Here is a 100402-nt window from a genome sequence, read left to right as displayed (position 1 = left end):
TCGGGGTTCCCAGGATGCCTTTCTTTTTCTTTTTTTTTTCTCCCGCCGGACGAGGGGGGGGGGGGGGGGGGCGCCCCCCCCCCCCCACCCCTTCTCTTCACGCCTTAGGGAGGCACGAGTGCTGGAGACCGGTGTCCGGCAGGTCCGGGTGGCGATGGCCATGGTGTTCGGCCGGAAGCTGAACGTACGGGCCGTGGAGCGGCTGGTCGCCGACGCCCTCGCCACGCTCGAGGAGTTCGGTTCGCTCGGCGACGACGTCGACGAACTGGCCGACGGACCGTTCGCCGACCCGGACGAGCGGCGCGACCTGCAGAACCGCGCCCTCCAGCGGACCGTGCGCAGACTCGCCAAGCGCTCGCCCTTCTACCGGGAGCGGCTCGCCGGCACCGACCTCGACGGACTGACCACCGAGACACTCACCCGGATCCCGGTGACCCGCAAGGCCGACCTGATCGCGCGCCCCGCCGACTTCCTGTGCAGCACCCCCTACCTCGCGACCCAGACGACCGGCACCACCGGCCGACCCGTCCAGATGTGGCTCTCCCGCTACGAGATGGAGCTCTGGCCCGCGCTGATCGCCCTCTCCGTGGTGCTGCGCGGCGACATCCGCCCCGGCGACCGGATGCAGATCAACCTCAGCTCCCGGGCCACGGCCGCCGTACAGGAGGACGTCGAGGTCTGCCGGCTCGTCAATGCCTCCTGCCACGTGGTCGGCCAGGTCCCGCCCGAGGAGTCCGTCGAGCACCTGCTCGGCCGCAACGGCACCCGCCCCACCCTGCTCACCGGGAACCCCAGCTACCTGGCCCGGATGCTCACCGCGGCCCGCCGGCGCGGATACGGGCCGGACGACTTCGGCCTCCGGTCGATCTACGCGGGTGGCGAGATCGTGTCGCCGGCCCTCGTCCTGGCCCTGCGCGAGACCTTCGGCGCCGAGACCATCGGCGACAACTTCGGCATGACCGAACTGCTCCCGGTGGGCGGCCGCACCTGCAGCCGCCGCCACCTCCACATCGACCCCAACATGGGGTACACCGAGGTGCTCGACCTGGACACGGGCGAACCCGTCGCCCCCGGACAGCTCGGCGAACTGACCGTCACGCCGTACTACCCCTACCGGGAGTGCATGCCGGTGCTGCGGTACAACACCGGCGACGTGGTGCGCACTCTGGAGGGCGAACCGGACTGCGAACTGGCCGCCGTACCCGCCGTCTCGCAGATCCTCGGCAAGGCGGGCACCCTCCTGCGCACCGCCGGTTCGGTCGTCACGCCGCGCGACGTCGTGGAGGCCCTGGACGGCACCCCGGGCATGCCGTGGCCGCTGCGCCACCGGGCCGGGACCGGACCCGACGGCCGCCTCCACGTGGAGGTCGCCTCGCGGACCGCGACCACGGCCGAGGTGACCGAGCGGCTGCTGGCACGCGGCATCGAGGCCCGTGTCACCGTCCTGCCGCTGGACGACGAGGCGGCCGCACGCCGCTTCCCCCTCCGCTGCGACCTGTTGGAGCACACCTTCACCCGGAGCCACGCATGACGGTCTTCTTCCAGCTCGCGGTCACCGCGGCCCTCGCGCTCGCGGTCGTCTTCGCCACCATCGTGTACTTCCGCGCCGTCCGCACCGCGAGGCCGCCCGTCGGCGTCTTCAACGGCCGCGACATCTTCATGATGATGGGCTTCGTCCTCGCCCTGCCGTACGTCTACCTCGCGCTGCCCGGCGTCGTCCTCCCATGCGTGCTCGCCCTGGTCTTCGCCGGCGGACTGTCCGTCGGCTACCAGCCGCTCATCGGCAACGGCCGGTTGCGCTGGTCGCTGATCACCGCACTGATCGCGAGTGTGCTCGTCACGCACCTGGCCTTCGGCGAGACCGCGCCGCCGTACTGGGTGGCGAACAGCTGCGTCGTCGGCCTGGTCGTCGTCTCCGCCACTAACCTCAACGTCCAGGGCGGCATGCGGCTGAAGAACGTGGCGTGGTTCCTGCTCGCCCTCGCCGCCTACGACGCCTTCTTCGCCTGGGTCGTCCCGTTGACCCAGGAGCTCGCCGACGCCGTCCAGGGCTATCCGTACGCACCGGCCGCGGGCCTGCGCATCGGCGAGGACCTCGGCGCGGTCGTCGGCATGGGCGACCTGCTGGCCTACGCCCTGTTCACCACCACCGCCTACAAGGCGTACGGGAGGCCGGGGCTGCGGACCGGGATCGCCCTGGTGGTGCTCTTCGGGGCCGTGGCGCCCGTGGCCGCCCTGCACCTGATCTCGGCGGCCACCGGCGACGCCCCCGGCATCATCCCCGCCCAGGTGTTCTTCGGCCCGGCGGCCTTCGTCGCCTACCAGGTCCTGCGCCGCCGGGGGCCGGAGCGCCGGATGGCCGACATCGTCTTCCGCCGCGACCGCGCGGACGCTCCGCGGCAGGCCCCGGTACGCGCCGAGGCCCGGCCGGTGGCCTGAGCGGGCGCCCCGGGGCTACCCGCGCCAGATCTTCTCGTACGCCTGCTGGTAACCCCGCGGTTCCCAGGACGTGGCCCCGCCGCTGTTGTCGGCCGTGACGACGTGGACGGGGGCGACGTAGCCGCTGGCGGGCCGCCCGGCGAAGGCGCGGTTGAACTCGTCGGCGATCTGCCAGCCCTGCTGCGAGAGCGGTTCCGGAACGGTGGCGGCCTGGTACTGCCTGCTGTTGATGCGCTGGAAGGCGGACGGATCGCCGTCACCGGCACCGATGTTGGAGGGCGGTCCGCCGCCGGGCTTTCCGGCGGCCCGCAGGGCCGGGGCGGCATCGGCGAAGTAGAGGTCGTTGACGGCGACCGAGTGGGTCCACTCGTTCCCGAAGCGGGACAGGAGGGAGGAGACCTGCTGCGGGGTGCGCCGGCTCGCGTCCGGGATCGGGATGTTCTCGTACGCCAGGAGTTCCACGCCGGGGCAGTCGGCGAGCCGCGCCTTGATCAGGTCTGCCTTCGTCCGGGCGAAGGGGATCGAGTCGTCGGTGAAGAGGACGACACCGGCTCCGCCCCCGGACCCGGCGATGACCCAGTCCGCACTGATCCTCGCCACGTCCTGCACCTTCGTGGTGATGTTCGTGAAGAGCGGCGGGGTCCTGCTCGGGCCGGGTGAGTCGACCGCGTGCCAGCCGATGAGCGGGATGCCCGCCGCGTCGGCGCGTGCCACCTGCCGTGAGGTCAGGCGGGGGTCGAACCCGCCGATGACGATGCCCGACGGCTTGAGGGTGACGGCCTGGCTCAGCGCCGCCTGGATCCCGGCCGGGCTGCCCTCACCGTCGATCACCCGGACCCGCCAGCCGATGGCCCTGGCGGCCTGCTGGAGTCCCTGCGCGACTCCCGCGACACCCGGGTTGGTCATGGTCTGCGCGACGTAGACGATGCTCTTGCCGGGGGCCGCCGCGGGCCCGGTCGTGGGGCCGGTCCACGCGCTGTCGGTGCTCTCGGCCTTCCGTACGTCGGCCCGGGCCTGTTCGAGAACGGCCGGGCAGCCGGCCGCCGACGGCCCGGTGGTGCCCGCCGGGCCGCCGCCGCATCCGGCGACGGCCGCCGTGAGGAGGGCTGCGGCCGCGAGGAGGATCATGCGGTTGGGGTACACGGTGCTCCTGACGCTGTGTGCGCTGCGAGGTGGTCTCAGGGGGCGTCCTGCCGACCGTGCCGGGCCCGCGTGGCCCCACCGGTCGCGGCGGCGCTGGCGCGCAGCCGGCGGCGGGCGGAATAGCCGGCCAGGCCGACCGCGATGAGCAGGGTGGCGCCGTTGAACAGCGGCGTCGCCCAGAACTGCGCGCCGAGCTGGCCGATCCCGGCGAGGCCCACGGCCAGGACGGTGACGGCGACGAGGGTGCCCAGGGCGTTGGCTCGGCCCGGTTTGATCGCGGTGGAACCGAGGAGGGCGCCGACGAACGCGGGCAGCAGGTATTCCAGGCCGACGCTCGGATTGCCGATCTGCTGCTGGGCCGCGAGGAGGACCCCGGCGAAACCGACGATCAGGCCCGATGTGGCGAAGGCGACGACGGAACAGAGGTGGGTGGGGATGCCGAGGATCGCGGCGGCCCGGGGGTTGGAGCCGATGACGTACAGGTACCGGCCGAGCGGCAGCCGTTCCAGCAGCACCCAGAGGGCGGCGACGAGGACGAGCACGTAGAAGGCGGGCAGCGGAAGTCCGAGGAACGTGGCGTCGTACAGGCCGGTGAAGGCGGCCGGGAGGCCTTCGGGGCCCGGGACGATGCGGCTGCCGTCGGTGATCCAGCCGGTCGCCGCGTACATGATGCTCCCGGTTCCGAGCGTCGCGATGAGCGAGTCGATGCGCGCGAACTCGACGATGATCCCGTTCACGACGCCGGCCAGTGCCCCGCCGGCGACGACCGTGAGGCAGGCGAGCTGCCACGGCCAGCGTTCGTCGACGATCAGGTGCATCACCATGACGTGCGCCAGTCCCAGGCCGTAGCCGATGGACAGGTCGAACCGGCCGGCCGCGACGGGGACCGTCACGCCGAGCGCGAGGATGGCGGGGATCGACTGGTTGGACAGGATCGAGGAGACGTTGTCCATCGTCGGGAAGGTGTCCGGCAGGACGAGGGAGAAGACCAGGAAGAGCAGGACCGTGAGGGTCAGCAGGCCGTAGGTGCCGATGAAGTGGGCGCGCCGGCGGCTCACCGGCCCGGACCGCTTCCGGTGATCGCGGGCAGGGCCGAGGCGGTGCGCGTCAGCTCGGTGACGTTCAGGGTCCCGCCCGCCAGCTCGGCCGTCACCGTCCCGCGGCCGAAGACCAGCGCACGGTGGCAGAGGTCGGCGACCTCCTCGAAATCGGTGGAGACGAGGAGGACGGCGAGGCCGGCCCCGACCGCTTCGTCGAGGATCCGGTGGATCGCCGCCTTGGCTCCGACGTCCACGCTGGCGGTCGGCTCCTCCAGGACCAGCAGGCGCAGGTTCCCCCGCAGCCACCGGCCGACGACCACCTTCTGCTGGTTGCCGCCGGACAGGGCGGCGATGGGCACCTCGCTGTCGCGGGGGTGCACCGAAAACCGCTCGATCAGGGCGCGGGCCTCGGCCCGTTCGCGCCGCGGTCCGGTCCAGCGCCATGCCGGCACACCGGCGGCCCGCGGGTTGGCCAGGAAGTTCTCCCGGACGGTCAGATCGGCGGCGCAGCCCTCCTCCTGACGGTTGCCGGCCACGAAGCCGACGCCGCAGCGGAGGGCCGCGGCCACCGTGCGCGGCCGGTACGGGCGGCCGTCCAGCAGCGCCCGGCCGCCGAGCAGCGGCAGCGCGCCGGCGAGGGTGCGGCCCAGGTGCATGTGGCCGGCGCCGGTCAGGCCCACCATGCCGAGGACCTCCCCCTCGCGCAGGACCAGGGTGACGGGACCGGTGCGGGCCGTCGACACGCCGTCGAGGCTCAGGACGGCCGGGCGGCGGTCCGCGGAAGACCTCGCGGACGCAGGCGCGGTGGGGGCCGCGGGGGTGGCGACGTACGCCGTCACGGGCCTGCGGCGGGCCGGTTCGTGCCCGACGATGTCGCGCACCAGGCGGTCGGGGGAGTAGGGGGCGAGGGGGCCGTGGCTGACGAGGCGGCCGTCGCGCAGGACGGCGAAGCTGTCGGCGACCTCGTACACCTCGTCGAGCCGGTGGCTGACGTAGAGGACGCCGTGTCCGCGGGCGCGCAGGGCGTGCAGGACGCCGAAGAGCCGGGCGCAGTCGGCGGCCGGGAGGGTGGCGGTCGGCTCGTCGAGGACGAACAGCCGGGCCCGTCCCGCCAGCGCGCGGGCGATGGCCACGAGGGACCGCTCGGCGGGGGCGAGGTCGGCGATCCGGGCGTCGGCGTCCAGGTGCCCGGCGACGATCCGCAGGGCCTCGTCGCAGCGCTCCCGGGTCCTCCGCCACGAGATCAGGCCTCGGCGCAGGGGATAGCCGGTGCCCAGGGCGATGTTCTCGGCGACCGTCATCCACTCGACGAGGCCGAGGTCCTGGTGGATGAAGGACATGTGGCGCAGGGCTGCCTCGGAGGGAAGCGGATGTCCGGCCACCGTCACCTCGCCCGCGTCGGCGTGGTAAACCCCGGCAAGCACCTTGATGAGGGTGGACTTGCCTGCCCCGTTGGGCCCGAGGAGGGCGAGGACGCTGCCGCCGCGGATGTCGAGGCCGACCGAGTCCAGGGCGAGGGTGCCGCCGAACCGCTTGCTGAGACCGCGTATCCGGACGAGGGGTTCTCCGTCGGGGCGCGGGGGCGGGCTCGAGGTGACGGGGGTGTCATGCACGGACTTCTCCGGGGCCGCCGGGGGAGGTCTTGCTGTGATGCGGAACAGTCAGGATGCTACTTGGCGCTATCGCGACATGTCCGACATTGCCGGTCATGCCGCGTCGAGGGCGCATTCCGCCCAGATGACCTTGCCGCGGGCGGTGTACCGGGCACCCCAGGCCTGGGAGAGCTGCGCGACGAGGAACAGGCCGCGTCCGCCCTCGTCCGTGGTGGCGGCACGCCGCAGGTGCGGGGCGGTGTTGCTGCCGTCGGAGACCTCGCAGATCAGGGAACGGTCGTGGATCAGCCGTACCTGGATGGGCTCGCTGCCGTACCGGACCGCATTCGTGACCAGCTCGCTGAGCATCAGCTCGGCGGCGAAGGCGAGTTCGTCCAACCCCCATGCGGCGAGCTGCCGGGTGGCGGCGCCCCGGATGTCGGAGACGAGGGACGGGTCCGGGGGCAGGTCCCACGCGGCGATCCGGTCGGCGGGCACCGTACGGGTACGGGCGACGAGCAGCGCGATGTCGTCGTCGGGGTGTTCGGGCGCCACTGCCTCGATGACGGCCCGGCAGGTGTCCTGCGGCTTCCGGTCCCGGTGGGCGAGCGCGGCGCGCAACTGCTCGAGTGAGACGTCGACGTCGCGGTGGCGGCCCGCGACGAGGCCGTCGGTGTACAGGACCAGGGTGCTGTGCTCGGGCAGCCGGACCTCGGCTGTCTCGAAGGGCAGGCCGCCCAGGCCCAGGGGCGGTCCGGCGGGCAGGTCGGGGAAGGTCACGCCGCCGTCGGGGTGGACCAGTGCGGGCGGGGGGTGGCCGGCGCGGGCCATCGTGCACACCTGCGACGTGGGGTCGTAGACGGCGTACAGGCAGGTGGCGCCGACGATGCCGTTGCTGCCGGTGGCGTTCGCGTCCTCCTCCTCCCGGTCCAGGCGCACCAGGAGGTTGTCCAGGTGGGTGAGCAGCTCGTCCGGGGCCAGTTCCAGCTCGGCGAAGTTGCGGGCGGCGATGCGCAGCCGGCCCATCGTGGCGGCGGCGTGCAGCCCGTGCCCGACGACGTCACCCACCAGCAGGGCGACGCGGGTGCCGGAGAGGGGGATGACGTCGAACCAGTCGCCGCCGACCCCGGACTCGGCCGGCTGGTAGTGGTGGGCGACCTCCACGGCCCCCTGCTCGGGGAGGCCTCGCGGGAGCAGGCTGCGCTGCAGGGCCAGGGCCAGGGTGTGCTCCCGGGTGTAGCGGCGGGCGTTGTCGATGCACAGGGCGGCGCGGGCCGCGAGTTCCTGGGCCAGCCGGCTGTCGTCCTCCCCGAAGGGGGCGGGGTCCTGCGAGCGGTAGAACGTGGCGATGCCGAGCAGTACGCCACGGGCGAGCAGGGGGACGCAGATCATGGAGTGCACGTGGTGGGCCAGGATTCCCCGGGCGTGTTCGAGGCCTGGGATCATCCATGCCGGAGTGGTGGTCTGGAGGTCGGTTTCCAGCACGGCGGGCTCGCCCTGGAGGCAGCGCATGTGGGGGGTCCCGGGGTCCAGCCGCACCTGGTGGCCGACCGGATAGAACGGGCAGTCGTCGCGGATGCCGTGTACCACCGTGCGGTGCAGGTCGTCCTGCGGGACGGCGGACTCCTCGCCGCGCAGCACGGCCCCGGGCAGGTCGACCGTGACGTAGTCGGCCAGGCGCGGCACGGCCGTCTCGGCGAGCTCCCAGGCGGTGCGGCGCACGTCCAGAGTGGTGCCGATCCGGGTGCTGGCCTCGGCCAGCAGCTCCAGGCGGCGGCGTGCGGCCACCGCGTACTTGCCCACCTCGGGCTCGCCCACCAGAACGAGGCCCCGGACCGCGCCGGGGGCGGCGGCCGGGACACCGCGCGGGGAGTCGGCGCCCGGCCCGGGCGCTTCGGCCGGGCCGCCGGTCGTGCGGCGCGCGGCGGAGGCGTCGGTGATGTGCCAGGGCAGTGATTCCGCGCGCTCCGTCGCGGCGAGGGCCAGGGCGCCGAGGGCGGAGGCGGTGGGCTTCGAGGCGGCGAGGTGGTGCGCCGGCGGGGAGTCGCCGGTGAGCACGGCCTCGACGACGACGCCCTCCACACCCGAGAGGCTCGTGACCGGGCTGCTCAGGAGGGTGACCTCCCGCCCGTGGGAGAGCGGCACCTCGACCGCGGCACGCTGCGGGTTGGAGATGAGCTCGGTGGCCCTCGCCTTGAGGACCATCTGGTCCTGCGGGTCGAGGCCGCCGTCGGTGAGATCGTCCAGTGGGATCAGCCGGCCGTCGTCGTCGGCCTCCCCGGCGCCGGCGCGGAGCCGGGCGCCGATATAGGTCCGCAGCAGGGCGCGCTCGCGGGCCGAACTCTGCTCCATGAGCCGCCGCTCGATGGACTCCGCCGCCCGGCAGACCAGGACGGGCAGGGCCGGGTCCTCGTAGCTGCGCGGATAGCCGAAGCAGAGGACGCCGATGACGTGGCCGCTGAACCGGTCGCGGATCGGGGTGGCGGAGCAGGCGTTCGACTGGGACCGCTCGGCGAAGTGCTCGGCGCCGTAGACCTGGCACAACCGCCTCTCGGCGAGCGCGAGCCCGATGCCGTTGGTGCCCGCGTAGCGCTCGGCGAAGACGAATCCGGGGACGCTCTGGATGGGCGCCAGCCGGCCGGCCAGGGCGGGCTCCCCGAACCGGCGCTGCAGCACCGTGCCGTTCCCGTCCGCGAGGGAGATGTTCATCTGGCTGCCCGAGAACCTGCTCTGGAGCTCGTCGAGGACCGGGACCGCGGCCCGGACGAGCCGGCTGTCGGGATCGAAGTCGTCCGTGAAGGGCAGGTCCGTCTGCTCCGGTGCGATACCCAGCATCCGGCTGCGCATCCACGAGTTCAGGATGGGGGCGCGCACGCTGCCCTCGACCGACTCGCCCAGCAGGAACCGCTCACGGGAGCGTACGGGGCTGATCTGGCCTCCCGTGACCCCCATCTGCACCACTTCCCCTTGCCGAGCCACCTGCCGCACCGGGATGTCCGCACCGCGCGAGTGCCTTCCGAGTATATTCCTCCGCTTTTAAAGCAATATGCCCGGATAGGTGCGTTCTTGTAGTGCTGGCCCTCCCTCATGGGGCCGCTACCTCACAGGACGGCGACCGGATTGACCGGCGAGCCCGTCCCGCCCGGCACCCTCAGGGGCGATACGACGATCATGAACTCGTGCCGCTGCGCCTCGGCGCAGGCGCCGGCGAGGGCCTCCAGGTCCAGGTTGTCCAGCAGCGGCACACCCATGGCGGCGACGGCCAGCGCGTGGACGGGGGAGTGCACGCCCTCGACGGGCGAGGGGCGCACGTCGCTGTCCCCGTCACCGCCGAGCAGGGCGATCGCCCGCTCGGCCAGCAGCGGCACGGCGTCCACGTGGAAGCCCGCGCACGCCGCGTCGGCGTCCCAGGGGCCCAGCTTGCGGCGCCTGCGGAAGCGGCCGGTGCGGAGCAGCACCGCGCAGCCCTCGTCGATCGTCACCCCGAGCGCCCGCTCCGCGGCGGCGACGTCCCGCGCGCGGACCGCACGGCCGGGCTCCAGCCAGTCCGTCCCGAGGACGGCCGGCAGGTCGAGGAGCACGCCCTTGGTGACGAGGGGGCCGAGGGCCTCCACCGAGCCGAAGCGGGCGCCTCCGGCGTCGACGGACTCCCGTGCCGGGCGGCCGTCGTAGAGCCGGCCCCGGTAGGCGACGTGGGAGAGCGCGTCCAGGTGGCTCACGGCCTTGCCGTGGTAGTCGGCGGCGATGAAGTCCTTGTGGGTGGCGGGCTCCGGGGCCTCCACGTCGCCGAGGTCGGACATGTAGTGCAGGGCCGGCCTGCTGTTGTCCGGTCCGCCACGCGTGTTCCACGGCAGGCCCAGCTGCACCGTCGTGCCGGACCGGACCAGGGCGGCCGCCCGACGCACGTGGTCCGCGGTGACCCGGTTCCAGGCACCGCGGTCGGCCGGGGACCACCGGCCCCAGGTGCCGACCGAGGCGAAGAGGGCGTCGAACTCCGCGCGCGACACCCTCGGCCCGCCGCCGGCCGTGTCCGGCCGGGGGGCGGGGTCGTCGTCCACCGGGCTGCTGCTCACCTGCCGCTCCTCGAGTGCTCGTGTTCCCTGCTCCCGCTGCGCGTGCGCACGCAAGCACATGCCCGCCGGACCGCCGGGCCACGCCGGGACGGCGGCGAGGTCGGCCGTACGGAGGCGGGACCGGGGGCGAGTGGCGGTTGCCGGCGGTGGGCGCCGACGGGTGGCTGTGTGCGTCGGCGGGTGGCGGCGAGTGGCGACGACGAGCACCGGCGGCGCAGGCTGTAAGCATGCGGCTGCCCATCCGCCCTTCTCCCGGCCCGGGAGGCGGCGGCCACCAGGTCCTTTTCGTCCTCGCGAAATGTGTGCCCTTCGCGATCGCGCTCCTGGTGCTGGCCATCGAGTTCACGCCCGCACACGTCCTGTACACGGGTCCCCTCCTGGTGGCCACGCCGGCGCTGGCCGCGGTGACGATGGGCCCGAGCGGAACCCTCGCCGCGGCGGGCCTCGCCGTGGCCGTGAGCGTGACCACGGCCACGTACAACCAGGCGTGGGGCAGCCAGCAGGTCTACAGCAACTTCCTCGCCCTCTTCCTGGTGTCGCTGGCCGGCGTGACGACCAGCCGCATGGCCCGCGCACGCAGCGCCAGGGAGCTGAGCCAGATCCGCCGGATCGCCTCGGCGGCGCAGAAGGTCCTGCTGCGGCCCGTGCCCGAGCGGCTGGGCCCGCTCCGCGCCGCCAGCCTGTACGTGGCGGCCGAGAAGGGCGCGCAGATCGGCGGGGACCTGTACGAGGCCATGGAGACCCGGTACGGGATCCGGATGATCGTGGGCGACGTACGCGGCAAGGGCCTGCCCGCCGTACGCACGGCCGCGGCCGTGCTGGGCGCCTTCCGGGAGGCCGTGTACTACGAGGACGACCTGGTGGACGTCGTCAGGCACTGCGAGGCGGCCATGCGCCGGGACGCGGCCGTGCCGGGCGCGGTCGACGAGGAGGCGCTCGTGGAGGGCTTCGTCACGGCGGTGGTGGCCCAGGTGCCCGACGGGCACGTGGTCGAGGTCGTCAACCGCGGCCATCCGCCGCCGCTGCTGCTGCACGACGGCAAGGTCCGGGCACTCGTGCCCGGCACCCCGCTGCCACCGCTGGGCCTCGGCGAGTTCATCGAGGGCCCGCCCGGAACCACGGACACCTACTCCTTCCTGCCGGGCGACCGGCTGCTGCTGCACACCGACGGCGTCAACGAGGCCCGTGACCGCGGCAACACCTTCTTCGCCCTGCCGGAGGCCATGGAGGCGATGCCCGACCGAGGGCCCCTGGAGTTCCTGGACCGGCTGTGCCAGGCACTGGTCCGGCACACCGAGGACCGGCTGGCGGACGACGTGGCGATGATCCTCGTCGAGCGGCTCGACGAGGCGGGAGGGACGGTCCGATGACCCGCGTGCAGTGGCTCCTGGTCCGTGGCGAACGCGGCAACCCCGCGACGCGCCTGGACGACCGGCGGCCGGACGGCGCGGCCTGGTCCTGGGGCAACGAGGCACGGCCGCTGGTCCACGGCGCCTCGTACTTCGCCGAGCTCCTGGCGGGCGTCGACGCCATGCGCGCCGGCGACCTGCTGCTGTTCACCGACTGGCGTGGAGACCCCGACGAGCGGCTCGACGGGCCGGGCACGGAGATCGGCACGGTCCTGTGCCGGGCGGCCGAGCGCGGCGTCATGGTCAAGGGCCTGCTGTGGCGCTCCCACCTGGACAGCCTCCACTTCAGCCAGACGGAGAACCTCCATCTCGGCGAGGAGCTCGCCCGGGCCGGCGGCGAGTGCCTGCTCGACATGCGGGTGCGGCCCGGCGGCTCCCACCACCAGAAGCTGGTGGTGCTGCGCCACCCGGGCCGCCCCGAGGGGGACGTCGCGTACGTCGGCGGCATCGACCTCTGCCACAACCGCAACGACGACGCCCGGCACCACGGGGACCGCCAGTCTCTGCCCCTGGCCGCCGCCTACGGGCCGCACCCGCCGTGGCACGACGTCCAGCTCGCCCTGCGCGGACCGGTCGTCGGCGACGTCGAGGCCGCCTTCCGCGAACGCTGGGACGATCCGGCGCCGCTCAGCCGCAGCCCCCTCACCCGCCTGCGCGAGCGCAAGCACCGCGAGGACGTCAGCGCGGACCGGCTGCCGCCGCAGGCACCCGATCCGGAGCCGTGCGGCACCCACACCGTCCAGCTGCTGCGGACCTACCCGAACCGGCTGCTGCTCGGCTACCCCTTCGCCCCCGACGGCGAGCGCAGCATCGCCCGCGGCTACCTCAAGGCGCTGCGGCGTGCCCGTGCGCTGATCTACCTCGAGGACCAGTACCTGTGGTCGCCCCGCGTGGTGGCCGGCTTCGCCGAGGCGCTGCGCCGACAGCAGGGGCTGCGGATGATCGGCGTCGTCCCCACCTTCCCGGACGAGGACGGACGGCTCACCCTGCCGATGAACCTGATCGGGCGGATCAGCGCGCTGGCCGAGCTGCGCAGGGCCGGCGGCGACAGGGTCGCGGTGTACGGCCTGGAGAACCATGCCGGAACCCCCGTCTACGTCCACGCCAAGGTGTGCGTGATCGACGACGTGTGGGCGTCCGTCGGGTCCGACAACATCAACCTCCGCTCGTGGACCCACGACTCCGAACTCGGCTGCGCCGTCCACGACGAGAGCCGGGACCCGCGCCGTCCGCGCGACCCGGGAGGGCTCGGGGACGGCGCCCGCGTCTTCGCCCGGGAGCTGCGCCTGCAGCTCATGCGCGAGCACCTGGACCTCGCGGACCCGGACCTCGCCGACCCGGACCTCGCGGACCCGGACGGTGCGGACGCGGACCTCGCGGACCCGGACGGTGCGCCCGCGCGATCGGTGCAGGAGGTGCTCTGCGACCCCGTGGAGGCCTTCGAGGCCTTCCGGGCGGCCGCCGCGGCGCTCGACGCCTGGTACGAGGGCGGCTGCCGGGGCACGCGCCCGCCCGGCCGGCTGCGCCGCTACGACCCTCCCGACCTGCCCGTCCCCCAGCGGCTGCCGGCCCGGTTGCTGCACCGGGCCCTCGTCGACCCCGACGGCCGCCCGATGAGGCTGAGGATGCGCAGGAGGTTCTGAGCCGGGCCGCGTTCCGGGGTGAACCGGATCGAACCGGGACACCGGCCCTTCGGGCGGGTACCCCTTAAGCGGCCAATGAGTAGTGGGGTTAGCATATGAGCGCCGCCTAGCTCGAAAGATAAAAGCCTGTGACTGTCAACGAGGACTCGTTCACCAACTGGAACCACCGCGAGGAGATCGCGGAGGCGATGATCCCGATCATCGGGAAGCTGCACCGGGAGCGGGACGTCAACATCCTGCTCCACAGCCGCTCCCTGGTGAACAAATCGGTGGTCAGCATCCTCAAGACCCACCGCTTCGCCCGGCAGATCGACGGCGAGGAGCTGTCGGTCACCGAGACCATGCCGTTCCTGCAGGCGCTCACCGCGCTCGACCTCGGCCCCTCCCAGATCGACCTCGGCATGCTCGCCGCCACCTACAAGGCCGACGACCAGGGCCTTTCGGTCGAGGAGTTCACCGCCCAGGCCGTCGCCGGCGCCACGGGTGAGAACAAGCTGGAGCGCAGCGGGGGCCGCGACGTCGTCCTGTACGGCTTCGGCCGCATCGGCCGCCTGGTCGCCCGCCTGCTCATCGAGAAGGCCGGCTCCGGCAAGGGCCTGCGCCTGCGGGCCATCGTCGTCCGCGGCGGCGGCGACCAGGACCTGGTCAAGCGCGCGTCGCTGCTGCGCCGCGACTCGATCCACGGCCAGTTCCAGGGCACGATCACCGTGGACGAGGCCAACAGCACCATCGTCGCCAACGGCAACGCGATCAAGGTGATCTACGCCAACGACCCCTCCGAGGTCGACTACACGGCGTACGGCATCAAGGACGCCATCCTCATCGACAACACGGGCAAGTGGCGCGACCGCGAGGGCCTGTCCAAGCACCTGCGCCCGGGCATCGACAAGGTCGTCCTGACCGCCCCGGGCAAGGGCGACGTCCCGAACATCGTGCACGGCGTCAACCACGACACCGTCAAGCCGGACGAGCGGATCCTGTCCTGCGCGTCCTGCACCACCAACGCGATCGTTCCGCCGCTGAAGGCCATGGACGACGAGTACGGCGTCCTGCGCGGCCACGTCGAGACCGTCCACTCGTTCACGAACGACCAGAACCTGCTGGACAACTACCACAAGGCCGACCGCCGCGGCCGCAGCGCGCCGCTGAACATGGTCATCACCGAGACCGGCGCCGCCTCCGCCGTCGCGAAGGCGCTGCCCGACCTCAAGGCGCCCATCACCGGCAGCTCGATCCGCGTTCCCGTCCCGGACGTCTCGATCGCCATCCTCAGCCTGCGCCTGGGCCGTGAGACCACCCGTGAGGAAGTCCTCGACCACCTGCGCGACGTCTCGCTGAACTCGCCGCTGAAGCGCCAGATCGACTTCACCACGGCCCCCGACGCCGTCTCCATGGACTTCGTCGGCTCGCGCCACGCGTCCATCGTCGACGCCGGCGCTACCAAGGTCGACGGCGACAACGCGATCCTCTACCTCTGGTACGACAACGAGTTCGGCTACTCGTGCCAGGTCATCCGCGTGGTCCAGCACGTCTCCGGGGTGGAGTACCCCACCTACCCGGTCCCGGCGGTCTGATCCCGCCGACTGCGTGTTCGACGTCGCCGCCCCGCCGCTCCGCGCCGCGGGGCGGCGGTGTTCGCGGCCCCGCACCCCGCACGACCGGCACCACACGTGCCCGCGCTCACGCGTTCGCGGGCACCGGCCGCCGCAGCAGGTAGACGGCCGCGGCCGAGACCAGGGCGGCCATGCACGCGATGAACACCAGCCCGGCGCCCTCCAGGCCGATCGGTCCCACGAGGAGTCCGACGCCGATCACCGGTACGGAGATGCCCGCGTAGGCCACGACGAACAGCGTGGAGACCACCGCCGCGCGCCGGTCCGGCGGCGAGGCGCCCGCCACCGCCGACAGTGCCCCGCGGAACGCCAGCCCCTGCCCGACCCCGCCGACCAGCGCACTCGCCACCACCAGCGCCAGCAGGTCCCACACCAGGGCGCCCGCGAGCAGCGCCAGCCCGGCCAGCAGGCCCGCGCAGCCCAGCGGCAGGGACCGCCCCACCCCGACCCGGCCGACCGCAAGCTGCCCGGCGGTCGAGGCGAAGAAGGCGAGCGCGACGACCAGCCCGCTCACGGCCCGGTTGTGCACGTCGAGGGACTGCGCGAGGAAGGCCGGGCTGACCGAGGTGAACACCCCGAAGAGCGCGAAGCCCACGAAGGCGGCGATCGCCGCGGGCCCGAACACCGACCGCACCTGCGGGGGCACGCCGGGCCGCTGCGGCCGCACGGTGCTCAGCGGCCGCCGGTCCCGCACCGTCTCGTCCAGCCCCAGCAGGACGGCGGCCGACACGGCCACCAGGAACAGGTGAACGGCGAACGGCAGGTGCAGCGGCCAGGGGGCGTACTGCGCGAGGACACCGGCGAGCAGGGGACCGCAGCCGAGCCCGCCCATGTTGGCGGCCGTCGCCACGAACGTGGCCCGGGAGGCCCCGCCGGGCGGCGCCAGTTCCATCACGTACACGGTCGCGGCTCCGGTGAACAGCCCGGCGGACAGTCCCGACAGCAGCCGCCCCGCGTACAGCCAGCCCATCGCGGTGGCGCACAGGAAGCAGAGGGCGCTTGCCGCGGAGAAGCCCAGGCCGGCCAGCAGTACCGGCCGCCGGCCGACGGCGTCCGAGGCGTTGCCCGCCAGCAGCAGCACGCCGATGACCCCGAAGGCGTACACGGCGTACACGACGGTCACCACCAGCTCGGAGAACCCGAACTCCTCCTGGTACAGGCCGTAGAGCGGGGTCGGCAGCGTGGTGCCGGCCATGCACACGGCGAACACCGCCCCGCTGAGCAAGCACTGGCGCCACCCTCGGCGATCACCGTCCATGCCGCCGACGGTAACCCGGGCTCCGCGGCCCCGCAGGGCGGGTCAGAGGCGGCCGGCGTGGAGCTCCAGCGGGCCGGCGCCGCTGGCCCGGGCTTCGAGGCAGGCGGTGATCTGGCGCCGCAGGGCGCCCTTGACCAGGGCGGGGAGTTCCTCGGATGCGACGGTGCGCCATTGGAGGAGCTCGTTGTCGTCCAGCCGGATCCGGGCCAGCGCCGACGCGTCGAGGACGCCGCCGTCGTACAGGAATCGGATGCGGGCCGGACGGCCGGGCTTGTGCGACCAGTTCACCGCGAGCAGGCGGCCCGGGGCCAGGTCGAGGCCGAGCTCCTCGCGGACCTCCCGCCGGGCGGCGGCCCGCGGGACCTCGCCGAGGTCGCTGTCGACGCCGCCGCCCGGCAGGTGCCAGCGGTCGGTGCGGCCGTACGCGGGCTGCACCAGCAGGATCCGGCCGTCGGCGGAGGTGAACAGCACGCTCGCCGCGGTCAGCGCCTTCGGCCGGCTGGCCCGGTGACTGGCCGCGTCGAGGACGCCCGCGTGCTCCAAGGCCGCGCGCCGGGCCGGGTCCAGGCCGGCGGGCGATCCGGGCTGGGGGACGCCCTCGACCAGATGGGCGAACGAGCCGGTGTGCAGGGCGGCCAGTCCGGCCCGCAGCCGGGGCGCGACACGGGCGGGCAGCACCGTGCAGGCCTCTTCCGGCCGCAGCCAGCGCGCCGCTGTGATCTCCCCGTCGGGGAAGGAGATCGCCGCGGCCTCCTTCGGCGAGAGCGGTCCGACGAGGTGGACGTGGACGATCAGGGAACGGCCGAGGGAGCCGGGCGGCCGCGAGTCCACCGCCAGCAGCCGGCCGACCGGCACACCGAGGTCCAGTTCCTCCCGCAGCTCGCGGGCCAGCCCCTGCTCCGGCGTCTCGGTGTCCTCGACCGTGCCGCCCGGCAGCTCCTGATCGGTCTTGTACGAGGGGGTCAGTACGAGGACCCGCCCGCGGGCGTCCAGGACGATCCCGGTGGCGGCCACGAGCGGCGCCGGCTGCGCGGCGTAGTAGGCGCGCACCGCGTCGGGGGAGGGGCGGTCGGGCACGGCGGGCTCCTGGGGCTCGGGTCGTCGGCAGGAGCACTATGCCGGGCCCGCGCCCGGCGGCCACCGCCGACATGCGGACGCCCGCGGGGGCGGCCGGATCGGCCCCCCGGCCGCGCCTGCGGTCCCCGCGGCCTGCAGGTCCCGGCCTGCGGTCCCGGCCGGGCCCGGTTCCGGCCGGGCCTCGGGCCCCCGCTGGGCCCCGGTCCCGGCTGGGCCCCGGTCCCCGCTGGGCCGGCGGCCTGCGGTCCCGGCTGGGTCCCCGGTCCCGGCTCGGTCTGCGGTTTCGGCTGGGCCCCGGTCCCGGCTCGGTCTGCGGTTTCGGCTGGATCCCCGGTCGCGGCTGGGCCTGCGGTTTCGGCTGGGCCCCGGTCTCGGCTGGGCCGCCGGCCCCGCTGCGCCCGCGGCATGCGGCCCCGGTCCCGGCAGGGTCTGCGGGTCCCGGCTGGGCGTGCGGCCTGTGGTGCCCCGGTCCCGGCTGGGCCTGGGGCCTGCGGCCCGCGCCTTCGGGGGCGTGGTGAGGGGCACGCTCGTCCCGTCTGCTGCCCCCGGCGGGGCTACGCGCGGGCCAGGAGCAGGCCGCCCATGGTGACCATCGTCGCCGCGACGAGGCCGTCCATGACCCGCCAGGCCGAGGGGCGGGCGAGCAGGCCGCTCAGCAGCCGGGCGCCGTAGCCCAGGCTGGTGAACCAGGTCAGGCTGGCCAGTCCGGCGCCGATGCCGAAGGCCCAACGCAGGTCGCCGCGGTCCGCGGCCAGTGAGCCGACCAGCAGCACGGTGTCCAGGTAGACGTGCGGGTTGAGCCAGGTCATGGCCAGGCAGGTCAGTACGGCCCGGCGGGCGGATCCGGAAGCGGCTCCCTCCGCGGTGAGGGCCGCGCCGGGGACGGGCCGCAGCACCCGGCGCGCGGCGAGCACCCCGTAGCAGACGAGGAAGGCGCCCCCGGCCAGCCCCACGACCGTCAGGGCGGCGGGCCACGCGGTGACGAAGGCCCCGACGCCGGCGACGCCGAGGGCGATGAGGAGCGCGTCCGAGAGGGCGCAGATGGCGACCACGGCCAGGACCGCGTGGCGGCGCACGCCCTGACGGAGGACGAAGGCGTTCTGCGCGCCGATGGCGACGATGAGGGAGAGCCCGGTGCCGAAGCCGGCCAGGGCCGCGGTGATGGTGCCGTGTGTCATGGCTCCGACCGTAGGCAGCAGACACCTTTCAGTACAGCTAAAGATTTTTACGTACCATTAGCGCTCGTGATGGAAGAGCTTCCCCTGGACCAGGTGCGCACCCTCCTCGCCGTGGTCGACGAGGGCACCTTCGACGCGGCGGCGGCCGCCCTGCACGTGACGCCCTCGGCGGTGAGCCAGCGGGTCAAGGCCCTCGAACAGCGCACCGGCCGCGTTCTGCTGATGCGGACCAGGCCGGTACGGGCCACGGAATCCGGGGAGGTGGTGGTCCGCTTCGCCCGGCAGCTGGCCCGGCTGGAGCGGGACGCGCGCGCCGAGCTGGGTATGGCCGACGAGCGGGGCCCGGTGCGGCTGCCGATCGCGGTGAACGCCGACTCCCTCGCGACGTGGTTCCTGCCGGCGCTGACGAGGGTCCCGCAGGATCCGCCGGTCTGCATCGAGCTGCACCGCGAGGACGAGTCGCACACGACCACGCTGCTGCGCGAGGGGCAGGTCATGGCCGCGGTGACCTCCTCCCCGGACCCCGTGGCCGGGTGCAGCGTGCGGATGCTGGGGCTGGCCCGGTACCTGCCGACGGCCAGCGCCGCCTTCGCCGCCCGGTACCTGACGGGCGTGCCGGAGCGTGACCTGCGGGAGGCGCCGACGATCGTCTTCGACCGCAAGGACGACCTCCAGGACGCCTTCGTACGCTCGCTGACCGGGGACGGGGCGGCCGGGGCGGGGCCGGTGCGGCACCACGTGCCCACGTCCGAGGGCTTCCGCGACGCGGTCGTGGCCGGGCTGGGGTGGGGGCTGGTGCCCGAGCAGCAGGCGGGTCCGCTGATCCGCGCGGGAGAGCTGGTGCTGTTGGTGCCCCGGCGACCGCTGGACGTACCGCTCTACTGGCAGCAGTGGAAGCTGGACTCTCCGGCCCTGTCGCTGGTGGCGGACACCGTCGCGCAGGCGGCGGCGGAGGCGCTGCGCAACCCTTCGGCATGATCGCCCGGACCGGCGCATACGCTTGCCGACCATGGAGTCCTACACGATCGGCCAGGCCGCCCGGCTGCTCGGCGTCAGCATCGACACCGCCCGGCGCTGGGCGGACGCCGAACGTTTCCCCACGCGCCGCGAGGGCACCCGCAGGATGGTGGACGGGCCGGACCTGGCCGCGTTCTGCGTCGAGGCCGCCCAGGAGGGTGCCGAGGGCGAGGGGGCCGCGCACACCTCGGCGCGCAACTCCTTCCCGGGCATCGTCACCGGGGTGAAGCTCGGTACGGTCGACGCGCAGGTGGAGATCCAGGCCGGCCCGCACCGCATCGTGTCGCTGCTGACGAGGGAAGCGGTCGAGGAGCTCGGCCTGGAGGTGGGCGCACGGGCCACGGCCCGCGTGAAGTCGACCAGCGTGTTCATCGACCGGGTCTGAAGCGCCGCCCGAGGCGGCGGGCGCCGGCCGGGGGTTGAGCGCGGGGGGTTGAGCCCGGGGGGTGAGCCCGGGCGGGGGCCGCGCGGCGACGATGGCAGACTGGCCGCTGATCCGCCGAAGGGGAGTTACGCCGTTGTCCATGTTCAGCAACCTGCGCCGGGCCGTGCGCCGCGGCTACCGGCGGGCCGTCGACCTCAGCCACCCCGCCCGCTCCCCGCTCGGCAGCTCCGTGGTCAACTGCCTGGTCTACCGCGACGGCGTACGGCAGGAGGACTGCGCGGAAGTCGAGGAGGCGCTGCGCCGGGTCCGCAAGACGGGCGGCGGCTTCGTCTGGATCGGCCTGCACGAGCCGGCGCAGGCGGAGCTCGCCGGCCTCGCGGAGCTGTTCGGCCTGCACCCGCTCGCGGTCGAGGACGCTGTGAACGCGCACCAGCGGCCCAAGGTGGAGCGCTACGGCGACACGCTGTTCTCCGTCTTCAAGACCGTGCGCTACGTGGAGCACGAGGAGCTCACCGCGACCAGCGAGGTGGTGGAGACCGGCGAGCTGATGGCCTTCACCGGCCAGGACTTCGTCATCACCATCCGGCACGGCGGCCGCGGCACCCTCGGGCCGGTGCGCGAGGAGCTGGAAGCCGCTCCCGACCAGCTGCTGCGGGGGCCCGCGGCGGTCCTGCACGCGATGGCCGACCACGTGGTCGACGACTACGTGGCCGTCACGGACGCCGTGCAGAACGACATCGACGCCGTGGAGACCGCGGTGTTCAGCGAGAACGGCGGCCGCGGTGACGCGGGTCGGATCTACCAGCTCAAGCGCGAACTGCTGGAACTGCGGCGAGCGGTGGCCCCGCTCGGCCGCCCCCTCCAGCAGCTGGCCACGCAGCCGATACCGGTCATCCCGCCGGAGATCCGGGCGTACTTCCGGGACGTGGCCGACCACGTCACCCGGGCCACGGAGCAGATCGGCGCCTACGACAACCTCCTGGACTCCATCCTCCAGGCGCACCTCGCGCAGGTGACGGTCGCCCAGAACGAGGACATGCGCAAGATCACGGCGTGGGCGGCGATCGTGGCCGTCCCCACGATGGTCTGCGGCGTCTACGGCATGAACTTCGACCACATGCCGGAGCTCCACTGGACCTACGGCTACCCCCTCGTCCTCGGCGTCATGGCGCTCGCCTGCTTCGTCATCCACCGCGGCTTCCGCCGCAACGGCTGGCTCTGACGTGCCCCGAGGCTTACGCCGCGCGGCGGTCGTGGCCGTCGTCGTCGCCCTGTCGCTCGCGGGATGCGGGAGCGGCGGGGCCGCCCCGGACGGGGAAGGAGCCGCCGGCGGCGCCCGCTTCACACCGCTGAACCGGCTGCCGGCGGTCCGGACGGACGGCGGCCTCCCGGCCGACGTCGCCGGTCCCGCCACGATCCTGTCCGAGGTCCGGTACGGGCCCGGCCGCCTGATCGCCTACGTGACCGGCGACTCGTGCGGAATCCTCGCCACGCCCGGATCGGACCCGCAGGCGGGCCCGATCCGGCTGGTGTCGAAGTGGCCCGGGGCGGGCGAGGGGAGCAGCCGCGGTCCGGCGGGCCCCTACAGCAGCGCCTCCGTCGCAGCGGGTCCGCACGGCTGGGTCTCCCTCCTGTGCGGTCGGACCGCCATGGTGATCGAGTACGACCCGGGTCGGGGCGGCGGCGTCCCGGGCCGGGTACGGGGCGCGGCCGACGTCACGGCCGGCGACCTCCCCGGCACCTCGCGGATCATCGTCGGGGACGCCGAGGCGCGCAGGCGGATCGAGGAGGGCATGGTGCCCGGACCGTGACAGGTGATCAGAAGACACCGCGACGGCGCGGCCATGGCTTCCGGGCCGGCGCGGCGGGCCGAGCCCTTCGGCGGTCACGGCCTACGGCATCCCGCCCCCCAACGGGTGCCCTCGAAGCCGCACCTGACGGTCCGTACCACGGTCCATATCACTGCCCCGGCCGTCCGGTGCGCAGGAATTGCCTTTCGACACAGGGGTCTTGAGGCTCCCTCAGATCTGGCAGTAAAGTTTCCTAACGAAGCCGGGACGCCTCAACTCCCCCCATGGAGGGCTTGTGTTCACCCCCCATCGCAAGATGCTGGCGGCTGGAGCGCTGCTCGGCAGCGCGCTCCTCGCCGCACCCGCCGCCGCCCACGCGACCGCTGCCCCCGACCCCGCGGCGCAGCCCGCGGCGACGGTGGCGGCCACGGCCGCCGCGGGACTCGACGATCCGGCGAAGAAGGAGATCGCCATGAAGATCGTCTCCAGTGCGGAGAACTCCTCCCTGGACTGGAAGGCGCAGTACAAGTACATAGAGGACATAGGCGATGGCCGCGGCTACACCGCCGGTATCATCGGCTTCTGCTCCGGCACCGGGGACATGCTCGACCTCGTCGAGTACTACACGCAGGTCAAGCCGGGCAACGTCCTCGCCAAGTACCTGCCTGCCCTGCGCGAGGTCGACGGCAGCGATTCGCACGCCGGCCTCGACCCGAACTTCACCCGGGACTGGGTCAAGGCGGCCCAGGATGCCGAGTTCCGCAAGGCCCAGGACCGCGAGCGCGACCGGGTCTACTTCAATCCGTCCGTCAAGCAGGGCAAGTCCGACGGGGTCGGCGTACTCGGCCAGTTCATCTACTACGACGCCATCGTCATGCACGGCGACGGCACCGACTCCACCAGCTTCCGCAGCATCCGGGGGCGTGCCCTGTCGAAGGCCAAGCCCCCGTCCCGGGGCGGCGACGAGACCACCTGGCTGAACGCCTTCCTCGACGCCCGGGTCTGGGCCATGAAGCAGGAGGAGGCCCACAGCGACACCAGCCGGGTCGACACCGCGCAGCGGGTCTTCCTCCGGAAGGGCAACCTGAACCTCGACCCGCCGCTGGACTGGAAGGTCTACGGCGACTCCTTCCACATCGGCTGACGGCCGCCGCGGCCCGGGGCGCGGAACCTCCTCCCGGCGCCCCGTGCCGCGGTGTCGCAGTGCGGTAACGATGTAGGTAACGATCGAGGTGAGTGGCGGGGTGTCAAGTAGGCCTGCGAGTGGGATGTTTCGGACTTCCCCGGACACGACGCCACTCCTGTGCCCCCCAGTCTCATCTTCGGTGCCGGAAATCCTGCGGTCCGGCCGATTTGGCGTCACGACAACTGGCTTGACCGCGACGTAAGGGGGGCATAAGTTCTGCCCCGGCTTGCTCCAGCAGGACGGGCCCGAACGACTGTCCTCTGGGGGGACCCTCATGAACCACTACACCGACGTCCTGAAGAAGTACGCCGTCTTCTCCGGCCGCGCCCGCCGCCAGGAGTACTGGATGTTCACCCTCTTCCACGTGGCCGTCGCGGTCGTCCTGATGATCCTCGACGGCGTGCTGGGCACCTACCCGCTGCTCGTCGGCCTGTACATCCTCGGCACCTTCGTGCCGTCCCTGGCGGTCACCGTCCGTCGTCTGCACGACCTCGGCAAGTCCGGCGCCTGGTACTTCATCGCCTTCGTCCCGTTCATCGGTGGTATCTGGCTGCTCGTCCTGACCGCCACCGCCGGTCAGCCGCAGCCGAACCAGTACGGCCCGGACCCGAAGGTCCTCGCCGCCTGATCAGGCGTGCAGGCCTGATCAAGGCCTGATGGCCCGAGCGCCGCACCGGCTGGAACAGCCGCGGGCGGCGCTCTCGGCTTTTCCTGGGCCATCGGCGGCGGCGTGACGTGCGTCTCGCGGACTGGCGGCCGGGGGCTGTGCTGACCGGCCCGATCACGAGATATCTTGATGTCGAGCAATGTTGCAGACGAGAGACGCAGACTGTGGAGCGGAGCATCCGGTGACTGACTCGACCATCATCTACACGCACACTGACGAGGCCCCGGCCCTCGCGACGTATTCCTTCCTGCCTGTGATCCAGGCGTACGCGTCGACGGCCGGTGTGAATGTCGAGACCCGTGACATCTCCCTGGCCGGTCGGATCATCGCCCTGTTCCCCGAGTACCTCGAGGAGAGCCAGCGGATCGCCGACGCCCTCGCCGAGCTCGGCGAGCTGGCGAAGACCCCGGAAGCCAACATCATCAAGCTTCCGAACATCTCGGCTTCGATCCCGCAGCTGAAGGCCGCGATCGCCGAGCTCCAGGGCCAGGGCTACGCCCTCCCGGACTACCCGGACGACCCGAAGACCGACGAGGAGCGCGACGTCCGCGCCCGCTACGACAAGGTCAAGGGCAGCGCCGTCAACCCGGTCCTGCGCGAGGGCAACTCCGACCGCCGCGCCCCCGGCTCGGTCAAGAACTACGCCAAGACGCACCCGCACCGCATGGGCGCCTGGGTCCCCGAGTCGAAGACGAACGTCGCCACCATGGGCGAGAACGACTTCCGCTCCACCGAGAAGTCCGCCGTCATGGCCGAGGCCGGCATCCTGCGCATCGAGCACGTCGCCGCCGACGGCGCCGTCACCGTGCTGCGCGAGTCCGTACCGGTCCTCGCCGGCGAGGTCGTCGACGCGTCCGTCATGCACGTCGACGCGCTGCGCACCTTCCTCAACGACCAGATCCAGCGTGCCAAGGCCGAGGGCGTCCTGTTCTCCGTGCACCTCAAGGCCACGATGATGAAGGTCTCCGACCCGATCATCTTCGGCCACGTGGTCCGCGCCTTCCTGCCGAAGACCTTCGCCCGCTACGGCGAGACCCTCGCCGCCGCCGGCCTGTCGCCCAACGACGGCCTCGGCGCCATCCTGAACGGCCTGGGCGCCCTGCCCGACGGCGACGCGATCAAGGCCTCCATCGACGCCGAGATCGCCGAGGGCCCGGCCCTCGCCATGGTCGACTCCGACAAGGGCATCACCAACCTGCACGTGCCGTCCGACGTCATCGTCGACGCCTCCATGCCGGCCATGATCCGCACCTCGGGCCACATGTGGGGCCCGGACGGCAACGAGGCCGACACCCTCGCCGTCCTCCCGGACAGCAGCTACGCCGGCGTCTACCAGGTCGTCGTCGACGACTGCCGCGCCCACGGTGCCTTCGACCCCGCCACCATGGGCTCGGTGCCGAACGTCGGCCTCATGGCGCAGAAGGCCGAGGAGTACGGCAGCCACGACAAGACCTTCGAGATCGCCGCCGCGGGCACCGTCCGCGTCGTCGACGCCGCGGGCAACGCGGTCATCGAGCAGGAGGTCGCCGCCGGCGACATCTTCCGTGCCTGCCAGACCAAGGACCTGCCGATCCAGGACTGGGTCAAGCTCGCCGTCACCCGCGCCCGCGCCACCGGCGCCCCGGCCGTGTTCTGGCTCGACGAGACCCGCGCCCACGACGCGCAGCTGATCGCCAAGGTCAAGACGTACCTCGCGGACCACGACACCGAGGGCCTGACCATCGAGATCCTCTCCCCGGTCGAGGCCACGAAGTACTCCCTGGAACGCATCCGCCGCGGCGAGGACACCATCTCGGTGACCGGCAACGTGCTGCGCGACTACCTGACCGACCTCTTCCCGATCCTGGAGCTGGGCACCAGCGCCAAGATGCTGTCGGTCGTGCCGCTCATGAACGGCGGCGGCCTCTTCGAGACGGGCGCCGGCGGCTCCGCCCCGAAGCACGTCCAGCAGCTGGTCAAGGAGAACTACCTGCGCTGGGACAGCCTGGGCGAGTTCTTCGCGCTGGCGGCCAGCTTCGAGCACCTCGCCACCACCACCGGCAACGCCCGCGCCCAGGTGCTGGCCGACACGCTGGACCGCGCGACCGGCACCTTCCTCAACGAGGACAAGTCGCCGAGCCGCAAGCTGGGCGGCATCGACAACCGCGGCAGCCACTTCTACCTCGCCCTGTACTGGGCGCAGGAGCTGTCCCGCCAGATCGACGACCCGAAGCTGGCCGCGGCGTTCGAGCCGCTCGCCAAGACCCTCGCCGAGCGCGAGGAGGCCATCGTCGGCGAGCTCATCGCGGTGCAGGGCTCCCCGGTCGAGATCGGCGGGTACTACCAGCCCGACGCCGCCAAGGCCGCGGCGGTCATGCGCCCGTCCGCGACCTTCAACGAGGCGCTCGGCCTCCTCGGCTGACACCCGCTGACGCGCTCCGCCCCGGCCGGCCCCGTGCCCGGCCGGGGCGGACCCGTTTCCGGAACCCGTCCGCGCCCCCCGGGGCCCGTACAGGACGAGCCGAACCCGATGGCGGTGAACGCCGGCAGCGGTGCGGAGAAGCGTGCGCCGTCCGGCCCGGGGTGTACGGCCGGTCCGAGGAGGAGGTGGTCCCGGGGCTGCTCGCCGACGGGCGGGCCGACGCCCCCTGACGGCATGGGGGGCAGCCCTCGGCGCCGGTCAGAGGCGGTGGATGCGCTCCTGGTCGAACGCCAGCGGGGACCGTCCGGCGGCCAGGATCCGCAGCCCCGGCGCCACGGCCAGCAGCTTGCGCAGCCAGGCCACGGCGTCCTGGCCGAGCTGCTCGGTGCCGTCCAGGACCAACAGCATGTCCCGCTCGGCCAGCCAGGACGCGGCGTACGTTGTCGTCCCGCAGGGCGGTGCGGGAACGCCGGGCACGGAGCCCAGTTCGGCCGTGAGTTCGCGGACACCGTAGCCGCCCTCGAGCGGGCCGAGTTCGACGACCGCCACGCCGTCGTAGAAGTTGGAAGCCAGCCGCCGCGCGATCTCCCGCACCAGCAGGCTCCGCGGCTCCCGGAACCCGCCCGCCACCGTCAGTACCCGCCCCCGCCGGACGGCGGTGAGCAGCCCGGACATCTCGGCGGACGTCGCCGGGAGCCTTCCGGTCGACCCTGATTCCCTCATCGGCACGATGCCCCCCATCGCATGCGTGACCAAGCGCGGCCGTGCCCACAGGGATCTTTCGGCCGTATGACGTCGATTATGCGCCACTTGCGCCGTATCGCTAGGGGAATGTCGCATTCCGATCTGTGGGTCCGCTGCCGCCCAGGTCAGACCCACCCCGCCCCGCGGCCCGGCGGGTCGTCCCGGATGGCTGGGGTCCGACCGGCCGCAGAGGGGGAGCCGTGGGGACTGCCGGCAGACCGTGGTGGACCTGGAGGCCCACGGAAGAGGAGCGGCCGCACCGGGCGAGGCGCGTCCGCAGCCGGCACGCCACGCTCGCCGCCGGCCCCTACTGCCCGACCTGTGCCCGCCGTTCACCGCTCCCCGTAGCGGGACGGGACCGGCGACAGCCTCGCCTTCGCCCGCCCCGCCTTCGCCCGCGGCTTCGAGTTCGACGACCGGCCGCCCCGCCGTCGGAGGGCGCGGCCGCAGATCCGACCGGCAACCGGGCCACCGGATCCGGCTGTTCGAGCACAGGATCGGACGGTGGAGGAGTCGCAGACGCCCGTACGGCGGCCGCACCGTCGAGCGCCCGGAGGATGCCGGCATCATCGCACCCGCTCCGACCGGGCCTTCGCTCTGCGTAGTTCCCGTCGCCCGTGTGACGTACGTGCCCGGCCCGCGGCGCGGGGAACGGTTGTCCGGGAGCCGGTAATGGGCTCTACTGCTGTCCAGCCCCCACCGGGGTGTATTCGTGGAGGGAGCACGATGACAGCGGACCGGCGCACGGACCGGCGAGCACGACGAAGAACGCGCGGCGCGGACCGGACGGCACGACCGGTGTCGCACCGGCGGCGGCCGGCCGTTCGGGGTGGCAGGCCGCTCCTGGCCCTGCTGCTCTCCGGCTTCCTCCTCGTCGGCGTCTGCGCCGCCACCGGCATCGCCTGGGACCCGCTCAGCGGGACGCCCCCGCAGAACGCCACGGCCCGGGCCTCCGCCGCGCAGCCCCCCGCGCCCGGCTCCGCACCCGGCGCCGGCGACCCGGCCGCCCCGCAGCCGGAGCAGAGCCAGGCGCCCACCAAGGGTGCGGCGGCCAAGGGCAATCCCGAGGGAGCGCTGGACTCCGGGGCCGGACGCCCCGCGGGAGCCCTGCCCTTCGACATGCCCCAGCCGGCCGCCCTGCGCTCCGGGGAAGCGGGCAGGAAGCTGGTGTTCGCGCATTACTTCACCCCGTACCCGCTCTCGCTCGACAACGCGGACGCGGACCGCGACTACTACACCCGCAACTACCTGAACCCCGACGGGGAGAGCGGCAAACACGGCCGGTACGGCGGCCTGCTCCGCGACCGCCCGCTGCCCGTCGCACCCAAGGGCGGCGACTGGGAGTACGCCAACCTCCAGCAGGAGGTGCGCACGGCCCGGGCCGCCGGTATCGACGGATTCACCCTCGACCTGCTCTCCCTCTCCGGCAAGAACTGGGACCGCTCCAACCTGCTGATGGCGGCGGCCCGTTCGGTGGACCCCGCCTTCAAGATCATGCTGATGCCGGACATGACCTCCCTGAAGACCGACGACCCTCGCGTGCTCGCCGAGGCGCTCGCCACGCTCGCCGACGCCTCCGCCGCGCACCGGCTCCCCGACGGCCGGCTCGTCGTCTCCCCCTTCAAGGCGGAGGCGAAGAACGCGGCCTGGTGGACGGAGGTCATCCGGATCCTCGGGGCCGACCACGGCATCCGCACCGCCTTCGTCCCGCTCTTCCTCGACTTCGGCGCCCACAGCGGCGAGTTCGCCCCGATCAGCCACGGCTTCTCCGAGTGGGGCAGCCGCAGCTACGTCGGCCAGGAGAGCTCCAGCCGCGACGTCCGGCGGGCCCACGGCATGGGCAAGATCTGGATGCAGCCCGTGTCGGTCCAGGACGCCCGCCCCAACCAGGGCATCTACGACGAGGCGGGCAACACGGCGACCCTGCGCGCGACATGGACCCGTGCCATCGAGGACGGCGCCGACTGGGTCCAGCTCACCACCTGGAACGACTACTCCGAGGGCAGCCAGTTCGCGCCGTCCCTCCACAACGGCCATGCCTACCTCGACCTGACCTCGTACTACCTGACCCGGTTCAAGACGGGCGGCTGGCCGAAGATCGTCCGGGACACCCTGTACCTCACCGCGCGCACGCAGTTCGCGGACGCCGATCCGACCGGCGACCAGTCGGTGGTGATGTCGCTGCGCAGGGGGAGCGCCCCGGCCCGCGACACGGTGGAGGTGCTCAGCTTCCTCACCTCACCCGCGGTCGTGCGCACGACCGTCGGCACGGCCCGGGGCAGCCACGACGCCCCCGCCGGGATCCACTCCGAGCTGCTGCCGCTGAAGACGGGCACCAGCGGGGCCCACGTCGTCCGGGACGGGAAGACGACGGCCGAGGTCGACCTGCCGTACCGCGTGGACCACAAGGTGGACGTGCAGGACCTCCAGTACTACGCGGCGACCAGCGGGCGCGAACCGTAGCCCCGGCCGGGCCCGGCGGAGCACGCCGGCGCCCCCGGGTCCGGCCGTGCCTGGGCCGCCGGACGGCACGGCCGCTCACCCAGAGGACGCCACCCGGGCGGGCGCGAGCCGCGCGAGCCCCAGCCCCGCCCGGCCCGCCCCCCCGGGCGGGCACGAGCCACAGGCCCGCCCGGCCCCGCACGCGACGAGGCCGGCGGCCCCGGCCGCCCCGCAACCACGCCGGTCGCGCGGGGCCGCCCGGTTCCGGCCTGCCGGACGGCTGGGGCCTTCCGGCCCGCACCGGCGGCGGGAGATGATCCGGGCGACAGCCGCGCCGCACCCCGGAGGTCCCGTGACCGAGACGACACGCCCCGACAACCGCCACGCCGAGCCGCCCGCCGGGCGCCCGCAGCCGGGCGAGTTCCCCGGCGGGCCCGCCCTCTTCCGCCTCGACCCGCGCGTCGCCCACCTCAACCACGGCTCCTTCGGCGCGGTCCCCGTGCCCGTCCAGGAGGCCCAGGCCGCGCTCCGCGCCGAGGTCCACGCCGATCCCGACGCCTTCTTCACCACCCTGCCGGACCGCCTCGAACAGGCCCGCACCCGGATCGCCGCGCACCTGGCCGCCGACCCCGACGGCCTCGCCTTCATCGCCAACGCCACCGAAGGCGCCAACCTCGCGCTCGACGCCGTCCCGCTCGCCGACGGCGACGAGATCCTGGTGACCGACCACGGCTACGGCACCGTCACCGCCGCCGCCGCCCGCCGCGCCCCCGTCACCACCGTCGCCCTGGACCCCGCCCTGCCCGACGAGGACGCCGTCCGGGAGACCGTGCTGGCCGCGCTGACGCCCCGTACCCGGGTCGCCGTACTCGACCACGTCAGCTCGCCCACCGCCCGGATCATCGCCTCGCGCCGGCTGATCGCCGAGCTGCGCGAGCGCGGCGTCACCACCGTCGTCGACGGCGCCCACGCACCGGGCATGCTCGCGGACCCCCTGGCCACAGGCGCCGACTTCTGGTTCGGCAACCTCCACAAATGGGGCTACGCCCCGTCCGGCACCGCGCTGCTCGCCGTCGCCCCGCAGCACCGCCACCGGATCCGGGCGCTCGTGCCCTCCTGGGAGGACGGGCACGGCTTCCCGCGCTCCGTCGAGAACCGCGCCACCGCGGATTACACCGGCTGGCTCGCCGCCCCCGAGGGACTCGACCTCATCGAGGCCCTCGACGCGGCCAAGGTGCGGGCCCACAACAGCACCCTCGCCGCCCACGGCGCCGCGCTGCTCGCCGAGATCCCCGGGCTCACACCGCTCCCGCACACCGAGGGCCTCGCCATGCGCACCCTGCGCCTGCCGTCCGGCATCGCGCAGACCCCGGACAGCGCCCGCGCACTGCGCGAGGAGATCGCGGCGCGGCTGCGCATCCGAGTGCTGATCTGGCCCTGGCCGGGCGGCGGCGGCATCCGGATCTGCGGACAGATCTACAACCGGCCCGAGGAGTACGCACGCCTCGCCGCCGCCCTGCCCGACCAGCTGCTCAGGAACGCCTGAGCAGGTACGTGTCCATGATCCAGCCCTTGCGCGCGCGGGCCTCGGTCCGCAGATCCTCGATCCGCCCCGCGACCTCCGCCAGCTTGCCCTGCACCAGGATCTCGTCCGGGGTGCCCACGTAGGCCCCCCAGTAGATGTACAGGTCCTGGTCCAGGTGGGCGGTGAAGGCGTGCCGCGCGTCCAGCATCACCACCACGTCGTCCACGTCGGCCGGCCAGCCCTCCGCCAGCCGCCGCCCGGTGGTGATCTGGACCGGCCGGCCGACCCGGTTCAGATTGGTCCGATGCCGCGCCAGCAGCGCGGAGATGCTGCTGATGCCGGGCACGACCTCGTGCTCGAAGGCCACCCGGCCGCGCTCCAGCACCTCTTCGAGGATCGCGAGCGTGGAATCGTAGAGCGACGGGTCGCCCCACACCAGGAACGCACCGGTCTCCCCGTCCGCCAGGTCCTGCGCGATGAACCGCTCGAAGAGCTCGGCCCGCGCGCTGCGCCAGCCGTCCACCGTCGGGGCGTAGTCGGCGGGCGCCCGGTCCCGGTCCGGGTCGCGGCCCTCCACCAGCCGGTGGCCGGGGCGGGCGTGCGCGTCGAGCATCGCGCGCCGCAGCCCGGTCAGATCCGCCTTCTCCTCGCCCTTCTCCAGGATGAGGAATGCGTCCGCCGCGCCGATCGCCCTGACCGCCTGGAGGGTCAGATGGTCCGGGTCGCCCGCGCCTATGCCGATCACTGAGAACTTCTTCACCCGGCTATTGTGCCCACCATGCGTGCCGCCCTGTTCGTCACCTGCGTCAACGACGCGCTGTACCCGCAGACCGGCATCGCCGTCGTCCGCCTCCTGGAGCGGCTCGGCGTCGCCGTGGACTTCCCCGCCGGCCAGAGCTGCTGCGGGCAGCCGCTGTACAACACGGGCTACCGGCACGAGACCGAACCGCTGGTGCGGCGCACCGCGGCGGCCTTCGCCGGCCACGAGTACGTGGTCACCCCCTCCGGTTCCTGCGCCGCGATGATCCGCGAGCACTACCCGCGGATCGGACGTAAGGCCGAGCGGGAGGGACGCGGCACGGAGCCCGCGGACGCGGCCCGGTCACTCGCGCCGCGCGTGTACGAGCTCACCGAGTTCCTGGTCGACGTGCTCGGGGTGACCGACGTCGGCGCGTACTTCCCGCACACCGTCACCTACCACCCCTCCTGCCACGGCCTGCGCGGCCTGGGGCTCGGGGACCGGCCCCGGCGGCTGCTCGCCGCGGTGAAGGGCCTGGACCTGGTCGAGCTGCCGGGCGCACAGGAGTGCTGCGGGTTCGGGGGCACCTTCGCAGTGAAGAACCCCGACGTCTCCGCCGCCATGGGGACCGACAAGATCACCTCCGCTGCCGGCACCGGAGCCGGGGTGCTGTGCGGCGCCGACAACTCCTGCCTCGCCCACCTGGACGGACTCCTGCGCCGCGCGGACAGCCCGATGCGGACCCTGCACCTCGCCGAGATCCTGGCCTCGACCGAGGAGGAACCGCTGACATGACCCGCACGGACCTCGGCATGCCCGCCTTCCCCGAAGCGGCCCGCGCAGCCGTACGGGACGACGTGCTGCGCGCCAACCTCCGGCACGCCACGCACACCATCCGCGACAAGCGGGCACGGGCCGTCGCCGAGCTGGCGGACTGGGACCGGCTGCGCGCCGCCGGCAAGGCCGTCAAGGACCACACCCTGCGCCATCTCGACCGCTACCTGCTCCAGTTGGAGGCGGCGGTGGCCGCCGCCGGAGGCACCGTCCACTGGGCCGTCGACGCGGACGAGGCCAACCGGATCGTCACGGAACTCGTCCGCGCCACCGGCGAGCGCGAGGTCGTCAAGGTCAAGTCGATGGCAACCCAGGAAATCGGTCTCAACGAGGCCCTGGAAGCCGCCGGGATCACCGCCTACGAGACCGACCTCGCCGAACTCATCGTGCAGCTCGGCCGGGACCGCCCCTCCCACATCCTGGTGCCCGCCATCCACCGCAACCGGGCCGAGATCCGCGACATCTTCCGCGCCGAGATGGGCCGCTGGGGCCGCCCGGCGCCCGACCCGCTCGGCGACGACCCGAGGGAACTCGCCGAGGCGGCGCGCCTGCACCTGCGCGAGAAGTTCCTGCGCGCCAAGGTCGCCGTCTCCGGCGCCAACTTCATGGTCGCCGAGACGGGCACCATGGTCGTCTTCGAGTCCGAGGGCAACGGCCGGATGTGCCTGACCCTCCCCGAGACGCTGATCTCGGTCGTGGGCATCGAGAAGGTCGTCCCCACCTTCCGAGACCTGGAGATCTTCCTCCAGACCCTGCCGCGCTCCTCGACGGCCGAGCGGATGAACCCGTACACCACCATGTGGACCGGTCTGGGCCCCTCGAGAGGCGCGGACGGCGACGGGCCCTCCGCCTTCCACCTCGTCCTCCTCGACAACGGCCGCACCGACACCCTCGCCGACGAGACCGGCCGCCAGGCACTGCGCTGCATCCGGTGCTCCGCATGCCTCAACGTCTGCCCCGTCTACGAGCGGGCCGGCGGCCACGCCTACGGATCGGTCTACCCCGGCCCCATCGGCGCCGTCCTCAGCCCCCAACTGCGCGGAACCGGCAGCGAGATCGACGCCTCACTGCCTTACGCCTCCACCCTGTGCGGGGCCTGCTACGACGTCTGCCCGGTCGCCATCGACATCCCCGAGATCCTCATCCACCTGCGCGAACGAGTGGCCCAGGGCGGTCCGGTGACCCGGCACGGCATCCGCGTACGGATCCGTCCCGCGCACGGGCACACCGCCGAACGCGCCGCAGCGCGCGCCGCCCGACTGCTCCTGGACCGCCCCAGGGCCCTGCGCGCGGGGGAGCGCCTGCTGGCCCGCGCCCGCAGGCTGGCGCCGCGCCGGCTGCCCGGCCCCGGCCGGGCCTGGACCGACACCCGCGAGCTGCCCTCCGTACCCGCCGAGTCGTTCCGCGACTGGTGGGCCCGAGAACGGGGAACCCCGCAGTGACCAGCAAGGACCGCATCCTGGCCCGCATCCGCCGGGCCGTGCCGCAGACGGCCCCGTCGGCGGGCCCCGGCCCGGATGCCGACATCCCGCGGGACTACCTGCGCGTACACGGCACGCGCACCCCGCAGGAGCGCGTGGACCTGCTCGCGGCGAACCTCGCCGAATACCGTGCGCGGGTCCACCGCACCGACGAGGACGGCCTGCGCGACCTGCTGGGCCGGCTGCTCGCGGACGCCGCGACGGTGCAGCTCCCGCCGGACCTCGGCTTCGGTCTGCCGTCCGACCCGTCCCTGACCTTCGTGACCGACCGCGCGGCGCAGACGCCCCGGGAGCTGGACCGGGTCGACGCCGTCGTGACCGGCTGCGCCCTCGCGATCGCCGAGACCGGCACCATCGTCCTCGACGGCGGCCCGGACCAGGGCCGCCGCCGCATCACCCTCGTCCCCGACCACCACGTCTGCCTCGTACGCGTTCCCGGGCAGGTCGTGGACTCCGTCCCCGAGGCACTGCCGCTCCTGGACCCGGGCCGCCCGCTGACCTGGATCTCCGGCCCCTCGGCGACCAGCGACATCGAACTGGACCGGGTGGAGGGCGTCCACGGCCCCCGCACACTGGACGTGGTCCTCGTGGGAAGCCCGGACCCGGGGCCTCGGCCCTGGGAACCGGGGCCACAATAGGCCCATGTCATCCCGCATCGCCCTGACCGCCCTCGTGGTCCACGACTACGACGAGGCCATCGACTTCTACACGCGTGCCCTCGGCTTCGACCTGGTCGAGGACACGGCCCGACCGGACGGCTCCCGCTGGGTCGTCGTCCGACCGCCCGGCGCCACCGAGTCCGCCCTGCTGCTGGCCCGCGCCAAGGACGACGCGCAGCGCTCCCGAGTGGGCGACCAGACCGGCGGCCGTGTCGGCTTCTTCCTCCACACGGACGACTTCGCCCGCGACCACGCCCGGATGACCGCCGAGGGCGTCCGCTTCCTGGAGGCACCGCGGCACGAGCCGTACGGCTCCGTCGCCGTCTTCGAAGACCTGTACGGCAACCGCTGGGACCTTCTCCAGCCCGCCCTCTAGGGACGGCCGCCGTCGCTGCCGCCGCTGCTGCCGCCGCTGTTGCTGCCGCCGCCGCTGCTGTCGCCGACGCCCAGGCGCGGAGCCTCCCGCGCGGCGTCGACGGCCCGGCCGGCCCCCTCCACCCGGCCCGCCAGTTCCCGGGCCCACCGGACCAGGCCCGGTACGTCGATCCCGTACGACTCCGCGCGCAGCCCCTCGATCCCCTCGATCCCGTCGGCCCCGCGCCGCAGCAGCCGCGCCCCGCCCACCGCGTTGCCGCGGGCGGCGTGCGTCAGCCCGACCGCGAGCTGCGCCAGCCCCCGCCACAGCGGGGCCGAGGCCTCCGGCCCGGACTTCCAGGCGTCCTCGAAGACCTCGTGCGCGTGGAAGGGCATCCCCGCGTCCAGCAGCCGCTGCGCCTCTCGCACGGTCTGCGCGGGCGAGCGCACGACCCCCTCGGGCTGCCGCTCCGTCCCGGCCGCCCCGTAGGGCAGCGGCCGCCCCAGCCCATCCCTCGGACGGGCGTTCCTCGCCCGCCCCTCCGCGTCCCTGTCCCGTGCGTCCACGACCCCATCCTCTCCCTTGCCGATTACCCGTGCATGCACACCCCTCGGCGTGGGGTAATGTTCTGCATGTGCCGCCGAGCACGGGGAAACCCGCAGGTCGAAGGTACATCGGGACGTGGCGCAGCTTGGTAGCGCACTTGACTGGGGGTCAAGGGGTCGCAGGTTCAAATCCTGTCGTCCCGACTTTGCTTCATGCAGGTCGGAGGCCGTTCTCTCACTTATGGGAGGGCGGCCTTTCGTGTGTTCTGGGCCATGGTGGTCGCAATGTGGTCGCACGTCAGCCCGCGGCCGGGACGCCGCAGCGCTGAAGGCCCACGGTGCCGGAGCGGAGCCGCCGGACGACCTCTCACCGAGCCGGCGGATGTGGTCGCGTGGTGGTCGCAGCCGCGAGGTGGACCAGGAGACCGGGCCCGACCAGGCCGCCGACCGTTAGGGAGCCCGGCCGACGGCGCGGCGACAACGCCTCCGTCAGCCGGTGCGCCGACACCCGCCACCATGGGGCCTACGCAGCACTGCGCACGGACGACTGGCCCCGCGGGCTGCGGGGGCCGACTGCGCGGTCCGGGAGCGTGCTGCCCTGGCGAAGGGCACACTCGCGCCGGGCCGCGCAGTCGGCTGAGGCTATCCCCGCCCGAAGGAACGGGCAGACCTCGGCGGACGCCCCGCCGGGTCGCAGGGGCGGTCGCGCGGACGGTGACGCCGCAACCGCGCAGGCGGAGCCGTTCCGGCACGGTTGTGCCTGCGGCCCTGCCCGGGCGGCGGGGTCAGGACGGGTCGCCGTACTGGAGGCCGCGTCCGTTCGTGCCGACGTACACGCGGCCGAAGGCGTCGGGGTCGCCGGTGATGACGCCGGTGCCGCCGATGCTGCCCCACTGGTGGGCGTCGTCGTTGACGCGGAGCCAGGTGGCGCCCTTGTCGGTGGAGCGGAAGACGCCGGTGACGTCCTTGACGGTGCCGATCAGGTACAGGGCCTAGTAGGAGGCGCCCGGTGCGGCCTTGCCGAAGCCGAGGGCGGAGGCGGCCTGCACCGGGGCGAGCCTGGTGAAGGTGCGGCCACCGTCGGTGGAGTGCAGGAGCCCCTGGCCGCCGCCGGCGATCCACAGGTGCCCCGCGACTCCGGGGACGGCCTTGAGCCGGCCGTCGGCGGGCAGGTCGGCGGCCCGGGCGCTGAAGGTCGCCCCGCCGTCGGTGCTGGCGTAGAGCGTGCCGCCGGCCAGTGAGTAGAACGTCCCGGCCGAGGAGCGGTCGGCGACGACGACGGCACCGGTGCCCAGGCCGCCGACCCTCGACCAGCTCGCGCCCTTGTCGGTCGAGCGGTACGGGGCCTGGCCGGCCTGCGTCCAGACGATGGCCGAGCCGTCGGCGGAGAGCGCCACCCGGCCGCTGTCGGCGCCGGCCACCGGTTCGGACGCGAAGCCGTTCCAGCTGTGGCCGCCGTCGGTGGAGTAGGCGCCGTCCTGCGCGCCGCCACGGCCCACGCGGACCATCATCGAGGGGTTGGACTGTGCGAAGTCCATGGAGGTGCTGTTGGTCATCATCGGGTTCTTCAGCCGCCCGGGGGGCACCTCGGTCAGGGAGTCGTGGCGGAATCCGCCCAGGTCGCCCATGGCCGTGATGACGTGGGCGCCACCGGGCGGGGCGATCGCGTCGAGCAGCGCGGTCTCCTCCAGCCCGCGGGCCCCCACGCTCCAGTGGCTGACGCCGCCGCTGTCGGAGGCGTTGGCGTCCTTGCTGCGCAGTACGCCGCTGCCGGTGCCGTACAGCACGTGCCCGGAGTCGAAGGGATCGACGGCCAGGGCGGTCATCCAGTGCCCGGTGCCGGTGCCCACGTACGGGGCGGCGGAGGCGTCCCGTACCGACTTGCCGGCCAGTGCCTTCCATGTCGTGCCGCCGTCGGTGGTCCGGTAGATCTCGTCCTCCGGCCACCAGCGGCCGAGGGTGGTGACCATCACCGTGGCGGGCTTGCGCGGGTCGACGGCCAGACCGGAGAACCCGTAGTTGCCCTGGGAGGGGGAGATGTTCCTCCACGTGCCCCCGGCCGGCGTGTGCTTCCACACGGAGCCGCCCGTCACGCCGTTGGGGCCGAGGGCGTCGGTGTACGTGAGGTACAGCGAGCCGTCGCCGGAGAGCACGCCGTGCTGCGGCAGCTGGCCGGTGGGCTGCCCGGGGACGGCCTGCCAGGTGCTGCCGCCGTCGGTGGAGCGGTAGAGGGAGGTGGACCGGTCGGCGACGCCGACGTAGACCGTCCTGCTGCCGGCCGGGCCGTACGTCACGAAGGAGATGCCCGCGCCGCTGCCGGCCCCGTCCTTGACGGGGAACGAGGGGACCTGGTTCCAGGTGGCGCCGTGGTCGGTGCTGCGCCACAGGCCGTTCTTGCGGGTGCCCAGCAGCAGGGTGCCGTTGTCCGCGGGGTCGACCGCCAGCCGTTCGCCCGCCCCGCGGCCGTCCTCGTTGCCGCCCAGCTTGAAGGGCAGGTCGGTGCGCTGGAAGGTGCGGCCGCGGTCCTTGGAGCGCAGGACCGCTCCGTTGCCCGCCCAGTTGTTGGTGTAGGTGCCGGTGGCGAGGTAAAGCCGGGCGGGGTCGACGGGATCGGTGGCCAGCGCGTCGACGCCCAGCAGGTTCCAGTCCTTCTCGCCGATCCAGTCGGTCAGCGGGATCCACTGCTCGGCCCCGGTGTCCCAGCGGTAGGCGCCGCCCATGTCGGTCCGCGCGTACAGCAGGCCCTTCTCCCGCGGGTTGAACACCAGGCCGGTGACGTAGCCGCCGCCCACCACCTGGGCGTTTCGCCACGTGTACGGTCCGGATCCGGGCGCATTGGTCACGGCCGTCTTCACCAGCCTCCACTGCTGGTTGGTGCCGCCGTGGCCGCGGTACTGGATGACGGCCGCGCCGTCGGCCGTGGAGCCGCCGGCGACGTCCAGGACCTGGCCGCTCCTGCGGGAGGTGAGGACGACGGCGTCGGAACCGCTCACCTCGTCGATCCGCCATTCCTGGGAGGTGGAGGAGCCGTCGCTCTGCTGCTCGACGGCGGCCGCCTGAGCGGTCGAATCGCCGGCTACGCCCAGCACCTTGCCGCTGTTGCGGTTCACCAGCTCGTAGTGGCCGTCCCCGGTGGGGCGCAGCTGCCACTGCTGGTTGGCGGTGTTCTGGTCCTTCCACTGCTGGATGCGGGTGCCGTCGGCGGTGGAGAAGGCGTCGACGTCCAGCGCCTTGCCGCTGCGTACGGAGACCAGCCGGTAGTAGGCATTGCCGTCGACCGTCGCGGCCTGCGAGTCGTCCTGCACGTACAGGAGGTACGGCACGAGGACGGCGGGCACACCGAGCAGCAGGCCGGTCCCGGTCCAGCGACGGCGGTGACGTCCGCGGCGCCCGCCGTTCGTGGGGTTCTTCATGGGGAGTTGTTCTCCTTGCGTATCACGGTGGATCGGGGCAGGTCAGCGCTGCAGGGTGAGGAGGCCCGGCCGGTAGGAGAGTCGGTCGTAGGGGCCGCCTGCTGTGGGCGCCTTGCCCTGGTAGAGGAACCGCAGGTTGCAGGGGTCGATGGTCATGGTCTGGTCGGGGTTGTCGCGGACCAGGTCGCCGTGGCTGATGTCGTCGGTCCAGGTGGCGCCGCTGTTCGCCTTGCCCGCGAAGGGGTTGCTCTCGCTGCCGGCCTGCGGCGTCCACGAGCCGCTCAGGCTGGAGGCCGTGAAGGAGCGGAAGTAGCGGGCCTGGTTCGCGCCCCTCGCCTCGACGATCATGAGGTACTGGTTCTGGCCCTGGACCTTGTAGACCTGCGGCGCCTCGAACAGGTTGTCGGCCGTGTCGCTCATGACGGTCGTGTACGAGGAGCCGAAGTTGCCGGGGAAGTTCCCGATCGGCATGCTCGCCCGGTAGATCCTGCCGTTGTCACCGGCGAAGAACAGGTACATGTTCCGGTCGTCGGCGATCAGGGTCTGGTCGATCGGGCCGGTGGGGGATTCGCTGCGGGGGATGCTGCCGGTGAACAGCGGCTGCGGCGCGGACCAGCCGTCGGGGTTGGCCGGGTCGCTGGACGTACGGTAGATGAAGGGCCACGGGCCCCACTGGTACGCCAGCACCCAGATCTTCTTGGGAGCGAAGTAGAACAGGGTGGGGGCCACCGCGGCCTGGCTCATGCCGGTCTGGCGGGCCGAGGCCATGTCCGACCAGTTCGTGAACGGCCCGGACATCATGGAGCCGTACGCGGATCCCGAGAAGTTCGACCCGTAGACCAGGTGCTTGCCGTTGTGCGTCACGTGGGTGAAGTCCTTCAGCGAGGCCCACCCGTTCGCCGGCTGCGCCAGCGCGCCCGTCGACGTCCACCGGTACCGCGACGGGAGGGCACAGGTGCCCGTCGGGGCGGGCATTGCCGTGGCCGGCTTCCCGGACGGGCCGGCCCACTTCTGGTTGCCGCCGGACCAGCAGGAGTGCAGCTGGATCCCGGTGCGGTTGGCGGTGGCCGCGCCGATGGCGTCGAGGCACAGCCCGGAGTGGACCCCGGAGATCGTGCCGTCGGCGTTGACGTTCCACTGCTGGCCGGCGCTGCCGTTGCAGTCCTCGATGACCACCGCGGTGCCGTTGGCCGTGCCGTTGCCCCTGGCGGCCAGGCACTTGTCGCCGTAGACGGTCAGCTGCTTGCCGGAGGTGTGGGTCCAGCGCTGGTTGGGCCGTCCGTGGCAGTCCCACAGCTGCGCTTGCGTTCCGTTGGCCCTGGTGGAGCCCTTGATGTCGATGCAGCGGCCGGAGGCGACGCCCTTGATCGTGCCGGTGCCGGGGGTGGTGCCGGTGGCCGCCTTGAAGGCGTTCACGACGGCGGTGTAGGCGGCCTTGGGGTTGCCGTTTGCGTCGAACAGCAGGGCGTTCTCGCCCTTGCGCCAGGAGTCGCTGTCGCGGATGCCCCAGACGGTGATGCCGGTGCACCGGGCGACGGACAGGCATGCCTTCACCGTGTCGGCGTAGTGGGTCGGCGACGCCTGGGCGATGTCCAGCTCGGTGATCTGGACGTCGACGCCCAGGGCGGCGAAGTTGGCCAGGGTGGTCCGGAAGCTCGCCGGGGGGCCGCCGGCGCCGAAGTGGCTCTGGAACCCGACGCAGTCGATCGGCACGCCACGGGACGTGAAGTCCTTGACCATGTTGTAGACGCCCTGGGTCTTGGCGTCCGACCAGTTCTCGATGTTGTAGTCGTTGTAGCAGAGCTTGGCGGAGGGGTCGGCCGCCCGGGCGGTGCGGAACGCCTCCTCGATGAAGCCGTTGCCCAGCACGTTCTGGAAGACCGAGCTGCGGTGCTGGGTGGAGCCGTCGGCGAACGCCTCGTTGACCACGTCCCAGGAGTGGATCTTGCCCTTGTAGCGGGTCATCAAGGTGGTGATGTGGTCGTTCATCACGCCGCGCAGTGTTTTCGCGTCGCCGATGGAGCCCACCCAGGACGGGAGCTGCGAGTGCCAGACCGCGGTGTGGCCGCGCAGGCGCTGGCCGTGTGCCGAGGCATGGTTGACGATCTGATCGGCCGGGCCGAAGGCGAACTTGCCGCGGGACGGTTCGATGGCGTCCCACTTCATCTCGTTCTCCGGGGTGATCATGTTGAATTCCCGGTCCAGGATGGCGGCGTACCTCGCATCGCCGAGCCGGCCGGCGGCCACCGCGGTGCCGAAGTACCTGCCCGAGGGCGCCGCGTGCGTGCCCAGGGGTGTTGCGGCTCCGGCAGAGCTGGGGAGGAGCGTCATGACCCCCGCCACCAGCGCGGCGGCCGACAGTCCGATCGTCAGGGTCCGGCGGTGCCGACCGCGCCGGTGCAGGCCCTTCATGCTGCTCCTCGGTGGTCTCGGGTCGCCTCGGGGTGCGTGATCGCGGGTGTGTCGGCCGGGACGGCCTGATCCGCCGCGGGGCGGGTGCGGTGCGGGACGAGGCGCCGGTCCTGCGTACGGGTGGCGCGGGGCTCTCGGGGATGTCGCGTCATGGGGCGCTTTCTTTCGCGTATGTGCCTACGGGGAGGTGGGGGAACCGCTCACGTCGGCTCGCACGGTGAGCGGCGGGAAGAACCCCACGAAGTGGAGGCCGGCGGGCGTAGGGCCGCGTAACGGAAATGCGGGGCCGCCCCGACGATCGCCCCGTGATGCATCTCGCAGGCGAAAAGTGTTACGCCGAGCCCCGCGTTCCGGTCGCCCGTGGGCGGCCGCGGGGAAGGGAAGGCCGCCCTTGCTCGGCGGTGGTGTCTCCCACGGCGGCGGTGGACGGTTGCCGTGCCGCTCCTCAGGCCGTCGGGTGGGGCGAGGTGCCGGTCGACGCACGGGGACCGGCCCCGGACGCCGCGCGGCGCGCGGGCGGCTCACTGCCCGGTGGTGAACTGCGTGTGCCGGAGTCCGGCGGCGGTTCGCCGACTGTTACCGCGCGGCCCGGTCCGGAAGGTTCACGGAGCGCTTCTCAGGACCAGGCCTTGCGGACGACGAACGAGGCCTGACCGGCGAAGGCCCGGCTGCCGTCGGAGCCGTCGAGCCAGATGCCGCCGTCGCGATGGCGGAGGACCGACCCGGGGTAGTTGGAGGAGTGCAGGACCACCGACCCCGCGACCGCCCCGGGGCGCGGACAGAAAGTGGCGTCCTTGCGGAACAGCTCGCTGCCGTCGTCGGTGCTCAGCCGCAGTCGCAGATAGTGGTGCCGCAGATAACGACCGTCGGCCGCACGGAGGGTGACGCACCGTGTGTCGGCCAGCCCAGGGACCACCGTGAACGTGACGCGCTGCCGTGTCTGCGCACCGCTGGACGCAGAGACCCGGCCCAGCGTCGCGAAGTCGCCGGAATACGTCAGGTACAGGTCGGGCTGGTCCACGGACTCCAGTGATCGTGCGCCCAGCGGAACCGTGCCCGCGACCGCGGACGGACTCGCCGAGGGCGGTCCGGCCGGGGTGGGGGCGCTCGACGGGATCGGCGCGGGATCGCCGACCGCGGGAGCGGCGACGACGCCGGGCGTCCGGGGCGCCGGTTCCGGCCAGGCCGCGTAGGTGGTTGCCCCGGTGATGAGCACCGCGCCGGCGGCTAGGCTCGCCAGCGGATGAGCGGTCACCGCGTGGAGTTTGCCGGTCAGCGCGCCGTGCAGACCGCCTCCCGTCGTCGTCGTCGCCGCCGTCGCCGTCGCCGCCGCCGTCGCCGTGCCGGCGGCGACGGGGGCCGTGGCCAGCCCGGCGGCGCTCGCGGCTGAACCGGACAGCAGACCCTTGGCGGTGAGCGCGGCGATGAGCCCGGCAGGGACGGCCAGGGGCACGAGGCCGAGGAGCAGCAGTTCGGCGGAGACCCGGTTGGCGGTCGTCGCCGTGCAGGCCCGGCAGTCGCGGGTGTGCCGCGCGATCCGCTTGCGCCACACCGAGGTACGCAGACCGTCCCAGTCGGCGACGGTCTCACCCAGCTGCGGACAGCGTGGTTGGGTCTCGAGCGCGGTGACGATCGTCCGGCTCAGATCCAGTTGCTCGCGCATGCGCTGCAGGCGCACTCCCACATGGGCGGCGGAGAGGCCCGTCGCGGCGGCCATGTCCTCACGGCTCAGCAGTCCGGCGCGTTCCTGCCACCACAGGGAGAGCATCACCCGGTGGTCCGGGTCGAGCCACCGGCCGGCTTCGGCGATCCGGCGGCGTTCATCCGACACCTGGAGCCGCAGGATCGTCGCGTCCTCGGGTTCGGGGGCGGCGTCCGGGAGGTGGGCCGCCTCGTCGATGGCCGTCGTCCGGCCGGCGGCGACGCGGTGCCGCTGCCAATGGGTCTGTATCTGGCGGAGGGTGATCGACACCAGCCAGGAGCGGAAGCTGCCGGGGGCGCGCACGGCGGGCAGGTCGCGCACCACGCGCAACAGCGTTTCCTGGACGACGTCATCGACGTCGGCATGTCCGCTCACCGACCGGCGGACGATGTTGTAGATCAAGGGCAGGTAGGCGGCGATCAGCTCTTCGCGCGCCCGGTCGTCCCCGGCCTGCGCCGCGACGACCAGCCGCGCGTGGTCCGCATCCATGAGCCCCATTGCCCACCTTCCTCATCAAGGCGTCAGACCCTAACGTCCGCACAGCTGTGCGGACAAAGCCCGTGCCCCCGGGCCGGGTACGGCGAGGCGTCGCGCATCCATCCTGGGCACCGACTTCGGCCCTGCCGGACGGCACTCAGCGGACTCCCATCCCTGCCACCGAAGCCCGCGTGACGTCCAGCAGTCGGCCCCTCTCCACCGCTGTCCGCCCCAGGCTGCGCCGGCGGGCAGGCGGGGTGCGATCTCCAGCACGCCGGCGGATCTCGACTCTCACCGGCTTGGACGCGACTTCGCGCCGCAACACCCGTTGTCCGGCAGCCGATCAGCCGATCGGGGGCCTATCAGTCGGTCAGCCGACGCACCCGGTCGTCATCCGTCACCTCGTAGACGTCGATGCGCAGGATGTGCCGGACGTGGGCCGGGACGCGTGCGGCGGCCTTGAGGGAAGAGGACGGCACGACGAGGGCGTGGCGCGTGTGCGGGTCCCGGGTCGTCATGCGGCGCAGCAGTTGTCCGTAGGCGATGTCGGCGTCGATGCCTTTCTCACTGGTTCGGCCCTTGACCTCACAGATCAGCCGTTGCGAGCCGCGTACGGCTTCCAGGTCGGTCCACCGGTCCGCGGGATCGGTGGGTGTCCAGCCTTCGGCCAGCAGCCAGGTGCGGAAGGTGTCGGTGACCCGGTCCTCGTCGCAGGAGCGGGCCAGGATCTTCTGCAGGGCTGCGAGGTCAGCCTCTTCGTTGCGGCGCAGTCGTCCGCGGCCGTCCGCATCCAGGTCGGCGGGGCGGATGACGACCAGACGCAGCCCGTGCGCGGGAATCTGCTCGTCCCGCCGGGCGTCGTACAGGGCGCGCTGCTCGCCGCGATGGACACCGCTGACGGTGAGGCGGTCCGGCTTGTCGAAGTGGGGCATCGGCCGGTCGTGCTGCAGTTCGCGGTACTCGATCACCAGCTGATGGCCCGGCCAGTGGGCGTCGACCGGCAGTTGGACCCGCCGGCCGCCTGATCCCGGATCTCCGAGCAGCCAGTCGAACCTGTGCTGCGTCAGGGCGTTCTCCCCGAGGATCCGCTCGCACAACCCCACGACGTACGCCTCATCGCTGCCATCTCTCGTCGCCATGAGCCAGGATCCTGCCACCCCCGCGGCCGGCGGCGCCGGGCCGGCGAACCCGGAGCCTCGACGCGCAGAAGACCGGCAACGACCGACAGGCCGCCGGCTTGCCGGTCGACGCTTCCGCGGGTGCGGTGAGGCGGGCCTCTCGACGGCGATGGCGCCCACCGCGCCCTGCCGAACCGGATGGCCTCCCGGCCGAACGGACGCGGCATCATCCCGCTCCCTGAGGCGCTTGCCACCTGGCGCCCCGTCTGCGAGCGGGGGCGGGCCCGAGGGCCAAGGGGCGTCCCCGTGGGCACCGGTTGGGGCCTGCCTCCGTGTTGCTGGGCAATCAGGTCGGTGACCAGTGCGTGCACCGCGTGCCGTGCTGGAGCGCTCGTACGGTCCCCCGTCGACTACGGTGCTGCTCGATCCGCTCGTGTGGCTCCGCCTCCCGGGCCGCTGTTTCGGCCGGCGTTCTGCCGTCGACGGGCTGGGCGACGGTCACAGGGGGTGGCCGTGCGGGGCTGCGGTGTCAGTGCGCCGGGTTATTCTTCCGGCCACCGCACACCGACTGTAGGGACCCGAAGAATTGACCGGCCTGTCTGCTTTCCCGCTGCCCTTCAACGCGTCCCGTTCCATATCGTTCGCCAAACCCCGAACCCTGCGGGAACTCGAGATCATGCAGTGCAGTGCGCACCTTCGGGCGAAGCCGGGGTGGTTCGAGAAGATGAACGACGCCGACATCGCCGCCCGGTGGACGCGGGAAGCGCTCGCACAGGGCCTCAACGAACGGCAGGTCCGCTACGTCCTCGCCGAACTCGACCACTACGCCGCGCTGCGGGACGCCCGAACCGGCATCGAGGTGTCCGGCGTCGACGGGGTGTGGCAGTCGGACACACTCGTCGACGACAAGCTCAGGTCCCGGCTGCGCGAGGCGGTCCGGGTGCTGGAAGAAGTCCCCGAAGAGGAACTCGACTGGCACCCCGGCTCGGACGGCCAGGTACTGGATCTGGTCCACCCCTCGCTGTTCTGCCTGGTGAACGAGGTGAGCGGCGCACCCGAACGGGCTTGGCGGAACCCCACGAACCGCTACTCGAAGTACGAGTTCTCGGAGAAGTTCCAGTGGCTGCCCACCGATGTGGACGTCACCGGCGACGGCCAGGTCGCGTTCCGCTCGTACGTCAACAACCTCCACCCCGACACCCATCGCGAACTGGCTGCCGTCCTGCCGGACGTGTTCGCGCGGATGCTCCCACTGTGGGAGAACGTGCTCACCGACCTGCGTCATCCGCGGCCCCTGCGGATCGAGGCCGATCCCTACGGGTGGTACGACTCCGAACCGGAGTACCCGCACGAGTCCTCCTACAGTGATCCCGCGGCCCACGCGGAAGCCCTCCGCGCGTGGGAGGCGGCCCATGACGGCTGGTGGGAGAACCGCCGCCCGGTCATCCCGGAGCCCCCCGACTTCACCCCGCCCGGGACGCCCGGCGCATCCACCCGGGTCGACCTGCGCGGTCGCCGGCTCCAGGTCATCGTCAAGCTCGCCACCATTCACCTCACGCCGGACAAGCCCGAGTACGCCGGCGGTTCCTGGCACGTGGAGGGGATGCTGAACGAGCGGATCGTCTCGACCGGCATCTACTACTGGGACAGCGAGAACATCACCGAGAGCCGGCTGAGCTTCCGGGCAGCCCTGGACGACCCGTACTACGAGCAGAACGACGACAACGGTGTGCGCGAGGTCTACGGCCTGGAGGACGAGGACGCGCTGAACCAGGTACTGGGATCGGCCTCGACGCCGGCGGGTCGCTGCCTGGCGTTCCCGAACATCCTGCAGCACCGCGTCGGCGACTTCCGCCTCGAGGACCGCACCCGCCCGGGACACCGCAAGATCCTCGCGTTCTTCCTGGTCGACCCGTCGGAAACGATCGTCTCGACCTCCGACGTGCCGCCGCAGCAACCGTGGGCCGAGACCTCGACCATGACGCTGGAACAGGCCATAGCCTACCGCGAACAACTCATGCACGAACGCAAGTTCTTCGTCGACGAGCACAACAAGGAGCTCTTCGAGCGGGAATTCTCCCTCTGCGAGCACTGAGCACTCCCCATCCCGTGCCGAGGGGCCGTTCCGGAGCGATCCGGAACGGCCCCTCGGGCGTTTCCGTACGACCGCACGGGTGCGTGGTGATCCGTCGTTGATCGGCCGTAGAGCCGGGGCGGCGACCATCGGCGACAAGGGGAACGACGGCTCCGAGGGTCACCACCGGTCGCTGCCGCCCCCGGGGGCCGTACGGCCCCCGGGCCCCTCGGTCCCCGGTACTTGGCCAACCCACGGAAGGTGGACTAGGCATGCACGGTGTTACGTCGCTGCAGTCGACGACGGGCTTCGGAGAGCTGCTCCGGATACGGCGCGAGCGCGTCGGACTGACCCAGCAGGTGCTCGCCGATCACGCGACGCTGAGCGTCCGGGCGATCCGGGACATGGAGAGCGGGCGGGTCCAGCGCCCCCGGCAGGAGACGGTCCGGCTGCTGGCCGACGCACTGCGGCTGGAGGGCCACCACCGGACCAGCTTCGAGGCGGCCGCGCGCCGGCAGGCACTCGCCGAGGAGCCGCGCGACGAGCCGACCGCGCCGCCGGTCGCCCGCGGGGCGATCGTCGGCCGGGAACTGGAGGTCGAGGTGCTGATCGACGCCCTCGCCGTGCACGGCGACCGGCTGGTGACCGTGGCGGGCCTCGGCGGGGTCGGCAAGACCAGGCTGGTCCTGGAGGTCGCGAGACGGCTGCACCTCGCCTCACGGTGGTCGGTGCGCTGGATCGACTGCGGCCGCCAGTCGGTCGCCGGGCCGGCCCGAACGACGGGGGAGCGGCCCACCCTGCTGGTGCTGGACGGAGCCGACGCCGGCGTGGACGCGGCCCTGCTGGACGAACTCTTCCACCGCTGCCCCGGCCTGCGGGTGCTGATCACCGCCAGGGCGCCGCAGCCGCTGCCCGGCGGGCAGGTGATCCCGCTCGCCCCGCTGCCCACGCCCGGACCGGAACTCGACCACGACCCGGTGGCGCTGGCCGAGGTGGGCGCCGTACGGCTGCTGCTCTCGCACCTGCGCCGACTGCGGCCGGGATTGCGTCTGGAGGCCGAGGAGGCGCCGGCCGTGGCCTCGATCTGCCGCCAGCTCGACGGCCTGCCCGGCGCGCTGGAGCTGGTGGCAGGCTGGTCGACGGTGCTCTCCCCGCGCCAGCTGGCGGCGCGGCTCACGGACGGCCCGTTCCCCCTGGCTCCGCCCCCGGCCGGGTTCGGCGGCCGGGCCGACGTGGGCGCGGTGCTCGGGGCCGCCCTGGGCCGGCTCACGCTCGGCCAGCGGGACCTGCTGGAGCGGCTCGCGGCCGCGCCGGGGGACTGGTCGGGCGAGGACGCCGTCGAACTGAGCGGCCGGCCGCCGCAGGAGTGCCTGGCGGCGCTGCACGAGCTGCTGGCGAGCGGACTGATCCGCAGCGTCCCGGCCCGCGACGGCGTCCGGTTCACCGTGCTGAACCTCTGCCGGCGCCTGTGCGGGGCCGGTGTGTACGCGGAGTTCGCGGCGGCGGGCTGACGCTTGTCGGCGGCTCCGTTCCACGACCGGGTTCCACGACCCAGTTCCACGACCGGGTTCGACGATCGGGCCCACGAGCCAGTTCCACGACCGGGTTCCACGATCGGGCCCACGACGGGGTTCCACTGCCCGTACAGGCCCCGGCCCACGCGTCCGGTCTGCGCCGATACTGCCCGCATCCTGCCGGGCGAGCTGCCGGTCCGGTGCCCGGAACCTCCCTAGCGTTCTGTCCACGGCCGGGCGGGCCCGCCCCCCGGACATCCACCCACCGACACAGAGGGTTTTGCGCCGTGGAGCAGCATGCCGTGGAGCAGCACGGAAAGGCCGAGCCGACCGCTCTGGACGTCGTCGTGACGACCATGGCCTCGGACTCGCACACCTGGAACCTGGTGTTCCTCCAGCTGCTGCTGGAGGAGCTCGGACACCGGGTCACCAACCTGGGCGCGTGCGTGCCGGACGAGCTGCTGGTCACCGAGTGCCGCCGGATCGACCCGGACCTCATCGTCCTGAGCAGTGTCAACGGGCACGGCTTCAACGACGGACTGCGGGTGATCGAGGCGCTGCGCGCCTGCCGGGAACTGGCCCGCACGCCGACCGTGATCGGCGGCAAGCTCGGGATCTCCGGCGCCGGCTCCGGGACCCCGGCCCGGCAGCGGGCGCTGCTGACGGCGGGCTTCGACGGGGTCTTCGAGGAGGGCGGCTCGGTGCTGGACTTCCAGGCCTTCGTCGGTTCGCTGCCCGCCGGGCCGCGCGCGATGCCCCCCGGATCCGAGGCGCGGGCACTGCCCGCCGGGTCGGGAGTGCTGCTGTGACCGCCGCCGGGGGCGGCGCTCCCGCCGTACCCACCGACGCAGCGGTGTCGCCCTCCGGCTTCGGCGCCTTCGTCGCCCGGGCACGGGCGGCAGGCACCCTGGTGGTCCAGCCCAGGATGGGCATGGCCGACCCGCTGCGGATGCGCGACGGCCTGCGCGCCACCCGGGACGCGGACGCCGTCACCGTCGGCACCGTCACCCTCGACAGCTACACCCGCACCGGCGACCTCGAAGCCGTCCGGCGCGCGCTGGCCGAGGGCGTCGGCCTGAACGGCTACCCGATCGCCACGCACCCCGCCGACACCACCCGCGCCGTCCTGCGGGGCGTCGCCGACGCCCGCTTCCCGGTACAGGTCCGGCACGGGTCGGCGATGCCCGAGCACATCGTCCGCGCACTGCTGGCGGTCGGCCTCGACGCCACCGAGGGCGGGCCGGTCTCGTACTGCCTGCCGTACAGCCGTACACCGCTGCGCGAAGCGGTCGCCGCCTGGCGGCGCAGCTGCGAACTGCTGGCGTCGACCCGGGAGTACGGGGCCGAGCCGCACCTGGAGACCTTCGGCGGCTGTCTGATGGGCCAGCTCTGCCCGCCGAGCCTGCTGATCGCGGTCAGCGTGCTGGAGGCACTGTTCTTCCGCCAGCACGGCTTGGCCTCCGTCTCGCTGAGCTACGCCCAGCAGGCCGACCCGCGCCAGGACGAGGAGGCCCTCACCGTCCTCGGCAGGCTGGCAGGGGAACTCCTGCCGGACGTCGACCACCACGTCGTCCTCTACGCCTACATGGGCGTCTTCCCGCGCACGCCCGGCGGAGCCCGGCTGCTGCTGCAGGACGCGGCCCGGCTGGCGGTGCGCGCCGGCGCCGCCCGACTGATCGTCAAGACCACAGCCGAAGCGCACCGGATACCGACGGTGGGGGAGAACGTCCGGGCGCTGGAGACCGCCGCCGCGGCTGCCGCCGACGAGCGCTCCCGCCCGGCGCCGACCGCCCTTCCCGGCCCGCACGCCGCCGGATCCCCCGGCGGCTTCGACCGCCTCGACGATCCCGGCGCATCCGGCGGCTTCGACCGCCTCGACCGCCTCGCCATGGCCGACACCGGCATCGAGGCCGAGGCACGGGCGCTGATCGGCGCCGTGCTGGAGCTGGACGCGGACGTGGGCCGAGCCCTGGTGCGCGCCTTCGCCGCCGGCTACCTGGACGTCCCCTACTGCCTGCACCCCGACAACGCCGGCCGGGCCCGCACCTCCCTCGCGCCCGACGGCCGCCTTCTCTGGTCGAGCGTCGGCTCGATGCCGATCGCCGGTCTGGCGGAGGAGGGCCCGCGTCCGCCGATCCTCGGCGCGGCCGGACTGATCTCGGCGCTCTCCCACGTCCAACGGACCTACGACGACCGCGCCGCAGCCCCCTCCGCCGCCGCTGCCGCCCCCGGCGCGCCCCGCATGCCCGTACCGCCGCCTACGACGTCCACGCCACGACGAGAGTTGGGACCGACCACATGACCACCGACGGGCACACGGCCCCCGCCGCACCCATCCCGGACCCCGGGCGCCACCTGACGGCCCCGGCCACCCGCAGCGCGCTGCGGATCCAGCACCAGCTCCTCTTCTCCGCCCGCGAGTTCCTGCGCGGACGGGGCTTCACCGAGATGCTGCCGCCGATCATCGGGCCGGTCACCGACCCCGGTTCGCGCGGCTCCAAACAGGTCGACGTCGACTTCTACGGCCACCGCTACAAGCTGATGACGAGCGCCATCCTCTACAAGCAGGCCTCGCTGCTGGCCTTCGACAAGATCTTCTGCATCGCCCCCAACGTCCGGCTGGAGCCGCTGGAGACCGCCGGCACCAGCCGCCACCTGGCCGAGTTCCACCAGCTCGACGTGGAGATGGCCGGCGCGAGCAGGGACGACGCCGTACAGCTCGTCGAGGAGCTGGTGGTGCACATGGTCGACAGCACGGTCCGCGAGCTGCCCAAGGAGTTCGCCGAACTCGGCCGGGACACGCTTGCGCTCACCGAGCTGCTGAAGGGGTCCTTCGGCCGGATGCGGCACGCCGAGGCCGTCACGGAGCTGCGGGGGCTCGGCCACCCCCAGAGCCCCGACGCCGAACTGGACTGGGACGGTGAGGCTTTGCTCTCCGCCCAGCGGGACCGGCCGTTCTTCGTCACCGACTATCCCAAGGGTTCACGCGGCTTCTACGACCGCGAGGACCCCGAACGGCCCGGCCTGTTGAAGAACTTCGACCTGATCGCCGCCGAGGGCTACGGCGAGCTGTGCAGCGGCAGCCAGCGCACCAACGACTACGCGGAGATCGTCACCCGGATGCGGGAGACCGGCGAGAATCCGCAGAAGTACCGGTGGTACCTCGACCTGGTCCGCGAGGGCGTGCCGGGCAGCGCGGGCTTCGGCATCGGAGTGGAGCGGCTGACCCGCTACGTCGCCGGGCTCGACGCGGTCTGGCAGGCCAGCGCCTTCCCGAAGCTGGCCGGGGTGGTGTCCCCGTGAGCGACCTGTCCGCGCCCGGCTTCCCCGAGGAGGAGGTCCGCCGCCGCGCCCGGGCCGGCGCGGCGGCCGCCTTCCCGCCGCCCGGAGACTACGGCCGGGTCCTGTTCGGCGCGGAGCACGACGCAGACCGGCGGCCGGACGGTGAGCGGGATCCGCTCGACGCCCTGCGGATCACCCCGCCGGTCCTCATGCCGCAGCGCCTCGCCCGGCTGATCGACCTCGGCCGCGAGCCCGACTACCGCGACGTCGGACTCACCACGGGCATAGGCGGGTTCACCTCGTCCCTGCCGGTGTACGTGTCGGCGCTCGGCTCCACCCGGGCGGCCGGCGGCGATCTCGGTCTCGCGCTCGCCCGGCAGGCCGGCGCGCTCGGCATCCCCATGGTGATCGGCGAGAACGTCGTCCCCGTGAACGGCTACGGCAGGCAGGGCGAGGCGGCGGACCGGGCGCTCCTCGGCCGCCTGCGCGCCTACGCCGAGCACCTGCCCGAGGGGCGGGGCGGGGTGGCCGTCCAGCAGTCCACCGAGGACGCCGACGCCGAGGTGTGGAACCTCGTCCACAGCGACCCGGCGGCGCTGCCGCTCCTCGAATCCGGCCGGTTGGCCTTCGAACTGAAACTCGGGCAGGGAGCCAAGCCGGGTCTCGGCGGAATGACCGTCCTGGACGCCGAGGCGGCCGCCCGGATCGGCGACCGGTACGGGCTGGACGACGTGTTCGGCGACGGCCGCGTGCTGCGCTCCAGTACCCCCGGCACTTTCACGGCCGAGATCCTGCGCCAGCAGATCCGTCTCATGCGCAACAACTTCCCACGGGTCCGGGTCTGGGTGAAGCTCCACCCCGGCCGGGACGTCGCCGAGGCCGCCCGGGTGGCCGCCGAGGCGGGTGCGGACGCCGTCACCGTGGACGGCGCCGAGGGCGGCACCGGCTGGGCGCCCGGGGCCTTCCCGGCCCAGGTCGGCCTGCCGCTCGCCGAGTGCCTGCGCCGGCTGGCTGCCGCCGGGCCCCCACCGTGCCTGCTGGTCTCCGGACGGATGTGGGAAGGCGGCCGGGCGGTGAAGAGCCTGGCGCTCGGCGCCCGCGCGGTGGGGCTCGGCCGGGCGGCCCTGCTCGCCGCCGCCGAGGACCCGCAGGCCGGGCTGACCCGTTTCACCGAATGCCTCGCCCTCGAACTCCGACTGCTGATCAGCGCGCTCGGGAAATACTCCCCGGACGCACTGGACCGTCACGACGTATGGTCCCCGGATTTCCCGGAAATTCCCGCGGCCGGATAACCGAAAAGGCCTTTCCAGCAGCCCGTCGAGGCGCCGTCCGCGCCGCGGCGGGCTGCCCTCTCTGCGGCTTCCGGGCCCGTCGCAGGCACTTCCGGAGCGGCAGTTGAAACTGCCGATCGCCTTCCGGGCAATCTGCCGATCCGCCCGGAAAAGCGGCCCTATCGTCGAGACGACTACCCGCAGCGTCGTTAATTCATCGGGGTTGGATGATGGAATCTCGCGGTTTTCCCTTCATATCCGTCGCACGCCGGTACCCGGACCGCCCGGCCCTGAGGCTCGGGGCCCGGACCGTCGCCTACCGGGAGCTGGACGAGCTGAGCGGCGCCCTCGCCGCCCGGATCGCCGCCCGGACCGCGCCCGGCGCGACGGTGGCCGTCACCGGCCGGGACCGGCTCGACCACGTGGTCGGCCTGCTCGCCGCGCTCCGCGCCGGCGCCACCTACCTGCCGCTGGACCGGGAGGCCCCCGAGGAGCGCAACCGCTGGATCCGTGCGGACGCCGGCGCCGCCCTCGCCTACACCGGCGGTGAACTGGCCGAGGCCGACGGCCGGGCCGAGCCGGCAGGCGAGGAACGCGATCCGGACCGGCCCGGACCCGGCTCCGCCGGCTACCTCATCTACACCTCCGGCACCACCGGCCGCCCCAAAGGCGTGCACGTCCCCCTCGCCGCGCTGACCGGTCACCTGGCCGCCGCCGTCGAGTGCTTCGGCCTGACCGAGGACGACGTGGTGCTGCACTTGGCCCGTCCCACCGTGGACGTGGCCGTCGAACAGGTCCTCACCGCCCTTTCGGCCGGCGCCTGCATCGTCGTACCGCAGGAGCAACTCCTGGCCCCCGCAGCCCTGCTGGAGCTGCTGGACGCGGAGGGGGTCACCGTGGCGAACCTCGCCGCCGGCTACTTCCAGGAAGTGGTCGCCGCACTGCGGGACGACGCCCGCCCGCCGCGCACCCTCCGCTTGATGATCTCCGGCAGCGACCGGCTGCACCCGGCCGCCGCCGACCGCTGGCGCGCCGCCACCGGGGTCCCGCTGCTCAATGCCTACGGGCCCACCGAAACCGTCGTCACCGCCACCGTCCACGAGACGGCCGGCCCGGGCGCCGGCGAGGCCGTCACCGTCCCGATCGGCCGCCCGCTCGGCGGCCGCCGCGCGTACGTGCTGGACGACCGGCTGCGCCCGGTGGCGCCCGGTGCGTCGGGTGAGCTGTACCTCGGCGGGCCGGTGCTGGCCTCCGGCTACCACGGCCGCCCGGGCCTGACGTCGGGCCGGTTCGTCGCGGACCCCTTCGCGCCGGAGCCGGGCGCCCGCATGTACCGCACCGGCGACGTGGTCCGCCGGTCCGGCACCTGTGCACCGCTGGAGTTCGTCGGCCGTACGGACCACCAGGTGAAGGTCCGCGGCTACCGGGTGGAGCCCGGCGAGGTCGAGCAGGTGCTGGCCTGCCACCCGGACGTCGCCGCGGCGGTCGTGGTGGCGCACGAGGGCCGGCTCGCCGCGTACGTGACCGGCACCGGCGGCGGCGCCCCCGACCCGGCCGGGCTGCGGGCCCACCTGGCCGAGCGGCTCCCCGAGCACATGGTCCCCGCGACCGTCACCCCCCTGGACGCCTTCCCGCTCACCGCCGGCGGCAAGGTGGACCGGGCGGCGCTGCCCGAGCCCCAGGCCGAACCCGCCCCGCCGGCCGCCGGCCACCGCCCGCCCCGCACTCCGGCCGAGCAGCTGATCGCGGCGGTCTGGGCCGACGTACTGGGCGTGCCCGAGGTCGGCGCCGACGACAACTTCTTCCACCTGGGCGGGGACTCCCTCACCGCCGTGCGCGTGGTCGGCCGCGTCTTCGACGTGTTCGGCATGGTCTCCCCGTACACCATCTTCGACGCGCCGACCCTCGCCGGGTTCGCCGCCGCGGTCACCGCCGCCTCCGACGACGGCGAGCGCCCGCCGCTCGAGCGCACCGGTGCCGCCGAGGCGCCGCTGGCGCACTTCCAGCGCGGACTGTGGTTCCTGGACCAGTGGAACCCGGGCGCGCCCACCTACATCGTGCCCTGGGTGTTCCGGTTCGACGGGCCGGTCGACGCGGAGCTGCTCCGTCGGGCCCTGGCCGGCGTCATCGACCGGCACGAAGCGCTGCGCACCACCTTCGAGCTGCGCGAGGACGGCCCCCGACAGGTGGTCCACCCGTCCATGGAGCTGCCGTTCACCGTGGTGGAGACCTCTCCCGGCGCCGTGGACGCACTGCTCGCCGAGGCCGCGCTGGTCCCCTTCGACCTGGAGGCCGGCCCGCTGGTCCGCGCCCACCTCTACCGCACCGCAGACACCGCCACCCTGCTGCTGCTGTGCCACCACATCGTCTGGGACGAGGGCTCCCTGCCCGTCCTGGAGGCCGAACTGGCCGCCCTGTACGAGTCCCTGGCCGCCGGCCGGCCGGCGGACCTGCCCGAACTCGCCGTCCAGTACGCCGACTACAGCACCTGGCAGCACCAGGACGGCAGCGCCGACCGGCAGCTCGACCACTGGCGCGAACACCTGCGCGACGCACCCACCGAGCCCGTCCTGCCCACCGACCGGCCCCGCCCCGAACTCCAGGCGTTCCGCGGCGCTTTCCACCGCTTCGCGATGCCCCGCCCGGTCGCCGACTCCGTCCGGGCTCTCGCCCGCAGCGAGGACGCGACCCCGTTCATGGTGCTGCTCGCCGGGCTCGCCCTCACCCTCCACCGGCGGACCGGCCGGCGCGACCTGGTGCTCGGCTCCCCGGTGAGCGTCCGCGGCCGCGCCGAACTCGACGCGCTGATCGGCTACTTCATCAACCTGCTGCCACTGCGCGTCCGCCTCGACGAGGGGATGGACTTCCGCGACCTGGTCCGCCACGTCCGCGACGTGGCCATCGACGGCTACCGCCACCAGGAGGCGCCGTTCGACGCCATCGCCGGCGCGGTCATGCAGGAGCGCCCCGACGACCGGACCGAGGACCGCAACCCGCTCTGCCAGGTCCTGCTGGAACTGCACCCGCTGGACACCCGCCCGCTGACCATCGGCGGCACCCGCGTCACCCGCGAACTCCACTCCAACCCTGTCTCCCGATTCGACCTGTCGATCTCCGTCGACGACCGGGGCACCGACTTCACCGGCCGCTTCGAGTACGACTCCGACCTGTTCGACCCGGCCACCATGGCCGAACTGTGCGAGGCCTGGCTCGGCACCCTCGCCACCGCCGTCGAGGCCCCCGTGCACACGCTCTTCGAGGACCGGGCCGCCCGCGCCCCGCACGCCCTCGCCCTGGTATGCGGCGAGGACCGCCTCGACTACGGCACCCTGAACGAGCGGGCCAACCGACTCGCCCACCACCTCGGCGCCCGGGGCATCGGCCGCGGCGACACCGTCGCCGTCCTCGTCGAGCGCGGACCGGACCTGGTCGTCGCCCTGCTCGCCGCCCTCAAGGCCGGAGCCGCCTACACCCTGCTCGACCCGGACTTCCCGGCCGAGCGGCTGGCCGGCGCGGTCGCCGACTGCGGCGCCGCCCTGCTCGTCACCCACCGCGACGCGGGCCCGCCGTTCCCCGTCTCCCGCCACCTCGACCTGGACGCCGAGGCCGCCGCCGTCGCATCCCGCCCCGGCCACGACCCGGGCCTGCCGGTCACCGGCACCGACCTCGCCTGCGTGATGTTCACCTCCGGCTCCACCGGCCGCCCCAAGGGCGTCGCCGTCCCGCACCGCGCCCTCACCACCACCTACCTCGGCCAGGACTACGCCCGCTTCGGACCCGACGAGGTGTGGCTCCAGTGCTCGCCGGTCTCCTGGGACGCCTTCGCCCTGGAGCTGTACGGCGCACTCGCCTTCGGCGGGGTGTGCGTGCTCCAGCCCGGCCAGCGGCCCGACCCGCAGGCCGTCGCCGAACTCACCCGCCGGCACGGCGTCACCCAGCTCCAGCTGTCCGCCAGCCTGTTCAACTTCCTGCTGGAGGAGTTCCCGGAGACCTACGACGACCTCAAGGTGGCCTTCACCGCAGGCGAGCGGGCCTCCGTCACCCACGTCGGCAAGGCCCTCGACCAGTACCCGGACCTGGTCGTCGCCAACGGCTACGGCCCGGTCGAGAGCCTCGGCCTCACCACCAGCCACCGGGCCACCCCCGAGGACGCCGCGGGCGCCTCCATCCCCATCGGCCGCCCGCTGCACGGCAAGGCCGTCCACGTCCTCGACGAGCGGCTGCGGCCGGTCCCGGACGGCACCACCGGCGAGCTGTACGCGGCCGGCGGCGGGCTCGCCCTCGGATACGCGGGCCGGCCCGGGCTGACCGCGGAACGGTTCGTCGCCTCCCCGTTCGGCGCGCCCGGCGAACGCCTCTACCGCACCGGCGACCTCGGCCACCGCACGGCCGAAGGGGTCCTGGAGATCACCGGCCGGATCGACGAGCAGGTGAAGATCCGCGGCTTCCGCGTCGAGCCCGGCGAGATCGAGGACGCGCTCACCCGCCACCCGTCCGTGGCGGAGGCCGCGGTGACCGTCCACGAGCCCGCCCCCGGCGACCGACGGCTCGCCGCGTACGTCACCGCCGCCGGAGCGCAGGCGCCCGACGCGGACGCGCTCCTCGACCACCTGGCGGGTCTGCTGCCCGAGCACATGGTGCCGGCCACGCTCGACGTACTGGACGCGCTGCCGCTCAACCAGAACGGCAAGGTCGACCGCCGCGCCCTGCCCGCCCCCGCCGAGCGCCGCCGTGGCGCCCCGGCCGACCCTCTCGACCGGGACCAGCGGCTCGTCGCCGACGCCGTGCGCGATGTCCTGGAACTGGCCGACGACCTCGGCCCGGACGCCGACTTCTTCCGCATCGGCGGCAACTCGCTGGCCGCCGTACGGGTCGCCATGCGGCTCTCCCGGCAGACCGGCACCCGGGTTCCGCCGCAGGTGGTCTTCCGCGGCCGGACCGTCGCAGCCATCGCCCAACGGCTGGCCGCGCGATGACGCGCCACGCCGCCCGGCGGCCCGCCAGCGGGCCCGTCAGCCGACCCGTCAGCCCGTCCGGCACCCGGCCCGTCGCCCCGCCCGCCAGCCCGCCCGTCCGACCGAAGGGAACGAGGCCGTGAGCCCGTCCGCCGACCTGCCCGCCACGCCGCCGAGCCGCCCGCCGGCCGAGCCGCCCGCCGCCCCCACCGCCGGAGCGGCAGCCGTGCCGCCCGCCGGCCCGGTCCGTACCGCCCCGGTCACCGGCCTCCAGCGGGGCCTGTGGTTCCTCGACCGGTGGAACCCCCAGGCCGCCACCTACACCACCCCCTGGACGTACGACGTCACCGGTCCGCTCGACCTCGTACTGCTCCAGCGGGCGCTGGACGGGGTGAGCGCCCGGCACGAGGCGCTGCGCACCACCTTCGTCCTGCACGCGGACGGCCCCCGCCAGCACGTCCACCCCGCCCTGCCCGTACCCCTCGCCGTCACCGACCTGCGCGAACTGCCCCAAGCCCAGCGGGGCGGCCGTGCCGAGGAGCTGATCGCCGAACGGGCGGCCGAACCGTTCGACCTGGCCACCGGGCCGCTGCTGCGCGCCGAGGCCTTCCGGCTCGCCGACGACCGCACCACGCTCCTGCTCGTCGTCCACCACATCGTCTGGGACGGTTGGTCGGCCGAGCTCTTCGACCACGAGCTCACCGAGCTGTACCGTGCGTCCGCCGAGGAGCGGGCCCCCGTCCTGCCGGCGCTCAGCACCCAGTACGCCGACTGGGCCGAGGAGGAGCAGCACACCTCCTACGAGGAGCACCTCGCCCACTGGAAGCAGAGCCTCGACGGCGCCCCCACCCTGCTGGAACTGCCCGGCGACCGGCCCCGGCCGGCCGAGCGCAGCCGGCGCGGCGCCACCGAGCCGTTCGACCTCGCCCCCGGCGCCGCTGCCCGGGTGCGGGCGCTCGCCGAACAGGAGGGCGTCACCCCGTACACCGTGCAACTCGCCGTCTTCGCCATGCTGATGGGCCGCTGGACCGGTCGGGACGACCTGCTCGTCGGCACCCCCGTCACCACCCGCAACCGTCCCGAACTCGCCGACCTGCTCGGCTACTTCGTCAACCTGCTGCCGCTGCGCGTTCGGCTCGCGCCCGACGCCACCTTCCGCGGCCTGCTCGCCGACCTCCAGGACACCGCCTTCGACGCCTTCGGCTACCTCGACGTCCCCTTCGACCAGATCGTCGACCTGCTCGGCGCCACCCGCAGCCCGCAGCACCCGCCCCTGGTCCAGGTCGTGTTCGGCGCCCACACCGAGGACTCCACGCCGCTCGCCCTGGGCTCCGCGGTCACCGCCCGCCGTACCGTCCGCTCCAACGGCACCAGCAAGTTCGACCTCACCTGGTCCGTCTTCGAGGACACCGACGGCGGCGGCCTGCGCGGCGAAGCCGAGTACAGCACCGACCTGTTCGACGCCGGCACCGTACGCCGCCTCGCCGCCGACTACGCCGGCCTGCTGGACGCCGCCCTTGCCGACCCCGATGCCACCGTGCTCCGGCTCACCTCCGCCGGGCAGCCGCACCGCCCCGCACGGCTCGACCCCGGACACTGCCTGCACCACCTCTTCGAACGCGCGGCCGACGCGTACGGGGACCGGCCCGCCGTGAGCGACCCGGACGGCACCCTCGACTACGCCGAACTCGACCGCCGCGCCAACCGCCTGGCCCACACCCTGCTCGCCCGAGGCATCCGCCCCGGCGACCGGGTCGGCCTGCTGCTGGAACGCACCGCCGCCGTGCCCACCGCCATCCTGGCCGTCCTCAAGACCGGCGCCGCCTACGTACCGGTCGATTTGGCCGCGCCGGCCGACCGGGCCGCCCTGGTCTTCGCCGACACCGCCGTCACCCTGGTCCTCACCGACCGGCCCGACCGCGCCCCGGACGGCCCCTGGCAGACCCTCGACCTCGGCGCCGACGCGGCGGAGATCGCCACCCACCCGGCCGTCCGGCCTCCCGCCGCCGGCCGCCCCGGCGACATCGCCTACCTCATCCTCACCTCCGGCTCCACCGGCCGCCCCAAGGGTGTAGCCGTCGCCCACGAGCACGTCAGCCGGCTCCTCGACTCCGGCCGGGACCACTTCGGCTTCGGCCCGGACACCGTCTGGACCCTCTTCCACAGCTACGCCTTCGACTGGACGGTCTGGGAGCTCTGGGCCCCCCTGCTGCACGGCGCCCGCCTGGTCGTCGTACCCCACCTCACCAGCCGCTCGCCCGACGAGTTCGCCGGCCTGCTCGACGCGGAACGGGTCACCCACCTCTGCCTCACCCCCTCGGCGCTGCGCCAGCTCGAACCGGCCCTGCGCCGCCACCCCCGCGCCCTGCCCGCCCTGCGGTGGATCATGCTCGGCGGCGAGGCGCTCGACCCCGCCGCGGTCCGGCGCTGGCACGACCTCGAGCCGCTGCCGCCCGCCCGGCTCTGCAACCTCTACGGCATCACCGAGACCACCGTCCACGTCACCGCCCACGACGTCGCCGAGGGCGGTGCGGGCTTCGAGCGCAGCCTTGTCGGCGAACCCATGCCGCACCTCACCGCGCTCGTCCTGGACGACTGGCTGCGCCCCAGCCCGCCCGGAGTCCCCGGCGAGCTGTACATCGGCGGCGGCAGCCTCGCGCACGGCTACTGGGGCCGCCCCGGCCTCACCGCCGGCCGCTTCGTCGCCGACCCGTACGGTCCGCCCGGCGCCCGGCTCTACCGGACCGGCGACCTCGCCAGGCGGCTGCCCGGCGGCGGCCTGGAGTACCTCGGCCGGGCGGACTCGCAGGTGAAGCTGCGCGGCTTCCGCATCGAGCTCGGCGAGATCGAGAACGCCGTCGCCGCGCACCCCGAGGTGGACGCGTGCGTCGTCACCGTCCACGACGACCGGCTCGCCGCGTACGTCACCGGGAGCTCCCCGGCCGGGCCCGCGGACCTGCGGGCCTTCCTGGCCCGCTCGCTGCCCGAGTACATGGTCCCGGCAAGTGTCACCGTCCTCGACGCGCTGCCGCTCACGGTCAACGGCAAGGTCGACCGGGCCGCGCTGCCCGACCCCGACCGTGCCGCACCCGCGGCGGCCGGCCGCCACGTCGAGCCGCGCACGCCGGAGGAGGAACTGTTCGCCGGGGTCTGGACGGAGGTCCTCGGCGTCGGCGGAATCGGCGTCCACGACGACTTCTTCCACCTCGGCGGCGACTCCATACGCGCCGTCCAGCTGGCCGGCGCCCTGCACGACCGGGGCTGGCAGGTCAGCCTGCGGGACGTCTTCAACGCCCCGACCGTCGCCGGACTGCTGCCGCTGGCCCGCCCGGCGGCCGCCGACCCCGCCGCCGACCGGCCGTTCGCACTGATGGCCGAGGAGGACCGGGACAAGCTGCCGCCCGGGATCGCCGACGCCTATCCGATGGTCTCGATGCAGCTCTCCATGGTCTTCCACATGGAGGTCGCCGGAGGCACCGACAGCTACCACAACGTCAACTCGTACCGCATATCCGGCGACCTCGACGAGAGCGCGCTGCGCCGCTCCGTCGAGGAGGCCATGGCCCGCCACGCCGTCCTGCGCACCGGCCTCGACCTCTCCGGCTACGGCGAACCGCTCCAGCTCGTGCACGCCGCGCTGCCCGTGCCCGTCGAGTTCGCGGACCTGCGCGGATCGGCCGCGGCCGAGCAGGACGACCAGGTCCGCGCGGTCTTCGAGCACCACCGCGACCGGCCCTTCGACCTCGCCGAACCACCGCTCTTCCGGGTCACCGTCCAGCGGCTGGCCGACGACGCCTTCCAGCTCACCATCTCCGAGCACCACGCCATCCTCGACGGCTGGAGCTTCACCTCCCTCCTCACCGAGATCCTCGAACGGCACACCGCGCTCGCCGCCGACCCGGCCTCCGCGCCGACGCCGCCGCCGCGCACCGCCTTCCGGGACTTCGTCGCCGTGGAACGCGAGGCCGCCGCCGACCCGGACTCCCTGGCGTACTGGCGGAGCCGGCTCGACGGTGCCACCGGCCAGCTCTGGCCGGGCAGCGAAAACGTCCATGAACTGCCGCGCACGGTCGAACGGGTGCTGCCCGACGCCCCCGGGCAACTGCGTACCGTCGCCGATGCCGTCGCCGTCCCGGTCAAGTCGGTCGCGCTCGCGGCCCACCTGCACGCGCTGGCCGAGATCACCGGGCGCCGGCGGGTCACCACCGGGCTCGCGATGAACGGCCGCCTGGAACGGCTCGGCGGGACCGAGGTGTACGGGCTGTTCCTCAACACGGTCCCGCTCGTCGCGGAGCCGCACGGCGACGACCTGGCCGCGCTCGTACGGCACGTACACCGGGAGGAGCTGGACATGATGCCGCACCGCCGGGTGCCGTTCGCCCGCCTGGCCCGGATGATGGCCGACACCGCGCTGGACAGCCAGTTCGGCTACCTGCGCTTCCATGCGCTGGGCCGGCTGAGCGCGGCGCGCATCGAGGACGGCCGGATCGGCTGCGAGCCGACGCTGCGGCACGAGCCCAACAGCTTCGCCTTCGGCGCCTCGCTGATCCAGGACCCGGTTTCGCAGCGCGTACTGCTCGCCGTGGACCACCAGCGGTCGGTGGTGGACGACGCCACGGCGGAGCGGTTCATCGACGCCTACACCGAAGCCCTGGCCCGCCTGTCGGCCACCGCCTGACCGGACCCGGCCCGCGGGTCGCCCGACGGCGGCCCTGCCCCGGGCCGTCGACCGGGCTCCACCGACCGCCGGCGGACCGGGCCCGGCCGAGCGACCCACCGGACCCGGGGCAACTCACGGGGCACCGGTCCTGCCCGGCCGGCAGGCCCGAGCCCCGCCCGGACCTGGGCCGTCTCGCTCGGATGTTGCCGGCCCGCGCCGCCCGGCAGCGCACCTCGCGGCGTTGTCGGATCACCCGGGCGTCCGGCACACGGGAGCCCTCTCCGCCGTGCCACGCACGGCACCCGAGCCGACGCGGGGCCGAGCGACACGACCCGGACGACACGACCCGGAGGCACCGGACCCGTTTACAGACCCAGGGCGGAGCCCGCCCCGCCCGCCCGGCTGCCGCCGGGGCCCCACCGCCGCGGGCCGCCCGCCTGCGGCGGGTGGCGCCGACCCCGACCACCGGGCCGACCGGTCGGGGGTCCGACGCCCGCCCGGGATCGGACCGGGAACCGCCGACCCGAACGGCCGTGCCGGTTCCGCCGATGTGGCGGAACCCGTGCCGCAGACCGCCTGCGGCCGTGGTGCCGGGTCCGTCCGGATGCTGGTCGGACGGCCGTCGGCCCTACGGGCGGGCCGTAGCGGGTGGCCCTGACCGGGGCAACGCCCCGTGGGCCCGGCAGGCCGTGCCGGTTCCGCAGGGTGGCAGCGGGTACGGCGGCCGCTCGCGCGGCGAGTGGCCGCGGTTCGGCCGGCTGTTGGCGGTGCCCCGGTCGGGGCCGGGGTGCGGCGCCCGTACGGGCCGCGCACCGCCGTCCGCACCGGGCAGGGGAGCGCGCCTGCCAGGCCGCCCTTGGGGCGGGCCGAACCGGTCCGCCCGCCTTCGGTCCGGCCGGGCCGGTCCGGTCGGCCTGCCGCCTGTGCGGCGGGTGGTGCCGGTCCCGTCCGGCTCTCGGCCCGGCCGGGCCGGGTGGCGTGCCCGTTCCGGTCCGGCACCCGGGGCAACGCCCCGTCGGCCTGCCGCAGACCGCGGTCGCCGGGTCCCGGGCCGACTGCCGCACGGCCCGCCCGCGCCGCGACCCCGGGGTTCCGTCCGGCCCGGCGGTCCCGGCCGCGCCGCCGGCCGTCCGGGCAGCGCCGGTACCGCCCGGCCGTCCGGCCGGGGCCGGGCAGGGCCGCACCAGAGCGTGATCCGTCCATTTTTCGCAGCACCTGACCAACGAGGAGTTCCGCATGACCACCTTCGCCGAGCCGTCCACCGTCACCGCCGACCTGCTCGCCCGGCTGCGCGGCGTCGTCACCGCGCACCCCGGGCGGGTCGCCGTGCACGCCGTGGACGGCAGTCTCGACTTCACCGCCCTGGACCGCCGCACCGCCGCCCTGGCCCGCGCCCTGCGGGCGGCCGGGGTGCGGCGCGGGGACCGGGTCGGGGTCCACCTCGCCCGAACCGCCGACCTGCCCGTCGCACTGCTCGCCGCCTGGCGGGCCGGCGCCGCCTACGTCCCGCTCGACCCCGCCTACCCGGCGGAGCGGATCGCGTTCATGGCCGCCGACGCCCGCCTGGCCGCCGTGGTCAGCGCCGACGCCCAGCCTTCCGTACCGGCCGGCGTCCCGGTGCTCCGCCCGGACGCCGACGCCCCGGCCGCCGGGAGCCCGGAGGTCCCGTTCACCCCGCACCCGCTCGACTCCGCCTACGTGATCTACACCTCCGGCTCCACCGGCCGCCCCAAGGGCGTGGAGGTCCCGCACGGCGCGGTCGCCGACCTGGTCGCCGCCCTGGAGCTCAGCGGTGCCTACCGCCCGGAGCCCGGCGTCGTCGCCTGGAACGCCAGCGTCTCCTTCGACGCCTCCGTCCAGCAGTGGATCCGCATCTGCCGCGGCGACACCCTGGTGGTGATCGACGACACGCAGCGGGCCGAACCGACCCGCCTCGTACGGCTGCTCACCGAGCACCGCGTCACCGACCTCGACCTGACCCCCTCGCACTGGCAGCTGCTCCGCGAACCGCTGGCCGGCGCCCGCGTCCCCCGCCTGTTCATGGGCGGCGAGCCCGTACCGGCCCGTACCTGGCGCGAGCTGGCCGACGCCCGCATCGACGCCCTCAACCTGTACGGGCCCACCGAGTGCACCGTCGACGCCATCACCACCCCGATCACCGGCCCCGGCCCGCACCTGGGCGAACCGCTTCCCGGCGTACGCGCCTACCTGCTGGACGGCCGCCTCGCCCCCGTGACGGCAGCCGGCGCCGTCGGCGAGCTGTACCTGGCCGGGCCGGGCCTCGCACACGGCTATCCGGGCCACCCGGGCCTGACCGCGGGCCGGTTCACCGCGGACCCGTTCGCGACCGAGCCCGGCGCCCGTATGTACCGCACCGGCGACCAGGCACGCCGCTCTGCCGACGGCCTGCTGGAGTACGTCGGCCGGGTGGACCGCCAGGTCAAGCTGCGCGGCTTCCGCGTCGAGCTCGGCGAGGTCGAGCACGCACTGGGCGCCCTCGCCGCAGTCACCGCCGCCGCCGTCACCCTGCACGAGGCCGCCCCCGGGGACCACCGCCTGGCCGGCTACGTCACCGGGGCGGAGCTCCGCCCGGCCGATCTGCTCGACGAGCTGCGCCGGACCCTGCCCGCCCACCTGGTGCCGTCCACGCTGACCGTACTGGACGCCCTGCCGCTCACCCCGAACGGCAAGGTCGACCACGCCGCCCTGCCCGCTCCCGCGGCGGCGCAGGCCGTCGGCCCGGCCGCGCAGGGCGGGGTGGACGAGCAGGTCGCAGAGGTCTGGCGCACCGTGCTCGGGGTCCCCGACATCGAGCAGACCGACGACTTCCTCTCCCTCGGCGGCCACTCGCTCGCCGCCCTGCGCGTCGTCCACCTGCTGCGCCGCAAGCTCAACGTCGAACTCCAGCTCCGCGACCTGCTGGACGCGGCCGACCTGGCCGGCTTCACCGCCGCCGTCCGGCGCGCCGCCGCGGCCGGCCCGGCCGCCGCCCGTCCCGCCCTCACCGCCCGCCGCGAGGCCGTCCGATGAGCACCTCCACCCCTCCCGCGCGCACCGCCCGCCCCCGCGTCGAGGGGGACTGGCTGTTCGTGCCCGTACCCCAAGCCCACCGTCCCGTACGGCTGTTCTGCTTCCCGCACGCCGGCGGCGACGCCACCGCCTTCACACCGCTCGCCCGTGCCCTGGCCCCCGTGGCCGAGGTCTGGGCGCTGCGCCCGCCGGCCCGCGGCGGCCGCAGCCGCCACCCGATGCCGCCCGACTTCGACGCCCTGGTCGCGGCCGTCACCGAGGCGCTGACCCCGCACCTGGCCGGCGGTGGCGGAGGCCGGTTCGCCTTCTACGGCCAGAGCTTCGGCGCGCTGCTCGCCTACGAGGTCGCCCGCGCGCTCCCCGCCGACCGCCGCCCCGACCTGGTGGTCGCCGTGGGGGCGCCCAGCCCCGCCGAGTGGACCGGACGCGGGACCAGGGACCTGGGCGCGTCCGAACTCCTCCGGCTCACCGGTTTGGACGAGTCGGTCCAGGCCCATCCCGACCTGGCCGAGCTCGCCCTCGGAGCCATCCGCACCGATCTCGCCGTGAGCGCCACCTACCGCCACCGCCCGCACGCGCCGATCGGCTCAGCCGTCCACGCACTGGCCGGCGCGGAGGACCCGATGCTCGCCACCACCGGCCTCGCCGGCTGGGCCGCCCACACCCGCGGCGCCTTCGGCCACCGCGTCGTCCCCGGCGGGCACCTGCTCGCCACCGTGGACCGGCCCGGGCCGGTCGATCTCCTGGCCTCTCTCCTGACCTCTCTCCCGGCGGACCGTCCGGTGCCCGCCGCGCCCCGCCACGCCTCCAGGGAGCAGTGATGCTGACCACCGCCACCGCCACCGCCGACCGCACCGCCACCACCGCCCCCACCGCCCCCGGCGGTGCCGTCGACCTCACCGACCCCGACCTGTGGGCCCGCCCCGACACCCCGGAACTGATCGCCGGGCTGCGCCGCGAGGCCCCCGTCCACCGCACCGAGACCGTCGACGACGGGCCGGTCTGGTCCGTGCTCACCTACCGGGAGTCGGCGGACGTGCTGCGCAACGCGGCCGTGTTCAGCTCGGAGTCAGGCTCCCTGCTCGGCTCGGGCCAGGGCAACGTACCGGTCGGCTCGGGCCGGATGATGGCCCTCACCGACCCGCCCCGCCACCGCGAACTGCGCGCCCCGGCGAACCCGTTCTTCTCCAAGGGCGGAGTGCGCGGCGCCGCCCGCTCGATCACCGAACGGGCCGGCGAGCTCTTCGACCGGGCCGTCGAGCAGGGCGAGGTGGACCTCGTCGACGTGGTCTCCGCGCTGCCGCTCGCGGTCATGTGTGACCTGCTGGACGTCCCGGAGAAGGACCGCGACATGGTGGTCCGAGTCTGCGACGTGGCCTTCCTCGGCCGTACGCCGGAAGAACGCCGCGCCGGACACCAGAAGTTGATCCCCTACCTGATGCACCAGGTGATGCTGCGCCGCTCCGACCCGCGCGACGACCTGATCTCCATGATGGCCACCTACAAGGTCGGCGGGCGGCTGCTGCCGATCGAGGACGTGGTGCTCAACCTGGACAACATCGTCGTGGGCGGCGTCCAGACCGTCCGCCACACGGCCTCCATGGGCCTGCACACCCTCGTCCAGCGCCCCGACCTGTGGCGCAGGCTGCAACACGGCGAGGTGTCCATGGACTCCGCCGTGGACGAACTCCTGCGCTGGACCTCGGTGGGGCTGCACACGCTGCGCACCGCCACCCGGGACGTCGAGCTGGGCGGACAGCGGATCCGCCGCGGAGACAGGGTCGCGGTCTGGGTGTGGTCGGCGGACCGGGACCCGGAGGCCTTCGAGCAACCCGAGGAGATCCGGCTCGACCGCTCGCCCAACAAGCACCTCGCGCTGGGCCTGGGCGCCCACTACTGCATCGGCGCCCCACTGGCCAAGGCCGAACTGGGCGCCCTGTACACGGCCGCGCTGGAGAAGGCCGCCGCCATCGAGCCGACCGGGCCCGCCACCTACAACCGCTCGGTCATCAACTTCGGCCTGGACCACTTCCCGGTCCGCCTCACCCCCCGCTGAGCACGGTGGACCCGGCAGCGCCGCAACTGCCGCTCACCTGCCGGAGCTTGTGCCGCTCCGGCCCGTCCGGCGCCCCTACCTTCGAATCGCACCCCAGAGCACCTCTCACGCTACGGAGACCACCATGAGCAACCCGTTCGAGGACGACAACTCCGGCTACCTGGTCCTGGTCAACGACGAGAACCAGCACTCGCTCTGGCCGGTCTGGCTCGACGTGCCGGCCGGCTGGACCACCGTCCACGGCGAGGCCGCCCGCCAGGAGTGCCTCGACTGGATCGAGGCCAACTGGACCGACATCCGTCCGGCGAGCCTGCTCGCCGCCATCGACCAGCGGTGAGCGCCGCCATGCCGAACTGGGAGTTGAACCCGGGCCGCCCGGCCCTCGCCCACGTGCCGGCCACCGGCGGCCTCGCCGGGGCCTGCGAGTGGCTGCGCGAGCACGAGGCCGCGCTGACCGCCGCCCTGCACGAGCACGGCACGATCTTCCTGCGCGGGCTGCCGGTGGCGCAGGCCGCGGACGTCGCCGCCGTCCGCGACGTGCTGGTCCCCGAGCCCACCCCGTACCGGGAGAAGGCCACCCCGCGCAGCGACTTCGGCGACGGCGTCTTCTCATCCACGGACCTGCCGCCCGCCCAGTCCATCCGGATGCACAACGAGAACAGCTACACGCTGACCTTCCCCGGCCGGCTGCTCTTCGCCTGCCTGACCGCCCCGGCGACCGGCGGTGCCACCCCGACCGCCGACGTCCGCAAGGTCCTCGCCGCCCTGCCCGACCACCTCGCCGAGCGGGGCCGGACCTCCGGCTGGACGCTCACCCGCAACTACTCCGACTACATCTCCCTCGGCTGGCGCACCGCGTTCGGCACCGAGGACCGGGCCGACGTCGAGCGGTACTGCCGGGAGAACGGCATCGCCTGGGAGTGGCAGCCGGACGGCAACCTGCGCACCAGCCAGCTGCGCTCGGCCACGATCCACCATCCGCAGACCGGCGAGGAGGTCTGGTTCAACCACCTCGCCTTCTGGAACGAGTGGTCCCTGGACCCGGACATCCGGGAGGCCATGGTCGAGGAGTTCGGACCCGGCGGCCTGCCGTTCAACACGGGCTTCGGCGACGGCGAACCCCTCTCCCGGGAGGACGTGGAAGCCCTCAACGCGGCCTACGCCGCCGCCACCGTCCGCGAGACCTGGCAGGTCGGCGACGTGATGCTGGTCGACAACGTGCTCTGCGCGCACGGCCGCGACCCGTTCGGCGGCGACCGGAGGATCGCCGTCGCGATGGGCCGCCCCGTGGACCTCCTCGACTGCCGGCCCACGGTGCGCCCGACGACCGCAGTCCCCGCCTGAGGCACCCCGAACACCATCCACGCCGTGACGTGAGCAGAGGAAGCACCGTGATCCCGGTTTCGTACGCACAACAGCGTCTCTGGCTGATCGACCAGATCGAAGGGCCGACCGCGCTCTACAACCTGCCGTTCGCGGTCCGCCTGCGCGGCACGCTCGACACCGACGCGCTGCGCGCCGCGACGGCGGACGTGGTCGCCCGCCACGAGGCCCTGCGCACGGTGTTCCCGGTGACCGGGGGAGTCCCGGTACAGCAGGTTCTGCCGTCGGCGCAGGCACGGATCGACTTCGAGACGGTGGAATGCGCACCGGACGAGTACCCCGCCCTGCGGGACCGGGCCGCCGCCCGCACCTTCGACCTGAGTACCGAACCGCCCCTCCGGGTCACGGTCTTCTCGCTCACTTCCGCCCAGCCCGCCGCCGGCGAACCGTCCACCGAGCACGTGCTGCTCGTCGTGCTCCACCACATCGCCGGCGACGGCTGGTCGCTCGGCCCCCTGCTGCGCGACCTCTCCACCGCCTACGCCGCCCGCCTCGGCGGCCACGCCCCCGACTGGGAGCCACTGCCGGTCCAGTACGCCGACTACACGCTGTGGCAGCGCGAACTGCTCGGTGACGAGAGCGACCCCGGCAGCATGATGAGCCGTCAGCTCGACTACTGGCGGCAGGCTCTGGCCGGTCTGCCGGAGGAGCTGGAGCTCCCGACCGACCGCCCTCGTCCGCCCGCCCCGACCGGGGCCGCGGACGCCGTGGCGTTCGGCTACGGCCCCGAACTGCACGCCGCACTGGCGGGCCTGGCCCGCCGGCACCGCGCCACCCTGTTCTCCGTCCTCCAGGCCGGACTCGCCGCGCTGTTCACCCGGCTCGGCGCCGGCACCGACATCCCGCTCGGCACCGGCGTCGCCGGCCGCTCCGACGAGGCCCTCAACGACCTGGTCGGCTTCTTCGTCAACACCCTGGTCCTGCGCACCGACACCTCCGGCGACCCCACCTTCGCCGAGCTCCTCGGCCGGGCCCGGGAATCCCAGCTCGACGCGTTCGCCCACCAGGACCTGCCGTTCGAGCGGCTCGTCGAGGAGGTCAATCCGGCCCGGTCCCTCGGCCGCCACCCGCTCTTCCAGACCCTCCTCGTCCTCCAGAACCACGAGGAGGGCGAATTCGGCGGCCTGCCCGGACTGCAGGCGCAGCCCGAGGAACTCGGCCTGCGGGTCGCCAAGTTCGACCTCAACATCGGCATCACCGAGCAGCACACCCCCGACGGCGCCCCCGCCGGCCTCACCGGCTCCGTCGAATACGCCGCCGACCTCTACGACCGCGCCACCGTCACCACCCTGTTCGAGCGCCTGGGCCGGCTCCTGGCCGCCGCGGCCGACGACCCCGAGGCGCCGATCGGCACCCTCGACATCCTCGCCCCCGAGGAGCGGGCCCGGCTGCGCGACGAGTGGAACGCCACCGCCGCGCCCGTCCCGGCCGGCTCGCTTCCCGAACTGTTCGCGGCCCAGGCCGCCCGCACCCCCGACGCGGTCGCGCTCGCACACGACGGCGGCACCGTCTCCTACGCCGAACTCGACGCCCGCGCCAACCGGCTCGCCCACCACCTGGCCGCCTGCGGCGTCCGCCCGGAGTCCCCGGTCGCCCTGCTGATGGAACGCTCGGCGGACCTGGTCGTCGCCACCCTGGCCGTGCTCAAGGCCGGCGGCGCCTACGTCCCCCTCCACCCGAGCCTGCCGCCGGAGCGGATGGCCGCGCTCCTCGCCGACACCGCCGCGCCCGTCCTGCTCACCGACCGCGCCGACCCCGGCTTCCCGCACGAAGCCGTCGTGGTCCGTTCCGGAGACGAGGACACCGCCCCCGCGCACGCCCCCGGCGTGCCCGTCCATCCCGACCGGCTCGCCTACGTGATGTTCACCTCGGGCTCCACCGGCACCCCCAAGGGCGTCGCCGTACGCCACCGCGACGTCGTCGACCTCGCCGCCGACCGCCGCTGGCAGGACGGCCGCCACCGGCGGATCCTGCTGCACTCCCCGCACGCCTTCGACGCCGCCACCTACGAGCTGTGGACGCCCTTGCTGTCGGGAGGCACCGTGGTCGTCGCCCCACCCGGCAACCTGGACGCCGCCGCCCTGCACGCACTCGCCACCCGCCACGACGTCACCGCCGTCTTCCTCACCAAAGCCCTGTTCGACCTCGTCGCCGAGCAGGCCCCCGAGACCTTCCGCGCCCTGCGGACCGTCTGCACCGGCGGCGAGGCCGCCTCCGGCACCCTCATGCGGCGCGTCCTCGACCACTGCCCCGACCTGCTGCTCGCCCACGTCTACGGCCCGACCGAAGCCACCACCTTCGCCACGCACCACCCCCTCGCGCCCGCCGACCTGACCGGCCCCCGGCCGCCCATCGGCGCCCCGCTCGACAACATGCGCGCCCACGTCCTCGACGCCCGGCTCCAGCCCGTCCCGCCCGGCGTCCCCGGCGAGCTGTACGTCGCCGGCGCCGGCCTCGCCCGCGGCTACTGGCGCCGGCCCGCGCTGACCGCCGAACGCTTCGTCGCCGACCCGTACGCGCCCGGCGAGCGGATGTACCGCACCGGCGACCTGGTCCGCCGCCGCACCGACGGCGCGATCGAATTCCTCGGCCGGATCGACGGCCAGGTCAAGCTGCGAGGCTTCCGCATCGAGCCCGGCGAGATCGAAGCCGTGCTCTCCCGCCACCCCGCCGTCCGCCAGGTCATCGTGATCCCCCGGGAGGACCGCCCCGGCGACACCCGGCTCGTCGGCTACTGCTCGGTGACCGGCCACACCCTCGACGAACAGCTCGAACTGGAGGCCGAACTCAAGCGGTTCGCCGCCGCCACGCTCCCCGGCTACATGGTCCCCTCGGCCGTCGTCCTCCTGCCCGCGCTGCCGCTCAACGCCAACGGCAAGGTCGACCGGCGCGCCCTGCCCGCCCCCCGACTCGGCGCAGACACCGCCGGCCGCGCCCCCCGCGACGAGGGCGAGCGCGCCCTGTGCGCCCTCTTCGGTGAAATCCTCGGTATCGACGACATCACCATCGACGACGACTTCTTCGAACTCGGCGGCCACTCCCTGCTGGCGACCCGCCTGGTCGGCCGCGCCCGCACCGAACTCGGCGCCGAACTCGCCATCGGCGACCTCTTCCAGGCACCCACCGTCGCCGCCCTCGCCGACCGGCTCGCCACCGACCCGGCCCGTCCCGTGCTGCGCCCCGAACCGCGGCCCGAGCACCTGCCCGTCTCCTTCGCCCAGCGACGGCTGTGGTTCCTCGGGCAGGCCGAAGGCCCCGCCGCCACCTACAACGTCACCCTCGCCCTGCGCCTCACCGGACCGCTCGACGCGGACGCCCTCGAAGGCGCCCTCCACGACGTCGTCGCCCGCCACGAGAGCCTGCGTACGGTCTTCGGCGCACACGACGGCGTCCCGTACCAGCGGGTCCTGCCCGCGCCCCCGGCCCCGCTGCTCACGATCACCGACCGCCCGGTGCAGGAGCTGACCGGCCACACCTTCGACCTCTCCACCGACGTCCCGCTCCACGCCTACCTGCGCCCCGAGGCCCCGGACGAGCACGTACTGCTCCTCGTGATGCACCACATCGCCAGCGACGGATGGTCCCTGCGGCCCCTCTTCCGCGACCTCGCCGACGCCTACACCGCCCGCCTCGGGGGCGCGACACCGGGACGGGAGCCGCTGCCGGTCCAATACGCCGACTACACCCTGTGGCAGCACCGGCTGCTCGGCCCCGACACCGACCCGCAGTCCGTGCTCTCCCGCCAGCTCGCCCACTGGAGGCAGGCACTGGCGGGCCTGCCGGACGAGCTGCCGCTCCCGCTGGACCGCCCCCGCCCGGCGGTCGCGAGCCACCGCGGCGACGTCGTCCCGCTGGAGATCGACGCGGACCTCCACGGCCGGCTCGCGGACCTCGCCGCCGGCCACGGGGCCACCCTCTTCATGGTCCTCCAGGCCGCCTACGCCACCCTGCTGCACCGCTTCGGCGCCGGCGAGGACCTGCCGATCGGCACCCCGCTGGCCGGCCGCCTCGACCCCGCCCTCGACGACCTGATCGGCTTCTTCGCCAACACCCTGGTGCTGCGCACCGACCTCACCGGCCGGCCCACCTTCGCCGAGCTGCTCGCCCGGGTGAGGGAAGCCGACCTGGCCGCCTACGCCCACCAGGACGTGCCCTTCGAGCGACTCGTCGAAGAACTCAACCCGGCCCGCACCCTGGCCCGGCACCCGCTCTTCCAGGTGATGATCGCCTTCGACAACACCGCCGGAGGCGGCCCCGAGTTCCCGGGCACCCGCACCGCCCACGAGCCGCTCGGCCTGCCCACGACCGCCTTCGACCTCACCCTCAGCCTCTCCGAACGCCACCGCCCGGACGGCACCCCCGGCGGCGTCGAGGGCGGCCTGGAGTTCGCCACCGACCTGTTCGACCGGGCCACCGCCGAACGCCTCGCCGACGCCCTGCCGCGCCTTCTCGCCCAGGCCGCCGAAGACCCGCACCGCCCCGTCGCCGAACTGGACGTCCTGGGCGAAGCCGGCCGGACCGCGCTGGCCGGCTGGCACGACACCGACCGGGCGGGCACGGCGGACGTCCTCGTACCGGACGCCTTCGCCGCCCAGGTCGCCGCGACCCCGGACGACACCGCCCTCGTCTTCGGGCAGACCCGGCTGACGTACGCCGAACTGGACGCCCGTGCGAACCGCCTCGCCCACGGCCTGGCCGCCGCCGGCGCCGGCCCGGAGGACGTGGTCGCGCTCGCCCTGCCCCGCTCCGCCGAGTCCCTGGTCGCCGTACTCGCCGTGCTCAAGGCCGGGGCGGCCTTCCTCCCGCTCGACGCCGACCACCCCCGCGAGCGGATCGCCCACATGCTGGCCGACGCCCGCCCCGCGGCCGTCCTCACCGGTGCCGCATGGCCGCTGCCCGACGTCCTGGACGGCCTCGCAGGCGCCACCGTCCTGGACGTCGACGAGCAGCAGCGGGCCGAGCGGCCCGACCGGGCGCCGAACGTGCGCGTCACCGCCGCCCACGCCGCCTACGTGATCTACACCTCGGGCTCCACCGGCCACCCCAAAGGCGTCGTGGTCCGCCACGGCGGCCTCGCCAACCTGCTCGCCTTCCACCGCGACGAGACCATCGCCGCCGCCCGCCAGGCACACCCGGAGCGCAGGTTCCGGTTCGCCCAGGCCGCCTCGCTCTCCTTCGACACCGCCCTCGAGGCGCTGCTGTGGATGGTCGCCGGCCAGGAGCTCCACCTGCTCGACGACGACCTGCGCCGCGACGCCGCCGCCATCGTCCGCCACGTCGAGGTCACCGGCGCCGACGTCCTCGACGTCACCCCCGGCCAGGCCGAGCGGCTGGTCGAGGAGGGCCTCCTCGACCGCTGTCCGCCGGCCCTGCTGATGGTCGGCGGCGAGGCCCTCGGCCAGACCCTCAGCGCCACCCTCACCGCCGCCGCCGACACCGTCGTCCTCAACATGTACGGCCCCACCGAGTGCACCGTCGACGCGCTGTACCACCGGCTGGCCGGCGACCCGCGACCCCTCATCGGCAGCCCGCTGCCCAACCTCCGCGCACACGTCCTCGACGCCGGCCTGCGGCCCGTACCGCCGGGCGTCCCCGGCGAGCTGTACCTGAGCGGCGCCGGCCTGGCCCGCGGCTACCTGGGCCGGCCCGCCCTGACCGCCGAGCGGTTCGTCGCCGACCCGTTCGCGCCGGGGGAGCGGATGTACCGCACCGGCGACCTCGCCCGCCGCCGCCCCGACGGCCGCGTCGAGTACCTCGGCCGCACCGACCACCAGGTCAAGGTCCGGGGCTTCCGCATCGAACCCGGCGAGATCGAGACCGTACTGGCCGCCCACCCCGATGTCCTCCAGGCCGCCGTCCTGCCGTACCAGGACGCCGCGGCCGGTGCGGCGGGCACCAGGCTGGTCGCCTACGTCGTGACGCGCACCCCGCTCGACGCGACCGCGCTTCGCGCCCACGCGGCAGCCGCCCTGCCCGACTACATGGTCCCGGCGGCCTTCACGGCACTGGACGAACTGCCGCTCAACGTCAACGGCAAGCTCGACCGGTCCGCGCTGCCCGCCCCCGACTTCGCAGCGGCCGCGGGCGGCCGGGCCGCCCGCACGGCGCGCGAGGAGATCCTCTGCGGCCTGTTCGGCGAAGTGCTCGGCCTCACCGGACCGGTCTCCGCCGGCGACGACTTCTTCGCCCTCGGCGGACACTCCCTGCTCGCCACCAGGCTGCTCAGCCGTGTCCGCGCCGTCCTCGGCGCCGAACTCGGCATCCGGGACGTCTTCGAGGCGCCCACCGCGGCGGGCCTGGCCCAGCGCCTCGACGGCGCCACCGCCCGCCTCGCGCTGACCCCGGGCGAACGCCCCGCACGCCTCCCGCTCTCCTCCGCGCAGCAGCGGCTCTGGATGATCGACCGGATGGAGGGGCCGAGCGCGCTCTACAACATGCCCCTCGCCCTGCGCCTGACGGGCCCGCTCGACCCGGACGCCCTGCAACTCGCCCTCGGCGACCTCGTCGCCCGGCACGAGATCCTGCGCACGCTGATCGCAGAGCACGACGGCGAGCCCCACCAGATCGTCCTCCCCGCGACCGGTGCGACCCTCCCCGTCGAACTGCTCCACTGCGCACCGGAGTCGGTTGACTCGCAGGTGGAGCGGGCCGCCCGCCGCCCCTTCGACCTGGCGGCCGAACCGCCCGTACGCGTCACCCTCCTGCGGGTCGGCCCCGAGGACCACGTGCTGGTCCTCGCCCTCCACCACATCGTCGGCGACGGCTGGTCGATGGGCCCGCTGCTGCGCGACCTGGCGGACGCCTACGCCGCCCGCCGCGACGGCTCGGCGCCCGACCGGCAGCCGCTGCCGGTGCAGTACGCGGACTACGCGCTGTGGCAGCGCGAGCTGCTCGGCGAGGAGAGCGACCCCGCCAGCCTGGTCTCCCGTCAGCTCGCCTACTGGCGCGACACCCTCGCCGACCTCCCCGAGGAGCTGACCCTCCCCGTCGACCGGCCGCGCGGCGCCCGCGCCGACCACCGGGGCGACCGGGTCACCCTCCCCATCGACGCCGCACTGCACCGGGCGCTGGCCGGGCTGGCCCGCGATCACCGCGTCACCATGTTCATGACTTTCCAGGCGGCTCTGGCGGCGCTGCTGACCCGGCTCGGGGCCGGCACCGACGTCCCGATCGGATCGGTCGTCGCCGGCCGTTCGGACGAGGCCCTCGACGATCTCGTCGGCTTCTTCGTCAACACCCTCGTCCTGCGCACCGACACCTCCGGCGACCCGACCTTCACCGAACTGCTCCACCGCGTCCGGGAGACGGGACTCGGCGCCTACGCCCACCAGGACGTGCCCTTCGAGCGCCTCGTCGAGGAACTCAACCCGGCGCGCTCCCTCGCCCGCCACCCGCTCTTCCAGGTGGCGCTGGTCCTCCAGTCCAACACCGGCGGCGAGCCGGAGCTGGCCGGCCTGCGCGCCGAGGCGCTGCCCGCGGACACCGGGGTCGCCAAGTTCGACCTCAACATCACACTGGAGGAGTTCTTCCAACCGGACGGCGAGCCCGCCGGACTCGACTGCGCGATCGACTTCGCCACCGACCTCTTCGACCGGGAGACCGCGCAGGCCATCGCCACCCGCTTCGGCCGGCTGCTCACCGAGATGACGGCCCGGCCGGGCATCCGGATCGGCCGCGCCGACCTGCTGGCCGACGGCGAACGCGCCGCGCTCCTCGGCGGACACCGGCCGCTGCCCGCCGACCAGCCCCTGGTGCCGGCCGCCTTCGCAGCCCGGGTGGCCGCCACCCCCGACCTGACGGCCCTCGTCTTCGAGGAGACCCGGCTGACGTACGCCGAGCTGGACGCCCGCGCGAACCGCCTCGCCCACGGCCTGGCCGCCGCCGGCATCGGCCCCGAGGACGTGGTCGCGCTCGCCCTGCCCCGTTCGGCCCAGACGGTCGTCTGCCAACTCGCCGTACTCAAGGCCGGCGCGGCCTTCCTCCCCCTCGACGCCGAGTACCCGCTCGAACGCACCGCCCACATGCTGGCCGACGCCCGCCCCGCGGCCGTCCTCACCGACGCCGCATGGCCGCTGCCCGAGGCGCTGCAGGGCCTCGTCGGCACCGCCGTCCTGGACGCCGGCGAACAGCACTGGGCCGAGCGGCCCGCCGACGCCCCGCCCGTCCGCGTCACCCCGTCCCACGCCGCCTACGTCATCTACACCTCGGGCTCCACCGGCCGCCCCAAGGGCGTCGTCGTGAGCCACGGCTCGATCGCCGGACTGCTGGCCGCCCACCGGGCGGAAACCTTCGCCGGGCCCGAGCGGGCCCACGGCCGACTGCGCGTCGCGCTGACCGCATCCCTCTGCTTCGACGCCTCCTGGAACAGCCTCCTGTGGATGGTCGCCGGCCACGAGCTGCACCTGATCGGCGAGGACCTGCGCCGCGACCCCTCCGCACTGGTCCGCCACATCCGCGACCAGGCTCTCGACGCCCTCCAGTTCACCCCCACCTACGCCGAACAGCTCATCGCCGAAGGGCTGCTCGACGAACCCGCGCCGCGCGTGGTGCTGCTCGGCGGCGAACCGATCGGGCAGGCCCTGTGGACCCGCCTGCGCGAGGCCCCGGCCACCACCGGCCACAACCTCTACGGGCCCACCGAGTGCACCGTCGACACCCTGCTCCAGTCGTACGCCGACTCCGAGAGCCCCACCATGGGACACACCGTCCTCGGCACCCGCGCGCACGTCCTCGACGAGCACCTGAACCCCGTTCCCGCCGGGGTCCCCGGCGAGCTGTACCTGGCCGGGAACAGCCTGGCCCGCGGCTACCTGGGGCGGCCCGCGCTCACCGCCGAGCGGTTCGTCGCCGACCCGTTCGCGCCGGGGGAGCGGATGTACCGCACCGGCGACCTGGTCCGCCGCACCCGCGACGGAGACATCACCTACCTCGGCCGCACCGACCACCAGGTCAAGATCCGAGGCTTCCGCATCGAGCCGGGCGAGATCGAGCAGGAGCTGGCCCGGCACCCGGCCGTCCGCCAGGCAGTCGTCACCCCGCACGAGAGCGACGGCGGCGACCGGCGCCTCGTCGCGCACTGCGCAGTCACCGCACCGAGCCCCGAACTCGCCCTCGAGCTGCGGCGGTTCGCCGCGCAGTCGCTGCCCGCCCACATGGTCCCGGCGGCGGTCGTCACCCTCGACGCGCTGCCCCTGACCGGCAGCGGCAAGGTCGACCGGCGCGCCCTGCCCGCCCCCGACTTCCAGCTCTTCGCCGGAGGCCGGGCCGCCCGTACGGCGCGGGAGGAACTCCTGTGCGGCCTGTTCGGCGAAGTCCTGGGCGCGAGCGGACAGCTCTCGGCCGACGACGACTTCTTCGCCCTCGGCGGGCACTCCCTGCTCGCCATGCAGCTGGTCAGCCGGGTCCGCACGGTCTTCGCGGCCGAGATCGGCGTCCGGGACGTCTTCGAGGCGCCGACCGCCGCCGGCCTCGCCCAGCGCCTCGACGGCGCCGGGGCGCGACTGGCCCTGACGGCCGGCGAGCGCCCGTACGAGCTGCCGCTCTCCTTCGCCCAGCAGCGGCTCTGGCTGATCGACCGCATGGAGGGCCCCAGCGCCCTCTACAACCTCCCGCTCGCCCTGCGCCTGACGGGCCCGCTCGACCCGGACGCCCTCGAACTCGCCCTCGGCGACCTCGTCGCCCGGCACGAGATCCTGCGGACGCTGATCACCGAGCGGGACGGCGAACCCCGTCAGCGGATCATCCCGCCCGCCGAGGCCCGGATCCCCTTCGACCGCCGCACCGACCCGCCCGCCGACCCGGCGGCCGCCCTCGCCGAGTGCTCCGCGACCCCCTTCGATCTGGCAGTCGAACTCCCGCTCCGCGCACACCTGTTCCCGATCGCGGCCGACGAGCACCTCTTCGTCCTCGTCCTGCACCACATCGCCGGCGACGGCTGGTCCATGGACCCGCTGCTGCGCGACCTCGCCGCCGCCTACGCCGCCCGCCGCGACGGCTCGGCGCCCGACCGGCAGCCGCTGCCGGTGCAGTACGCGGACTACGCCCTCTGGCAGCGCGAGCTGCTCGGCGACGAGGAAGACCACCAGAGCCTGGTGTCCCGCCAACTCGCCTACTGGCGCGAAGCCCTGGCCGGTCTGCCCGAGGAGCTGTCGCTCCCCGTCGACCGCCCCCGGCGCGCGGACAGCGGCCACGACGGCGACCGCGTCGTCCTTCCGCTCGACGCCGCACTGCACCGGGCGCTGGCCGGGCTGGCCCGCGACCACCGCGTCACCATGTTCATGACTTTCCAGGCGGCTCTGGCGGCGCTTCTGACCCGGCTCGGGGCCGGCACCGACGTCCCGATCGGATCGGTCGTCGCCGGCCGTTCGGACGAGGCCCTCGACGATCTCGTCGGCTTCTTCGTCAACACCCTCGTCCTGCGCACCGACACCTCCGGCGACCCGACCTTCACCGAACTGCTCCACCGCGTCCGCGAGACCCAGCTCGACGCCCACGCCCACCAGGACGTGCCCTTCGAGCGCCTCGTCGAGGAACTCAACCCGGCCCGCTCCCTCGCCCGCCACCCGCTCTTCCAGGTCATGCTGCTGCTCCAGGGCGCCGGCCGGGCCGACGGCTCCGGAGGGGCCCCGCTCGACCTGGCCGGCCTGCCGGCCACCGTCGAACCGGTCGGCGGATGCGCGGCCAAGTTCGACCTGTCCATCGCCATGGGTGAGTCCTTCGACGCCGACGGGGCGCCCGCCGGGCTGGAGTGCGCGATCGACTTCGCCACCGACCTCTTCGACCGGGAGACCGCGCAGGCCGTCGCCGTCCGCTTCGGCCGCCTGCTGACGGCGGTCGCGGCCCGCCCCGACCTCCCCATCGGCCGGGCCGATCTGCTCTCCGCGGACGAACGCACCGAACTCGTCCCGATCGAGGAGGAGCTGCCGCCGAACGCGGAGCTGCTGCCCGCCGCCTTCGAGGCCCAAGCGGCCCGAACCCCCGAGGCGACCGCCCTGGTCGCCGGGGACACCCGGCTCACCTGGGCCGAGCTGAACGCCCGCGCCAACCACCTCGCCCACCGCCTGACGGCCGCGGGCGCCGGCCCGGAGACGGTCGTCGCCCTCGCCCTGCCGCGCTCCGCGGACACCGTGATCGCCCTGCTCGCCGTACTCAAGGCCGGCGCGGCCTCGCTCCCGCTGGACGCCGGCCACCCGGCCGACCGGACCGCCGCCATGCTCGCCGACGCCGCACCCGCCCTGGCCGTGACCGGCGACGGCTGGCCCCTGCCCGAACTCCTCGCCGGCCTGCCCGTCCTGACGGCCGCCCCGCAGGACGGCACCGACCACGTCGCCGCGCAGAACCCGCCGCCCCTCGCGGCCGCCGCCGACGCCGCCTACGTGATCTACACCTCGGGCTCCACCGGCCGCCCCAAGGGCGTCGTGGTGAGCCACGGCTCGATCGCCGCTCTCCTCGCCTCGCACCGCCGCCCGACCGGCCCGATCGGCGCCACCGAGCGCGAGCACGGCCGCTGCCGCGTCGCGCTCACCGCCTCCCTCTGCTTCGACGCCTCCTGGGACGGCCTGCTCTGGCTGATCGCCGGCCACGAACTGCACCTGATCGGCGACGAGGTCCGCCGCGACGCCGCCGCCCTCGTCCGCCACCTCGAGGCCGAGTCCGTCGACGTCATCGAGGTCACCCCCTCCTACGCCGAACAGCTGCTGGACGAAGGCCTGCTGGACGCACCCGCCCCGCGCGTGGTCCTGCTCGGCGGCGAGGCCGTCGGCCAAGCCCTCTGGGAACGCCTGCGCGAGGCGCCCGCCACCACCGCCCACAACCTCTACGGCCCCACCGAGGCCACCGTCGACGCGCTCACCCAGCCCGTCACGGCCACCGCCCGCCCGGCCCTCGGCCGCAGCGTCCTCGGCACCCGCGCCCACGTCCTCGACGAGCACCTCAACCCCGTCCCGCCCGGAGTCCCCGGCGAGCTGTACCTGGCCGGCGCCGGCCTCGCCCGCGGCTACCTCGGGCGCCCGGCGCTCACCGCCGAGCGCTTCGTCGCCGACCCCTGCGCCCCGGGGGAGCGGATGTACCGCACCGGCGACCTGGTCCGCCGCACCCGCGACGGAGACATCACCTACCTCGGCCGCACCGACCAGCAGGTCAAGATCCGAGGCTTCCGGATCGAACCCGGCGAGATCGAGTACGTGCTCACACGCCACCCCCGGATCCTCGCCGCCACCGTCACGGTCCACGAGGACGCCGCCACCGGCCCCCGGCTGGTCGCCCACGTCGTGCCCGACGGCCCCCTCGACCCGGCCGAACTGCGCGCCCACGCCGCCGAGTCGCTGCCCGGCCACATGCTCCCCGCCGCCATCGTCGCCCTCGACGCGCTCCCGCTGACCGCGAGCGGCAAGGTCGACCGGCGCGCCCTGCCCGCGCCCGAGTTCCACGCCGCGCCCACCGGGCGGGCTCCCAGGACCCCGGACGAGGAACAGCTCTGCGGCCTCTTCGCCGAGGTCCTGGGCCTGCCCGGCCCGGTCTCCATCGACGACGGCTTCTTCGACCTCGGCGGCCACTCCCTCCTCGCGATGAAGCTGCTCGGCCGGATCCGCACCGCACTCGGCGCGGACCTCGGCATGCGGGCCCTCTTCGAAGCCCCCACCGTGGCCGCCCTGGCCCGGTGCCTGACCCGGCACTGCGGCCCGGCCGGCCCGGCGGGCACCCGCGCCGGAGCCGCCGACGAGGCCACCGGCACCGACAGCGCCCTCGACGTCCTGCTCCCGCTGCGCACGGGCGGCACCAGGCCCCCGCTGTTCTGCGTCCACCCCGCCGCCGGCATCAGCTGGGTCTACTCCGGACTGCTGCGCCACCTCGACCCCGACCGGCCGGTCCACGGCCTCCAGGCACGGGGCTTGCGCGGCGGCTTCCCGTCCTCCGTCACCGAGATCGCCGAGGACTACGTACGGCAGATCCGCGCCGTCCAGCCGGAGGGGCCCTACCACCTGCTCGGCTGGTCCTTCGGCGCGGTCGTCGCCCAGGCCATGGCCGTCGTCCTCCAGACGGCCGGCCAGGAGGTCGCCCTGCTCGCCCTCCTCGACGGCCTGCCCGCCGACCCCGCCCGGCACGCCGCCGACGGCACCCCGCCCGCCGACGACCCCGCCGACACCCTCGCCGAACTGCTCGCCTCCCTCGGCCACGACCCGGCCGACGGACGCGGGCGGGCCGACCTCACCGCACTGCTCGGCGAGGCCGCGGCCGTCCTGCCCGACGTCTTCGAGCAGAACGCCAAGCTGATGGCCGAGCACGTGCCCGGCCACTACCGCGGCGACGCCGTCTTCTTCGGCGCCACCCTCGACAAGCCCGCCGACTGGCCCTACGGCCGGGCCTGGCGGCCGTACGTCGACGGCCGCATCGAGCAGCACCGCATCACCTGCACGCACGGCGCCATGACGCAGCCGGAGCCCGTCGCACGGATCGCCGCCGTGCTCGCCCAAAAGCTTGGAGCGTGACCCGCCATGACCACAGCCTCCGTGAAACCGCCGTCGCCCCCCGAGGGGGACGTGCCGCGCAAGAGCCGCTGGGGCCTCTGGGCGCAGGGCAACTTCCGCAAACTCTGGATCGGTGAGACCACCAGCGGCCTCGGCACCGCCGTCGGGAACGTCGCGCTCGCCCTGGTGGCCGTCGTCACCCTGGAGGCTTCGCCGTTCATGGTCGGCCTGCTCACCGCCTCCGCCTGGGTGCCGTGGCTCTTCCTCGGCCTGCTGGCCGGGGCCTGGGTGGACCGCTGGCCCCGGCTGAAGGTGATGCTGGTGTGCGACCTGCTGCTGCTGGTGCTGTTCGGCAGCGTGCCGGTGGCGGGCTGGCTGGGCCTGCTGACCATGGCCCAGCTGGTGGTGGTCGCCCTGCTGGCCGGCGCGGTCAAGGTGTTCCTGTCCACCGCGAACAGCGCCGTCCTGCCCGTACTGGTCGCCAAGCCCGACCTGCTCGAGGCCAACGTCAAACTGCGCTCCGGGGACGCAGCCGCGGAGATCGCCGGCCCGGGCCTGGCCGGCCTGATCTCCCAGGCGTTCGGCGCCGTCACCGGTCTGCTCGCCGACGCGCTCACCTACCTGGTGGCGGCCCTCTGCGTGGGGTCCATCAAGGCCGAGGAGAAGCCCCCGCCGGTCTCCGAACGACGCGGGATCCTCCGCGAGATCAAAGAGGGCGTCCGCTTCCTGGCGCACGACCCCTACCTGCGCACGCTGGCGAGCTTCGCCGCCGTCGGCAACCTCGGCCTCAACGGCATCCAGGCTGTGCAGACCATCTTCCTGGTCCGGACCGTGGGCGTGACACCAGGCGGAGTCGGCGCCGTCTTCGCCGTCGTATCCGTCGGCGGCCTGGCCGGCGCCGCGCTCGCCGGGCGGATCGCCCGCCGGTTCGGGACGGCCCGTGGACTGCTGCTCTGCGAGCTGGTCGGAGCGCCGTTCATCCTCCTGCTGCCGATGGCCGGGGAGCGGCTGCCGCTGGCCGTGAGCACGGTGGCCTGGTCGGTCGCGGTCTGCGGGGTGATCGCCGGGAACGTCATCGCCGGCAGCTTCTACCAGGCCTACTGCCCGCCCGCGATGATCGGCCGGATCCGGGCCAGCGCCTCCACCGTCAACTTCAGCGCCATCCCGGTCGGCGCCCTGCTGGGCGGCTGGCTGGGCGAACTGCTCGGAGCCCGCACCACCCTCTGGATCATGGCGGGCGTCCTGCTCTCGGCGGGCCTGGTCCTGCTGGCGAGCCCGCTCCGCGGCCTGCGCAGCTTCCCCGAGCGCCCCGCGCACACCTGACCGGCACCGCTGCCGCCCCGCACCGCCCCGCCCAAACCCCCGTGCGCACCCTCCCGGAGCCCTCCATGACCCGTACCGCCCGTCCGCGCCGCTTCCTGATGTGCCGTCCGACCCACTTCGAGGTCAGCTACGCGATCAACCCGTGGATGGACCCCGCCAAGCCGGTGGACACCGGCCTCGCCGTCGCCCAGTGGGAGCGGCTGTACGAGCTGTACGCCGAACTCGGCCACCGCGTCGACCTGATCGACCCGCTGCCCGGCCTGCCCGACATGGTCTACGCCGCGAACGGCGCCACCGTCGTCGACGGCCGAGTGCTCGGCGCCCGGTTCCGCAACGCCGAGCGGGCCGCCGAGGGACCCGCCTACCTGGAGTGGTTCCGGGCCGGCGGATTCACCGTCCACGAGCCGGTCCACGTCAACGAGGGAGAGGGGGACCTGCTGCTGACGGGCACCCACCTGCTCGCCGGGCGCGGCTTCCGCAGCGTCAGTGCCGGGCACGCGGAGGCGCAGGAGTTCCTCGGCCGCCCGGTGGTCGGCCTGGACCTCGTCGACCCGCGCTTCTACCACCTCGACACCGCGCTCAGCGTGCTCGACGACGACGAGGTCATGTACTACCCGGGCGCGTTCTCGGCCGGCAGCAGGAAGGTGCTGCGCCGGCTCTTCCCGGACGCGGTGCTCGTGGGGGAGGCGGACGCGGCGGTGTTCGGGCTCAACCTGATGAGCGACGGCCTGAACGTGGTCCTGCCGGAGGCGGCCACCGGGGTCGCGGCCAGGCTGCGCGAGCGGGGCTTCCGGCCGGTCGGGGTGGACCTCTCCGAGCTGTTCAAGGGCGGGGGCAGCGTGAAGTGCTGCACCCTGCACATCCGCGAGGCCGCCTGACCGGTGTGTCGACCGACGGAGCCGACCGACCGGAGCCGATCGACGCCCCGATCAACGAAGCCGATCGACGCGTGGTGCTCGCGCGTCGATCGGCTGTTGAACGTGCCTTGCCATGCTCTTCCCATCAGCCCGGAGCACTCCGGGAAGACCCGGAAGCCCCCTTCCCACCAGGGAAGACATCCCTCAGGAGCAGTCATGGCGAACCGCGCGAAGAACAATGCTGCCACCCGGGTCCGCCTGGCCGTCGCGGGCCTCGGCCTCGGCACGCTGATCGCCCTGGGCGCGGCCGGGGCGGCGATGGCCGACGACGCCACCGGCACCGGCACCGGGCAGGGCGGCGGGACCGTCAGCACCCATCAGGCCCCGGCGCCGACCCCCTCCCCGTCCGACGACAAGGACTGGAACAGCACCGGTTCCTGACCCGCACCGGCAGCCCGACCGCCACGGGGAAGCCCCCGAAGGGCTGTCCGACCCCGATCCGCCGGACGCCCCCAAGGACCTCCCCTCCGGATCCTGCCGGGCCCTCGCCGCCCGGCACCGCACCTCGCCGCGTCGTCGTCGGCCGCCGATGCTCGCAGGGGACTTCCCCCTCCGCCCCGCGCCGCCCGGCACCGGACGACGAGGGCTCGACCGACAAGATCCGAAAGAGACGAGCCTTCGGGACAGCCCTCAGGCCTCCAGCCCGCAGGGTTCGGCCAGGGCCAGAGCCGGCTGCTCCAGCAGGCAGGCCACCTCGGCCGCCTCCGGCAGCCCCAGCCGGCAGAAGATCTCGTACGCCTGCCGCAACCGCACCCCCGCCTCGGCCCCGCGCCCCAGGTCCGCCAGCGAGCGGCCCAGCACCAGCAGCGCCTGAGCCTGGTCCCGCTCCGCCCCCAGCTCCTCGCACAGGACCAGCGCCTGCCCGGCGTGGTCCAGTGCCTCGCCGGCCCGGCCGAGCGAGCGCAGACTGTCCGCCAGCCGGTAGCGCGCGTGCGCCGCACGGTCCCGCAGACCCGCTCCCGTCGCCACCGCCAGGCACTCCCGGAACCAGGTCACCGCCTCCTCGTGCCGCCCGAGCCCGTGCAGCGCCAGCCCCAGTACGTACAGGGTGTAGGCCCGGCCGGGATCGTCCTGCCGGGTCCGCAGTTCGGCGAGCACCTCGTGACAGATTTCCACCGCCTCGTCCGCGCGCCCGCTGCGCACCCGAGCCAGCGCGGCGTTCACGGTCGTCACCAGGGCGCCGGAGCGGTGCCCCAACTCGTTGGCCAGCAGCAGCGCCTCGTCGTAGTGGTCCACCGCCTCGTCGTAGCGGCTGAGGAACTGGCAGATCAGGCCGAGGTCGTTGAGTGCCTGGCGCAGGATCACCGTGTCGCCGGCGGTCCGCGCCGCGTCCACCGCCAGGCGCGCGGCCGCCTCGGCGGCGTCCAGCCGGGTCGCCGCCAGGGCGACGTTCCCGCGCAGGAAGTGCGCGCGTCCGGCCGCCCGTACGTCACCGTGCCGCACCGCCGCCTCGGCCAGCGCGTCGGCGGTGGCGGCGAGTTGTCGGCTGGGAGGGGTCAGCACGAACGGGGTCAGCGCGATCAGCAGGTCGATCGCCGGCCGCAGCGCCGTCCCCCGAAAGCCGTCCGCCGCCGCGCCCGGGGGACCGGCCGCGGCGCCGGCCGCCGGGCCCGCCGCCTCCGCCGCGACCTGGGCCGCCAGCGCCACCGCACCGGGGCGCTCCGCCGCCGTCCACTCGCGGGCCGCGTCCCACCCGGCCAGCGGCACCCCCGGGGACCGGGCAGGACCCAGCGCGCCCGCCGCGGGATCACCGGGAACCGCGTGCTGGAACGCTGTGCAGGCCGTGGCCAGCAGGTGGTCCAGCAGGCGGTCCCGGGCCGCCACCGCCTCCCCGCCGTCCACCGCACCACAGCCTGCGGCGGCGGGGCCCGCCTCCTGCACCGGACGCCGCCGGGCGAAGGAGCGAAGCAGGTCGTGGTAGCGGTAGCGGCCGGGGAACGGCGACTCCACCATCGCCACGTCCACCAGGGCCTCCAACAGGTCCTCGGCGTCGTACTCGTCGAGGTCGAGGAGAGCGGCGGCGGCCGGCAGCCCGATGTCCGGCCCGTCCACCGAGGCGACCAGCCGGAACGCGCGTGCCTGGTCGGCGGTGAGCTGCCGGTAGCCCAGCTCGAAGGCCGCCGCCACCGCGAGGTCGCCGATCCGCAGTTCGTCGATCCGCCGCCGTTCCACCTGGAGCCGGCGGCTGAGCGTCTCCACCGTCCAGCCCGGCCGGGCAGCGAGCCGGGCCGCCACGATCCGGACCGCCAGCGGCAGGTACCCGCAGGCCACCACCAGCTCCAGCGCCGCGTCGCGTTCGGCGGCGAGCCGGTCCGCGCCGATGGTGCGGCCGAGCAGGTCCAGCGCCTCGGACGGGTGGAACACGTCGAGGTCGACGTGCACGGTGGCCGGCAGCCCGGCCGGCCGGGTGCGCCCGGTGGTGAGGACCGCGCAGCCGACCGCCCCGGGCAGCAGCGGCCGGATCTGCGCGGTGTCCTTGGCGTTGTCGAGCACCAGGAGCAGCCGCCGCCCGTCGACGACGGACCGGAAGAGCGCCGAGCGGGCGTCCAGCCCGTCGGGCACCGCGTCCCCGGGCACCCCGAGCGCCGCGAGGAAACTGCTGAGCACCGCTTCGGGGTCGGCGGGCACCGGGTCGGAGCCGCGCAGGTCCACATACAGCTGGCCGTCCGGATAGGACTCCCGGACGCGATGGGCCACGTGCAGGGCCAGCGCCGTCTTGCCGACGCCGCCCATGCCGACGACGGTGGCGATCACCAGCGCCTGCGCCGAAGGGGTGCCGAGCGCCTCGTCCAGCACCCGGACCGGTGCCGTGCGCCCGGTGAAGTCGGCGGCGTCCGGCGGGAGCTGGGCCGGTCTTGGGGGTGCGGCCGCCGGTCTGGGGGCCGCATCCTGTCCCTTCTTCCCCTCGTGCCGGTCCGGTTCGGGCGTCCGGGGCCCGGCCCCGGGGCCGGAGCCGTCGGCGCCGGCGGTCTCCCGCCCCGGCTGCCGCTGTCCTGCGGGCCGGTCCACGGGCGCAGCCGGGGGGACCGGTTCCGGGGCGGCCAGCGACGGGTCGCCCTCCAGGATCCTGCGGTGCAGCTGCTCCAGGTCCGCGCCGGGCGCGACGCCCAGCTCCGCGAGGAACAGCTGTCGCACCCCGCGGTACACCGCCAGCGCGTCCGCCTGCCGCCCGGCCTGGTACAGCGCCCGCATCAGCAGCTCGTACGCCCGCTCGTGCAGGGGGTGCTCGGTGGTGAGGGAGGTCAGCTCCGGGATGCAGCGCGAGTAGCGGCCGAGCGCCAGGTCCAGCCCGATCCGTTCCTCCAGCAGCGTCAGCCGCAGTTCCTCCAGCCGCTGCCGGTGACGTTCCGCGAACGGGCCCGGCACGCCGGCCAGAGGTTCGCCCTGCCACAGCTCCAGCGCCTGGTTGAGCAGGTCCCGGGCGCGCAGCGGATCGGTTCGCGCGGTGCGCTCCGCCTCGGCCGCCAGCGACTCCGCCTCCGCGGCGTCGACGGCGAGCTTCGGCAGGACCAGCCGGTAGCCGTCCCCCATCGACACCAGCACGCTCGACGCGGGCCGGTCGCTTCCCGCACCGTCGCCTTCGCCGCCCTTGCCGCCGGCGTCCAGCACCTTGCGCCATCGCCACGCGTATGTGCGCACCGTGGTCATCGCCGCGCTCGGCGGGTCCTCTCCCCACAGCGCCGTGATGAGGTCGGTGGCGCTCGCGGAGTGCCCCGGCCGCAGCAGGAGGACGGCCAGCATCGCCTGCTGCTGGGGGCTCCCGATCTTGAGCGCGGTAGCGCCCCGGTGAGCCCGCATCAGACCGAGTAATGAGAAACGGAGATCGACCAAGTCCTGCCCCCAGCCCCAGAACACGGTGCCCGCCCCCGCTCGGCGCCCATGTCTCGATTTGTGTCACCTTTTAACCACAGCGTCGCACTCGGTGTCGAGAGTCTGTTGAGCCTGTGGTGATCACGTGTTGAACCTTGCGGTAAAGAATCGCACCGTGCCGCGGGCACGCCGGAGACCGTCCGGACACCGCGCCCGCCCCCCTCGGCCGCCGGTGGCGCCGGGCCCGACCATACATTCGGAGGCGGACGTCCGTGAACACCCCATTGCTGTACAGATTGCTCGACGCCGACCCCGCCGCCGGGCCGGCGGAACTGCTGCACCGCGCCCGGGCCGGACGCCATCTGCCCCATCTGGTGCTCTCCGCCCTGGAACGGGACGGCGTCCGGATGGGCGGGCCGGCCCGTGCCGAGCTGAGCCGGGCCCGGGACCGCGTCGGCCGGTACACCCGCCTGGCCGCCGAACTCGCCCGTTCCACGGGGGTGCGCCCCATCCGGGGCCTCCCGCTCGGCGGGTACTACCCGGCCGGCCTGCTCCGTCCGCTGGAGGTCCTCGACCTGGTCGCCCCCGACGAGGCCGCCCTGTGGCAGGCGGTCATCCGCCTGGTCACCGACCACCCGGTGGAGCACATCGACGTCTCCCTGCTCGGCGAGCGCCCCCACCACACCGCCGTCACGCTCCAATGGCCCGCGCAGGACCCCCTCGTCGACCCCTGGTACCGCGTCCACCTCTCCACCGCCGCGCTGCCGGGCGACGGCCGGGGCGTCCCCGTGCGGCCGTACCTGGTCGCCGACGACCACGTGGAGTGCCTCATCGCCCTGGCCGAGTCCCGGCTCGGCGAACCGGCCCGGCCGCCCGGCCCGCTCACCCTTCTCGACGTGGCCGGGCTCACCGGCCGGCCCTTCGAGGCGGCCGAGGCGGCGGCCGTCCTCGGCGCCTACCGCCTGGCGCCCGAGGCCGCGGCCCTGCTCGACCACGCCGCCGGGTACTTCCCCCTGGGCCCGCTCGCCGCCGTCCGCACCGCCCTCACCCCGCAACTGGCCGCCGAGCACCGCCGCCGCGGCGAGGCCCCGCCCGGCCCCCGGCGGCTCCGGACCCGGCACGGCGCCCTGCTCCGCCGGACCGTCATCCGCCACACCTGGGGCGAGGCCCGTCTCCTCACCCCCAGCCCCGGCACACCCCTTCTGCTCACCCCCGTCGCGGACTACCTCCTCACGCCGGCTCCTGAAGCCGTCGCCGAGCCGGCCACCCGCACCGCCGCCCTCGACGCCCTCCACTCCTGGGACAGCCTGTGTTGAGGGTGGGGAATTCAGCATTCCGCCCGGTGTGCATCGCCGCCCCCGGTTTCACCGCTGTGGCCTTCCTTACTTTTCCGAACCGGCCCACCAGCTCCGCTAACATGTTCGAGCGAACAATGATCAGGTTGAAAATATGAACATCGGCTGAAAAATTGATATCTGCGGAAAAGCGAGCGATTTCGCGAAAGGGCGGCGGAGCCGAGTCCGCTGCATGGCGTCGCCCGAGCGTCGTGCTCTGGGGCGCGGTGGGTGCGGTGGCCCTCGGATTCCTCATCGCCCTGGAGATCGCCGCGCGCGGTTACGGCGTGCGGGGGCCGATCACCGACCAGGCGCGGGAGGTGGTGTTCGCCCCCAAGTCGGGGACGGTGCTCTATGCCAGCATGGCCCTGATGCTGGTCGTGCTCACCTGGCGGCAGCGGTTCATCGCGATCGGCGCCGCGGTCGGCATCGACCTCGTCTTCTGGCTCGTGCGCTGGGCGGTCGGTGCCGAGATGATGTACGGCAACGGCGCCCTGCTGGTCACACTGGCCTGCGCCGTCATCGCGCTCACGCGCCGCACCGGCCGTGAACGGATGCTGCTGCTCCAGGGCGTCGGACTGGCCCTGCTGCTGGTCACCGGCCGCAAGACCGGATACACCTGGCTGCTGATCACGTCGAAGACCCGCCCGACCGTGCTCGACCAGTACGTGGCGACCGCCGACCAGGCGCTGGGCAACCCGTCATGGGTGGCGGGCCGGATCGTCGAGGCCACCGGAGCGGTCGGCTTCCGCGTCCTCGAATTCGTCTACATCCAGCTGGCGGTGATGGCGGTCGTCGTCGCGCTGTACCAGCTGCGCAAGGTGGCGGTCGAGCGCCGCTTCCCGCGCCACCATCTGGTGCGCACCTTCCTGGCCATCGGCCTGCTCGGGCCGGGCATCTACATGGTCTTCCCGGTGGTCGGGCCGATCTTCGCGTACGGCGCCGACGGCGGCCAGTGGGCGCTGGCCGAGCTCTGGCCGAACACGCCGCCGCCGGTCACCACGCCGCAGCCGATGCCGTTCGACGAGTTCACGCCGCGCAACTGCATGCCCAGCCTGCACACCGCGTGGGCCACCGCGATCTTCATCCACTCCCGCAGGGCTCCACGTGCCCTGCGCTGGGCAGGAACGTTCTGGCTGATCGCGACGCTCGGGGCGACGCTGGGATTCGGCTACCACTACGGCGCGGACATCGTCGCCGGTGTCGTGTTCACGCTCACGATCGATGCCGGGCTGCGGACCCTCGACCACGGCCGGGACCGGAAGGGCATCCAGCTGGTCGCCTACGGCACCGCGGTCTTCGTCGCGCTCCTGCTGTCGTACCGCTACCTGTCGATGGAGATGGCCGCACACCCGTGGGTCTTCGGCCCGCTGGTCGTCCTGTCGATGGTCTCGGTGATCTACGGCTACGTCCGGATCACCAAGCGGTGGGAACGCCGGGCCGAGGCGGTGGCGCAGGTGCCGCAGCAGCGGCGCGAACAGCAGCCCGAACTGGTCTGAGACGACAGCGCGCGCCCCGGTGCGGCGGGGCGCGCGCGGCCGGCCGGACGGCCGGGTCAGACGATGCCCTCGGCGATCTCGGCCTGCTCCCGGGCGTTGCCGTAGGCCGCCGGCGTCCCGTACGAGCGCCGGGCGGCGTACCACCAGGCGCTGGCCAGGACCAGGACGACGGCCAGGGCGATCACCGCGTAGTTCATCGAGTCGATGGTCACCGGTGACTTCTGCGGCAGGCAGAACAGCACGGTGACGACGGCCACCCACACGACGGCGGTCCAGCCGATCGGCTTGCTCCAGCGACCCAGGCTCCACGGGCCGGGCTGGAACCGGTTCCCGGCGCGCAGCCGCAGGTAGATCGGGATCGCGTAGGCCGGGGTGATGCCGATGACGTTGATGGCGGTCACGGCCCCGTAGGCGGTGGCGGAGTAGAGCGACGGGAGCGCCAGCACGGCCGCCACGGCCACGGAGAGCCACACGGCCGGGACCGGTGTCTGCGTACGGCTGCTCACCTTGCGCCACAGGGCGGAACCGGGGAGCGCGTTGTCGCGGCTGAAGGCGAAGACCATCCGGCTCGCTGCGGCGACCTCGGCGTTGCCGCAGAAGAGCTGCGCGACGATGACGACGAGGAGCAGGGCGGTGGCGCCGCCGGAGCCCAGGGCGTCGATGAAGATCTGGGCCGGCGGCACACCGGTGGGGGTGCCCTGGACGGCCGCGTAGTCCTGGATGGCGAAGGTCAGGCCCGCGAGCAGCGCGAAGCCCGCCACCCAGGACACCCAGATGGCCCGGACGATGCCCCTGGCGGCGGAGACGGAGGCGTTGGAGGTCTCCTCCGAGAGGTGGGCGGAGGCGTCGTACCCGGAGAAGGTGTACTGCGCGAGCAGCAGGCCGACCGCCGCCACGTAGAACGGGTTGGCCCAGCCGGTGTCGTTGACGAACTCGGTGAAGACGAACGAGGGCGACTGGTGCTGGTCGGGTATGAAGGCCAGGGCACCCACGATCAGGGCGACGCCGCCCAGGTGCCACCAGACGCTCACCGAGTTCAGCACGCTGACGAGGCGGACGCCGAAGAGGTTGAGCGCGGCGTGCAGCAGCAGGATGCACAGGAAGATCACGAACGTCAGGCCGGGGGTGGGCTCGACGCCGTACTGGAGGTTGAGGAAGGCGCCGGTGAACAGGGCGGCGCCGTAGTCGATGCCGGCGATGGCGCCGAGCAGGCCGAGCAGGTTCAGCCAGCCGGTGTACCAGCCCCACCGGCGCCCGCCGAGCCGGTCGGCCATGTAGTAGAGCGCTCCCGAGGTGGGGTAGGCGCTGGTCACCTCCGCCAGGGCGAGGCCCACGCAGAGCACGAACAGGCCGACGCCGGCCCAGCCCCACAGCATCACGGCCGGACCGCCGGTGCCCAGACCGAAGCCGTAGAGGGTCATGCAGCCGGACAGGACCGAGATGACCGAGAAGCTGATGGCGAAGTTGCCGAAGCCGCCCATCCGGCGGGCGAGGACGGGCTGGTAGCCGAGCTCCCTGAGCCGTTCCTCCTCGTCCCGCCGGGGCGGGGCCTTGCTGTCCTGGCGGACGGTCGGCGCGGTTCGGGACATGGGGGAGTACCTCCTGGGGTCGTGAGGAGCGGGGGTCGGGCAGGGGGACCGGCGGGGGCGCGGGACGGAGGCCCGCGCGGTCAGCTCCGGGCCGTCAGGCTGCGGGCGCGGGCCCGCAGGAAGACCTCCATGGCCAGTTCCTGGTCGGCCGGGTCGCGCGTGCGGTGGGCCCACGGCAGGGTGGTCCAGTACCGGTCGATCGCGCCGAAGACCTGTGCCGCCTCGCCGAACAGGTGTGCCCCCCACAGCGCGTGCGCGAGGTGGTTCAGGTCGAGCTGGGAGGCGCGGCGCAGGTCGCTGTGGCGGAACCAGGTGTTCAGGGCGTTACCGGCGTCGCGGACGGCGTCCTCGGCGACCCAGTGGAGGTCGAGCGCCTTCTCCTGGCCACGCTCGCGGCGGTAGCGCTCGATGCTCAGGTAGAGCGGCAGGAGATGGACGGCGGACTCGGGCGGCGCCGAACCGGACGCCCAGTGGACGAAGTTGGCGGCCTCGGTCAGCGGTCCGGGCGTGGCCGCGCACACGAACTGGAGCATCCGGTGGTACGCCTCGCGGTTGTGCGGGTCGCGCTTGTCGACCTGGGCGAGGATGCCCCAGGGGCCTCGGGGCAGCATCAGGGCGGGCGGCGGCTGCCGGTGCTCGTCCATCGAACGGTGCTCGTCGAGGAGGGCCAGCGCGAGCAGGCAGACCCACGGCACGGGGTCGGCGGGGCTGAGCTCGGCGGAGTCGCGGCAGGCGGCCCACGCCTCCTGCCACAGCTCGCGCGTACGGGGGTGGCGCGCCCTGTGGGCGCGGACGGCGCGCTCGACGACGACCCGGGTGTGCATGACGGACGCTGCGACGCTGCGCGGTTCCTCGGCCCGCCAGGCCTGGACCACGTCGGATCCGGCGGCGACCGCGGCGAGCACCTGGGTGCGCTGGGTCCACAGCCCCCAGCCGTCCGTCCGGTCCAGTAAGTGCGCCATCGCCAGCCAGCGTCCGGTGCGCAGGTCCTGCACGGCCACCCGCAGGTCGTTGTCGTGGCCGGCGGGGTGGTAGACGGGCCGGAAGTCGCCGCCCGCCATCACCTCGCCCCGGTCTGCGGGTAGTCGGGACGGGCGCGTCTTGCGGTGGTCGTGGTCATCGGTCCTCGCATCGCATGGCCTTCGCGCCTGGTGATCGGCGATCACTATAGAGTGACTATGAGCGTTCGAGATGTGAAACTTTTTCGAATGCAAGTATCAAGCCATATACAAGATGTGAATTCTCGTCAGGAGGCCCCGTCCGCGCGGATGGATCTTGACGGGGCGGCGTCCGCTGGTGAAGGCTTCCCGGAGGCGATCGCGCGTGCGACACCCAGGACGGAGTGGTGATGACGGGCCCGGTGCTCGCTGTGGACCAGGGCACCTCGGGAACCAAGGCCCTCGTCGTCTGCCCCGTGCGCGGAGTCATCGGCTCCGCATCGGCGCCGGTGCGGCCCCGCCACCTGCCGGGCGGCCGTGTGGAGGTCGACCCCCGCGAGCTGCTCGCATCGGTCGTCGACGCGGGGCGCGCCGCCCTCGCCGCGGCCGGCGAACCGGTCGCTGCGGTGGGCCTGGCCAACCAGGGAGAGACCGTCCTCGCCTGGGACCCGACGAGCGGAGAACCGCTGACCTCGGCGATCGTCTGGCAGGACCGCCGCGCCGAGCAACTGTGCGCCGAACTGGCCCCGCACGCAGCGGCGTTGCAGGACCGGACGGGCCTGCCCCTCGACCCGTATTTCGCCGCGCCCAAGATGGCCTGGATACGCCGTCACCTCACCCGGCAGGGCGTCGTGACGACCAGCGACGTGTGGCTGGTGCACCGGCTCACCGGTGCCTTCGTCACCGACGCGGCGACCGCCGGCCGCACCCAGCTGCTCGACCTCGACACCGTCGACTGGTCACCGGCCGCCCTCGACGCCTTCGGCCTCACCGGCGAACCGCTGCCCGAAGTCGTCGACGGGGACACCCGGGTCGGCACCACCACCGCCTTCGGGCCCCCGCTCCCCCTGACGGGGCTGCTCGTCGACCAGCAGGCCGCACTCCTCGCCCAGCGCGTCACCGAGCCCGGAACCGCCAAGTGCACCTACGGCACGGGAGCGTTCCTCCTCGCGCAGAGCGGCCCGCGCCCCCGCCGCAGCACCACCGGGCTCGTCGGCTGCGTCGCCTGGCGCCTGGGCGGCGAGACCAGCTACTGCCTGGACGGCCAGGTCTACACGGCCGCGTCCGCCGTCCGCTGGCTCACCGACCTCGGAGTGATCTCCGGCGCCCAGGACATCGACACCGTGGGCGGGACCGCCCCCGACGCCGGCGGCGTCACCTTCGTCCCCGCCCTCGCCGGCCTCGCCGCCCCCTGGTGGCGGGGGGACCTGCGCGGATCGGTCACCGGACTCGGCCTCGAGACGACCGCGGGACACCTCGTGCACGCGCTGTGCGACGGCATCGCCGCACAGGTCGCCGAGCTCGCCGACGCCGTCGCCGCCGATCTCGGCACGCCGCTGGCCACCCTGCGCGTCGACGGCGGACTCACCCGGTCCGCCCTGCTCATGCAGACGCAGGCCGACCTGCTCCAGATCCCCGTCGAGGTGTCCGCGCTCCCGGACGCCACCGCCCTCGGCGTCGGCGCCGTCGCCCGGCTCGGCCTCGACCCCTCCCTCGCCGTGCACGACGCCGTACCGGATTGGAAGCCGTCCGCCGTCTACGAACCCAAGGCCGGCCGCGGACAGGCCGCCGAGCGCCGCGCACGGTTCCGGACGGCGGTGTCCGCCCTGCTTGCCGGCCCCGCATGACCCTGACCCGGCACGGCCCGTTGCCCGGCGGCGACCCGTACGACGTGACGGTCGTCGGCGCCGGCGTGGTGGGTTCGGCCATCGCCCGCGAACTGGCCCGTCTCCCGCTGCGGACCGCGCTGATCGACGCGTCCGACGACGTCGGCGACGGAACGTCCAAGGCCAACACCGCCATCCTGCACACCGGTTTCGACGCGGTGCCCGGCTCCCTGGAGGCCCGGCTCGTCCGCGACGGGCAGCGGCTGCTCGCCGCCTACGCCGCCGACACCGGCATCCCGGTGGAACCGGTCGGCGCCCTGCTCGTGGCCTGGAACGGGGAACAGCTCGCAGCCCTGCCGGGCCTCGCCGACAAGGCCCTGCGCAACGGCTACCACGCGGCCCGCATCCTCCCGGCGGACGAGGTACGGGCCCGCGAACCGCAGCTCGGCCCCGGCGTGCTGGGCGCCCTCCACGTACCGGACGAGTCCCTCATCTGCCCCTGGACGACCACCCTCGCGTACGCCACCCAGGCCGTGCGCGCCGGCGTCGACCTCCACCTCAACTGCCATGTGCGGGCGGTCGCCCCGGGCGAACCGCACACCCTCGCCACCGGCCGGGGCCCGCTGCGCACCCGGCACCTGGTCAACGCGGCCGGCCTGTACGCCGACGAGATCGACCGGCTCCTCGGCCATGCGGACTTCACGGTGACGCCCCGCCGCGGCCAGCTGATCGTCTTCGACGAACTCGCCCGCGGCCTGGTACGCCACATCCTGCTGCCGGTTCCCGACGCACGCGGCAAGGGAGTGCTCGTCACCCCCACCGTGTACGGGAACGTGATGCTCGGGCCGACCGCCGAGGACCTCGACGACAAGACGGACACCGGCTCGACCGCCGAAGGGCTCGCGCTGCTGCGGGAGAAGGGCCGGCGGATCCTGCCGGCGCTCCTCGACGAGGAGGTCACCGCCGTGTACGCCGGGCTGCGCGCGGCAACCGGACAGGAGGACTACGCGATCCGCGCCCATCCCGCACAGCGGTACGTCACCGTGGGCGGGATCCGCTCCACGGGCCTGACCGCCTCGATGGCGATCGCCGCCCACGTGGTGGAACTGCTCGCCGAAGGCGGTCTGCCCGTGACCGGCGCACGCGAGCCGGAACCGGTGCGGATGCCGAACCTCGGCGAGGCCTTCCCCCGCCCGTACCGCGACGCCGCGATGATCGCGGCGGATCCGGAGTACGGCCGGATCGTCTGCCACTGCGAACGCGTCACCCGCGGGGAGATCCGCGACGCGCTCGCCGCGACCGTACCGCCCGCCTCGCCGGACGGCCTGCGGCGGCGCACCCGTGCCCGCGGCGGCCGCTGCCAGGGCTTCCACTGCGGAGCCGCCGTCCGCGCCCTGTTCGAGGAGGCCCGCCGGTGAACGACACGGACCGTACCGGCCGTACGGACCGCACCGAGGTGCGGGCCGATGTGCTGGTCGTCGGCGCCGGCCCCGCCGGACTGGCCCTGGCCGCCCGGCTGGCCCGAGCGGGAGTCGGCCGCGTCGAGGTCCTGGAACGCGACCAGGAGCCGGGCGGCATGCCGCGCCATCTCCACCACGGCGGCTTCGGCCGGCCGCCGCTCCCCTGGCTGCGGGGTCCCGAGTACGCGCGGCGCTCGGTACGGGCGGCGCTCACCGCCGGGGCCTCGGTCCGCACCGGTGTCACCGCCACCGGCTGGGCCGGCCCGCGCTGCCTGGAGACCACCGGCCCGGCGGGCCTGGAACGGATCACGGCCCGGGCCGTCGTGCTCGCCACCGGCGCGCGGGAGCGCCCGCGCAGCGCCCGGCTGGTTCCCGGCTCACGCACGCAGGGGGTGATGACCACCGGTGAGCTGTTCCAGGCGGTCCACACGTACGGGCTGCCCGTCGGCCGGCGGGCCGTGGTGGTGGGCGCCGAGCCCGTGGCCCGCCATGCGGCGGCCACGCTCCGGCAGGCGGGCGCAGACGTGGTGGCGATGATCACCGAACACCCGCGCGCGGCGTCAGTACCGGGCATCCCACTGCTCACGGCGACGACGGTCGGCGAACTGCGCGGCCGGGGCCGGCCGACCGGGGTGCTGATCCACCACCGGGACGGCCGCACCGGCCTCCTCGCGTGTGACACGGTGGTCTTCACCGGCGACTGGATCCCCGACCACGAACTGGCCCGCCGCGGCGGCATCCCCCTGGACCCCGGCACCCGGGGCCCCGGCGTGGACGCCTCCTTCCGCACCGCCGCGCCCGGCGTCTTCGCGGTCGGCAACGCCCTCCACGGCATCGAACGCGCGGCCACCGCCGCCGCGGAGGGCGCCGCCGCGGCGGCCGGCGTACTCGCCCACCTCGCCGGCGCCCCATGGCCGGAGCCCGGCCCGCCGCTACAGGTCCGGGCCCCGCTGGTGTGGGTGACGCCCAACCGCGTCACGGGCATCGCCCGGCGACCGCTGCTGCTGCGTTGCGCGGAAGCCGTGGCCGCCCCCGAGGTGACCGTGACGCAGGACGGCCGGCCGCTGTGGCGGCGGCGGCTCCCGCTCACGGCCTCCCCGTCCCGCTCCCTGCACCTGCCGCCCCGGTGGACCGCCCGCGTGAACCCCGCGGGCGGCCCGGTCGTGCTCGCCCTGACCTGACCGCCCAGCGGCTCAGTGGCCTGTGCAAAGCTGCGCCGGATGGGTGTCGCACCCTGATATCGGGTGAATGCCAAGGCAATTGGGTTGCTGTGCTGTGCCCCGGCACCTAGGGTCTTCGCAGTAGCGATCCATGTGAGGGGGACCTGTGGTATCACGCCTACGTCTGGCCGGGGTGTCGGCCGTCGCGCTGACGGTCGTCATCGGCCTGGCCGGCCCGGCATCCGCATCCGACGAGTACCGCTGTACCGGCTACCAGCACATCGAACTCCCGACCAGCGGGTTCAACACCGACCTCACCAGTCGCGTGTGCGTCTGGCGGAACTTCAGCGGCAAGGTCCGGGCTTCCGCCTCCTTCAGCTGGCAGGAAGGCGGCAGCGGCAAGTTCAACAAGCTGCTGCTCAGCACGCGCCTGGAGAAGAACGACGTCATGAAGGCCAGCACCGTGTGCAACTACAAGAACGCCGTCAACTCCAACGAAGCGGGCGGCGGTTACGTCTGCTGGACCCCGTGGACCTCCGTACCGGCGGGCGGCATCACGGGCGACGCCGGGCTCCTCTACGACCTTGCCGACGACGGCAAGGGCGACTTCCTGTGGAACCTCGGCGGCAGCCCGTCCATCTGAGGCCTCCGGGACGCCTGCCGGACGCACTCCGCGTGCGGCCGGCCGCCGACCGGTGTGACCGGTCGGCGGCCGGCGCCGCCCTTCGCCGCCGACGTGCGGCGGGTCATTCCTTGAAGGTGTCCTTGATCTTCTCCTTGGCCTGCCGGGCGTTGCCCTTGGTCTTCTCGGCGTGCCCCTCGGCGGTCAGGCGTTCGTTGCCCACCGCGCGGCCGGCGGCCTCCTTGATCTTGCCCTTGACCTGTTCGCCCTTGGCCCGGCTCTTCTCCTTGTCGGACACGACTGATCACTCCCTGAAGATCGGTGCACGGATGCGTCGTACATCTCGCGTCTGACCCCGATCCCCGGTGGCAAACGCGACCCGCCGATCCCTCCGGGGCCGAAGTGACCACCAGGACGACCGGTGGGACGATGGGGTCCGCAGACGGGGTCGTGAGCGGCCGAGAAGGTCAGAGAGGGTGAGTGTCACCGTGGCGGTGCTGGACGCGTTCACCGACGTACTCGACCACCCGGTGTACGTGGTGACGGCCGCGGCCGGGGACCGGCGCGCCGGCTGCCTGGTGGGCTTCGCCTCCCAGTGCTCCATCGACCCGCCCCGGTTCATGGTGTGGCTCTCCAAGGCCAACCACACGTACACGGTCGCCCGGACGGCCTCCCACCTCGCCGTGCACGCCCTGCGGCACGACCAGAAGGGGACGGCCGAGCTCTTCGGCGGCCGGACCGGCGACGACACCGACAAGTTCGAGCACGTCGCCTGGCGGCGGTCGCCCCACGCCCCCACACCGATCCTGGAGGACGCCGCCGCCTGGTTCCTCGGCCGGATCGAAGGGCACACGGACGGCGGAGACCACATCGGATTCCTGCTCGCACCCGTCGAGGCGAGCCGCGCGGCCCCCAAGCGGCCGCCGCTGCTGCTCCTGAGCCGCGTCACCGACCTCACGCCCGGCCATCCGGCCTGACGGCCCGCCCCGCCTCTGTTTGCGGCCCCCGCCGACCGCGCCGAGACTGGATCCGCATGTGATCAGCCACCAGCGAACGGACGACGGGAGAAGACATGTCTGGATACGGAAACGGATTCGCCTGTGCAGCCGGTGCCGAGGACTTCACCGCCACGGCCCACCGGACGGGCAAGGGCGGGCGCACGGTCACGGTGAAGGGCACCTGTCAGTGCCGAACCCCCGGCTTCGATCTCGAACTGGCCCTGGCATCCCCACCGCTCGTCCCGGTCCCCGAGGAACTCCATCTGGAGCTGACCGAGGTCCCGCCGACCGGGACCGTCGCCCAGGTCATCACGCCCACGGACGTGGAAGGCGAGTTCGAGATCGGCGACGAGGTGGAACGGATCCTGATCCGCAACCGGAACATCACCGTGCTCGTCAAGGAGGGATGATCCTGCGAGTGCCGCTCCCCGGCGGGGGTGTCGAGGCCTCGTCCGACCGCTGACATCCGGTCAGGCGGGGCCCGCACTGTGCCGCCCCGGGTTCCGAAATCACCCGCACGGGTGAAAATGGGGGCCGGGCGCGGACGTGTGGGGGGCGGCATGCCGGTGTTGCTCGTACGGGAGAACGGCCGCGTGCGCGGCTGGCCGGCCTACGTCGGGGCGGTCGGCCTCGGCGCGGCGGCCCTGGCCCTGGCCGCGCTGTGGACCAGCGGGGCGTGGGCCACCGGAATCGGCGCCGCCGTCACCGCCTTCTCCGGCCTGGCAGCCGAGCGGCTGGCGCCCCAGCGGGGTACGGGGTCGGGCGGGGCCGCCACCGGAACCGGCGCGGACGCGCTGCTGCGCACCGCGGCGGGCCGCATCCCCACCCTGCGTCAGGTGGACCGCCCCGAGCCCGCCGGCGCCCACCACGCGGACGGA

At 73.9% G+C, this 100402-nt stretch carries 62 protein-coding genes, 1 tRNA gene and 1 pseudogene (1 of these 64 only partly in view); 45 read left to right on the top strand and 19 right to left on the bottom strand.

Features of this window, described 5'->3' with window-relative positions; all coding sequences use genetic code 11:
* The first annotated feature begins 118 nt into the window (after window positions 1-118).
* Together ACZ6JS_RS24920 and ACZ6JS_RS24915 are read left to right on the top strand one after the other, a co-directional pair.
* The gene (locus ACZ6JS_RS24920; RefSeq protein ID WP_469301044.1) at window positions 119-1531 is read left to right on the top strand and encodes a phenylacetate--CoA ligase family protein; all 1413 of its coding nucleotides are present in this window, start codon (window positions 119-121) and stop codon (window positions 1529-1531) included.
* On the top strand, window positions 1528-2439 hold the full coding sequence (locus tag ACZ6JS_RS24915) for a hypothetical protein (RefSeq protein WP_469301042.1): 912 nt from the start codon (window positions 1528-1530) through the stop codon (window positions 2437-2439). Before ACZ6JS_RS24920 ends, ACZ6JS_RS24915 begins: the two co-directional genes overlap by 4 nt.
* 15 nt (window positions 2440-2454) lie before the next feature.
* Here ACZ6JS_RS24915 and ACZ6JS_RS24910 read toward each other — a convergent pair whose 3' ends face one another.
* The 5 genes from ACZ6JS_RS24910 to ACZ6JS_RS24890 form a co-directional block, all read right to left on the bottom strand.
* Window positions 2455-3567 (bottom strand): substrate-binding domain-containing protein, encoded by a 1113-nt coding sequence (locus tag ACZ6JS_RS24910; protein ID WP_469301073.1) that lies wholly within the window; start codon window positions 3565-3567, stop codon window positions 2455-2457.
* A gap of 50 nt (window positions 3568-3617) precedes the next feature.
* Window positions 3618-4640: an ABC transporter permease gene (locus tag ACZ6JS_RS24905; protein WP_469301040.1), complete on the bottom strand. Its 1023-nt coding sequence runs from the start codon at window positions 4638-4640 to the stop codon at window positions 3618-3620.
* Window positions 4637-6235 (bottom strand): sugar ABC transporter ATP-binding protein, encoded by a 1599-nt coding sequence (locus ACZ6JS_RS24900; protein WP_469301038.1) that lies wholly within the window; start codon window positions 6233-6235, stop codon window positions 4637-4639. Before ACZ6JS_RS24900 ends, ACZ6JS_RS24905 begins: the two co-directional genes overlap by 4 nt.
* A gap of 93 nt (window positions 6236-6328) precedes the next feature.
* On the bottom strand, window positions 6329-9166 hold the full coding sequence (locus ACZ6JS_RS24895; protein ID WP_469301037.1) for a SpoIIE family protein phosphatase: 2838 nt from the start codon (window positions 9164-9166) through the stop codon (window positions 6329-6331).
* Between the two features lie 149 nt (window positions 9167-9315).
* Window positions 9316-10287, bottom strand: a complete 972-nt coding sequence (locus ACZ6JS_RS24890; RefSeq protein ID WP_469301035.1) for a cyclase family protein — start codon at window positions 10285-10287, stop codon at window positions 9316-9318.
* Window positions 10288-10514: 227 nt separating this feature from the next.
* Here ACZ6JS_RS24890 and ACZ6JS_RS24885 point away from each other — a divergent pair, with 227 nt between their 5' ends.
* From ACZ6JS_RS24885 to ACZ6JS_RS24875, 3 genes are all read left to right on the top strand, one after another.
* On the top strand, window positions 10515-11657 hold the full coding sequence (locus ACZ6JS_RS24885; RefSeq protein ID WP_469301033.1) for a PP2C family protein-serine/threonine phosphatase: 1143 nt from the start codon (window positions 10515-10517) through the stop codon (window positions 11655-11657).
* A complete protein-coding gene (locus tag ACZ6JS_RS24880) occupies window positions 11654-13339 on the top strand; it encodes a phospholipase D family protein (protein ID WP_469301031.1) in 1686 nt (561 codons plus the stop codon). Before ACZ6JS_RS24885 ends, ACZ6JS_RS24880 begins: the two co-directional genes overlap by 4 nt.
* A gap of 128 nt (window positions 13340-13467) precedes the next feature.
* Window positions 13468-14913 carry a glyceraldehyde-3-phosphate dehydrogenase gene (locus ACZ6JS_RS24875; protein WP_469301029.1) on the top strand — a complete coding sequence of 482 codons (1446 nt, stop codon included), beginning with the start codon at window positions 13468-13470 and terminating at the stop codon, window positions 14911-14913.
* Between the two features lie 106 nt (window positions 14914-15019).
* On the opposite strand, the gene ACZ6JS_RS24870 is transcribed toward ACZ6JS_RS24875, so the two are convergent.
* The 3 genes from ACZ6JS_RS24870 to ACZ6JS_RS24860 all read right to left on the bottom strand — a co-directional run bounded on the left by ACZ6JS_RS24870 (window position 15020) and on the right by ACZ6JS_RS24860 (window position 18465).
* Window positions 15020-16210 carry an MFS transporter gene (locus ACZ6JS_RS24870; RefSeq protein ID WP_469301027.1) on the bottom strand — a complete coding sequence of 397 codons (1191 nt, stop codon included), beginning with the start codon at window positions 16208-16210 and terminating at the stop codon, window positions 15020-15022.
* Window positions 16211-16252: 42 nt separating this feature from the next.
* Window positions 16253-17287, bottom strand: a complete 1035-nt coding sequence (locus ACZ6JS_RS24865) for an NUDIX domain-containing protein (RefSeq protein ID WP_469301026.1) — start codon at window positions 17285-17287, stop codon at window positions 16253-16255.
* Window positions 17288-17841: 554 nt separating this feature from the next.
* The gene (locus ACZ6JS_RS24860; RefSeq protein ID WP_469301024.1) at window positions 17842-18465 is read right to left on the bottom strand and encodes a LysE/ArgO family amino acid transporter; all 624 of its coding nucleotides are present in this window, start codon (window positions 18463-18465) and stop codon (window positions 17842-17844) included.
* Between the two features lie 69 nt (window positions 18466-18534).
* Here ACZ6JS_RS24860 and ACZ6JS_RS24855 point away from each other — a divergent pair, with 69 nt between their 5' ends.
* From ACZ6JS_RS24855 to ACZ6JS_RS24825, 7 genes are all read left to right on the top strand, one after another.
* Window positions 18535-19443 (top strand): LysR family transcriptional regulator ArgP, encoded by a 909-nt coding sequence (locus ACZ6JS_RS24855; RefSeq protein ID WP_469301072.1) that lies wholly within the window; start codon window positions 18535-18537, stop codon window positions 19441-19443.
* A gap of 31 nt (window positions 19444-19474) precedes the next feature.
* A complete protein-coding gene (locus tag ACZ6JS_RS24850; RefSeq protein WP_469301023.1) occupies window positions 19475-19867 on the top strand; it encodes a TOBE domain-containing protein in 393 nt (130 codons plus the stop codon).
* A gap of 139 nt (window positions 19868-20006) precedes the next feature.
* Complete coding sequence (corA, locus tag ACZ6JS_RS24845; RefSeq protein WP_469301021.1) at window positions 20007-21089, top strand: magnesium/cobalt transporter CorA; 1083 nt, start codon at window positions 20007-20009, stop codon at window positions 21087-21089.
* Between the two features lies 1 nt (window position 21090).
* Window positions 21091-21678, top strand: coding sequence for a hypothetical protein (locus tag ACZ6JS_RS24840; protein WP_469301019.1), 588 nt, complete (start codon window positions 21091-21093; stop codon window positions 21676-21678).
* 295 nt (window positions 21679-21973) lie between these two features.
* Window positions 21974-22801 (top strand): chitosanase, encoded by an 828-nt coding sequence (locus ACZ6JS_RS24835; protein ID WP_469301070.1) that lies wholly within the window; start codon window positions 21974-21976, stop codon window positions 22799-22801.
* A 316-nt stretch (window positions 22802-23117) separates the two neighbouring features.
* Window positions 23118-23471, top strand: coding sequence for a DUF805 domain-containing protein (locus tag ACZ6JS_RS24830; protein WP_030854548.1), 354 nt, complete (start codon window positions 23118-23120; stop codon window positions 23469-23471).
* Window positions 23472-23691: 220 nt separating this feature from the next.
* Entirely contained in the window at window positions 23692-25911 is a 2220-nt protein-coding gene (locus tag ACZ6JS_RS24825; RefSeq protein WP_469301017.1) for an NADP-dependent isocitrate dehydrogenase, read from the top strand.
* A 258-nt stretch (window positions 25912-26169) separates the two neighbouring features.
* Here ACZ6JS_RS24825 and ACZ6JS_RS24820 read toward each other — a convergent pair whose 3' ends face one another.
* Window positions 26170-26634, bottom strand: a complete 465-nt coding sequence (locus ACZ6JS_RS24820; RefSeq protein WP_469301015.1) for a hypothetical protein — start codon at window positions 26632-26634, stop codon at window positions 26170-26172.
* 747 nt (window positions 26635-27381) lie between these two features.
* On the opposite strand from ACZ6JS_RS24820, the gene ACZ6JS_RS24815 reads away from it, so the two are divergent.
* Window positions 27382-29118 carry a glycoside hydrolase family 71 protein gene (locus ACZ6JS_RS24815; protein WP_469301013.1) on the top strand — a complete coding sequence of 579 codons (1737 nt, stop codon included), beginning with the start codon at window positions 27382-27384 and terminating at the stop codon, window positions 29116-29118.
* 331 nt (window positions 29119-29449) lie between these two features.
* Window positions 29450-30643 (top strand): aminotransferase class V-fold PLP-dependent enzyme, encoded by a 1194-nt coding sequence (locus ACZ6JS_RS24810; protein WP_469301011.1) that lies wholly within the window; start codon window positions 29450-29452, stop codon window positions 30641-30643.
* Here ACZ6JS_RS24810 and cobF read toward each other — a convergent pair.
* On the bottom strand, window positions 30630-31382 hold the full coding sequence (gene cobF, locus ACZ6JS_RS24805) for a precorrin-6A synthase (deacetylating) (protein WP_469301010.1): 753 nt from the start codon (window positions 31380-31382) through the stop codon (window positions 30630-30632). The two genes, ACZ6JS_RS24810 and cobF, sit on opposite strands and share 14 nt — an antisense overlap.
* 18 nt (window positions 31383-31400) lie before the next feature.
* Here cobF and ACZ6JS_RS24800 point away from each other — a divergent pair, with 18 nt between their 5' ends.
* From ACZ6JS_RS24800 to ACZ6JS_RS24785, 4 genes are read left to right on the top strand one after another with little or no spacing between them, the layout of a single operon-like run.
* On the top strand, window positions 31401-32156 hold the full coding sequence (locus ACZ6JS_RS24800; protein ID WP_469301008.1) for a (Fe-S)-binding protein: 756 nt from the start codon (window positions 31401-31403) through the stop codon (window positions 32154-32156).
* On the top strand, window positions 32153-33637 hold the full coding sequence (locus ACZ6JS_RS24795) for a lactate utilization protein B (protein ID WP_469301006.1): 1485 nt from the start codon (window positions 32153-32155) through the stop codon (window positions 33635-33637). Before ACZ6JS_RS24800 ends, ACZ6JS_RS24795 begins: the two co-directional genes overlap by 4 nt.
* The gene (locus tag ACZ6JS_RS24790; RefSeq protein ID WP_469301004.1) at window positions 33634-34314 is read left to right on the top strand and encodes a LutC/YkgG family protein; all 681 of its coding nucleotides are present in this window, start codon (window positions 33634-33636) and stop codon (window positions 34312-34314) included. The genes ACZ6JS_RS24795 and ACZ6JS_RS24790 overlap by 4 nt, the downstream gene beginning before the upstream one ends.
* A 4-nt stretch (window positions 34315-34318) precedes the next feature.
* The gene (locus tag ACZ6JS_RS24785) at window positions 34319-34711 is read left to right on the top strand and encodes a VOC family protein (RefSeq protein ID WP_469301002.1); all 393 of its coding nucleotides are present in this window, start codon (window positions 34319-34321) and stop codon (window positions 34709-34711) included.
* On the opposite strand, the gene ACZ6JS_RS24780 is transcribed toward ACZ6JS_RS24785, so the two are convergent.
* Window positions 34708-35256 (bottom strand): DUF309 domain-containing protein, encoded by a 549-nt coding sequence (locus tag ACZ6JS_RS24780; protein WP_469301000.1) that lies wholly within the window; start codon window positions 35254-35256, stop codon window positions 34708-34710. The two genes, ACZ6JS_RS24785 and ACZ6JS_RS24780, sit on opposite strands and share 4 nt — an antisense overlap.
* 109 nt (window positions 35257-35365) lie before the next feature.
* Between ACZ6JS_RS24780 and ACZ6JS_RS24775 the strand changes: the two genes are divergently transcribed.
* A tRNA-Pro gene (locus ACZ6JS_RS24775) sits at window positions 35366-35439 on the top strand.
* A 581-nt stretch (window positions 35440-36020) separates the two neighbouring features.
* Here the strand turns inward: ACZ6JS_RS24775 and ACZ6JS_RS24770 are convergent.
* The 4 genes and pseudogenes from ACZ6JS_RS24770 to ACZ6JS_RS24755 all read right to left on the bottom strand — a co-directional run bounded on the left by ACZ6JS_RS24770 (window position 36021) and on the right by ACZ6JS_RS24755 (window position 44378).
* Window positions 36021-38648 (bottom strand): annotated as a pseudogene (locus ACZ6JS_RS24770) (RICIN domain-containing protein).
* A 42-nt stretch (window positions 38649-38690) separates the two neighbouring features.
* Entirely contained in the window at window positions 38691-41060 is a 2370-nt protein-coding gene (locus tag ACZ6JS_RS24765) for a non-reducing end alpha-L-arabinofuranosidase family hydrolase (protein WP_469300999.1), read from the bottom strand.
* A 616-nt stretch (window positions 41061-41676) separates the two neighbouring features.
* Window positions 41677-43260: a sigma-70 family RNA polymerase sigma factor gene (locus ACZ6JS_RS24760; RefSeq protein ID WP_469300997.1), complete on the bottom strand. Its 1584-nt coding sequence runs from the start codon at window positions 43258-43260 to the stop codon at window positions 41677-41679.
* Between the two features lie 341 nt (window positions 43261-43601).
* Window positions 43602-44378, bottom strand: coding sequence for a hypothetical protein (locus ACZ6JS_RS24755; protein ID WP_469300995.1), 777 nt, complete (start codon window positions 44376-44378; stop codon window positions 43602-43604).
* Between the two features lie 565 nt (window positions 44379-44943).
* Between ACZ6JS_RS24755 and ACZ6JS_RS24750 the strand changes: the two genes are divergently transcribed.
* The 17 genes from ACZ6JS_RS24750 to ACZ6JS_RS24670 all read left to right on the top strand — a co-directional run bounded on the left by ACZ6JS_RS24750 (window position 44944) and on the right by ACZ6JS_RS24670 (window position 84669).
* Window positions 44944-46452, top strand: coding sequence for a DUF4246 domain-containing protein (locus ACZ6JS_RS24750; protein ID WP_469300993.1), 1509 nt, complete (start codon window positions 44944-44946; stop codon window positions 46450-46452).
* A 251-nt stretch (window positions 46453-46703) separates the two neighbouring features.
* A complete protein-coding gene (locus tag ACZ6JS_RS24745) occupies window positions 46704-47942 on the top strand; it encodes a helix-turn-helix domain-containing protein (RefSeq protein WP_469300991.1) in 1239 nt (412 codons plus the stop codon).
* A 290-nt stretch (window positions 47943-48232) separates the two neighbouring features.
* The gene (locus ACZ6JS_RS24740; protein ID WP_469300990.1) at window positions 48233-48754 is read left to right on the top strand and encodes a cobalamin B12-binding domain-containing protein; all 522 of its coding nucleotides are present in this window, start codon (window positions 48233-48235) and stop codon (window positions 48752-48754) included.
* A gap of 44 nt (window positions 48755-48798) precedes the next feature.
* Complete coding sequence (locus ACZ6JS_RS24735; RefSeq protein ID WP_469301068.1) at window positions 48799-50247, top strand: methylaspartate mutase; 1449 nt, start codon at window positions 48799-48801, stop codon at window positions 50245-50247.
* Window positions 50244-51248, top strand: coding sequence for an asparagine synthetase A (locus tag ACZ6JS_RS24730; protein ID WP_469300988.1), 1005 nt, complete (start codon window positions 50244-50246; stop codon window positions 51246-51248). The genes ACZ6JS_RS24735 and ACZ6JS_RS24730 overlap by 4 nt, the downstream gene beginning before the upstream one ends.
* Window positions 51245-52519 (top strand): glutamate synthase-related protein, encoded by a 1275-nt coding sequence (locus ACZ6JS_RS24725; protein WP_469300986.1) that lies wholly within the window; start codon window positions 51245-51247, stop codon window positions 52517-52519. Before ACZ6JS_RS24730 ends, ACZ6JS_RS24725 begins: the two co-directional genes overlap by 4 nt.
* 206 nt (window positions 52520-52725) lie before the next feature.
* Window positions 52726-57474, top strand: coding sequence for an amino acid adenylation domain-containing protein (locus ACZ6JS_RS24720; protein ID WP_469300985.1), 4749 nt, complete (start codon window positions 52726-52728; stop codon window positions 57472-57474).
* A 118-nt stretch (window positions 57475-57592) separates the two neighbouring features.
* Window positions 57593-62131, top strand: a complete 4539-nt coding sequence (locus ACZ6JS_RS24715; RefSeq protein WP_469300983.1) for an amino acid adenylation domain-containing protein — start codon at window positions 57593-57595, stop codon at window positions 62129-62131.
* A 1218-nt stretch (window positions 62132-63349) separates the two neighbouring features.
* Entirely contained in the window at window positions 63350-65143 is a 1794-nt protein-coding gene (locus ACZ6JS_RS24710; protein WP_469300981.1) for a non-ribosomal peptide synthetase, read from the top strand.
* Window positions 65140-65964 carry a thioesterase II family protein gene (locus tag ACZ6JS_RS24705; protein WP_469300980.1) on the top strand — a complete coding sequence of 275 codons (825 nt, stop codon included), beginning with the start codon at window positions 65140-65142 and terminating at the stop codon, window positions 65962-65964. Before ACZ6JS_RS24710 ends, ACZ6JS_RS24705 begins: the two co-directional genes overlap by 4 nt.
* Complete coding sequence (locus ACZ6JS_RS24700) at window positions 65964-67199, top strand: cytochrome P450 (protein WP_469300978.1); 1236 nt, start codon at window positions 65964-65966, stop codon at window positions 67197-67199. The genes ACZ6JS_RS24705 and ACZ6JS_RS24700 overlap by 1 nt, the downstream gene beginning before the upstream one ends.
* Window positions 67200-67323: 124 nt before the next feature.
* Window positions 67324-67536 carry an MbtH family protein gene (locus tag ACZ6JS_RS24695; RefSeq protein WP_469300977.1) on the top strand — a complete coding sequence of 71 codons (213 nt, stop codon included), beginning with the start codon at window positions 67324-67326 and terminating at the stop codon, window positions 67534-67536.
* Window positions 67537-67544: 8 nt separating this feature from the next.
* A complete protein-coding gene (locus ACZ6JS_RS24690; RefSeq protein WP_469301066.1) occupies window positions 67545-68543 on the top strand; it encodes a TauD/TfdA family dioxygenase in 999 nt (332 codons plus the stop codon).
* 47 nt (window positions 68544-68590) lie between these two features.
* On the top strand, window positions 68591-82069 hold the full coding sequence (locus ACZ6JS_RS24685) for a non-ribosomal peptide synthetase (RefSeq protein WP_469300975.1): 13479 nt from the start codon (window positions 68591-68593) through the stop codon (window positions 82067-82069).
* Window positions 82070-82075: 6 nt separating this feature from the next.
* Window positions 82076-83371 (top strand): MFS transporter, encoded by a 1296-nt coding sequence (locus tag ACZ6JS_RS24680; RefSeq protein WP_469300974.1) that lies wholly within the window; start codon window positions 82076-82078, stop codon window positions 83369-83371.
* A gap of 65 nt (window positions 83372-83436) precedes the next feature.
* Window positions 83437-84249, top strand: coding sequence for a dimethylargininase (ddaH, locus tag ACZ6JS_RS24675; protein WP_469300972.1), 813 nt, complete (start codon window positions 83437-83439; stop codon window positions 84247-84249).
* A 195-nt stretch (window positions 84250-84444) separates the two neighbouring features.
* Window positions 84445-84669, top strand: coding sequence for a hypothetical protein (locus tag ACZ6JS_RS24670; protein WP_469300970.1), 225 nt, complete (start codon window positions 84445-84447; stop codon window positions 84667-84669).
* Between the two features lie 249 nt (window positions 84670-84918).
* Here ACZ6JS_RS24670 and ACZ6JS_RS24665 read toward each other — a convergent pair whose 3' ends face one another.
* The gene (locus tag ACZ6JS_RS24665; RefSeq protein WP_469300968.1) at window positions 84919-88086 is read right to left on the bottom strand and encodes an AfsR/SARP family transcriptional regulator; all 3168 of its coding nucleotides are present in this window, start codon (window positions 88084-88086) and stop codon (window positions 84919-84921) included.
* Window positions 88087-88370: 284 nt separating this feature from the next.
* Between ACZ6JS_RS24665 and ACZ6JS_RS24660 the strand changes: the two genes are divergently transcribed.
* Both ACZ6JS_RS24660 and ACZ6JS_RS24655 read left to right on the top strand, forming a co-directional pair.
* Window positions 88371-89414 (top strand): hypothetical protein, encoded by a 1044-nt coding sequence (locus ACZ6JS_RS24660; protein WP_469300966.1) that lies wholly within the window; start codon window positions 88371-88373, stop codon window positions 89412-89414.
* Between the two features lie 152 nt (window positions 89415-89566).
* The gene (locus tag ACZ6JS_RS24655) at window positions 89567-90931 is read left to right on the top strand and encodes a phosphatase PAP2 family protein (protein WP_469300964.1); all 1365 of its coding nucleotides are present in this window, start codon (window positions 89567-89569) and stop codon (window positions 90929-90931) included.
* Window positions 90932-90987: 56 nt separating this feature from the next.
* On the opposite strand, the gene ACZ6JS_RS24650 is transcribed toward ACZ6JS_RS24655, so the two are convergent.
* Both ACZ6JS_RS24650 and ACZ6JS_RS24645 read right to left on the bottom strand, forming a co-directional pair.
* A complete protein-coding gene (locus ACZ6JS_RS24650; protein WP_469300962.1) occupies window positions 90988-92520 on the bottom strand; it encodes an amino acid permease in 1533 nt (510 codons plus the stop codon).
* Window positions 92521-92600: 80 nt separating this feature from the next.
* Window positions 92601-93581, bottom strand: coding sequence for a hypothetical protein (locus tag ACZ6JS_RS24645; protein ID WP_469300960.1), 981 nt, complete (start codon window positions 93579-93581; stop codon window positions 92601-92603).
* Between the two features lie 287 nt (window positions 93582-93868).
* Here ACZ6JS_RS24645 and ACZ6JS_RS24640 point away from each other — a divergent pair, with 287 nt between their 5' ends.
* The 4 genes from ACZ6JS_RS24640 to ACZ6JS_RS24625 all read left to right on the top strand — a co-directional run bounded on the left by ACZ6JS_RS24640 (window position 93869) and on the right by ACZ6JS_RS24625 (window position 98547).
* A complete protein-coding gene (locus tag ACZ6JS_RS24640; protein ID WP_469300959.1) occupies window positions 93869-95305 on the top strand; it encodes an FGGY family carbohydrate kinase in 1437 nt (478 codons plus the stop codon).
* Window positions 95302-96702 (top strand): FAD-dependent oxidoreductase, encoded by a 1401-nt coding sequence (locus ACZ6JS_RS24635; RefSeq protein ID WP_469300957.1) that lies wholly within the window; start codon window positions 95302-95304, stop codon window positions 96700-96702. Before ACZ6JS_RS24640 ends, ACZ6JS_RS24635 begins: the two co-directional genes overlap by 4 nt.
* On the top strand, window positions 96699-97925 hold the full coding sequence (locus ACZ6JS_RS24630) for an NAD(P)/FAD-dependent oxidoreductase (RefSeq protein ID WP_469300955.1): 1227 nt from the start codon (window positions 96699-96701) through the stop codon (window positions 97923-97925). The genes ACZ6JS_RS24635 and ACZ6JS_RS24630 overlap by 4 nt, the downstream gene beginning before the upstream one ends.
* Window positions 97926-98070: 145 nt before the next feature.
* Window positions 98071-98547, top strand: coding sequence for a hypothetical protein (locus ACZ6JS_RS24625; RefSeq protein ID WP_469300953.1), 477 nt, complete (start codon window positions 98071-98073; stop codon window positions 98545-98547).
* Between the two features lie 103 nt (window positions 98548-98650).
* On the opposite strand, the gene ACZ6JS_RS24620 is transcribed toward ACZ6JS_RS24625, so the two are convergent.
* Complete coding sequence (locus ACZ6JS_RS24620) at window positions 98651-98824, bottom strand: CsbD family protein (RefSeq protein ID WP_469300951.1); 174 nt, start codon at window positions 98822-98824, stop codon at window positions 98651-98653.
* A gap of 178 nt (window positions 98825-99002) precedes the next feature.
* Here ACZ6JS_RS24620 and ACZ6JS_RS24615 point away from each other — a divergent pair, with 178 nt between their 5' ends.
* The 3 genes from ACZ6JS_RS24615 to ACZ6JS_RS24605 all read left to right on the top strand — a co-directional run.
* Window positions 99003-99503 carry a flavin reductase family protein gene (locus ACZ6JS_RS24615; RefSeq protein ID WP_469300949.1) on the top strand — a complete coding sequence of 167 codons (501 nt, stop codon included), beginning with the start codon at window positions 99003-99005 and terminating at the stop codon, window positions 99501-99503.
* 95 nt (window positions 99504-99598) lie between these two features.
* Window positions 99599-99934, top strand: a complete 336-nt coding sequence (locus ACZ6JS_RS24610; RefSeq protein ID WP_469300948.1) for a hypothetical protein — start codon at window positions 99599-99601, stop codon at window positions 99932-99934.
* Window positions 99935-100084: 150 nt separating this feature from the next.
* Window positions 100085-100402: the 5' end (the start) of a tetratricopeptide repeat protein gene (locus ACZ6JS_RS24605; RefSeq protein ID WP_469300946.1), read on the top strand. It continues 1857 nt past the right edge of the window; the window shows 318 of its 2175 coding nt (coding positions 1-318); it begins with the start codon at window positions 100085-100087; the stop codon falls past the right edge of the window.

It is taken from the genome of Streptomyces sp. NPDC046349 (assembly GCF_055587885.1).
The sequence above is the reverse complement of the archived record's forward strand: the minus strand, read 5'-3'. Positions and strand labels throughout refer to the sequence as shown.

What these genes read in the sequence shown, in the direction of transcription:
- ACZ6JS_RS24915 (WP_469301042.1), top strand. Translation starts at nt 1,528, where the DNA reads ATGACGGTCTTCTTCCAGCTCGCGGTCACCGCGGCCCTCGCGCTCGCG.
- ACZ6JS_RS24910 (WP_469301073.1), bottom strand. Translation starts at nt 3,567, where the DNA reads ATGATCCTCCTCGCGGCCGCAGCCCTCCTCACGGCGGCCGTCGCCGGA.
- ACZ6JS_RS24895 (WP_469301037.1), bottom strand. Translation starts at nt 9,166, where the DNA reads ATGGGGGTCACGGGAGGCCAGATCAGCCCCGTACGCTCCCGTGAGCGG.
- ACZ6JS_RS24885 (WP_469301033.1), top strand. Translation starts at nt 10,515, where the DNA reads ATGCGGCTGCCCATCCGCCCTTCTCCCGGCCCGGGAGGCGGCGGCCAC.
- ACZ6JS_RS24880 (WP_469301031.1), top strand. Translation starts at nt 11,654, where the DNA reads ATGACCCGCGTGCAGTGGCTCCTGGTCCGTGGCGAACGCGGCAACCCC.
- ACZ6JS_RS24870 (WP_469301027.1), bottom strand. Translation starts at nt 16,210, where the DNA reads ATGGACGGTGATCGCCGAGGGTGGCGCCAGTGCTTGCTCAGCGGGGCG.
- ACZ6JS_RS24860 (WP_469301024.1), bottom strand. Translation starts at nt 18,465, where the DNA reads ATGACACACGGCACCATCACCGCGGCCCTGGCCGGCTTCGGCACCGGG.
- ACZ6JS_RS24855 (WP_469301072.1), top strand. Translation starts at nt 18,535, where the DNA reads ATGGAAGAGCTTCCCCTGGACCAGGTGCGCACCCTCCTCGCCGTGGTC.
- ACZ6JS_RS24850 (WP_469301023.1), top strand. Translation starts at nt 19,475, where the DNA reads ATGGAGTCCTACACGATCGGCCAGGCCGCCCGGCTGCTCGGCGTCAGC.
- corA (WP_469301021.1), top strand. Translation starts at nt 20,007, where the DNA reads ATGTTCAGCAACCTGCGCCGGGCCGTGCGCCGCGGCTACCGGCGGGCC.
- ACZ6JS_RS24835 (WP_469301070.1), top strand. Translation starts at nt 21,974, where the DNA reads ATGCTGGCGGCTGGAGCGCTGCTCGGCAGCGCGCTCCTCGCCGCACCC.
- ACZ6JS_RS24830 (WP_030854548.1), top strand. Translation starts at nt 23,118, where the DNA reads ATGAACCACTACACCGACGTCCTGAAGAAGTACGCCGTCTTCTCCGGC.
- ACZ6JS_RS24820 (WP_469301015.1), bottom strand. Translation starts at nt 26,634, where the DNA reads ATGAGGGAATCAGGGTCGACCGGAAGGCTCCCGGCGACGTCCGCCGAG.
- ACZ6JS_RS24815 (WP_469301013.1), top strand. Translation starts at nt 27,382, where the DNA reads ATGACAGCGGACCGGCGCACGGACCGGCGAGCACGACGAAGAACGCGC.
- ACZ6JS_RS24800 (WP_469301008.1), top strand. Translation starts at nt 31,401, where the DNA reads ATGCGTGCCGCCCTGTTCGTCACCTGCGTCAACGACGCGCTGTACCCG.
- ACZ6JS_RS24795 (WP_469301006.1), top strand. Translation starts at nt 32,153, where the DNA reads ATGACCCGCACGGACCTCGGCATGCCCGCCTTCCCCGAAGCGGCCCGC.
- ACZ6JS_RS24785 (WP_469301002.1), top strand. Translation starts at nt 34,319, where the DNA reads ATGTCATCCCGCATCGCCCTGACCGCCCTCGTGGTCCACGACTACGAC.
- ACZ6JS_RS24765 (WP_469300999.1), bottom strand. Translation starts at nt 41,060, where the DNA reads ATGAAGGGCCTGCACCGGCGCGGTCGGCACCGCCGGACCCTGACGATC.
- ACZ6JS_RS24760 (WP_469300997.1), bottom strand. Translation starts at nt 43,260, where the DNA reads ATGGGGCTCATGGATGCGGACCACGCGCGGCTGGTCGTCGCGGCGCAG.
- ACZ6JS_RS24755 (WP_469300995.1), bottom strand. Translation starts at nt 44,378, where the DNA reads ATGGCGACGAGAGATGGCAGCGATGAGGCGTACGTCGTGGGGTTGTGC.
- ACZ6JS_RS24745 (WP_469300991.1), top strand. Translation starts at nt 46,704, where the DNA reads ATGCACGGTGTTACGTCGCTGCAGTCGACGACGGGCTTCGGAGAGCTG.
- ACZ6JS_RS24730 (WP_469300988.1), top strand. Translation starts at nt 50,244, where the DNA reads ATGACCACCGACGGGCACACGGCCCCCGCCGCACCCATCCCGGACCCC.
- ACZ6JS_RS24720 (WP_469300985.1), top strand. Translation starts at nt 52,726, where the DNA reads ATGATGGAATCTCGCGGTTTTCCCTTCATATCCGTCGCACGCCGGTAC.
- ACZ6JS_RS24710 (WP_469300981.1), top strand. Translation starts at nt 63,350, where the DNA reads ATGACCACCTTCGCCGAGCCGTCCACCGTCACCGCCGACCTGCTCGCC.
- ACZ6JS_RS24705 (WP_469300980.1), top strand. Translation starts at nt 65,140, where the DNA reads ATGAGCACCTCCACCCCTCCCGCGCGCACCGCCCGCCCCCGCGTCGAG.
- ACZ6JS_RS24700 (WP_469300978.1), top strand. Translation starts at nt 65,964, where the DNA reads ATGCTGACCACCGCCACCGCCACCGCCGACCGCACCGCCACCACCGCC.
- ACZ6JS_RS24695 (WP_469300977.1), top strand. Translation starts at nt 67,324, where the DNA reads ATGAGCAACCCGTTCGAGGACGACAACTCCGGCTACCTGGTCCTGGTC.
- ACZ6JS_RS24690 (WP_469301066.1), top strand. Translation starts at nt 67,545, where the DNA reads ATGCCGAACTGGGAGTTGAACCCGGGCCGCCCGGCCCTCGCCCACGTG.
- ACZ6JS_RS24680 (WP_469300974.1), top strand. Translation starts at nt 82,076, where the DNA reads ATGACCACAGCCTCCGTGAAACCGCCGTCGCCCCCCGAGGGGGACGTG.
- ddaH (WP_469300972.1), top strand. Translation starts at nt 83,437, where the DNA reads ATGACCCGTACCGCCCGTCCGCGCCGCTTCCTGATGTGCCGTCCGACC.
- ACZ6JS_RS24670 (WP_469300970.1), top strand. Translation starts at nt 84,445, where the DNA reads ATGGCGAACCGCGCGAAGAACAATGCTGCCACCCGGGTCCGCCTGGCC.
- ACZ6JS_RS24665 (WP_469300968.1), bottom strand. Translation starts at nt 88,086, where the DNA reads ATGCGGGCTCACCGGGGCGCTACCGCGCTCAAGATCGGGAGCCCCCAG.
- ACZ6JS_RS24650 (WP_469300962.1), bottom strand. Translation starts at nt 92,520, where the DNA reads ATGTCCCGAACCGCGCCGACCGTCCGCCAGGACAGCAAGGCCCCGCCC.
- ACZ6JS_RS24645 (WP_469300960.1), bottom strand. Translation starts at nt 93,581, where the DNA reads ATGGCGGGCGGCGACTTCCGGCCCGTCTACCACCCCGCCGGCCACGAC.
- ACZ6JS_RS24640 (WP_469300959.1), top strand. Translation starts at nt 93,869, where the DNA reads ATGACGGGCCCGGTGCTCGCTGTGGACCAGGGCACCTCGGGAACCAAG.
- ACZ6JS_RS24635 (WP_469300957.1), top strand. Translation starts at nt 95,302, where the DNA reads ATGACCCTGACCCGGCACGGCCCGTTGCCCGGCGGCGACCCGTACGAC.
- ACZ6JS_RS24610 (WP_469300948.1), top strand. Translation starts at nt 99,599, where the DNA reads ATGTCTGGATACGGAAACGGATTCGCCTGTGCAGCCGGTGCCGAGGAC.